Annotated in this window: 98 protein-coding genes (1 of these 98 only partly in view); 22 read left to right on the top strand and 76 right to left on the bottom strand. The window is 51.4% G+C overall.

The window, feature by feature from the left end; genetic code table 11:
- Positions 1-167: 167 nt before the first annotated feature.
- The 6 genes from E2980_RS05055 to yneA all read right to left on the bottom strand — a co-directional run bounded on the left by E2980_RS05055 (position 168) and on the right by yneA (position 3,953).
- Positions 168-1,172 (bottom strand): CapA family protein, encoded by a 1,005-nt coding sequence (locus tag E2980_RS05055; RefSeq protein WP_135151029.1) that lies wholly within the window; start codon positions 1,170-1,172, stop codon positions 168-170.
- A 96-nt stretch (positions 1,173-1,268) separates the two neighbouring features.
- Positions 1,269-1,790, bottom strand: a complete 522-nt coding sequence (locus E2980_RS05050) for an RNA polymerase sigma factor (RefSeq protein WP_135151028.1) — start codon at positions 1,788-1,790, stop codon at positions 1,269-1,271.
- A 192-nt stretch (positions 1,791-1,982) separates the two neighbouring features.
- Complete coding sequence (locus E2980_RS05045) at positions 1,983-2,777, bottom strand: HAD family hydrolase (RefSeq protein ID WP_135151027.1); 795 nt, start codon at positions 2,775-2,777, stop codon at positions 1,983-1,985.
- Between the two features lie 12 nt (positions 2,778-2,789).
- Positions 2,790-3,308 (bottom strand): hypothetical protein, encoded by a 519-nt coding sequence (locus tag E2980_RS05040; protein WP_135151026.1) that lies wholly within the window; start codon positions 3,306-3,308, stop codon positions 2,790-2,792.
- A gap of 46 nt (positions 3,309-3,354) precedes the next feature.
- On the bottom strand, positions 3,355-3,546 hold the full coding sequence (locus tag E2980_RS05035) for a DUF896 domain-containing protein (RefSeq protein WP_135151025.1): 192 nt from the start codon (positions 3,544-3,546) through the stop codon (positions 3,355-3,357).
- 122 nt (positions 3,547-3,668) lie between these two features.
- Positions 3,669-3,953 (bottom strand): cell division suppressor protein YneA, encoded by a 285-nt coding sequence (gene yneA, locus E2980_RS24055; protein ID WP_167746976.1) that lies wholly within the window; start codon positions 3,951-3,953, stop codon positions 3,669-3,671.
- Positions 3,954-4,231: 278 nt separating this feature from the next.
- Between yneA and lexA the strand changes: the two genes are divergently transcribed.
- A complete protein-coding gene (gene lexA / locus E2980_RS05025) occupies positions 4,232-4,855 on the top strand; it encodes a transcriptional repressor LexA (RefSeq protein ID WP_135151023.1) in 624 nt (207 codons plus the stop codon).
- Positions 4,856-4,933: 78 nt separating this feature from the next.
- Here the strand turns inward: lexA and E2980_RS05020 are convergent, their stop codons facing one another.
- From E2980_RS05020 to E2980_RS04925, 20 genes are all read right to left on the bottom strand, one after another.
- A complete protein-coding gene (locus tag E2980_RS05020) occupies positions 4,934-6,817 on the bottom strand; it encodes an LTA synthase family protein (protein ID WP_240702880.1) in 1,884 nt (627 codons plus the stop codon).
- A gap of 103 nt (positions 6,818-6,920) precedes the next feature.
- Positions 6,921-8,249: a type I glutamate--ammonia ligase gene (glnA, locus tag E2980_RS05015; RefSeq protein ID WP_135151022.1), complete on the bottom strand. Its 1,329-nt coding sequence runs from the start codon at positions 8,247-8,249 to the stop codon at positions 6,921-6,923.
- A 30-nt stretch (positions 8,250-8,279) separates the two neighbouring features.
- Positions 8,280-8,693, bottom strand: coding sequence for a MerR family transcriptional regulator (locus tag E2980_RS05010; RefSeq protein ID WP_135151060.1), 414 nt, complete (start codon positions 8,691-8,693; stop codon positions 8,280-8,282).
- A gap of 102 nt (positions 8,694-8,795) precedes the next feature.
- Positions 8,796-10,067 (bottom strand): methionine gamma-lyase family protein, encoded by a 1,272-nt coding sequence (locus tag E2980_RS05005; RefSeq protein ID WP_420808606.1) that lies wholly within the window; start codon positions 10,065-10,067, stop codon positions 8,796-8,798.
- Positions 10,068-10,103: 36 nt separating this feature from the next.
- The gene (gene hflX, locus E2980_RS05000) at positions 10,104-11,399 is read right to left on the bottom strand and encodes a GTPase HflX (RefSeq protein ID WP_135151020.1); all 1,296 of its coding nucleotides are present in this window, start codon (positions 11,397-11,399) and stop codon (positions 10,104-10,106) included.
- Between the two features lie 24 nt (positions 11,400-11,423).
- Positions 11,424-12,407, bottom strand: a complete 984-nt coding sequence (locus E2980_RS04995; protein ID WP_135151019.1) for an AAA family ATPase — start codon at positions 12,405-12,407, stop codon at positions 11,424-11,426.
- A 74-nt stretch (positions 12,408-12,481) separates the two neighbouring features.
- Positions 12,482-13,150 (bottom strand): SanA/YdcF family protein, encoded by a 669-nt coding sequence (locus E2980_RS04990; RefSeq protein WP_135151018.1) that lies wholly within the window; start codon positions 13,148-13,150, stop codon positions 12,482-12,484.
- A complete protein-coding gene (locus tag E2980_RS04985) occupies positions 13,150-13,710 on the bottom strand; it encodes a ribonuclease FAU-1 family protein (protein WP_135151017.1) in 561 nt (186 codons plus the stop codon). Before E2980_RS04985 ends, E2980_RS04990 begins: the two co-directional genes overlap by 1 nt.
- Positions 13,711-13,909: 199 nt before the next feature.
- On the bottom strand, positions 13,910-16,396 hold the full coding sequence (locus E2980_RS04980; RefSeq protein ID WP_135151016.1) for a transglycosylase domain-containing protein: 2,487 nt from the start codon (positions 16,394-16,396) through the stop codon (positions 13,910-13,912).
- Positions 16,397-16,590: 194 nt separating this feature from the next.
- The gene (gene hfq / locus E2980_RS04975) at positions 16,591-16,836 is read right to left on the bottom strand and encodes an RNA chaperone Hfq (RefSeq protein WP_135151015.1); all 246 of its coding nucleotides are present in this window, start codon (positions 16,834-16,836) and stop codon (positions 16,591-16,593) included.
- 29 nt (positions 16,837-16,865) lie between these two features.
- Positions 16,866-17,858 (bottom strand): tRNA (adenosine(37)-N6)-dimethylallyltransferase MiaA, encoded by a 993-nt coding sequence (miaA, locus tag E2980_RS04970; protein WP_135151014.1) that lies wholly within the window; start codon positions 17,856-17,858, stop codon positions 16,866-16,868.
- Positions 17,851-18,627: a class I SAM-dependent methyltransferase gene (locus tag E2980_RS04965; RefSeq protein WP_135151013.1), complete on the bottom strand. Its 777-nt coding sequence runs from the start codon at positions 18,625-18,627 to the stop codon at positions 17,851-17,853. The genes miaA and E2980_RS04965 overlap by 8 nt, the downstream gene beginning before the upstream one ends.
- Positions 18,624-20,567 carry a DNA mismatch repair endonuclease MutL gene (mutL, locus tag E2980_RS04960; RefSeq protein ID WP_135151012.1) on the bottom strand — a complete coding sequence of 648 codons (1,944 nt, stop codon included), beginning with the start codon at positions 20,565-20,567 and terminating at the stop codon, positions 18,624-18,626. The genes E2980_RS04965 and mutL overlap by 4 nt, the downstream gene beginning before the upstream one ends.
- A gap of 39 nt (positions 20,568-20,606) precedes the next feature.
- On the bottom strand, positions 20,607-22,034 hold the full coding sequence (locus E2980_RS04955; protein WP_135151011.1) for a S41 family peptidase: 1,428 nt from the start codon (positions 22,032-22,034) through the stop codon (positions 20,607-20,609).
- A complete protein-coding gene (gene mutS, locus E2980_RS04950) occupies positions 22,031-24,685 on the bottom strand; it encodes a DNA mismatch repair protein MutS (RefSeq protein WP_135151010.1) in 2,655 nt (884 codons plus the stop codon). The genes E2980_RS04955 and mutS overlap by 4 nt, the downstream gene beginning before the upstream one ends.
- A gap of 160 nt (positions 24,686-24,845) precedes the next feature.
- Complete coding sequence (fni, locus tag E2980_RS04945; protein ID WP_135151009.1) at positions 24,846-25,904, bottom strand: type 2 isopentenyl-diphosphate Delta-isomerase; 1,059 nt, start codon at positions 25,902-25,904, stop codon at positions 24,846-24,848.
- A gap of 68 nt (positions 25,905-25,972) precedes the next feature.
- Entirely contained in the window at positions 25,973-27,424 is a 1,452-nt protein-coding gene (locus E2980_RS04940; protein WP_167746975.1) for a putative amidoligase domain-containing protein, read from the bottom strand.
- A gap of 189 nt (positions 27,425-27,613) precedes the next feature.
- On the bottom strand, positions 27,614-28,177 hold the full coding sequence (locus E2980_RS04935; protein ID WP_135151007.1) for an outer spore coat protein CotE: 564 nt from the start codon (positions 28,175-28,177) through the stop codon (positions 27,614-27,616).
- Between the two features lie 143 nt (positions 28,178-28,320).
- Positions 28,321-29,292 carry an aromatic acid exporter family protein gene (locus E2980_RS04930; protein ID WP_135151006.1) on the bottom strand — a complete coding sequence of 324 codons (972 nt, stop codon included), beginning with the start codon at positions 29,290-29,292 and terminating at the stop codon, positions 28,321-28,323.
- A 17-nt stretch (positions 29,293-29,309) separates the two neighbouring features.
- Positions 29,310-30,857: a carboxypeptidase M32 gene (locus E2980_RS04925; RefSeq protein WP_240702878.1), complete on the bottom strand. Its 1,548-nt coding sequence runs from the start codon at positions 30,855-30,857 to the stop codon at positions 29,310-29,312.
- Positions 30,858-30,968: 111 nt separating this feature from the next.
- Here E2980_RS04925 and E2980_RS04920 point away from each other — a divergent pair, with 111 nt between their 5' ends.
- Both E2980_RS04920 and E2980_RS04915 read left to right on the top strand, forming a co-directional pair.
- Positions 30,969-31,310 (top strand): iron-sulfur cluster biosynthesis family protein, encoded by a 342-nt coding sequence (locus tag E2980_RS04920; RefSeq protein WP_135151005.1) that lies wholly within the window; start codon positions 30,969-30,971, stop codon positions 31,308-31,310.
- 21 nt (positions 31,311-31,331) lie between these two features.
- Positions 31,332-31,910, top strand: coding sequence for a beta-class carbonic anhydrase (locus E2980_RS04915; RefSeq protein ID WP_420808605.1), 579 nt, complete (start codon positions 31,332-31,334; stop codon positions 31,908-31,910).
- Here E2980_RS04915 and E2980_RS04910 read toward each other — a convergent pair.
- On the bottom strand, positions 31,873-32,430 hold the full coding sequence (locus E2980_RS04910) for a DUF309 domain-containing protein (protein WP_167746974.1): 558 nt from the start codon (positions 32,428-32,430) through the stop codon (positions 31,873-31,875). The genes E2980_RS04915 and E2980_RS04910 overlap by 38 nt on opposite strands.
- 157 nt (positions 32,431-32,587) lie before the next feature.
- On the opposite strand from E2980_RS04910, the gene E2980_RS04905 reads away from it, so the two are divergent.
- Both E2980_RS04905 and E2980_RS04900 read left to right on the top strand, forming a co-directional pair.
- A complete protein-coding gene (locus E2980_RS04905) occupies positions 32,588-33,016 on the top strand; it encodes a hypothetical protein (protein WP_135151003.1) in 429 nt (142 codons plus the stop codon).
- A gap of 6 nt (positions 33,017-33,022) precedes the next feature.
- Positions 33,023-33,298, top strand: a complete 276-nt coding sequence (locus E2980_RS04900; RefSeq protein ID WP_135151002.1) for a DUF2653 family protein — start codon at positions 33,023-33,025, stop codon at positions 33,296-33,298.
- 71 nt (positions 33,299-33,369) lie between these two features.
- Here E2980_RS04900 and E2980_RS04895 read toward each other — a convergent pair whose 3' ends face one another.
- A complete protein-coding gene (locus tag E2980_RS04895; protein WP_135151001.1) occupies positions 33,370-33,840 on the bottom strand; it encodes a CHRD domain-containing protein in 471 nt (156 codons plus the stop codon).
- Positions 33,841-34,084: 244 nt separating this feature from the next.
- The gene (locus tag E2980_RS04890; RefSeq protein WP_135151000.1) at positions 34,085-35,065 is read right to left on the bottom strand and encodes an aldo/keto reductase; all 981 of its coding nucleotides are present in this window, start codon (positions 35,063-35,065) and stop codon (positions 34,085-34,087) included.
- A gap of 195 nt (positions 35,066-35,260) precedes the next feature.
- On the opposite strand from E2980_RS04890, the gene E2980_RS04885 reads away from it, so the two are divergent.
- Positions 35,261-35,677: a VOC family protein gene (locus E2980_RS04885; protein ID WP_135150999.1), complete on the top strand. Its 417-nt coding sequence runs from the start codon at positions 35,261-35,263 to the stop codon at positions 35,675-35,677.
- Positions 35,678-35,856: 179 nt separating this feature from the next.
- The gene (locus E2980_RS04880; protein ID WP_135150998.1) at positions 35,857-36,261 is read left to right on the top strand and encodes a CBS domain-containing protein; all 405 of its coding nucleotides are present in this window, start codon (positions 35,857-35,859) and stop codon (positions 36,259-36,261) included.
- 24 nt (positions 36,262-36,285) lie between these two features.
- Here the strand turns inward: E2980_RS04880 and E2980_RS04875 are convergent, their stop codons facing one another.
- From E2980_RS04875 to E2980_RS04850, 6 genes are all read right to left on the bottom strand, one after another.
- Entirely contained in the window at positions 36,286-38,643 is a 2,358-nt protein-coding gene (locus E2980_RS04875; protein ID WP_135150997.1) for a glycoside hydrolase family 95 protein, read from the bottom strand.
- 132 nt (positions 38,644-38,775) lie between these two features.
- A complete protein-coding gene (locus tag E2980_RS04870) occupies positions 38,776-40,515 on the bottom strand; it encodes an ABC transporter substrate-binding protein (protein WP_135150996.1) in 1,740 nt (579 codons plus the stop codon).
- A gap of 76 nt (positions 40,516-40,591) precedes the next feature.
- Positions 40,592-41,497, bottom strand: coding sequence for a carbohydrate ABC transporter permease (locus tag E2980_RS04865; protein WP_135150995.1), 906 nt, complete (start codon positions 41,495-41,497; stop codon positions 40,592-40,594).
- Positions 41,498-41,509: 12 nt separating this feature from the next.
- Entirely contained in the window at positions 41,510-42,466 is a 957-nt protein-coding gene (locus E2980_RS04860; protein WP_135150994.1) for an ABC transporter permease, read from the bottom strand.
- 171 nt (positions 42,467-42,637) lie between these two features.
- Entirely contained in the window at positions 42,638-44,185 is a 1,548-nt protein-coding gene (locus E2980_RS04855; RefSeq protein WP_167746973.1) for a response regulator transcription factor, read from the bottom strand.
- Positions 44,178-45,980, bottom strand: coding sequence for a cache domain-containing sensor histidine kinase (locus E2980_RS04850; RefSeq protein WP_135151057.1), 1,803 nt, complete (start codon positions 45,978-45,980; stop codon positions 44,178-44,180). The genes E2980_RS04855 and E2980_RS04850 overlap by 8 nt, the downstream gene beginning before the upstream one ends.
- A gap of 183 nt (positions 45,981-46,163) precedes the next feature.
- Between E2980_RS04850 and E2980_RS04845 the strand changes: the two genes are divergently transcribed.
- Positions 46,164-48,983, top strand: a complete 2,820-nt coding sequence (locus E2980_RS04845) for a glycoside hydrolase family 3 protein (RefSeq protein ID WP_135150992.1) — start codon at positions 46,164-46,166, stop codon at positions 48,981-48,983.
- A 46-nt stretch (positions 48,984-49,029) separates the two neighbouring features.
- Positions 49,030-49,338 carry a Dabb family protein gene (locus E2980_RS04840; RefSeq protein ID WP_135150991.1) on the top strand — a complete coding sequence of 103 codons (309 nt, stop codon included), beginning with the start codon at positions 49,030-49,032 and terminating at the stop codon, positions 49,336-49,338.
- Positions 49,339-49,436: 98 nt separating this feature from the next.
- Here E2980_RS04840 and E2980_RS04835 read toward each other — a convergent pair whose 3' ends face one another.
- The gene (locus E2980_RS04835) at positions 49,437-49,703 is read right to left on the bottom strand and encodes a hypothetical protein (RefSeq protein ID WP_135150990.1); all 267 of its coding nucleotides are present in this window, start codon (positions 49,701-49,703) and stop codon (positions 49,437-49,439) included.
- Between the two features lie 162 nt (positions 49,704-49,865).
- On the opposite strand from E2980_RS04835, the gene E2980_RS04830 reads away from it, so the two are divergent.
- The gene (locus E2980_RS04830) at positions 49,866-50,213 is read left to right on the top strand and encodes a helix-turn-helix domain-containing protein (protein ID WP_135150989.1); all 348 of its coding nucleotides are present in this window, start codon (positions 49,866-49,868) and stop codon (positions 50,211-50,213) included.
- Here the strand turns inward: E2980_RS04830 and E2980_RS04825 are convergent.
- Positions 50,210-52,330 (bottom strand): sensor histidine kinase, encoded by a 2,121-nt coding sequence (locus E2980_RS04825; RefSeq protein ID WP_167746972.1) that lies wholly within the window; start codon positions 52,328-52,330, stop codon positions 50,210-50,212. The two genes, E2980_RS04830 and E2980_RS04825, sit on opposite strands and share 4 nt — an antisense overlap.
- A gap of 136 nt (positions 52,331-52,466) precedes the next feature.
- On the opposite strand from E2980_RS04825, the gene E2980_RS04820 reads away from it, so the two are divergent.
- Genes E2980_RS04820 through E2980_RS04810 form a run of 3 tightly spaced genes read left to right on the top strand, consistent with a single transcriptional unit; the run spans position 52,467 to position 55,398 of the window.
- On the top strand, positions 52,467-53,210 hold the full coding sequence (locus E2980_RS04820; protein ID WP_135150987.1) for a response regulator transcription factor: 744 nt from the start codon (positions 52,467-52,469) through the stop codon (positions 53,208-53,210).
- Between the two features lie 24 nt (positions 53,211-53,234).
- Positions 53,235-54,104 carry a class I SAM-dependent methyltransferase gene (locus tag E2980_RS04815; protein WP_135151056.1) on the top strand — a complete coding sequence of 290 codons (870 nt, stop codon included), beginning with the start codon at positions 53,235-53,237 and terminating at the stop codon, positions 54,102-54,104.
- A gap of 34 nt (positions 54,105-54,138) precedes the next feature.
- Complete coding sequence (locus E2980_RS04810; RefSeq protein ID WP_135150986.1) at positions 54,139-55,398, top strand: CapA family protein; 1,260 nt, start codon at positions 54,139-54,141, stop codon at positions 55,396-55,398.
- A 450-nt stretch (positions 55,399-55,848) separates the two neighbouring features.
- Here E2980_RS04810 and E2980_RS04805 read toward each other — a convergent pair whose 3' ends face one another.
- Complete coding sequence (locus tag E2980_RS04805) at positions 55,849-56,355, bottom strand: MarR family winged helix-turn-helix transcriptional regulator (RefSeq protein ID WP_135150985.1); 507 nt, start codon at positions 56,353-56,355, stop codon at positions 55,849-55,851.
- A gap of 197 nt (positions 56,356-56,552) precedes the next feature.
- On the opposite strand from E2980_RS04805, the gene E2980_RS24050 reads away from it, so the two are divergent.
- The gene (locus E2980_RS24050) at positions 56,553-56,729 is read left to right on the top strand and encodes a hypothetical protein (RefSeq protein ID WP_167746971.1); all 177 of its coding nucleotides are present in this window, start codon (positions 56,553-56,555) and stop codon (positions 56,727-56,729) included.
- Here the strand turns inward: E2980_RS24050 and gyrA are convergent.
- From gyrA to leuC, 13 genes are all read right to left on the bottom strand, one after another.
- Positions 56,720-59,239, bottom strand: coding sequence for a DNA gyrase subunit A (gene gyrA / locus E2980_RS04800; RefSeq protein ID WP_135150984.1), 2,520 nt, complete (start codon positions 59,237-59,239; stop codon positions 56,720-56,722). The two genes, E2980_RS24050 and gyrA, sit on opposite strands and share 10 nt — an antisense overlap.
- Positions 59,240-59,458: 219 nt before the next feature.
- The gene (gene parE / locus E2980_RS04795; protein ID WP_135150983.1) at positions 59,459-61,432 is read right to left on the bottom strand and encodes a DNA topoisomerase IV subunit B; all 1,974 of its coding nucleotides are present in this window, start codon (positions 61,430-61,432) and stop codon (positions 59,459-59,461) included.
- A gap of 58 nt (positions 61,433-61,490) precedes the next feature.
- Positions 61,491-62,480, bottom strand: coding sequence for an ABC transporter permease (locus tag E2980_RS04790; protein ID WP_135150982.1), 990 nt, complete (start codon positions 62,478-62,480; stop codon positions 61,491-61,493).
- Complete coding sequence (locus tag E2980_RS04785) at positions 62,473-63,444, bottom strand: ABC transporter ATP-binding protein (RefSeq protein WP_135150981.1); 972 nt, start codon at positions 63,442-63,444, stop codon at positions 62,473-62,475. The genes E2980_RS04790 and E2980_RS04785 overlap by 8 nt, the downstream gene beginning before the upstream one ends.
- A gap of 24 nt (positions 63,445-63,468) precedes the next feature.
- On the bottom strand, positions 63,469-64,290 hold the full coding sequence (locus E2980_RS04780) for a GDSL-type esterase/lipase family protein (RefSeq protein ID WP_167746970.1): 822 nt from the start codon (positions 64,288-64,290) through the stop codon (positions 63,469-63,471).
- Between the two features lie 171 nt (positions 64,291-64,461).
- On the bottom strand, positions 64,462-66,261 hold the full coding sequence (locus tag E2980_RS04775) for an ABC transporter ATP-binding protein (protein WP_135150979.1): 1,800 nt from the start codon (positions 66,259-66,261) through the stop codon (positions 64,462-64,464).
- A complete protein-coding gene (locus E2980_RS04770; protein ID WP_135150978.1) occupies positions 66,258-68,060 on the bottom strand; it encodes an ABC transporter ATP-binding protein in 1,803 nt (600 codons plus the stop codon). Before E2980_RS04770 ends, E2980_RS04775 begins: the two co-directional genes overlap by 4 nt.
- Before the next feature lie 259 nt (positions 68,061-68,319).
- The gene (locus E2980_RS04765; protein WP_167746969.1) at positions 68,320-72,027 is read right to left on the bottom strand and encodes a dynamin family protein; all 3,708 of its coding nucleotides are present in this window, start codon (positions 72,025-72,027) and stop codon (positions 68,320-68,322) included.
- Positions 72,024-72,692 (bottom strand): endonuclease III, encoded by a 669-nt coding sequence (gene nth, locus E2980_RS04760; RefSeq protein ID WP_135150976.1) that lies wholly within the window; start codon positions 72,690-72,692, stop codon positions 72,024-72,026. Before nth ends, E2980_RS04765 begins: the two co-directional genes overlap by 4 nt.
- 301 nt (positions 72,693-72,993) lie before the next feature.
- A complete protein-coding gene (locus tag E2980_RS04755) occupies positions 72,994-75,690 on the bottom strand; it encodes an S-layer homology domain-containing protein (protein WP_135150975.1) in 2,697 nt (898 codons plus the stop codon).
- 61 nt (positions 75,691-75,751) lie between these two features.
- Positions 75,752-77,227 (bottom strand): N-acetylmuramoyl-L-alanine amidase family protein, encoded by a 1,476-nt coding sequence (locus tag E2980_RS04750; RefSeq protein WP_135150974.1) that lies wholly within the window; start codon positions 77,225-77,227, stop codon positions 75,752-75,754.
- Between the two features lie 192 nt (positions 77,228-77,419).
- Positions 77,420-78,022: a 3-isopropylmalate dehydratase small subunit gene (gene leuD / locus E2980_RS04745; protein WP_135150973.1), complete on the bottom strand. Its 603-nt coding sequence runs from the start codon at positions 78,020-78,022 to the stop codon at positions 77,420-77,422.
- Positions 78,023-78,039: 17 nt separating this feature from the next.
- Positions 78,040-79,461 (bottom strand): 3-isopropylmalate dehydratase large subunit, encoded by a 1,422-nt coding sequence (gene leuC / locus E2980_RS04740; protein WP_135150972.1) that lies wholly within the window; start codon positions 79,459-79,461, stop codon positions 78,040-78,042.
- Between the two features lie 129 nt (positions 79,462-79,590).
- On the opposite strand from leuC, the gene E2980_RS04735 reads away from it, so the two are divergent.
- Positions 79,591-80,493 (top strand): LysR family transcriptional regulator, encoded by a 903-nt coding sequence (locus tag E2980_RS04735; protein ID WP_135150971.1) that lies wholly within the window; start codon positions 79,591-79,593, stop codon positions 80,491-80,493.
- A 13-nt stretch (positions 80,494-80,506) separates the two neighbouring features.
- Here the strand turns inward: E2980_RS04735 and E2980_RS04730 are convergent, their stop codons facing one another.
- The gene (locus E2980_RS04730; RefSeq protein WP_135150970.1) at positions 80,507-81,307 is read right to left on the bottom strand and encodes a carbon-nitrogen family hydrolase; all 801 of its coding nucleotides are present in this window, start codon (positions 81,305-81,307) and stop codon (positions 80,507-80,509) included.
- Positions 81,308-81,512: 205 nt separating this feature from the next.
- On the opposite strand from E2980_RS04730, the gene E2980_RS04725 reads away from it, so the two are divergent.
- Complete coding sequence (locus tag E2980_RS04725) at positions 81,513-82,688, top strand: pyridoxal phosphate-dependent aminotransferase (RefSeq protein WP_135150969.1); 1,176 nt, start codon at positions 81,513-81,515, stop codon at positions 82,686-82,688.
- A gap of 54 nt (positions 82,689-82,742) precedes the next feature.
- Here the strand turns inward: E2980_RS04725 and E2980_RS04720 are convergent, their stop codons facing one another.
- The gene (locus E2980_RS04720; protein WP_135150968.1) at positions 82,743-82,928 is read right to left on the bottom strand and encodes a hypothetical protein; all 186 of its coding nucleotides are present in this window, start codon (positions 82,926-82,928) and stop codon (positions 82,743-82,745) included.
- Between the two features lie 141 nt (positions 82,929-83,069).
- On the opposite strand from E2980_RS04720, the gene proB reads away from it, so the two are divergent.
- The 6 genes from proB to mtnB are packed head-to-tail and all read left to right on the top strand — an operon-like array spanning position 83,070 to position 88,906.
- Positions 83,070-84,197 carry a glutamate 5-kinase gene (proB, locus tag E2980_RS04715; protein WP_135150967.1) on the top strand — a complete coding sequence of 376 codons (1,128 nt, stop codon included), beginning with the start codon at positions 83,070-83,072 and terminating at the stop codon, positions 84,195-84,197.
- Positions 84,190-85,437, top strand: a complete 1,248-nt coding sequence (locus E2980_RS04710; RefSeq protein ID WP_135150966.1) for a glutamate-5-semialdehyde dehydrogenase — start codon at positions 84,190-84,192, stop codon at positions 85,435-85,437. Before proB ends, E2980_RS04710 begins: the two co-directional genes overlap by 8 nt.
- Positions 85,438-85,450: 13 nt before the next feature.
- Positions 85,451-86,323 (top strand): pyrroline-5-carboxylate reductase, encoded by an 873-nt coding sequence (gene proC, locus E2980_RS04705; RefSeq protein WP_135150965.1) that lies wholly within the window; start codon positions 85,451-85,453, stop codon positions 86,321-86,323.
- Positions 86,324-86,346: 23 nt separating this feature from the next.
- The gene (locus E2980_RS04700) at positions 86,347-87,576 is read left to right on the top strand and encodes a 2,3-diketo-5-methylthiopentyl-1-phosphate enolase (RefSeq protein WP_240702876.1); all 1,230 of its coding nucleotides are present in this window, start codon (positions 86,347-86,349) and stop codon (positions 87,574-87,576) included.
- Positions 87,573-88,259, top strand: a complete 687-nt coding sequence (locus E2980_RS04695) for a 2-hydroxy-3-keto-5-methylthiopentenyl-1-phosphate phosphatase (protein ID WP_135150963.1) — start codon at positions 87,573-87,575, stop codon at positions 88,257-88,259. The genes E2980_RS04700 and E2980_RS04695 overlap by 4 nt, the downstream gene beginning before the upstream one ends.
- A complete protein-coding gene (gene mtnB / locus E2980_RS04690) occupies positions 88,256-88,906 on the top strand; it encodes a methylthioribulose 1-phosphate dehydratase (protein WP_135150962.1) in 651 nt (216 codons plus the stop codon). Before E2980_RS04695 ends, mtnB begins: the two co-directional genes overlap by 4 nt.
- A gap of 63 nt (positions 88,907-88,969) precedes the next feature.
- Here mtnB and E2980_RS04685 read toward each other — a convergent pair whose 3' ends face one another.
- The 23 genes from E2980_RS04685 to E2980_RS04575 form a co-directional block, all read right to left on the bottom strand.
- Positions 88,970-90,268 (bottom strand): ArsB/NhaD family transporter, encoded by a 1,299-nt coding sequence (locus E2980_RS04685; RefSeq protein WP_476695910.1) that lies wholly within the window; start codon positions 90,266-90,268, stop codon positions 88,970-88,972.
- A 109-nt stretch (positions 90,269-90,377) separates the two neighbouring features.
- Complete coding sequence (locus E2980_RS04680; protein WP_135150961.1) at positions 90,378-90,578, bottom strand: hypothetical protein; 201 nt, start codon at positions 90,576-90,578, stop codon at positions 90,378-90,380.
- A 225-nt stretch (positions 90,579-90,803) separates the two neighbouring features.
- Positions 90,804-91,529, bottom strand: a complete 726-nt coding sequence (locus tag E2980_RS04675) for a DnaD domain-containing protein (RefSeq protein ID WP_135150960.1) — start codon at positions 91,527-91,529, stop codon at positions 90,804-90,806.
- Between the two features lie 40 nt (positions 91,530-91,569).
- Positions 91,570-92,862, bottom strand: coding sequence for an asparagine--tRNA ligase (gene asnS / locus E2980_RS04670; RefSeq protein ID WP_135150959.1), 1,293 nt, complete (start codon positions 92,860-92,862; stop codon positions 91,570-91,572).
- A 37-nt stretch (positions 92,863-92,899) separates the two neighbouring features.
- On the bottom strand, positions 92,900-94,120 hold the full coding sequence (locus E2980_RS04665) for an acetate kinase (protein ID WP_135150958.1): 1,221 nt from the start codon (positions 94,118-94,120) through the stop codon (positions 92,900-92,902).
- Entirely contained in the window at positions 94,117-94,989 is an 873-nt protein-coding gene (locus tag E2980_RS04660) for a 3-hydroxyacyl-CoA dehydrogenase family protein (protein ID WP_135150957.1), read from the bottom strand. Before E2980_RS04660 ends, E2980_RS04665 begins: the two co-directional genes overlap by 4 nt.
- 108 nt (positions 94,990-95,097) lie before the next feature.
- Entirely contained in the window at positions 95,098-96,315 is a 1,218-nt protein-coding gene (locus E2980_RS04655) for a hypothetical protein (protein ID WP_135150956.1), read from the bottom strand.
- Positions 96,315-96,863 carry an RNA polymerase sigma factor gene (locus E2980_RS04650; protein WP_240702873.1) on the bottom strand — a complete coding sequence of 183 codons (549 nt, stop codon included), beginning with the start codon at positions 96,861-96,863 and terminating at the stop codon, positions 96,315-96,317. The genes E2980_RS04655 and E2980_RS04650 overlap by 1 nt, the downstream gene beginning before the upstream one ends.
- A 127-nt stretch (positions 96,864-96,990) precedes the next feature.
- Complete coding sequence (locus E2980_RS04645; RefSeq protein ID WP_205699920.1) at positions 96,991-98,481, bottom strand: AAA family ATPase; 1,491 nt, start codon at positions 98,479-98,481, stop codon at positions 96,991-96,993.
- Between the two features lies 1 nt (position 98,482).
- Positions 98,483-99,019, bottom strand: a complete 537-nt coding sequence (locus E2980_RS04640; protein WP_135150954.1) for a hypothetical protein — start codon at positions 99,017-99,019, stop codon at positions 98,483-98,485.
- 179 nt (positions 99,020-99,198) lie between these two features.
- The gene (locus E2980_RS04635; RefSeq protein ID WP_135150953.1) at positions 99,199-99,720 is read right to left on the bottom strand and encodes a cell wall elongation regulator TseB-like domain-containing protein; all 522 of its coding nucleotides are present in this window, start codon (positions 99,718-99,720) and stop codon (positions 99,199-99,201) included.
- Positions 99,717-100,982 (bottom strand): amidohydrolase, encoded by a 1,266-nt coding sequence (locus E2980_RS04630; protein ID WP_135151053.1) that lies wholly within the window; start codon positions 100,980-100,982, stop codon positions 99,717-99,719. Before E2980_RS04630 ends, E2980_RS04635 begins: the two co-directional genes overlap by 4 nt.
- A gap of 35 nt (positions 100,983-101,017) precedes the next feature.
- The gene (locus E2980_RS04625) at positions 101,018-101,674 is read right to left on the bottom strand and encodes a redox-sensing transcriptional repressor Rex (RefSeq protein WP_135150952.1); all 657 of its coding nucleotides are present in this window, start codon (positions 101,672-101,674) and stop codon (positions 101,018-101,020) included.
- The gene (dinG, locus tag E2980_RS04620) at positions 101,671-104,559 is read right to left on the bottom strand and encodes an ATP-dependent DNA helicase DinG (RefSeq protein WP_135150951.1); all 2,889 of its coding nucleotides are present in this window, start codon (positions 104,557-104,559) and stop codon (positions 101,671-101,673) included. The genes E2980_RS04625 and dinG overlap by 4 nt, the downstream gene beginning before the upstream one ends.
- A gap of 65 nt (positions 104,560-104,624) precedes the next feature.
- Positions 104,625-105,260: a hypothetical protein gene (locus E2980_RS04615; protein WP_135150950.1), complete on the bottom strand. Its 636-nt coding sequence runs from the start codon at positions 105,258-105,260 to the stop codon at positions 104,625-104,627.
- Between the two features lie 69 nt (positions 105,261-105,329).
- Positions 105,330-105,713, bottom strand: coding sequence for an aspartate 1-decarboxylase (gene panD, locus E2980_RS04610; RefSeq protein WP_135150949.1), 384 nt, complete (start codon positions 105,711-105,713; stop codon positions 105,330-105,332).
- Positions 105,698-106,606 (bottom strand): pantoate--beta-alanine ligase, encoded by a 909-nt coding sequence (gene panC / locus E2980_RS04605; RefSeq protein ID WP_135150948.1) that lies wholly within the window; start codon positions 106,604-106,606, stop codon positions 105,698-105,700. Before panC ends, panD begins: the two co-directional genes overlap by 16 nt.
- On the bottom strand, positions 106,603-107,463 hold the full coding sequence (gene panB, locus E2980_RS04600) for a 3-methyl-2-oxobutanoate hydroxymethyltransferase (protein ID WP_135150947.1): 861 nt from the start codon (positions 107,461-107,463) through the stop codon (positions 106,603-106,605). Before panB ends, panC begins: the two co-directional genes overlap by 4 nt.
- A 263-nt stretch (positions 107,464-107,726) precedes the next feature.
- Entirely contained in the window at positions 107,727-108,710 is a 984-nt protein-coding gene (locus tag E2980_RS04595) for a biotin--[acetyl-CoA-carboxylase] ligase (protein WP_135150946.1), read from the bottom strand.
- A 17-nt stretch (positions 108,711-108,727) separates the two neighbouring features.
- Positions 108,728-110,044 carry a CCA tRNA nucleotidyltransferase gene (locus E2980_RS04590; RefSeq protein ID WP_135150945.1) on the bottom strand — a complete coding sequence of 439 codons (1,317 nt, stop codon included), beginning with the start codon at positions 110,042-110,044 and terminating at the stop codon, positions 108,728-108,730.
- Positions 110,045-110,084: 40 nt separating this feature from the next.
- A complete protein-coding gene (gene bshA, locus E2980_RS04585) occupies positions 110,085-111,248 on the bottom strand; it encodes an N-acetyl-alpha-D-glucosaminyl L-malate synthase BshA (protein WP_135150944.1) in 1,164 nt (387 codons plus the stop codon).
- A 46-nt stretch (positions 111,249-111,294) separates the two neighbouring features.
- A complete protein-coding gene (gene bshB1, locus E2980_RS04580; protein WP_135150943.1) occupies positions 111,295-112,008 on the bottom strand; it encodes a bacillithiol biosynthesis deacetylase BshB1 in 714 nt (237 codons plus the stop codon).
- A 7-nt stretch (positions 112,009-112,015) separates the two neighbouring features.
- A protein-coding gene (locus E2980_RS04575) for a methylglyoxal synthase (RefSeq protein WP_205699917.1) crosses the window boundary here: on the bottom strand, positions 112,016-112,051 show its end. Its footprint extends 387 nt past the window's final position; the window shows 36 of its 423 coding nt (coding positions 388-423); the start codon falls outside the window, past its right edge; its stop codon occupies positions 112,016-112,018.

Genomic DNA, 112,051 nt, shown 5'->3' with positions numbered 1-112,051 from the left:
CTTTGTTTGCTGTACGCTTATTCCTTGCTTGGACCAAAAAAACAAACGACACAGGGCTTTTCCCCATGCCGTTTCGGATTTCATTTTAATTCCAGGTCTTGTCTTTGAGCTTAACTTAATGACATTGCCTAACCGGGACGCTTTTTCGTTGTATATTGAATTCAGGTTCAGCGTTTCTTCACTTCATTACCCGTTATTCTGACGCCGTAAGAGAGGCGTTCCAAATACTTCAACGTCGCTAAGTCGTATTGTTTGTTACGCTTTATGATTTGGTTGTCGCGAATAAAGTATGGCGTGAAAGTCATCTTCACCTTTCCCTCATGCAGCTTTAGATGAAGAAGTCCTGTGTCAGCCTTACGATTACGGACATAGTCAGGGAACAGGAAGTTGCCGATAGAGTAAGCGATCGGTTTACTCTTATAGAACTCGAAGCCCTGCAGCACGTGAGGATGGCTTCCGACGATCGCGTCAGCCCCCGCATCGATCATCCTGCGGGCCATTGCGCGTTGCCATGCTTCGGGCCGAATGTTCTTCTCGACTCCCCAATGCATGAATACGATCAGATAATCAGCGCCGTCTCTCTCCCGCTCAATCGCCTTCATTACCCTCTCGGTCTCGTAGGCTTCGGCTACGCCGGGATGATTGCCATGCGCGAACCAATTTCCGGACGGCAAGAATCGCGAGAAAGCCGCGATTTTAATTACTTCCCCGTTCCTGACGAACGTTCTGGCGGAATAAGCTTCGCGTTCGTTCTTACCGGCTCCGACATAGTCTAGATCATGTTGATTCAGATATTTGAAGGTGTCGAATAACCCTGTTTGCCTGTAATCGAGAACATGATTGTTAGCCATTGAGACCAAATCGAAGCCGGCCCCTTTAATTCCTTCCAAAGAATCCGGGTCCGATTTGAAATTAAACAGCTGCACGTCGTCCTTGATTTTCGCTTGCGTGACGGACGTTTCAAGGTTTACGACTGCCAGATCGGCCTTCATCACTTCCCTTTTCACGTTACGGAACGGAAACTCCGGTCCCAAACGGTTAATCGCGCGTTTGACGGTACCGTCCATCATGGCATCTCCGGCGAATACGACATCTATCGGATGATTGGACTCAGGTGAACCTGTCAAACCGAAATACAAGCATGAAGCGGCCAAAAGCAGTTGTTGGATCATCTTTCAAACACATCCATTTTCATTGGGTTTGTATTTTCAGATTTGTTATCCCCCACCTAGCAGTTTTCCATTAATCAAAATCATCGAAGTACGTTTCTACGAAGTCTCTCGCTTGTAACCAAGCTGTAAACTTTCCCAATTGCCTAACCATCGGCGTAATTTTTTCAACGCGCGATAGGATTTCATCTTGGCTGTCTCTTCCGATTTGCCGATCAGAGTACCGATCTCCTGGTACTTAAATCCGCTCAAATACTTCATATGAACGATTATCCGTTCATCCTCTGGTAAACGCTTTAGAGCGCTAATCAAACGCTCATTTTCGCAATCCGTTTCTAATCGCGTCACGAATGAGTCTGGAACTACAAGGAATTCTTGCACGTCATGCAAAAAGAATACGTCTTTTCTCCTTCGGTAATGGTCAATGAGCGTATTTCGCGCAATCGTCATCAACCAGGCTCTGACGTTGTCCCCGTGCCTTATCGTTGAAAACTTAATAAACGCTTTGCGAAAGGTTTCGCTCACTATATCTTCCGCGTCCCATTTATTTCCTGTTTTATAATAGACGGAACGATACACGTCATTGAAATAATCGTTATATAAACTGGTAAATGAACTCATGATGAATATCTCTCACCTTTCGAACGTGTCCGAGTGTTTGAAAATAGCCTGCTTACTTCCTACTTTCCTACCTTAATACGACCATGTATCCATTTGTACGACTAGTTGTATCTAAATTGTAAATTTGAATATAAAAAGAAAAACTGCCGCTAAATGCGACAGTTTTTTCCGGATTACGAATATTTGTTATCGTTATTGATATTTCGAGAGTAGTTCGGGAAGTTCCGAAAGGCTCTTGATTTCATGGGTTGGGATGATTTCATCGTTGCGGATAGCGCCATGGCGGTTGATCCAAACGGAAGTCATGCCTATGCGGTTCGCGCCGAGAATGTCGGTGGTCAGCTTGTCCCCGACCATGATGCCTTCATCGACGGAGATGCCGATTTGCTCCATGGCGTGAGCGAACAACTTGGAGGAAGGTTTGCCCTCGCCGAAATTACCGGAAATTACGATGGAATCAAAGTAAGGGATTAGGTCTGGCATACCGTCCAATTTCTCCTGCTGCAGATCCGGAGATCCGTTCGTCAGAAGCAATAGCTTGTACTTCCCCTTTAGCTCATCCAGTACGGCGAACGTTTCTTCGTAGACGTATTTCAGGCTGCGACGTTGCGCAGGAAATCTCTCCGCCAACAGCCGACCTAATTCCGGATCGTCTACGCCGAGGGAAGCTAAGCCCTTGGTCCATGCGTTAATACGGTAATCGGGAGCTAATTGCTGCAGCTTGCGGAACATCGGATGCTCGCCGCGTTCGAAATTACCCCATAACGCTTCGAATGGGTTAATCCCGATCATCTGCGTAAAGCTGTAGGTTTCGTAGTTTTCGTATAGCGCTCTCGCCTCGCGGCGAACGGCTGCTTCAAGCTCCGATTCATTAACGCCTGCCGCATTAGCAGCCATGCGGCATGTATCCTTAAAAGCTTCTGTTACGCTACGGTCGTCCCAAAGCAAAGTATCGTCTAAATCAAATAAAACAGCCTTAACCGACATGATGCCTTCTCCTCACTTTGCTTTTACTTCCCAATCGATATGATGAAGCTCGGAGAATGCCTTAAGACGTTCGCTCATGCGCTCCAATGGATAACGGTTCATTAGTCGAGAGAATACCCAATTCGTACCCTTAACGGACTCTACGACCACATACCCGGGTAGAATCGAAATTTTGCGAATTTCAGCTGGACGCAACGTTTTGTAACCCGTAAATTTACGCGTTTCCAGCGTGTCGCGGGTAACCGCCAAATAAGGGCGGCGCAAATAATAAAACAAAGCAAGGACAATATAACATCCAATCGTCACCCAGAACAGCGTCTGATCCTGCATGAAGCTATCGGACCATGGCTGAGATAATGTGACGTACAGGATAATAAGCATGATAAGTAAACTTGGAACGACATAATTCCGTCCTTGAAACCGGTCAACCTGCGGCGCGTTGGGGCTGATCCCCTTCTTGCCCTCTTTCTTTCGGCGCTTGTTGATTTGCTTAGAATTTTTCTCGACCATCCGTTCCCATGAGCGGGACATAAGCTTCCTCCTAGCTGCAATATGTGCAGCGTTTTAGTTGTCGTTATTAATGCTTTATCGTAGGTTCATCATCCACGATTTCAATTTTTTCCAGCTCTTGCCGGAAGTTTTGTTTGAAGATCGTAATATATTGCCTACGGAGAACGTCGCGCTCCGCAATCTCGCTCTCGTTCAAACCCTCGGTTTTGTTTTTACGTGAAAGTTCATTAATTCTGTTAATCAATTTATCCATTTCCATCGTTGTTTCACTCCCCTTTCAGTACCTACTCTACTTTGCCATTTCCGCGGATAGGTTGTCAAGAAGCGCGGAAACGCAAAAAGGCCGGAAATCACCGGCCTAAAATGTTGTCAGATATCGATTTAAGGAAGCATTCGCGCTGGAATGATGAGCGATTGACCTGCCTTTACGCTAGAGGACGATAACCCGTTGCGTTCCAGCAAATGATGTACCGCTTGACGCGTATCCATGGAATCCTTCTTATAGGTTCTAGCCAGATCCCATAGCGTATCGCCGCTATCCACGGAAATGATTAATTCCTCTCTGGTAGCAGGAGTATCTTCGCTTGAAGATGCGAACGTATGCATAAGCGCAAATCCGCTGAAAAGGATCAGAAATGCGAAGAGAAAAAACATTCCTCTAGCCATCTTCCAATTCTGCGTAACAGAGGAACGTCGTCCCTCTACACGTCTTAACTTAATAGAAGAAGATTTATGTATTGATGAAGCAGGAGCAGCGCTTGCCATTACCCATGAATGCACCATTAAGTTCACCCCAAACGTTTGTTCTGGTGTTATCGTAACACGAACATATGTACCTGTCAACAAAATTTGGAACATTTGTTCTTCAGAACGAATGTTTGTACGAACTCGAGTTCTGTGTTATAATTTGTCATCATGAGCTTATACATAGGGGAGGGCTTGGCGTGTCCAAGATGTCCAATCGCCAGAATTCCATACTCGAATTCATTAAGAACGAAGTGCGGGACAAAGGGTATCCCCCTTCCGTCCGCGAGATCGGGGAAGCCGTAGGCCTCGCTTCCAGCTCCACCGTCCATGGTCACCTTGACCGCCTGGAGAAGAAAGGCTTAATCCGCCGCGACCCTACCAAACCTCGCGCGATCGAAATTCTCGGAGATGAGGACGATAATGTCTACAACATCTCGTCCACCGTCCGCCCTGTTCCCCTCCTGGGGAAAGTCACGGCCGGCGTTCCGATTACCGCTACAGAGAACATCGAAGAGTATTATCCGTTGCCCGTTAACATGGTAGGAGATCAGCCAGTCTTCATGTTATCCGTAATGGGCGATAGCATGATCGAGGCAGGGATCCATGACGGGGACTACGTTATCGTTCGGCAACAGCCAACGGCCGTTAACGGCGATATCGTAGTCGCGATGACCGAAGAGAACGAAGCAACCGTGAAAACCTTTTACAAGGAGCGCGACCATATTCGTCTCCAGCCGGAGAACTCCAGCATGCAGCCTATCCGATTACCGAACGTAAGCATACTTGGCAAGGTCATCGGGTTAATCCGTTCATTCATGTAACTCGCACAACAATTAGAGGCTGCCCGCCCAGACGAACATCTGGATGGGCAGCCTCTTATTTACTCTACTGCTGAATTTCTATTCTTCCTGCTTCGACTCCGTTTCCGACTCCTCCAGATTGGGAAGCTGGATCACGTAACTATCGGACATATGAAGCAGCTTCAGAGCCGTGGAATATTCCTTTTCGGACAATTTGGAGTCGCTTTTCTTTGCGAACTTCTTCGCCAGCGGTAATATCGAGCCATCTTCATATCCGTTACCCGGGATGAAAAGCGCCGACTCGTTAAGGACGGAGCCTGACGGCAAATAATAACGCTCCGGAAGTAAATTATTCCTGTTATTCAGTATATCTTGTCCAAAATGAATCTGATCCGACAACGATACTCCAACCAGATTGGCGATCGTCGGGAGAATATCCACCTGTCCGCCCGTATTATCGAACTTCCCGGGCTTCGTTACGCCTGGAATTGAAATGACCAATGGAATATTGATCATTTCCGTATAGCTATAGGCATGTCCGTATATTTCCTCCATCAGCGCGATATCCCCTTCATCGAGGGAGTGCATCGGCAAACCTAAATGATCGCCATACACGACGATTAAGCTATCGTCCCATAACCCCGATGACTTGAGATCATCTATAAACAATCCTAAAGCATAATCCGCATAGCTCTGAGCTAGAATATAGTCCCCAACGAACGTCCCTTCATATCGCTCGGGAAGCTGGATACGATCCTTTTCTTCCGGCGTCGTGAACGGGTGATGCGCCGTCATTGAAATCACATGAGCATAAAATGGCTTCCCAGTCGATGACATCCTAACTAGCTCGGCGGCGGTTTTCTCATACAACACCTCGTCCGAAGAACCGAAGAATACCGTATCGTCCGTACCGAAAAATTCCTTGTCGTAATACCGGTCGAATCCGAGAGCTTTGTACAGTTCGCCGCGATTCCAAAAGTCTACTACATTCGTGTGGAAAGTTGCCGTATCGTAGCCCTGGTTCTTCAACAGCTTAGGAAGACTCGGCAATTGTTTGTCCACGTATTTCATCGTTGCCGCGCCGCTCGGCGGGATATAGGTCGAGGTATTCACGACATACTCCGCATCGGAAGTGTTTCCTTGGCCGACTTGCTGATAAAACCTCGAAAAGTAGAGATTTTCCTTAACTAGCCGGTTAAGCACCGGAGTGACCTCCTCCCTGTCCAAGGTAAGTCCGACTAGGAAGTTCTGGAACGATTCCAATTGAATGACGATAACGTTTCTTCCCTTGGCGGAACCTTCGTACAGCTTAACTCCATTCTCCGCGCCGACGCCTTTTAATCGGTCGATCGTCTCTTGGTTGATCTCGTCTTTCTCTATAGGCTTGAGCTCCTGATTATTAAAGAGCGTATAGGCTTGGTAATTCAGAATGCCCATTTCCTCGGCTTTCTTAATCTCGTTCATGCTGGCTCTATGGGGCATCACGTTGAATAAACATAAGGCAAGCGATATCGCGAACAGTACCATATAAACCGTTCGACTACTGCGAACGGCCGTACTGTTCTTCCACATTTGCGCGGCTTGGCGCCGAAAGTTCACGAAACCTAGGACGAGCACATCCGTGAAAATGAGCAAGTACTGAGGATCGAGCAACGAGATAACGCTATTACTGACCGCCGTTACCTGATTAACCTGCTCCAAGGCATGATAAGTAACGATAACGCCGTAATATTTGTAATACATAATGACCGCGAAGAATAATAAGGTCATCAAGAGATTGACGAAGACATAGATGAATAGCTTTCGTTTCGTGGCGAACCATTCGATCATGCAGAATACAAGCCACATAAAGGGCAGCTCCGTCACGATCGTCTGCCAGGAAGGCCCGCTTTCGAAGACCACCATCCAAGCCAATTGACTCTTAATGAGCAAGATTATCGAAAATAATACAAAGGGTTTGCGGTATAGAGTATTCCATTCCACATTCACCCCCTCCTTTCGTCATTCTCTATATATAAACGTAAAAGCCGGCCTTTACCCCCGAATTAGCGAATAATAGGCCGGCTATTTGAATTATCTGTTCAAATTAATACATAGTCAAGTACTGATCGCGTTCCCACTGATGAACTTGCGTCCGGTACATATCCCACTCGATTTCCTTCAGCTCGTAAAAATGGCTTAACGCGTGATCGCCCAGCACATCGCAGATTACGTCGTCGCGCAACAACTCGGCCAACGCTTCCTTCAGGTTGATCGGCAAGCTAGGAATGCCTGCATCCTGACGTTCTTCTTCGCTCATGACGTAAATGTTGCGATCTACGGGTGACGGGATCGAGAATTTGTTGTTTATACCGTCCAATCCGGCTTTCAGCATGACGGCAAGAGCCAGGTATGGGTTAGCTGCAGGATCCGGGTTGCGAACCTCGATGCGAGTGCTGAGACCGCGGGATGCGGGGATCCGGATCATCGGACTGCGATTGCTCGCCGACCACGCTACGTAACAAGGCGCTTCGTATCCTGGAACAAGACGTTTGAAGGAATTGACGGTCGGATTCGTGATCGCGGCGATTCCGCGGGCATGTCTTAGTACTCCGGCCATATAATGGCGAGCAATATTGCTTAACCCTAATTTATCGTTCGCGTCGTAGAACGCGTTCTCGCTTCCGCGGAACAGCGATTGGTGGCAATGCATGCCGGAGCCGTTCATTCCGAACAGCGGCTTAGGCATGAATGTCGCATGCAATCCATGTTGGCGAGCAATCGTCTTAACGACTAGCTTGAACGTTTGGATCTGGTCGGCAGCTTTAATAGCCGGCGCGTATTTGAAGTCGATCTCATGCTGCCCCGGCGCTACCTCGTGGTGAGAAGCTTCTATCTCGAAGCCCATCTCTTCCAGCATTAGCACGATATCGCGGCGGCAATTCTCTCCCAAATCCGTTGGAGCGAGATCGAAATATCCGCCTTGGTCGTTAAGCTCAAGGGTCGGATTGCCTTTATCATCCGTCTGGAACAAGAAGAATTCCGGTTCCGGACCGACGTTCATTGTCGAGAAGCCCATCTCTTCCGCTTCCTGCAGCACGCGCTTCAAGATTCCTCGCGGATCGCCCGCGAACGGCGTGCCGTCAGGCATATAGACGTCGCAAATCAGGCGTGCGACTTTATTCTCCGTAACCCAAGGGAATACGACCCAAGTGCTAAGATCCGGATATAGGTACATATCGGATTCTTCGATGCGGACGTATCCCTCGATGGAGGAACCGTCGAACATCATTTTGTTATCCAATGCTTTTCCCAGCTGGCTGACGGGAATTTCTACGTTCTTGATCGAACCTAGCAAATCCGTAAACTGGAGCCTGATAAAACGAACGTTTTGTTCTTTGGCAATCCGAGTAATATCTTCACGGGTATAGGTCATGACAGCCTCCTGTATGCTACTTTAATAGTATTATTTGTTTTTGAAGAAACGGGATAGTTCGCCTTGGATCAAGGAAACTTGACCAGGACGCTTGCCTGTCATTAGCTGCTGCTTGAGCATCCGATGCAGCTGTGAATCGCTCATCTCGCGTCTCTTCACTTCGGAGACCTCGTTGATGATCGTTCCTTCGTTCTCATCCTGCCCGACGGGATTCATTACTTGCTTGATCCCTGCAATATTAACGCCCTTCTCGATCAATGACTTAATCTCCATCAATCTCTCGACGTCATTAAAAGAAAACAAGCGCTGATTGCCGTCCGTTCTGGCCGGTTGAATCAATTCATGCTGTTCATAATAACGGATTTGGCGGGCGGTCAGGTCGGTCAGCTTCATTACGATGCCGATCGGAAACAACGCCATATTCCTGCGAATCTCGTCGCCCATGTCATACCAACCTTCCAACTTGACTTGTTGTAATCGAATCATTTTCATTGTACCCCCGACCCCAAAACATGTCAAGGAATGTAAGGTTTATGGCGACGAAACTCACAAATATCCGCGCGTTCGAAACTCCTTCAACGCTTGCTTGACGGCAAACTTCACATGAGCGTAAGTAAGTCCGCCCTGCATGTAAGCAATATACGGTTCTCGCACGGGCGCATCTGCGGAAAGCTCCAAACTGCCGCCCTGAATGAACGTCCCCGCCGCCATGATTACCGGATGCTCATAACCCGGCATATCCCAAGGTTCAGGCATCACATGGGCATCGACGGCGGCTGCCTTCTGAATGGATTGAACAAAATGGATCAAAGGCTCCGCCCCGGCAAACCGGATCGCTTGGATCAAATCCGTTCTTGGATCATCCCACCGGGGATGTGTTTCGAATCCGAGATTCGCGAACACGGATGCCGCGAAAACACTCCCTTTGACCGCTTGTCCAACCAATAGAGGAGCGAGGAATAATCCCTGGAAAATGGAACGCGTCGTGCCTAGCATCGCCCCGACCTCCCCGCCGATGCCTGGAGCCGTCATGCGATACGCGGCCAGCTCGACAAGTCTTTGCTTTCCGGCGATATATCCGCCGCTTGCAGCTAGACCGCCTCCGGGATTCTTGATAAGGGAACCCGCGATCAAGTCGACGCCGACCTCGGTCGGCTCCCTCTCCTCCGTGAATTCTCCGTAGCAATTGTCGACGAAGACGATGCTTTCCGGCTTCAGCGTTTTTAGGCGCGATACCATTTCTCCGATCTCGCCAACAGTAAAGGATGGCCGCCAGTCGTAGCCTCTCGATCGCTGAATCGCGAATACCTTCGTGCGATCCGATACCACGGCCGTTATGCCATCCCAGTCCACGCTGCCATCCGCTAGCAAGGGCACGATTTTCGTTTGTACTCCCCAATCGGCTAAAGAACCTAATCCATCGCCCGGCTTGCCGATCACCTTATGTAACGTATCGTATGGACGGCCCGTTACGAACAGAAGCTCGTCGCCGTGGCGCAAGCATCCGAACAAGGCCGCGGATATCGTATGCGTTCCCGATACGAGATGCGGTCTAACGATGGCTGCCTCTGCTCCGAACACGTCAGCGTATACGAGGTCCAGCACTTCGCGGCCGGTATCGTTGTACCCGTATCCCGTCGATGCCGCAAAGTGGAAGTCGCTCACCCGATGCTTCTGGAAAGCTTGAATGACCTTCACTTGATTTTTCTCCACGATCCGATCAATCAGACGAAACCGCGGTTCGACTAGATTTTCGGCCGCATCGGCCCATTGCTCCCATTGCCGCTCGAAATCCGACTGTATGTTGTCCTGCATCATTGATGTTCTCCCTTTTTCTCGATAAACAATTTCCTGTTACTCCTCGGCTGCGTCACGGAATGGTTCGAGCGCCCGGCCCGACTTCTCCATGTCCGACGGATTGAGCCTAACGGTCAGAACGAGCAAATCCTCGTCCGTTGCCTGCTCCAACACCTCGCCGACCCTATACGCCAACGCCGCTAAATCTCCGCGCGAAGCCGGAATGCGGAATACCGCCGCGTCGCCGAGAATCCGATCCTCGATCGCCTTCCGAAGACGCGTCATATCCTGTTCGACGAAGGCGTTGACGCGAATCGTGTCCGTTCCGCCGGTTAACATGGACAACGCCGCGGCCGAGCTTAGATCGATTTTGTTGTAAACAAGCAACATCGGTTTACCGCCTGCGCCTAGTTCCTGCAGCACCTCTTCGACGACCTTCTGCTGCCTCTCCCGCATGGGAGAAGAAGTATCTACGACATGCAACAGCAAATCCGCTTCCCCCGCCTCCTCCAACGTCGCGCGAAATGCAGCAACGAGGTCATGGGGCAAGTTCTGGATGAACCCGACGGTGTCCGTCAGGATGATCTCTTTGCCGCTAGGCAAAATCAGGTTGCGCGAAGTCGGATCGAGCGTGGCGAACAGCTTGTCCTCTGCCAATACGTCCGCTTCGGTTAACTGCCTGAGCAGCGTCGACTTACCGGCGTTCGTGTAGCCGACAAGGGCAACCTGGACGGCGCCGGTTTTGCGCCGGCGTTCCCGGTGCAATTGACGGTGGGCCGAAACCGTTTCCAGTTGGCGCTTGAGCTCGGTTATCCGGTTGCGGATGTGCCGCCGATCCGTCTCCAGCTTCGTCTCGCCGGGGCCGCGCGTACCGATCCCGCCCCCAAGCCTAGACAGATTTTTACCGTGTCCGGACAGCCTCGGAAGTAAATAAGAAAGCTGTGCCAGTTCCACTTGAAGGATCCCTTCGCGCGTCTTGGCTCGACCCGCGAAGATGTCCAGAATCAACTGCGTGCGATCGATGATTTTCATATCCAGTACTTCTTCCAGATTTCTCACTTGGGCGCCAGATAGCTCTTGGTCGAAGATCGCGGTGGTCGCCCCCGTTTCTTCCGCCAATGCGCGAATTTCTTGCACTTTTCCTTTGCCGACGAAGTACTTTTTGTCCGGAACGTCCAAATTCTGCATGATCGTATCGATAACCGCAACGCCGGCCGTATCGGCCAGCGCTGCGAGCTCTTCCATGGAATGCTGGGGATCCGAACCGGATCTGCGTACGTTATCCGTCACAAGGCTGACGAGCAAAGCTTTCTCTTGTTCTCCGGAGCCTGTTTCATAAGTGCTTTGTCTCATCTGTTTACCTCTTTCACGTTAATCTTACAGACCTCGAATATCCTCGGGGCGAAGCGACATGAGCTCCAACCGACCGGGCGAGCTGGACGGATGCTGGGAAAGCAAACGAACCGCCTGGTAACGGATAGCCCGCTCCAATACGTTACGGACATATCTGGCGTTGCTGAAATCGTACTCGGATTCGGCTTTTTCGTGGGCTAGCAATTGCCTTAACTTAAATACGGATTGCGGAAGCAGCGTATAATCCCTATCCTTGGTCATGCTTTCCGCGATCTGAACGAGCTGATCCACCGTATAATCGGGGAAATCCATCTGGATAGGAAACCGCGAGGGAAGACCTGGATTCGTCAGCAGGAAAGTCTCTATCTCGAGCGTATAACCTGCTAAGATAAGCACGAACTGGTTCTTATAGTCCTCCATCGCCTTCACTAGCGTGTCGATGGCTTCTTTCCCGAAGTCCTTCTCCCCGCCCCGCGCCAAGCTATAGGCTTCGTCGACGAACAGCACGCCTCCGAGAGACTTCTTGACCAACTCTCTCGTCTTCTGCGCGGTATGACCGATATATTCGCCGACCAGGTCGGCCCTCTCCACTTCCACGAGATGACCTTTGGCGAGAAGGCCCATGCTCTGGAACAGCTTGGCGAGCAACCGCGCGACCGTCGTTTTCCCGGTTCCAGGGTTTCCTTTGAATATCATGTGGTAGACATGCGCCTGAGCTTGCAAGCTTGCCTCGTTCCGATATTGCATGATCTGAAGCAAGGCGTATATTTCGTACACGAGTTCCTTGACGTTATCGAGCCCGATCATCCGGTCCAATTCCTTCTGCCACTCCACCCATGGACCGGTATGAGGTAACGATTTCGTGTTTCCCGGGGATTCGGTCATATTGGCAGTCGCTGCCAAAGACTCTTGCTCCGTATTCCGCAGAATCACGTTAATCTGCCTGGAAGGCCTCTTCTGCGCGGCCGAAGCTTCCCTTGCGTCCGATGTGCTCGCTTTAGCGTTCATCAAGCTTCACCCCATATGGCTTGTGTCGACGAATTTGCCGCAATACCAATGTATTCCGTTCGTCCGATCCCTAGTCATAGGAACATCTTCGTAGCAAGCCACTTCGTATAGGCAAGGATCTCCCGGGTTTCATGGTAGGACATATTCAGCACCTTGGAACGGGTAACGCTGACTTGAACGGGCTTATAGCCTAACTTTCCGGCGATATCGGCAGCCCTCGACCCATGATAATCGTGCGTGACGACCACGGCGGCGTCCCAGTCGTTGCGTTCCATGATTTCTTGGGCAAAAGATAGATTCTCGTACGTGCTGCGGGACAACGAATCCATCACGATGGACGACTCGGGGATGCCCTGCTCGACTAAGTAATTGCGCATGCCTTCCGCTTCCGTAAGGGTTGCTCCGTTGTTATCGAGACCGCCTGTCACGATGAAACTCTTGAAAGCTCCCGAACGATACAGGTCAATACCGTGGTCCAGCCGCTCCCGCAAACCCGGACTAGGCTCATTATTCAATAGCGTAGCTCCGAGTACGATGCCGACGTCCGCGCTCACCGTTGTTCCCGGATTAGGTTTCCCCTTGAAATGGGTAATCAAATAATATAACGTCGAGCACCAGATAACCAACGCGACGATGCCTAACGCAGCAAGCCATAGGATCGCGCGAATCCAGTTTGCGCGTTTACGCGGCGATGAATGCAAGGATGGCGCGGTCCCATTCCTCCCATGGAAGAATCCGCGCATTATACGGTTCCTTTCTCCCAACCGAGCTTGTCGAGCAACAACCGTCTGTGAGTCAAGCTCAAGTCGAAATACGGGAATTTGTTTTGATTAATCAATTCCATTAAACGTCCGGCTGTCTTCTGCGCCATGGCGGAATCCCGAGGCGTGATCTGGCCTTCGTCCAATGCTTCCTCCAGCTCATCCTCGTCGAGTAGAAGCTTCTCGCCCGTAGGCAGGACGACGATGTCGAGGAACAGATCATCAAACCATGGCACTTGCTGATCCGTCAATCCTTGAATTTTGCAAATATCGATGTACCATTGCACGACCTGCCCCTTGTCGTCGAACATCGTCGTCACGACGAAGTGCTCCCCGCGCGGGAAATGCTGCATCCATAAATACCCGCGGTCCGCCAAACACATTCTCCGGCCGTTGTATTCCTTCCAGAGAGGGTCCCGAAGCTCGTGAATCCGATACATCGTCACGAACCCTCGGAAATGCGGCTCATCCATCGGAATGCAGGCATAGCTTTTCTTCAATATCCGCCGCCAATTGGCTCGATCCGAAAATTTACGTTTCATCGCGACTTTCCTTTCGTCGGTCCATCGTAGTAAGTGATCCCATGTTGCCAACAAGGCAACTCCATATACACAAAGCTTACCACAAGTTGCCTTTGCGAACCAGTTGAACAGACACCCGGGTCCTTGCGCGAAAGCTAAAAAAGCGGCTGAACCCGAATGGGCTCAGCCGCTGCTTTGGTCATCTTTGTCCGCTTTTCATTTAAGGAAACAGGCCCTCTTCCAGAATGCCTTCCGCATCATCGCTTGGAGTAGGCTCCGGGGATGGACTAGGAGACGGACTAGGGGATGGGGTCGGAGTTGGCGTCTCTCCCGGTATCACGATCTCGATCGGCGGTTGTTCGGATTCCCCCGGCTCGCCGGATTCTTCCGGAGGAGGGCTCATCCCGCCCTCTCCCTCGCCAGGCGGAGGAGTGACCTCCATACCCGTCGTAATCGTCACGGTTACCTGCTCCGACGGTTCGCTTTCCAGCTTCGTCTTTGCTTTATATGCCGTCACGTAATAGCTAAACGTTTGATCCGGCAAGATCGCCAGATCGTCGAGAGCTGGTTCCGCCGTCTCTCCGAGCAATCTGAATTCTTCTTCGCCGTCGCCTTTGCGGTATACCTTGTAGGTAATGCCTTCTCCTTCGACCGGCGTCCAATTCAATTCTACCGTAACCAACTCCGGCGAATAAGCGGCCATGAGTCCGCCGACTTTCGGGAGCTTATCTTCTTCCTGCAAACCGGACGGCACGGGGAAGCTCTTATGCTTCACGCCTTCCATCGCTTGGGACATGACGGCCGAGAACATCGCGGCGGCTTGGCCGCTGCTCCCGTCTAAGAGATGGTCTTTATCAGTTTTGTCATAGCCGAACCATACCGCCGCCGTCCATTCCGGCGTATAGCCGACGAACCATACGTCCCGGTTCTTGTCTGTATTCAGGTTGGGAATTCCGGCCTGGGTCGTGCCCGTCTTCCCTGCGATCGGACGCCCTCCGAAATTCGCTCTTACGCCGGTACCGCCCTTCTGAACGACGCCTTTCATCAATTCCGTCATGTAATAAGCGGTATTCTCGTCCATGACCTGCTTGGCTTGAGGATCGTCGTATTCATAGACCGTATCGCCCTTGCTATCCACGATTTTCAGAATGCTATGAGGATCTTGCAGCTTCCCGCCGTTAGCGAACGCACCGTATGCTCGTGCCATTTGCAGCGGGGTAACTCCTTTGGTCAAGCCTCCCAGCGCAACGGACAGGTTGCGATCATCCTTGTCGAGCTTAATGCCCAGGTTTTCCGCGAATGACATTCCCTTGCTAATGCCGATTTCGTTCAGCAACCACACCGCCGATACGTTGCGGGATTCTTTGATCGCCAGCTTCATCGGAATGGCGCCTTTATACCCATTGGTATTCGACGGGCAGTAATCTCCATAGCATTTCTTGACGTCCTGCACGGTCGACCAAGGAAAGAAGTCTCCCGTCTCGATCGCGGGACCGTAATCCATGATCGGCTTAAACGAAGAGCCCGGCTGCCTCTGCTTCGTAACGCGGTTCCAGCCTTGACTCTCGTAATCGCGTCCGCCGATCATGGCGATCAGGGAGCCGTCATACTGGTCCATGATGACCATGGAGCCTTGCACCTGCGTTTCGTCTACGCTTTTCTCGAATCTGTCGTCATTGGCGAATTCCTTCTCCATCGCCAGTTGGGCTTTCGTGTTGATGGTCGTCGTGATTTTATAGCCCGCGCTCAACAGCTCTTCCTCGCTTAAGCCGGTTTTATCCTTCGCTTCGTCCACGACGTAATCGATATAGGTCAAGTATTTCGCGCTCTTCCCGGTGGTAGCCTTCGCTTTGTATACGAACTTGGCTGCCGCTTCCTTCTCGGCTTCGGTAATCAGTCCCTGATCGAACATCAGCTTAAGGACGACCGCCCGCCGCTCCATCGACTTCTCCGGATTCGAGATCGGATTGTAGGTACCCGGAGCCTTGGGAATACCCGCTAAAGTGGCGACCTGCCACAGCTTTAATTTTTTGAGATCGGATGTCCCGAAGTAGTATTTAGAGGCCGTTTTTACACCGTATTGCCCTTTGCCGAAGTATATCCGGTTCAAGTAAAGCTCGAGAATCTCCGGCTTGCTTTTCTGCTGCTCGAGGGCAAGAGCGATCGAAGCTTCCGTTCCTTTGCGGAAAAGCGTTTTGTCCGCGTTCAGGAACAGGTTCTTCGCCAATTGCTGCGTAATCGTACTCGCGCCTTCTACGGCGCTTCTGGCGATGATGTCCTTCACGAGCGCCCGCCCGATACCCAGCAAGTCGACGCCGCTGTGCTCATAGAATCGCTTATCCTCGGTCGCCACGAAAGCGTCCTGGACCTGTTTAGGAATATCCGCGAAAGGCACGAATTCGCGGTTCCCTTCCGCTACGTAAAGCTTGGAGACTTCTTTACCGTTCCTGTCCACGATGATTGAAGCCTGATCCAAGTTCAATTTATTTATATTGGCGCTCAGAATCCGCTCGCCGTTAAGGATAACCAATAGATAACCGACAACCGCGAACACGACAGCGAACAGCGCCACGAAGAACAACCAGATCAGAGCCGCTCTTTTTCTCCCTTTGCGTGGTCCTTTTCCCTTTCCGCTTCCCTTAGCCTTGCTGACTTTCTTTCCTCTGTTGATGCTTCCCGTATTGTTATACCCTTCAGGCTGGTTCATCTTGATCTCCCCTTCTATCCGTACTCTCTCTAGTCTATAACTTAACCTAACATCAACCGCTTCACCCTATACGGACCCTATCCTCCATAAAGAAAGAACAACCCGGTGACGGGTTGCTCATGTGCCGGCCTATTCTGTTAGACGCTTCTTGCTAGGGAAAAGTTTCACGAACCCGGTGTCGCGAGGGCACCGGATCAGTTGTCAGTTCCGCTATCCTGCTGTTGCATGAGGGATACGTTGCGTTGCGGCATGAACGTGCTGATCGCATGTTTGTATACCATTTGTTGACGGCCCTCGCTGTCGATTACGATGGTGAAGTTGTCAAAGGCGCGAACGACGCCGCGGATTTGAAACCCGTTGGTCAAATAAACAGTGACCGGAATGCTGTCTTTGCGAAGTTGATTGAGAAAGGTATCCTGGATGTTAATGGACTTGTTCATTGGCCGTAAACCCCCATCGCCACAAATATTTATGAACAAATATATTCAATATCAATCTGAAACTTTCCTGCTATTATAGCACATATCCGAGAGAAAAGGTCGCTGTTTTTTGTTTCGTCTCCAATATCGACCCATTCCAACGCCTTCATATGCCGAAACCAAGATAACTGGCGCTTGGCGAAATGCCGCGTATCCCGCTTCAAGATATCGACCGCTTCGTCGTAATTCATCTCCCCTGCCAAGTAAGCTGCTATCTCCTTGTATCCCAGGCCCCTCATCGATACCGCTTCCCGCGGAACGCCTTCCGCCAACAACGATCTAACCTCGTCTACTAATCCCGCGGCCAGCATCTCGTCTACGCGGAGGTTGATACGTTCGTATAGCTTTGCGCGGTCCATCGTTAATCCGATAATGCACAGCCGGTAAGGCGATTCCTTATCGTCTCCTCGCGACTGGTCAGCCAGCTCCGAGAGCGGTTTGCCCGTCAGCCGGAACACTTCTAACGCCCTTATTACTCTCCCTTCGTCATTGTAGTGCAGCTTTGCGGCTGATGCCGGGTCGACGGCGTTTAACCGATTATGCAGCGCCTGCGCCCCGTTGTCCCGGGCGAAGTCTCTCATCTCCGCCCGGAAGCTCTCGTCCGCTCCGATCTCCCGGAACTGAAATCCGTAGCAGACGGACTCGACATATAAACCCGTACCCCCCACGATGAACGGCAAACGTCCCCTGGCGTGGATTTCTTGGATATTCCGCGAACACAGATTTTGGAATTCCGACACGGAAAAAGGATGCTCCGGTTCGCGGATGTCGATGAGATGATGGGGAATCCCCTCTCTCTCTTCCGGCATCAGCTTGGCCGTTCCGATGTTCATCCGGCGATAGACCTGCATGGAATCTCCGCTAATGATTTCCGCGTTCAACGTTTTGGCGAGCCGCAGGCTCAGCGCCGTCTTCCCGACGGCCGTGGGACCAACCAGTACAAGCAGAGGCGGGCGGTTATCTTCTTCCGTTAAGCTATTCAATCTCTATCACCCCGTAAGCAACCGCGGAGGCGGACGTCCGGGCAAGCCGGAAACCGAGCCGCTCGAACTGTCCGCTATCGCGATGATCTTTAAGTACGACTTTCTTGCGTGCGATGCGAACCGCTTCCCGTACCGCTTCCAAGGACAGCGGTTCCCGGAAGGCTTGGGAACGAAGCGGTATGATGGAGCTCGACGTCGTTACGGGCCTCTCGAACATCGGATCGAAATAAACCACGTCAACGCTCTTATTCTTCATGAGGGGCAGGAGGTCCTGATGCTTGCCATGAACCGGTTGAATAGCTCGCATAGCCTCGTCGATATCGTGCAATCCCGTTTCGTACGACATCAAGCCCTCCCTCACGATCGCATGCAGCACTTTGGATGCTTCCATCGCAATAACCTTGCCCGTGCGGCCGACCGCATAACTGAATACAAGTGAATCCGAGCAAAGCCCCGCGGTGCAATCCACTACCGTATCGCCATCGGAAATGCCCGAAACCGAGAGCAATGTATCGTTGCCGCCGTTTCTTACTCTCTTGAGCCTTACGAGCGCCATGCTAGGGTGAAAATAAAAGGGCTGCTGCCCCTCCAGCATAAGCCTGATTTCTTTAGGGCTAACGATGACGATCTCATCTTCAGACCACTTCGCATGCATAGCTCGGATCGTCTTGTTCGAGCGCGGAACGTAAGATGCTTGCAATTCCGCGGCCAGAAGAACCGCCCTTTCCTCGGTGTCCGCAGACGGACGTTCCGATGTCGTAACGATCAAGACGTCACCCGCTTAAACATTTTTTCGAGCTCGTACGTGCTGAAGCTGACGACGATCGGCCTTCCATGCGGGCAAGTGTACGGCTGCCTGCATGCTCCGAGCCGCTCGAGCAGCTTCTCCCCCGATTCCCTGGTCAAGGCTTGGTTAGCTTTAATAGACGCTTTGCAAGAGCACATGATCGCGGCTTTCTCCCGCAGAACGTGAAGATCGACGCTTCGCTCCTGAATGACCCATTCCGCCATCTCCCGAACGACCGCCGCCTCGTCCCCGCCCGGAAACCAATGCGGCACCGCGCGTATGATAAAGGTATTGCCACCGAAATCCTCCATATATACGCCCGCGCTTTGAAACGCGTTTAATCGTCCTCGCAGTACGGTGCTTTCATCCGGAGCAAATTCGAGCGTTACCGGCAGCAGCAGCTCCTGGCTAGCCTCTTCCGGGCGGCCGAACTTGTCATAATAATATTCATAGTGAATCCGCTCATGTGCGGCATGCTGGTCGATCAAATACAAACCGTTAACGTTCTGGGCCACGATATAAGTTCCATGCAGCTGACCGATCCAGCTCAGCTCCGGGAAATCGGGAACTTGCGGTTTTACGTCAGGAACCGCGAACGCAGACTTCCATATCTGCTCGGGAATTCTTCCCGTTGCCGGCTTCTCGTTCCATTGACTTGATACGGATTTGCCGGCAGAATAGCTTGACTGTTCCTGTGAAGGAGGCGGTGGCGTCCATTCTTTGTTCGGAGTCGGCTTTTCCCGAACCGGCGTCGTCATGCTCTCGCTATCGTAAAGCGATTTACTTTCGGCGAGGAAAGGCTCGGCTAATTGTTGAACCGCTGCGGCAAGCTCCTCCTGCGCAGGTTCGGCTGCGGGAACCTGAAATCGGATTTGGTCCTGTACCCATGTCGTCGCTTTCGGAGCGCGGACGGCCGCTCCCGAAGGAATATATGCTTCCGTGCTTAGAGCCTTCTTGACTGCGTCTTCGACGAACTTTCGCAATTCGTTTTCCTTGCTAAAGCGGACCTCTAGCTTAGCGGGATGGACGTTGACGTCCACCAAGGTCGGATGCATTTTTAGATCAAGCACCGTAAGCGGATAACGATGCAAAGGAAGCAACGTATGATAGGCCTGCATGAGCGGCTGCACGATCGCTTGGCTGCGCACGTACCGCCCGTTGACCAATACGGTCACCGCATTACGGTTTGCCCGCGTCTCGATTGGCAACGCGGTTAATCCTCGGATCGAATAGTCCGGATTTTCTTCCTTGACCTCGATCATCGCTTTCGCCGACGAAGTTCCGTAGATTGCCGCAACCACCTGCCGCAGATCGCCGTTTCCCGGCGTGCGGAGAAGCGTATTTCCGTTGTGGACGAACGTGAAAGCAATGTCCGGGCGGGCAAGAGCTTGACGATAGACGACATCGGACAGATGACTTAGCTCCGTCTGGATCGTCTTCATGTATTTGAGTCGCGCAGGCGTATTATAGAACAGATCCCTTACGACCATTTCCGTTCCCTTAGGCGCGTTCGTCTCGCGGTTCGCGAGAATGTTGCCGCCTTCGATCTCGACGAGTCTGCCTAAGCCGCTGTCGTCCGTGGCGCTCGCGCATTTCACCTTGGCAACCGCCGCGATACTGGGAAGGGCTTCTCCTCGGAAACCGAGGGTCGAGATCTGAAACAGGTCTTTGCCCGTGGATATTTTACTAGTCGCGTGGCGCTGGAAAGCGAACAGAACGTCATCGGCCTGGATCCCGCTGCCATTGTCGGCAACCCGCAGCAAGTTAAGGCCGCCTTCCTCGGCGGACACGTCGATACGGGCAGCTCCGGCATCCACGGCATTTTCTATCAATTCCTTCAGCACGGAAGCCGGTCGCTCGACCACCTCTCCCGCTGCGATCTGATTCGCTAAATGATCATCGAGGGGGCGAATGATGCCCATGCCGACTCACTCCTTATGTCGATTAATTAATGGCATGAATTAATTTGTTATCATTTTGAGCGTTTCTCCTGCTGCCGAGTAGGATAAGCCTGGAAACCATTTTTTCAATAGCCTGACGTCGATATGGGAGTGCCCGTTCTTGATCCTGATATGGGAATCGTTCGTTTTAATCGTCCGGATCTGATCGTTTACCGTAAGGTTAAGGGTATGACTCTTTGCCTCGTAAGTCAGCCTTCCTCCAAGCATAGCGGTTGCGAGCTTGAGATTAACGTACCATACCGTTTTTTCTTTCCAAGCGGCACCCGGTTGGGACATCCGAACCCCGTTGAGCGTTATAACGCCTTTGCCAGACGTTAGAGTCACTTTCTGGCCGCCCGCCAAGCGAAACGCGCCGATCAATTGCTCTGCGGCCCCGTTGACTACCAAGTCGGGCTTTAAACCGACTTGGTCCACTTTTCGACCGTTCGGCGTATAGTACTCCTGAACGGTAACCTTTAATACGCCGCCGCTCTTAACGGGAATGAGCGATTGCACGACTCCCTTGCCGTACGTCTTCTTGCCGACGAGCTTAGCTACCCCATAATCCTGTAATGCTCCAGAGAGAAGCTCGGAAGCGCTAGCCGAGTTTTCGTTAACGAGGATAATGACGGAATAAGGCTTGACGGATCCCGTAATGTCGAGAGGGTGATCAACGCCTTCTCTATCCCGCATGTGCGCGAGAACGCCTTTTTCTACGAACAAGCCGGCGATTTCTTGAGCCGCGTTCACGTATCCTCCCCCATTGTTGCGAAGATCGAACACCAGGGAGGTTAACCCGTTCTGCTCCAGCTTCTCAAGTTGGTTCTTCACTTCGCTCCCGGCATTCGAAGTAAATCCGGACAAGGAAAGGTAACCGACTCCCTTCTCCAACAACCGTGTAGTTACGACCGGAATTTGCACGGATTTCCGCGTGATCTTGAATTTCAATGCCTTGCCGTTCCGAGAAACGCTAAGCGCTACGATTGAGTTCTCTGCTCCTCTTAGCTCGCTTTGAACTTCCGCCGAAGTTTTTCCTTTTAACGTCTTGCCATTAGCGCCGACCAAAGCATCTCCCGGTTCGACGCCGGCGGACTCGGCAGGGCTCCCCGGAATGACATCCTCCACGAATACCGTTCCGTTATCCTCGACCAAGACGATCCCGATACCTACGAAAGTTTGCTCCAGCACCGAATTAAACGAATCCCATTGCTCATCGTCGAAATATTGCGTGTAAGGGTCCTCAAGAGACTCCACCATCGCATCGATCTCGGTTTCGTCCAAATCTTCATCGTCAGGTTTGCTTAAGTGGTATTGCTCCAGCAAGTCGCGAACTTCCTCAATCTGCTCGGCGCTCGCGCCAAGCGCGGCCGGAGCGGTTGCTCCGAACAAGGCTAAGGCAAGAACGAACGAAATCGTAATCCTTAACTTTCTCCACATGCTTGCGTTCATGCCTGTTCACCGCTTTCCGTCAATTGATTCCTCGCGTCGTTCAGCCATTCCAACGCTTGCATCGGCGTCATTCGCATGACGTCAAGCTTCCTGAGCTTGTCTAACAGCTTATCGTTCGCGGTCGATCTAGACGGCTTAACCGGCGGCGCGGAATCCGCGAACATCGCCAACTGCACGACGTCTTTCGCCGGCTGGGCCGGCGCATATGCCGCAGCCGTTTCCTTTACCACGGTACGGACCGGGCTGTGCTCGTCACCGATTGAGCCATGTTCGTTAAGCAGCGAATATGCCCGGGAGACGATCGTTTCCGGAAGTCCTGCCAACTGGGCGCAATAGATTCCATAACTGGAGTCCGCCGCTCCCGGCACTAACTTGCGCAGGAACGTCACGCCGTCCGCGCTCTCTTTAACGGCCATGCAGCCATTGCGAAGACCGGGCAGGGAGCCCTCCAAATGAGCCAATTCGTGAAAATGGGTCGAGACGAGCGCTTTGCAGCCGATATGGTTATGTACGTATTCGATTACCGATTGGGCAATGGCCATTCCCTCGTCCGTCGACGTTCCCCGGCCCAACTCGTCGATGATGATCAAGCTCCTCGAGGTCGCTTGCTCCGTCATCACTTGGATGTCCTTCATTTCCACCATGAACGTGCTTTGGCCGCCTACCAGGTCATCCGCCGCTCCGATTCGGGTAAAGATCCGATCTACGAACGGCAGCACCGCCCGGCGAGCCGGTACGAAACAGCCGATCTGAGCCATTAGGCAAATCATCGCGACTTGGCGCATGTAAGTGCTCTTACCCGCCATATTCGGTCCCGTAATGAGCAGAATCGATCCGCCGTCCGCCGTCAATGACGTTTCGTTGGCGATGAACACGCCGTTCTCGTTAACCGATTCCACGACCGGGTGACGGCCTTCCTCTATCGTCAGATCGTAACCTTCTCCGTCGGTCCAGCTAGGCCGGGTATACCTGCGCTCCGCGCTTGCCTCCGCGAACGCTTGCAGAACGTCTAGCGCCGCAACGCTTTCCGCTAGCCCCTGCAGCCTCGCCATCTGGCCGGCAATGCTGTCGCGGAGGGCAACGAAGCTCTCGTATTCCAAATCGAACATGCGGTCTTCCGCTTCCAGGATGAGCGCTTCCTTCTCCTTCAGCTCCGGAGTGACGTACCTCTCCGCGTTGGCGAGCGTTTGCTTGCGTTCGTAGCGGCCTTCCGGGAGGTTCACCAGGTTAGCCCGGGTAACTTCCAAATAATAGCCGAACACTTTGTTGAAGCCGATTTTCAGAGATTTGATGCCCGTCGCTTCGCGCTCCTGACGCTCTAGCTCCGCGATCCACTGTTTGCCGTTCTGGCTCGCTTCGCGCAGCTCGTCCAGCTTAGCGTTGAAGCCGGGACGGATGAGGCCTCCGTCCCTTAACGATACGGGCGGTTCATCCGCGATCGCCCGTTCGATGGCGTCGGCGATATCTTCGCAAGCATCCATGCGACCGGCAAGCGCATCTAGCGTCGCCGTACCGAAGCTTCGGCATAACGCTTGAATAGACGGGATGCGCCTTAATGAATTTCTTAGCGCGTTTAGGTCCCTTGCGTTAGCCGTTCCGTATGCGATTCTTCCGGCGAGCCGCTCGAGGTCGTATACCTCGCTAAGCTCGTCCCGAAGCTCTTTGCGCTTGATCCAATCCTGGTTCAGCGCTTCCACGGCGTCCAGTCTGCGTTCCGCTTCCTCGTGGTTGAGCAGCGGCTGATCGATCCATCTCTTAAGCAAACGAGCGCCCATCGCGGTGCGGGTCCTGTCGAGCAGCGACAAAAGAGAGCCCTTGCGGGAACGATCGCGCACGGTTTCAGTAAGCTCCAGGTTACGTCTAGTGAATGCGTCCAAGGACATATAAGCTTCCGAATCGTAGGCTTTAACGGATCGAAGGTGGGCGAGCGATCTCTTCTGGGTTTCGTCCAGGTAGGCGATCAGACGGGCGACCGCCTTCTGACGGACGGGTTCATGGGAACTCCAAGGCTCGTCCGGAAACTGTTCCGTCAGCTTTGTGAGATCGGCGCCTTCGCGAACGGTCGAGAGCAATGTCCGGGTCGTTGGGTTCGTGCCTTGCATGATGACCGCGATCGCCGCCTCATCTCCTACCGCTTCCGATGGGCGATATACGTTCAGGATGTTCTTGACGGTTTCCCCGGAATCGGCGAAAGAGGTAACGTACAGCTCTCCGGTCGTCAAGTCGCAGGCAGCGATGCCGAAGCGGCCATGGTGCCGCGCGGCTCCCACGATGAAATTGTTCGTCGCGTCTCCCAGCATTTTCGAATCCATGACGGTGCCCGGCGTAACGATACGCACGATCTCGCGTTTCACGACGCCTTTCGTGCTGGCCGGATCCTCCACTTGCTCGCATACGGCAACCTTGTAGCCTTTTTCTATCAATCTAGCTATGTAACCTTCCGCGGCATGGTGGGGAACGCCGCACATCGGAATCCGTTCCTCTTGCCCGGCTCCGCGCCCCGTAAGCGTTATTTCCAATTCCCGCGAGGCGGTAATCGCGTCTTCGAAGAACATTTCATAGAAATCGCCAAGGCGAAAAAACAGCAAAGCATCCGTCGCCGTCGCTTTAACGGATAAATATTGCTCCATCATGGGGGTATATCCAGCCATGCTCTTCCTCCTGCTATCCCAAGCGGTACATAATAAGTTCAATATCTCATTATAGCAATGTCGGATGATTTCCGAAACCAAGTCCGAATGCTCTAGTCAAAAGAAAAGGACACTTCCGCACGAAAGCGGCGACTCCGCCATTTCGCGAGGAAAGCGTCCGTTATAAACGCTGTAACCGATTCGTGCTCATTAATCGCTCGACATTAACCGCCCCGATGCCGAACATCGCCGCTCGCAGCTCGAACTCGACTCGTTCGAATAGGACTTCCACTTGCTGAGTCGATTGGAGTGCAGGGGCGAGCAACGCTCTTCCGAACGAAGCCAGATTCGCTCCGAGAGCGAGCGCTTTGGCCGCGTCTACTCCGCTCGCCATACCGCCGCTTGCTATTAGTACGCTATTCGGCAGCTCTGCCTTCACTTCCCTGATGCACTCCGCAGTCGGCATTCCCCAATCCAGAAAAGCATTTGCCGCGGCCTTGCGTATAACATCGTCCGATCGGTGCTTCTCCACCTCGATCCAGGAAGTCCCGCCCGCTCCCGCTACGTCAATGAAAGCAATTCCCGCCTCGGCAAGCCGTTTGGCGGTTTCGCCGTCGATGCCGAAGCCTACCTCCTTGGCTCCGATCGGGAACGACGACGCCCGGCATAATTTCTCGATCTTACGCAGCAAACCGCCGAAATTGACGTCTCCGCCGCTCTGGAATACCTCTTGCAGTCCGTTCAGATGAAGAACTAAGCCATCGGCTTCCGTCAATTCCATCGCCCGGCGGCACTCCTCAATCCCGTAGCCGTAGTTTAACTGAACCGCGCCCAGATTGGCGAGCAAGGGGATGTTCGGCGCATATTTGCGTACCTGGAACGATCCCGTGCTCTGAGGCTGCTCGATTGCGGCCCGCAAAGAGCCAAGTCCCATCGCCCACCCTCTGCGCTCGGCCGCCTCCGCCAACCGGATGTTGATGCGGTTGGCCTCGTCGGTTCCTCCGGTCATGGAGCTGATCATAAGCGGCGCCTTCAATTGGCGACCCAAAAATCTTACGGAAGTATCGATGGTCCGAAAATCAATCTCCGGCAGCGCGAGATGGCGCAGACGGTAGCGGTCGAACCCTGTCCCCTCGCCCCTGCCTTTCACATCCTCGTTCAAGCAAATGTCGATATGCTCTTTCTTCCTGCGCTCGATATCGGATGAAGCTTCCGATTCGGACGTTGATGCTATAATCATCATTCTTTCCTCCGATCCTACGGTTAGCTTAAACAATGAGTTAGAAATGTATGTGTAGGATTCTCCCGCTAACCAATAGGAATGCGCCATTTCAGGCGAATATCCGCTGTTTCATCCCAACTGCGTTCGCGGGCAATCGCTTGAAACAGAAAATCTATCGGCTCTTTGTAGGAAGCATATCCGGAAGTCCGCGATATAGCCTCGTAAATGGAATGGGCAGCCTTCAACAATAGAGTTCTGTCTCCGCCGTAGAAGGCATCCCGGCATCGATCATCGTCCAAAGGCCGTGTTACCGCTAACTCGCGCGAATGCTCAGCGGCGACTTTGGCCAGGGCGAACGCCCCAAGCGCAAGCCGCGGGGAAACTAGCCAACTCGGAGGCGTCCTGTATTCGAAGCCTCCATGAGGCTGGCGCCTGACATCTCCCAGCGCCCCGTATCGCGGGCGCCTGCTCGCCGCCAAAGGAGGCTCCAGCAATCTTAAAGGAAGCGCGACCGCATTATCAAGCGCGCGCAGTCGCTCCCCCGTCAGTGCTACACCGCTCAAGTGCACATGTCCCCCTAAAGGCAATCCGGGGACGGGCAAAGCACCGGCAAGCCAAGAGAGAGCGACACCCGCAGTCTTCTCGGCCGCCACTTGAAGAAGCCTGTGCACATCGGAGATCAACAACGCCGGATCCTTGGAAGGCCTAGGCCTAAGCTCGACGAGCGGCCAACGCTTCTCGCCGCGAATCCGAATGGAGTCGCAGCCCGCAGCGCCTTCAGGAGAGAAATACCTGGAAGCCGGCACGATACGGCCTTCGGGAGAGATCAGGATGAACTCGGGATCGGCGCCGAGCTTAGCTTGCGCGCCGCTCGCCGTCTCGTTAGACCATGAGGCCGCGAAGCTCGATAGGACTTCGGCAAGTCTAAGCTTACCGGCCTCTCCCGTCACTTTCATCTCAGTCGAGATTCCCTTAACGGTTAACCTCCCTTTTTCGCTTAACGAAAGCTCAACCTGACCGAAATCGAGACCAAGCAAGTATAAGGCACGAACGGACAATCTTTCCGCCGGTTTCCAGATCGCATGCCCTTGCGCATAGTTGGCGTTTTCCGATAGGCCCGCACTATATTTAATCCCATTAAATTTCTGCGTAACAGGAAATAATCTTCTCATTTCAATGGCGTCTAATCCCCATACCGAGACCGTAATAGGAGTCCCGTTACGATCGGCCGTTTCTATTCTCGCAGGCAAGCCCTCCCTGCGGAGCCGCCTTTCTAGTTCAGCACTTGATAAGCAACCTATCCTAGAAGCAGCTTCGTTCATAATCCAAGGAGACTGCTGACCTTGACGAAGAGAGCGTCCCCTGTCTCCCGGAGTCTGGCTTATCGCTTTTCCCATCGGATTCGTAATAGGCATTACGCAATCATTCGGTTGAACGGCCCATAGCTCGTCGGTCACAGGTATACCCGACTTCTCCCACTCCTCATTGAGTTGGCCCCGATGGCTATATAACCACATCTTGCCCGGCAGACTCTCCATGCGGTCCTCCCCCATGAAACACGGGAAGGGCCGTCCCGCAGGCGGCGCATGAACGCCGAAGCCGAATGACCCTTCCCTATGTTTGCCACTGCTGCAATCAGGCTTATCCCGCTGTTCCGACAGGGCATTCGCCCTCGACTATTGTTCCGTCTCTGCATAGACTTAAGTATCGGCTGATGACCGAACCGATTACAAATCGTCTTCCAGTAAATCGGAATCGAGATCTTCAAAATCTCCATCATCACCGAGGCCGAAGTCGACGTCTTTCCCCTCGTCGTCGAATCCATTCGGATCCACTACGACACACACCTTAGTTTCCGCCACCATCTCCACGGCGAATTCCCGTTCGACGCGGATGAGCACGGAAGAACCATTGGAACTGATCGTCGCTTCCACGCAATTAGGCTCCTGCGTTGCATCCGCGGAGACCTCTTCCGTGGAAGAGCGATGTTTCGGGTCAACGTACGATAAAGACACGAGTTCGACGTAAGAGATCGTCTCTTTCGCGACATCTGTTTGCGAGTTTTTGTTGTACGAATACCAGATGTTAATATCGTAAGACCCGATTACTTCGATCCCGTCCCCTGATTTCACCGCTTCATACTGATGATTGATGATCCACGCGCCCAGAATGCTGGTCGGGTGGTGCGGCGGCGTTACGGTGTGGGTAATCGTCGAGAACTTACGGCCTTTGCCGCAAACCGCCTTCGTGATGATTTCCCTGCGCTGCAGCCGTTTATCCGCAATAGCCATTTCGGTAGACCTCCTCCATACGATCAAGTCACTTAAAGTCTATGCAGGACATTCGTCTAGAGTGACAAAAATGTATTGTTGCATCCCGCAACCGTTACCCGGCAAAGTTAGATGCGGGCGGTTGTCTGAATAGACCTTACGTTTCATTGTATGATCGCTGGGGCAGAAGTTGACTTCCGTTTTTTCTCGCGGCTCGCAATGCCTAAATAACGACGTAATTCGCGTGATAATTGGAAGAGAGAAGAACGCGTTTCGAATTCTTCCCTAGTCGACGGTAACGACATTCCCTTGAAGCTTCTCTCTAATTCCGTCAGCATTCTCTCCGTCTCGCCCTCGTAATAATCCGATTTGACGTCGACCGTCAACCGATCGAACAGAACGGCGATCAGCTCGGCTTGGGGGACATGCCTGGATACGAATGCGACGGATTCCATCATTAATTGTATGGATTCCAGCTGTTGCCGGCGCATTTGAAAATAAAGCTGCCAAGGTTCGTCCTGCGGGATGAGCCGGTTTTCGCGCGCGCGTTGCGCCACTTCCATCCCTTCCTCGATGGCTGCCCCCGTTTCCAGTACTTCCTCGCCGCCCCAGATAGAGTCCGGATTTCGCAGATGTACCGCCAGATGGCGGAAGATCGCGGAGAAGCCGTCCTCCGTTATCGTACGCAGAGTTAACAACGTCTTATTTTCCTTCGGCATATAAATCAAGTTGAATACCGTTGCCAAGCCAAGTCCGATTACCAGCAACTCAAGCTCAGTTACGATTGCATCGGCCGTTACTTCTCCGCGAGCGAATAAATGAAACACGATAACGGATCCCGTGATAATACCGTCCTTCAAGCCCGTTCGGGCAAGCAAAGGGTAAGCAAGCAGGATATAAACGGCGAGCACCCAAATATAGAAGCCTATGAATTCGAATAACAAAGAGGCTAGCATCAAGCCTAATACCGAAGCGCTAAACCGCGCGAATACCGTCTTGATTCCCCGCCAGCGCGTCGTGTCTATGCCTAAGATCGCGAGCAAGCCCGCGGATAATGGATTGTCTACGCCTATCAAGTAGGCCGTGTAGATAGCCAATAGCGAGGCTACTGCTGTTTTGATGACGCGAAAGCCCATCTGAGTTCCTCCCGCTGCTACTCCAAACGATAGATTTCCTTATATTTGTTTTCCAAGTAATCGCACAAGTAAGACGATTGCAAGGACTGACCGCTAATCCGTTCAATGATCTCTGATGGCTGCAGTATTTTCCCGTGCTGGTACACCTGCTCCGTCAGCCATTCTTTTAACGGCAACAGCTGTCCCGACGCCACTTGGGCATCCAAATCCGGAAGCTTCCGGCGGGCAATGTCCATCATTTGCGCCCCGTACATGTTACCAAGCGAATAGGAAGGAAAATAACCGAATGCTCCGCCGGACCAGTGTACGTCCTGAAGAACCCCTTCCGCATCGTTCGGAGGCGTAATTCCTAGCGCTTCGTTGTACTTTTTGTTCCACACTTCGGGGAGGTCCCGAGGATTAAGGTTTTCGTTGAACAGCATTTTCTCGATCTCGTAACGAATCATGATATGCAGGTTGTAGGTCAGCTCATCGGCCTCGATCCGAATCAGGGAAGGCTGAACGACGTTGATTCCCCGGTAAAATTGCTCGGCGGTAACGCCATCCAGTTGCCCTGGAAAATGAGCCTGAAGATCCGGTAAATAACGCTGCCAGAACCCTAGGCTGCGTCCGATCATGTTCTCCCACAAGCGCGACTGAGACTCGTGGATCCCCATCGAGGTTCCCGTACATAACGTCGTACCCGCGAGATCGGCTTTAATATTCTGCTCGTATAGGGCGTGCCCTCCTTCGTGAATCGTGCCGAACAAAGCGCTCGTAATATCGTCCGGCAAATAACGCGTCGTAATCCGCACGTCGCCCGGGCTTAGTCCCGTCGCGAAAGGATGAACGCTTTCGTCCAGCCGTCCCGCTTCGAAATCGTAGCCCATTTCCTTCAGGATCAGCTTGCTGAACTTCTTCTGCGCTTCCTTATCGAAGGTTCCCTCGAGGAACGAAGTGTCCGGTTTATTCCCGGAGTTCGCGATCCGTTCCGCTAACGGTACGAGACGCGCCCGCAGCTCTCCGAACAAGCGGTCGAGCTCCACCGTGGTTAAGCCAGGCTCATACATGTCGAGCAGCGTATCGTACGGAGTCGTCTTCACTCCCCACAACTCGATAAACCGGCGGTTGATGGCAATGATTTTCTCCAGATAAGGGACGAATCCCGGAAAATCGTTATTTTCCTTAGCAAACTCCCAAGCCGATTCCGCCTGAGACGTCAGCACGACATATTCCCTATAAAGCTCGGGAGGTATTTTGCGATTGCGCTCGTACTCTTTGGTCGTCTCTTCGACGAGCCTGCGATCGATTTCGTTAAGCTGCGCTCTCTGATCGGGTTCGTTCAACTTATGTAGAAGCTTGCCCATCTCTTCCGAGGTGGACAGCTTGAACGTCTCGGAGGACAACGCGCCGACTGCTTCGGATCGAAGCTCGATCCCTTTGCGCGGAGCTCCCGTTCTCATATCCCAATAGACTAGCCCTAATATTTCTTCGTATTGTTTGATTTGACCTATCAATTCCCGAAAGCGTTTCAAGTCCGGCGTTTGTACCTGATCTACTTTACTCATAAGGGCACGACCTTTCATTCTGGATATTGTCTCCTTGATCATACCTTCCGCAAAATCTATAATCAACTTACCAAGGTAAATTTCAGGAGTACCGTTTCGTGAAGTTTACGGAGAGGAGAACGACTTAAAATGATCATTCAATGGAGCGAGGACGCTATCGCGGAAGTAAAGAATAGATTCGGCGCTGATGCTGCTGTGTGGAAGCTCGTGTCCGATTCCGAAGGCTGCGGCTGCTCGGCGAGCGGAGTTGCTACGCTGTGGGCAATCGACGCCCCCGCCGGAGGAGATCTGCAGGCCGAAAGCAATTCATTGGAAGTGTGGTACGAGAAACGCCAAGAAGTGTTCTTCGACGATCTGATGCGCGTTACCTACCAACCGGAGCACCGGGCGTTCAAGCTGGCGAGCGACGGGCAGATTTATAGCAATCGATTGAAGCTGGAAGATAAACGTAAGGCGGATGCCGCGAAATAGATAGAGCGGGAGGAACTAGCAGTGCGTAAAATGGATGCAATAATGGCTTATAATCAAGAGTTCGTGAAGAAAAAAGAGTATGAAGAGTACTTGACCACCCGATTTCCGGACAAGCGCATGGTCATCGTCACTTGCATGGATGCGCGCCTGACGGAATTGCTTCCCAGGGCGATGAATCTCAAGAACGGCGACGCGAAGATCATTAAGAACGCCGGAGCTATCCTGACTTCGCCATTCGGCAACATTATGCGCAGCATCTTGATCGCGCTATACGAGTTGAACGCCGATGAAGTGTTCATCGTCGGGCATCATGAATGCGGAATGACGGGGATCGATCCGAACAATATCGTTGCCCACATGGAAGCGCGCGGTATTCAAGACCATGTCATCCATACTCTCCGCCATTCCGGCATTAATCTAAACCGTTGGTTAACGGGCTTCGATAGCGTTCGCGAAAGCGTAGAGAACAGCGTCGATATCGTTCGCAATCACCCTCTCCTTCCTCCAAACACTCCGGTGCACGGACTCATTATTCACCCGGAAACAGGCGAACTAGAGATGGTCACCGACGGCTATCGTCATCTGGAATCCCGCGGCTAAGCGCTTTGCGCTTGGCCGATTCTTTTCTAGCCAGTACGACCTCGCTGCGATCTCTCGTCCTATGGCGATGGATTACGTCATCTCCCGCTTCCAGCCCAGGAATTCCCCACCTATACCCCAATTCCTTGCATCGCTCTTTAGCTGCTTCCAGCAATTCTCCATCCGTAATCGGCAGCTCTATGTCCGCGTACCGCGCGCCAGGATCGCGCCATTCCTTCGCCGCCCGCCGCAACTCTTCTACAAGCCTTGCTCCGTCAAGTCCTAACTTATCAAATTGCAGAGCTTCCGCCTCTTCCGCTGCCTTGCCCATAAGCTTAACGGCTCCCGTCCAGTTGCCTCGACGCGCATGGTACAGGCATACCGGTATCCGGATGAGCGCCAGCCAGCTCGTCTTGAATTCCGATTCCGGATGTTCCTTCCAATACTCCTCCATAATCTCATGGCATTCGAAATAATCCCGCGAACCGTTGTATTCCGCCAAATAATGAATATATTCTTCCGGATAATGGAATAATGTCATTGGGTAGTTCTCCTCTTTCTTGACTTTCCGCATCTGAGTATAAGCATACCTCAAAATTTGCTAACGGGCACCTTCGGAATTACTGAAACCCTCTCCCCCCTATCACGTATAGAATGAATGTACGCAACAATCATTTTAGCAGGAGGAATTAAACCAAATGTGGAAAAAAGCATTGCTATTGCTTAGCTTATTCGCATTCACCGTCGTCGTAACCGTTCCGGCCGACAGCGCGGACGCAAGACCCCGCTCGTTCAGCTCGGGCAAGAAATCGTTCAACAAAACACCGGCTCAATCAGATAACGGCGTGAGCAACAGCTCCACCGCGAATAAATCCTCGGCATCTTCTGCCGGAACATCGACTAACCGCGGATTTTTCAGCGGAGGAAGCTTCATGAAAGGCATGATGATCGGCGGATTGGCAGGTTTGATGTTCGGCGGGATGTTCGGGTCCGGATTCTTCGGCAACATGATGGGCTTCCTATTGAACGCTATCGCGTTAGTCGTCTTGTTCATGGTGGCCAGAGGAATCTACGATGCGTTTAAGAGACGCCGGCAATCCCAAAATCCAAACCATCGTCGTTGGTAATCGAAAATGCGACTTAGCATGGATCAAATCGTCAACGCCGTATGCCTGAACATGGCGGAACGTTATGAAGTGCCCGTGACCTCCGTCGAAGTCGAGCTCGTGTACGAAGAAGACCAAGGCTTCAGCGCCGAGGTTTGGATCCAAGGGCGCCAACGCATCTTGATCGAAGCAAATCTTAAGGAAGCGATCATGCGTTACATGCTTACCGAGTATGACCAGCGAGTCTATCCTTCGCAAATTACGCTCGACGTTGAAGACGAGATGTGGGCGGATATTTCTTAATAGTCAGCGAAAAGTCAATAGCCCGCCTTCTCTAAATAGAGAGTGGCGGGCTTTATCTTTTTATACAGGTTCTACGTTTTTCGTTTACTGGAGCCCTTCTTCACGGCTTTGCTCTTCCGCGTCGACATCGTCCCTAGGGTAGGTACAATTTGTCCGCGTATTTCGCCATCCGGATTTTGTACCGTATGAACGTTGACATAGGTATTACCGCGCAGAATCTCACGCACGAGGTCGGCGATCGTCCCCCACTCTAGGGGTCCGATCAAATCTTCGCGCGTTAAGGTACCTTCCACCAAAAAATCTGACCCACCTGTATTACCGGATCTGCCCGCACCAAACAGGAATGCGACTATCGGCCCATTCTGTCCGGGGAATCCCAAGTGAATATGGGCTTGGGTGGCGTTTCGGATATTATTGACTTTTAGAGAAAAGTGCAGACGCCTGCCATCACCGCTAAGTCGAAATAACGTTGTTCCAGTCGCATCCGTGGCAACCGGCGGCACTTCAAATCGACCTCGCAATATCGCAATAAAATCAGCCATTCTGTATTCCTCCTCTCTGATTCAGGTACTATAAAGTATTCAGAGAATCAGAGATATGCTTGTACACTTAATCACCTTCATTAATCACGACTTTTTTCGGAACGTTCGAGGCTTGGCCAAAAAAAAGAGAAACCCACGTCGTCTTAATTAAGACGACGTGGGTTTCTCGACGTTCTGACGGGGCGAATAGTCGCCCCGTTTTTTATGATAAGTAGTTATAAATTCCATAATTCGGCTTGGACGATTACCAAGCGTAAGCTCTAGGAGCGGAACCGCCGGGACCCGGGAAAATCTCGTCCAGTCGATTAAGCGTGTCTTCCTCCAATACGATATCCACGACTCTTAGTGCCGATTGCAGCTGATCGAACGTTCTTGGTCCGATGATCGGTGCTGTCATCGCGGGCTGTACGAGCGTCCATGCTAGCGCGACGTTCGCTTCGCTTTCTCCAAGCTCGCGGCACAACGCTTCGAAAGCGTGCAGTTGATCGCGGTGCTTCTCTACCCGCTCCGGATTATTCGCTCTCTTGGAGCCTTCGATCGGCTTCAAGGCATGTCCGCTGAGCAACCCGCCGTCCAGCGGGCTCCAAGCGATAACGCCAATGCCAAGCTCCTCGGCCGCAGGCAACACTTCAAGCTCCGGCAGGCGACATAACAAGCTGTATTTGTGCTGTTCGCTTACAAGTCCCAGCATACGGTTCGACTTCGCTTCGTATTGGGCTTTGACAAGATCGCGTCCGGCGAAATTGCTAGAACCTACGTATCCGATTTTTCCTTGATGCAGAACGACGTTAAAGGCTTCCCATAGCTCGTCCCAAGAAACGCTGCGGTCGACGTGATGCATTTGATATAACTCGATATGATCGGTTTGCAGCCGTTTGAGCGATCCATCTAAATGACGACGGAGCTTATAAGCGGATAACCCTGCTTCACTGTTGGGTCCATCGGATTCGTGGCTCATATCTCCGTAGAACTTGGTCGCCAGTACGACTTTCTCGCGTCGCCCCCCGCCCTGGGCGAACCAGCGTCCGATGATTTCCTCTGTTCTTCCGGCATTCTTGCCCCAGCCATAAATGTTCGCGGTGTCGAAGAAGTTGATTCCAGCATCCAATGCGGCATCCATAATACGGAAAGATTCTTTCTCGTCCGTATCCACGCCAAAGTTCATCGTTCCAAGGCAAAGCTTGCTTACTTTGAGACCCGATCTTCCCAGCGCACTAAACTTCATGAAATCCCACGCACCTTTGCATTGAGTTTCTCTTACCTGACTTATTGTACCGGAAAAATTGTCCAAAACAAAGAAAAGCATCCCCCGGCTTTCAAACCGCGCCGACCGAGGATCAAGCGGAAATTTGAAAATTCGCCTTGTGATGTTATAATTGCTTGGTATTCATTTTCCAAATATGGATAAGGAGTGAAATTAATGTCCGTTGATGCTTATCTTAATTTTAATGGGAATTGCCGCGAAGCCGTCGAGTATTATGCTCAAGTATTCGAAACGGAAATCATGATGCTTACCACTTTCGGAGATGCGCCGCCGCACCCCGACTATCCTCTTCCGGAGGAAGCGAAACACTTAATCATGCACGCACGGCTAAACATCCAGGGGAGCAACGTTATGTTCTCCGATGTGTTCCCGGGAATGCCTTTCGTTCAAGGAAACAACATAAGCCTTTCCATCGTTAGCAAGAACTTGGAAGAGGTGAAGTCGTATTTCCATAAGCTGAAAGAAGGCGGCAAGATCGGCATGGAGCTTCAAGAGACCTTCTGGAGCAAATGCTACGGAAGCTTAACGGATAAACTCGGAATTGAATGGCAATTTAATTACGACGGCGAATAAAAGGTGTTTTAAGCTTGATTGGAAGCATTAATTAAGGATACGGAGCTTTTCTTCGGAAGAAAGCCCCATATCCTTTTTGAGTTTTCAACCTTCAATTTCCAATCCTATAAAGGAGCAAAGTATGCTTTAATGAAAGTGTCGGTTATTGAATACTCCAGAGTAAAGGAGAGCTCATCACGATGGAAATAAGTTCTTTTTTATTGCCTAAAGACAAAGTTTCTTTCATTACGACCTCCGTATCCATGAAAGTAGCCATGGAGCAGCTCGAAGCTTACCACTATACAGCAATCCCTCTCATCGATAGCGAAGGAATATATATTGGTACTTTGTCGGAAGGCGACTTGTTATGGAAGTTGAAAAATACGCCCGGGTTGACCTTCGACAATATGGATCAAGTTCCGGTAACCCAAATCAAGAAACGCATCCATAACGAATGCGTTGCGATCAACGCTCAGATGGAGGATATGTTAGTATTGGCGGCCGATCAGAATTTCGTCCCCGTCGTTGACGACGATGGCGTCTTCGTCGGAATCATCCGGCGCAAAGATATTATCGAATATTATACGAGAAATATTACCGATTGAAATATCAAAAGTGGTTTAGCTTGTTCATTGAATACGAATCCGGTATTTCACGCCTGCTTCCGACTCAAACGCCCCATCAACAGCGGGAACCGCGGCGCCCTCTTCTGTAGTGATGATGATGTCCGTCCGTGCTTTAGCGTAGCGTATGTTGCACTTGCCGCCTTTGACTGATAACACGAATGCTTCCACCAACCTATCGTCTTTCCACTCCATGCCGATGATGAAACCACCCCTTGCTTTTAAGCCGCTAACACGGCCTTCCGGCCAAGCCTCCGGAAGAGCAGGCAACAACTCGATGACGCCGAGGTGGCTTTGAAGCAGCATTTCGGCGATGCCGGCAGTCCCCCCGAAATTCCCGTCGATCTGGAAAGGCGGATGAGCATCGAATAAATTCGGATAAGTGGAATGAGTCAGCAGCGTTTGAACGCTTGCGTAAGCTTGTTTCGTATCCTTAAGTCGCGCGAACTGGTTGATCAGCCATGCGCAGCTCCAGCCGGTATGCCCTCCCCCGTGCGCCAATCGGCGTTCTAACGTTACTCTTGCCGCTTCGAATAATTCGGGAGTGCCTTCATGGATCTGGTCGCTAGGATGAAGTCCGTAAAGGTGGGAAATGTGGCGATGCCCCAGCTCTGCTTCTTCGTAATCCTCGTACCATTCCTGGATTTGACCGTGTCGTCCGATCTTATACGATGGCAGCTTCTCCATCGCATTCCCTATTTCAAGCTGGAAATCGTCATTCATGCCAAGAATTCGAGCGGCTTCCAAGCAGTTCTTGAATAGCTCGCGAATGATCATAATGTCCATCGTCGAGGCTTGCGTGACATTACAAGTTTGCCCGTCCGAGGTTAGGAATGCATTCTCGGGCGAAGTGGAAGGGTTGGTTACCCACTTCCCGTCGGGTCCTTCAATAAGCCAATCTAAGCAGAATAGCGCAGCCCCCTTCATTAGCGGATAGGCCCGTTCGCGCAGAAAATCGGTATCCAAATCAAATAAGTATCGATCCCATAGATGACGCACCATCCAAGCTCCGCCTAACGGCCAGAATGCCCAGCATGCGCTCCCGCCAGTCGGAGTCGTCATTCTCCAGATGTCGACATTATGGTTCGTTGCCCATCCCCGGCAGCCATAATGGATCTCGGCGGTTCGGCGCCCGCTCTTGCTCAAATCGTCCAGCATATCGAATAGAGGCAATTGGCATTCGCTTAGATTGCAAACCTCCGCGAGCCAATAGTTCATCTCCGTGTTGATGTTGACCGTATAGTCGCTATGCCAAGGAGGCTGAACATGCGGATTCCATATCCCTTGGAGATTGGCAGGCTCCGTTCCCGGCCTGGAACTAGCCATAAGCAAATAACGTCCATAATGGAAATACAAGGATTCTAGCCCCGGATCCTCTTTTGTTTCCTTATAGGCGGATAACCGCAGGTCCGTTGGAATGTTGATCCGATCCGTCTGATCGTTAGCGCCTAGCCTCAGATCAACCCGATCGAACAAAGACCGGTGTTCTTCGATATGGCGCTTCTTTACCTTTTCATAACCGAGACCCGCCGCCGAATCTAAAGTCTTGCAGCAGCGATCTGAAATACCGTCGCCAATCGGGTTGCTATTATAATCTACGAATCCGGTCGCAGCAGCTAAATAAATCGTAATGACATTTGCGTTCCGAACCTCCAGCTGTTTTTCCCCCGAGTGCACAAGTCCATCCGATTCGATCCTCGCATGTGCTTCATAGGGCATGCCTAAGCCTTCCTCGTACATAACGGAAGCTGGATGGTCTCCGCGATAATTTTCCGAGACGTGGCTGGGAGCGCGCCCTGTCATAACCAAAGCATTCCCCTCCGCCCTTGTCGCGCAGCGCAGCGGAGAATCAAAAGTGAAATCCATATTCAATAAGCCTTCTTGGGCAATGTAACGCACGCATATGACCTGATCGGGAACACTGGCGAAATACTCGCCTGAGATTCGGGTTTGGCCGGAACGATACGAAACCGTAACCAATCCGTCCGCTAAGCTTAGTTCGCGCCGGTAATCCGAATATGGCACCGTTCCGCCGACCCTTGATAGGAGCAGGTTGCCTAACGGCAAATAAGGTTCGCAATCCCGACCAAGCATCTTCGCCTCAATGAGCTTCTGGGCTTCTACGTTCTGCCCGTCGAAGATTAACGCTCTCGCGCGATCCAGATAACGTCGCGCCTCATAATTGATCGTATCGCGAGGAAACCCAGCCCATAACGTATCATCGTTCAAGGCGATACGTTCTACTTCGGTTCCTCCGAATACCATACCGCCCAATCGGCCGTTACCGATCGGTAAAGCTTCTTCCCATTCGGCGGCTGGCTGCTTATACCAAAGCTTCCATTCGTTATGGCTTCTCTCACCCAATGCAAATCACTCCTTCATATGTAGAAAGAGAGCTCGAGCGAACTCGGGCTCTCTTTATTATTATACTGATTTTCTTACTCGTTCCAAAGTTTAACGCGATCAGCGACAAGTTCGCCACGAAGCTCTTCTGCTTTATTTCGAGCTCCAAAGTGCTACACGATCTTGAACATATTTTGTATAGCCTTTTTCCATTTTTTCGACACCCGCTTTTTCCAGATCTTGCATATAGGCATCCCAGATTTTATCAAAATCTGCAGGCTTAGCTAAGATTGCTTCCGGTATTCTTTTCCAAGTGATATCTCTCATCTTTGTTCCGAGAATGGAGACTTCATCCTCACCTGGGATCGAAATATTCCAAGCAGCGCCATAAGCTTTTTCTTTGAATTCATCCTCTTTCGGGAACAAATCCTTCCATGTTGTCGCATCGTATGCAGCAAGTGTTTCTTTCTCAGCATCGCTGTATCCAACAACCAATTGCTCAGGGTAGTTCTTAGTGTAATAATTTCCAGTTGAATCTTTGGCACCGTCGCCATAGTGAACCATCATGTTCCAATAGAAGCCAATTCCAGTTTCTTTCGTGAATGCTGTATTGTCGTTATTAATGCGATCCTGTACTTCTTTAGGCACGACCCGTTTACCGTTCTCCATGACATAGTGTTTTCCTTCGATACCCCAGTTATTTAGGATTTGACCCTCGTCCGAAGCTAAGAAGTCTAAGAATTTAATAATACGAACAGGGTCTTTAGCTGTACTGGAGATGGCAATACCGTAGCCTCCCATAAAGCCAGTCGGCCAGAACGAAGCTTCTTTGATATCCTTCGACATCGTGACAGGATAGTGACCGTAAGTTTGGTCAAATTTTCCTGCGGTTTTCAATGCTTGTTGGCTATCGTTATAATCCCAGTCTTGGTCAATGAGTCCTAGAACACGGCCAGTCGCAACTTTTGCTTTATATTGATCATATTTTTGAACAAAGCTTTCTTTGTCAAGCAATCCGATATCGTTCATGTGGTTCAACCAGCGGAAATATTCTTTTTCTTCTGGACGACGGAAATGATAAGTTGCTTCATGAGTTTCTTGATTGATGAAATATTCACCATCATCGGAACCGCCTGTAGTAGCTACTGCCGGATTCGTTACGGAAATATACATGTGCCAGTCATCCGCATTAAGGGAAACACCAATATTTTTATTACCGTTCTCGTCTGTTGGATGCTTTTCCAAGTATGCCTTGATAACATTTTCATAATCTTGAACGGTGCGAATTTCAGGGTAACCTGCTTCTTTTACTACACGATGCTGCAGCTCGAAGCCTCCACCAGCAACAAATCTTTTCTCGTCAACAGCTGCCCATGTAGGTATGGCATAAATCGATTGATCTTCATTGGTATATTTTGCACGAGCAAGATTGTCGCCGAGCACTCTCTTAATATTTGGAGCATGCTGCTCAATTAGATCAGTTAAATCTATTACAGCGCCGGCATCAACTAACTTCCCGATATCTCCTTTAGCTGAGATAATATCCGGAAATTCTCCGCTTGCCGCGATTAACGCGACTTTCTGCGCGGGGTCGCCTACTGCGAATTCCGCATCTAATGTTACACCTGTTTTTCTGGTAATTTCTTTACTCACTTCGTCCTGCATATTGCTCCAGTTTGGATTCCCGTCTTCAGCAAACATGGTGAAAGTAATCGGCGTTAAATCCTGTTCGGCGCTTGCACTTGCTTCTGGGCTGCTAGCACTCGCTTCAGCTTTCGGACTGGCTTCTGGACTCGAAGTATTCGCATTGTTGTTACCACTGCACCCAGCAATCAGACTCGTGAGTAATGTAAGTGTTAGAAAAATTGCAGCCTTGCTTTTTAGTCTTGACATTATTTCGAACCCTCCCAGTAAATGTAGTTTCTATTGTATAACAGGTTTCCCTGCGAATACCGATACTGATAGACCATTAGCTCTTTACTGCACCTAATGTCATACCTTTGACAAAATAGCCTTGCAGGAATGGATAAACGATCAAGATGGGAACAGTTACAACAATAGTGATGGCCATCTTAACGGATTCCGGAGAAACCTGAGCCATAACCGCGGTCATATTCTTGCCTCGAAAGCTATCAACGTTGGTAGTCGTACTTTGAATGACTTTCATCAACTCGAATTGCAACGTCGTTAAATGTTCTTGAGAGCCATTATATAAATACGTATCAATCCAAGAGTTCCACTGACCTACTGCTAGGAAAAGAGCAATTGTAGCGAGCGCCGGCTTTGTTAGAGGTAGAATAACTCGCCAGTAAATAGTTAGATCGTTCGCCCCATCTAGCTTGGCCGATTCCTGCAATGCATAAGGTATTCCATCGATAAAGGACCGGATTACAAACACATTAAACGCGCTGACAAGGCCTGGAAGTACATAAACCGCGAAGGTTCCCATCATATTGAGATCTCTAATTAGAATATAGAAGGGGATCAATCCGCCGGATACATACATGGTAAGCGCGAGAAACGTAGATACGAATTTACGCCCTTGAAAGTCAACCCTGCTCAATGTATACGCAAGCATTGATGCGCTCATTAAACCTAGTAGGGTTCCAATAATGGTTCGTAGTATCGATATTTTCAGCCCAGTGACAAGACCTGAGAAAGCAAATATCGTCTCATAATTTTTCAATGTAAATTGTCGCGGATAGATTGTAATACCGCCTCGTACGCTGTCTATCGAATCATTTAACGAGATGGCTAGTACATTCAGAAACGGATATAGAGTAATTAGAGTAGCAAAGATAATTACTGTATAAACGATGACATCGAATAACCGATCCGACCAGGGCGCGCCTCTGGTTAATTTCTTAGTTCCCATTTGGCAACCTCCCTAAAAGATACTTTCTTTAGTGATCTTCTTGAAAATTCCATTCGCCGTGAAGAGTAGAAGGACACTTATAAGCGAGTTAAACATATTGATAGCTGTACCAAACGAATAACGTCCCATACCCAAGCCATAATTAAGGGAATAAAGATCTAAAGTTTGGGAATAATCGCGTACTAAATTGTTGCCTAGCAGGAATTGTTTCTCCCAACCGATACTGATCAAATGCCCAATCGAAATGATAAGAAGAATGATGATAGTGGTTCTAATCCCTGGAAGCGTAATGTGCCAAACCTGCCTCCAGCGACTTGCTCCATCTACCTTCGCAGCCTCATAGAGTTCAGGGCCGATCCCTGCAATTGCTGCCAGAAAGATAATCGCGTTCCAGCCTGTCTCCTTCCAAACATCGGAAGCGGTTACAATCCCCCAAAACAGCTTGCCTTCTCCCATGAACTGAATAGGTTCTTTGATGATATGAAATCCCATGAGCAAGTCGTTTACGATTCCATTGTCCGTCGAGAGCATTTTAGATATAATACCTGCTGCAACTACCCATGATACGAAGTGAGGAAGATAAGAAATCGTTTGTACAAATCGTTTGAGCGTTTGTACCCTTACTTCGTTTAACAATATAGCGAAAATAATGGGTACCGTGAAGCCGGCAATTAATCCCATGCCACTCATGGCAAGCGTATTTCTAAGTGCTTGATAAAACATGTCATCTTGAAATAATTGTTTGAAATAATCGAAGCCGACCCACTTTTGTTCGAAAAATGATTTTCCCGGCTTGTATTTCTGGAAGGCCATCGTCCATCCCCATAGGGGTAAATAACTGAAAACGAATACCCAGACAACAAAAGGCAACGACATCATGTACAAGTATCTGTTGCGAATAGCTGTTGACCAGAATCGACCTCTTTGAGGCAACTTTCTGTTTGTTTGTGTAACTGTCACCGCTTTCATGTAATCCCTCCTGCTTCATGTATTTATCATATCGGAACTATACTGTCTCCCACTACCCGAAAGATTTGGCATAAAATCATATAAAAATTAGTGTAAGCGCATTCAGTTTATTTATGATTTAAAAAACGCATGGTCAACCCCACTGGAGTGACCACGCGTTCCAAGAGAACTCTATTCTTTTTTCTTATAGTTGCTTGGAGATGTGCCGACGTATTTACGGAATTTGGTATGAAAATAATCCACGTTCGCATATCCGACCTTTTCCGCGACTTGATACACTTTCAGGCCTTGTTCGATCAGTAGTTTCGCCTGTTCGATCCGGACCTTGTCGAGATACGTATTGAAGTGCTCCCCCGTCGCTTGTTTGAACAGCTTTCCCAGATAGGCGCTGTTGTAATTGAAAAGCTCGGAAAGCTTCTCCAGCTTTAGATTCTCGCGGTAGTTTCTGTGGATCAGATCGATCATCCTTTTGATAACCGTGTCGGTACCCGCGTTATCCATCGAACTGGACATGCCTTCGGCAATGGCCGACAATCTTTCGATCAAACCTAAATAGCGCGTTTCCTTGTAGATTTCGACCAAGCCCGCCCGGATTTCCAAACTGTGCATCTCGGACCTGTTATGAGTAAGCTTGTCCAGCACGGTGGAGAACAGCTGGACGAACCGGGTTTTGATTTCATCTTCGGTGCTCCCGCTTCCCGCCATCTCTTCTGCCGTCTCTTGGATCAATTGCCTTGCAGCCAAGTGGTTGCCGATTTCCAATGCCAGGTACAGAGTGTCTACAGCGGCTAAGAAGAGGCGGTCTAGTTGCTTGACATGTTCGACAGATTCTGGCTGCAAGGAATACTCTTTATCTCTATAGGCAAGAGAAATCGTTCCGTTCTCTAGGAAAAATCGGTCTTTCATCCTCACCAATGCCATTTGGTAAGACTCGACGATCTCAGGCCAACCGTGCACCTCGCCTCCGGATACCGCAAAGACGTCGATTACATGCCCTGAACAAGCATCCCATATTTCCTTATGGATGCTTTTCCGGCTCCGATCATCTCCAATTCCGCCGTTCAACACGATTCCCAAGTAGGGTTCCATGGTGAAGACGACTCCTCTCTCCCGTTCATTAAATAGGATTCTCAATTTGTTCTTGATGAGCGCGAGAAGCGACGGAACGATCTCATTACTCGTAATGGGCTTAATTAATATAACCTCGTAGGAATCCCAATCCAATCTCTCGCTTATTCCAGCAGTAGCCGACACGAGGTCCGATTCTCCGGCTAGCAAGGATTGAATTGCCGTTTCCAACTTGATTTCTCGTTCTTCCGTTCTATTCCTCCCGGACGTTGAAACCGAGTCCAACTCTTCTTTCAGTCTAACCAAATAACCGGTAAGCTCGTCTTCGTCAACGGGCTTGAGTAAATATCCGTCGATTCGTTGCGCAATCGCTTGCTTGGCGTATTCGAAATCGGCATACCCGCTAAGGATCAGCACGTGCATGTCAAGCTCCGAGCTACGCACGGATTTGATCAATTCCAAGCCCGTCATGCCCGGCATCCGAATATCCGCGATTAGCAAATCGGGTCTGATTTGCTCGCACTTCTGCAAGGCTTCCTGTCCGTTAGCAGCCGTATCCGCCACTTCAAAGCCCAGCTCATTCCAAGGAATGAGCGTCCTTAGCCCTTCCCTTATGGTAGGTTCATCGTCCACGAGCAATACTTTATACATGGGTTTCCCCTCCATGCGGTATTGTGAATGAGATATGCGTTCCTACGCCGGGCTCGCTTTTGAACACGAGCCCGTGCTCGCTACCATAGGTTAACAAGAGGCGCAGGTGCACGTTGCGAAGTCCGATCCGGTTTTGTTCGTCGTCATCCGTTTCGCTAAGCGACTCCACCAATTGGGCGATTTTCTCCTCCGTCATCCCCTCTCCGTTATCGAACACGTCGATGTGGATGAGGTCGCCGATAAGCTCTGCTTGAACGTAGACGATTCCGCCTTCCGTCTTGTTCTCCAAGCCGTGAATGACGGCGTTTTCCACGAGCGGTTGAATAATCAAGGGCGGAATATCCGTATTCTCCACGCGGGGATCGATGCGAAGGGAATAGCCCAACCTGTCCTCGTACCTGAATTTCTGAATGTCCAAATAGCAGCGTACGATATCGATTTCATTCATGAGCTTCGTTTTACCGGTGCCCACTTCAAGGTTCCTTCGCATGAGCTTTCCTAGCAGCCGGACCACTTGGGAAATTTCCTTTTCCCCTTTCAAATGGGCCTTCATCCGGATCGATTCCAATGCGTTGAATAAAAAATGGGGATTAATCTGGCTCGCCATCATCTTAAGCTTGATCTCGTTCTGCTTGGATACGAGCAAGTTTTTCTGTCTGTTGGACTCTTGAACTTCCTCGACCAATTCATTGATGCTAGATACCATCGCGTTGAACTGTCTCGAGAGCTGACCGATCTCATCTTTCCCGTCGATCTTAAGGGCGATATCGAAATTGCCGGTAGCCACCTTCGTAATGTGCTTGCTTAGTCTCAGCATTCGCTTAGATAAAATCGTCGATACCCCGTATATCAGGAAAATAGCGATAACCAAACTGGCTGAGATGACGATCAGCGCAAGTACGTTAATCCGATTCGCGTCCTTCACGATGTTGTCGATCGAGAAAACGGAAATGATCCTGAGCGTATTCAAGCTTGATTCCGGAACCAACGGCTCGATGAGCACGCGCGAAGCTTTTCCGTCGACATCCGCTTCGAACATGCCGCCGCGTTCCGTAATGACTTCGCGTTCGAAGTCGATGTCCGCTAGCGTTTTGCCTTTGCGGTCGTTGCGATTCGCCGCGACGATCGTATTGCTGTCATCGACGATCATCGTTTCGAAGGATTCCTGGTTCAAAATGCTGTCGAGCATATCCATGTTGACGTTAATGACAAGCACACCGCTCGTGGCTTGATCCAAGAAACTGACTTTGCGGACAAGGCTTAAATATTTAAGCTTGTCCCTCTCATCCTCCAGATAGTACCAGCTAGTCATTCCATTGCTGCTTCCCAGCGCCCGCTGATACCAAGCCGTTTGAACAATGGACGGCTCAGGTTGAATGAACTCCCAGTTATCGAGCAGAGTCGGGTTGTCCATATAAAACCGGATGTTCGATATTTCTTTGTACAGCCGGCGATTTTCTTTGAAATCCGGATATTCCCTGTATGCTTGAACGACACCGTACACGGTTTCGTATCTTCGGTTCGTTACCGTCTCCAGCCGATCGTCGTTAGCCAATCGGTATGCGCTATCGTAAGCGACGTTGATGAGCTCGGCCGTACGCGCTTTGACGCGCTGCACGTTCGTGGACGTTTGTTCCATCGCGTTCTTAAGAGCCATGTTCCGCAGCTCGTTCGTGAGAAGAATCCCGACGATCAAGACGGGGATGAATACAACGACGATGAAGGACAAGAATAGCTTTGTCCTTAGCTTCAAGTTATTGAGCGCACGAGAGAACAACCGGCACACCTCCTTCATAGGCTTGTAAGCGTTACCCGTAACAATGTAACCCAAAACTGTCTTTATTGTAAACGAATTAAACAACTAATTTTGATCGGATTTTTTCTCCAATTATCCGGGTATGATCATTCGTTCCCTTATGTTAAACTCGTTGAATGCGATTTCAAAACCGCTTATTCCTCCAATAGGGAGCTGATTAGCATGTCCGAAAAATATAACTATCCTTTCCAAAATCCCGACCTGCCGCTCGCGCAGCGGGTTACCGACCTGGTCTCGCGATTCACGCTGGACGAGAAAATCAATCTGATGTGCCAGTATCAAGATGCGATTCCCCGCCTTGGCGTCAGGGCTTATAAGCATGGCACGGAGGCAGCGCACGGCATGGCTTGGCTTGGAGAGGCCACCTCCTTTCCTCAGCCCATCGGGCTTGCCTGTACTTGGGATACGGAGCTTCTGCTACGCATCGGCAGCGTAATCGGTGACGAAGCTCGCGGCTTCTTCAAGAAAAATCCTGCCATCAACGGACTGACTCTCTGGGCGCCGACAGTCGATATGGAACGCGATCCGCGTTGGGGCCGTACGGAAGAAGCCTATGGAGAAGATCCTCACCTGACGGGTAAGCTTGCTTCCGCGCTCGTTCGCGGCTTGCAAGGCGATGATCCCTTCTATTTGAAATCCGTGGCTTCGCTTAAACACTTCATCGGCAATAACAATGAAATCAACCGCGGCGAATGCTCCGTGAGCATCGATCCTCGCAACATGAAGGAATATTACTTGAAGGCTTTCGAAATTCCGTTCAAGGAAGGCAAAGCCCAATCGATGATGACTGCCTATAATTCCGTTAACGGAGTTCCGGCTAACTTAAATCCAGACGTTAATCATGTGGTTAAGAAGGAATGGGGCATGGACGGTTTTGTCGTTAGCGACGCCGGGGACGTGCTCGGCACCGTAAATGACCATAAGTATGTGGATAGCTACAAGGAAGCGGTCGCTCTTACGATTAAAGCTGGCGTGGACAGCATAACCGACGATCATGACATTTCGAAGCAAGCGATTCGCGATGCCCTTGCCGATGGCATGTTGACGGAAAATGATCTCGATATCGCGCTCGCGAACACCTTCCGCGTTCGTTTCCGTCTTGGCGAGTTCGATCCGGATTCCCGTAACCCGTACGCCGCAATCGAAGAATCGGTTATCCTGCAACCGGAGCATGTCGCTCTATCGCTTGAAGCCGTGCGCAAGAGCGTCGTATTGCTCAAGAACGATGGCGCGCTTCCGCTTCAAGCGGACAAGCTGAAGAAAGTAGCGGTAATCGGCCCTCTCGGAGGAAAGGTCTATCGGGATTGGTATAGCGGAACTCTCCCCTACGCCGTTACTCCTCTGGAAGGAATCATGAAGCAGCTGTCTGCGGATGGACAAAGCGTTCGTTTCGCCAACGGATGCGATCGCGTGAAGCTGAAGGCTTCGTCCAACGGCCGATATGTCTCTTTGACGAATGAAGCCAAGCAGCCGCTGGCCGCGAATCAGTCTTCATCCGATAAAGCTGACCTATTCGAAGTAAGCGATTGGGGCTGGGACAGCCATACCTTGATAGCGGAAGCAAACGGACGTTATGTAACGACGGACGACGTTCATGTGACTGCCTCGTCGGAGCATATTTGGGAATGGTTTACGAAGGAAGTTTTCCACGTTCGTTACGGCAACGAAGCGGCGACCCTAACGACTTGGAACGATCGTCCGGTTAAGGTAGATGCGAATACGGGGGCTCTGCAAGTTCAGGAAGGAACGGCTGCGGATGCCGAATCCTTCACCGTCGAGAAAGTCGTAGACGGACTCAACGATGCCGTAGAAGCGGCGCGCGAAGCGGATGTTGCCGTCGTGTTCGTCGGAAACCACCCGCTAATCAATGGCAAGGAAACGATCGACCGTCCCGACCTAACGCTAGCCGCCTCGCAAGAACGCCTGGTCAAAGAAGTATTCGAGGCTAATCCCAATACGATCGTCGTTATTGTCGGCAGTTACCCCTATGCCATCGGCTGGATCAATGAACACATTCCTGCTATTGTTTATAGCTCGCATGCCGGACACGAGATGGGTACGGCATTGACGGACGTTCTGTTCGGCAATTACAACCCCGCTGGACGACTTAATATGACTTGGTACCAGTCTGTCGATCAGTTAGGCGAATTCATGGATTACGACATTATCAAGAGAGGCAGAACTTATCAGTATTTTGCCGGAAAGCCTTTATATTCTTTCGGGCACGGTCTATCCTATACTTCCTTTGAATACGACGGTCTCCAATTGGATACCGACCATATCTCGGAAGGCGGCACGGTCAGTGCCCGATTGCGGGTATCGAATACCGGCGACCGTTATGGTGAAGAAGTCATACAACTGTACACGCAAGCAGGTCCATCTCGCGTGAAACGTCCCCTTAGACAGCTTCAAGGATTCCAACGCGTTGCCCTTGGTGCGGGAGAATCCGCGGAGGTTTCATTCGAATTGAAAGCGTCGGACCTTGTGTTCTGGGACGTAACGCGGGAGAAATTCTGCCTGGAGTCCGGATATTGCACCATGATGTTCGGTTCCTCTTCCTCTAACACTCGTCTAAGCCGCACAATCAATGTGGACGGAGAGAATATCCCTGCGCGTAATCTGCTTCTGAACACGAAAGCCGTCAATTACGATGATTACGAAGGCGTGCTTATCGGTGAAAATACGGAAGGCGGGAATAGCGTCGTCACCTCCTCAACCCCCGCATGGATCCGTTTTGATGATGTCATTTTGAAATCGGATATCCAATCCTTCGAGGCAAGGCTAACGTGCACTGCCGAAGCTGCCATCGAGATTCGGCTTGACAGTCCCGAAGGCCCCCTGGCTGGAATCTGCGCTATTTCGGGAGCGGACACCGGTTGGAGAACGCTGACCTGCGATGTCGAGCTACCCGATGGTCAACGAAGCATCTATCTCGTGTTGAAGGGCGATATGAGAATCGGATCATTTCAATTTCGGCAATAAATGTCCTATACTCTAGTAGAAAATATCTTGCGGGGAGGCTTTATCGTTGGACAAGAAATCCATTATTCACTCTGTTATCTTTAACTTAAAGCATCCGAAAGGATCCGAAGAGGAAACCCGCTTCATCGAAGACGGCCGCTCCATCCTTTCTTCGATACCCGTCGTACGCGACTTCAAAGTGTACCGCCAAGTGAGCCCGAAGAATGAATATGCCTTCGGTTTCTCCATGGAGTTCGAGAATGCTGAAGATTACGAGACGTATAACGCCCACCCCTTGCACGAGAAATTCGTGAGTGAACGATGGATCGTTGAAGTGGAACGTTTCTTAGAAATCGATTATCAAAGCCAAGACTAAATACGCACAATAAATACAGGGGCTGTCGAAGAAGATCATAAATGATCCTCGGAGACAGCCCCTGCTTATGTAAAATTGACATGCTTTTGAGTAATTCGCTATTCCAATTGTTTGTGCGCGGCGATTATGAATTGTTCGAAGAAAGCATCGTCTTCTTCCAGCATTTCGTCCACAGCTTGGATTTCTTCTTCGCTTCCCGGCTGATTGCTGAAATTCAATGCATAGCTCCAATTATTCCTGCCATTGTTGCTTTGTATCGTTACCTCATACGGTTGTTTGTGCTGTTCCACTTCAAACTGAACATGACCTACGAAGCCCGACTCTTCGTCCTGGCTCATTTTCGAGCTAAGTATGTTCACCTTCATACACTCACCTCCTCAAAAGAGATACATTATGTATCTGGCGTAAAATTAAAGAATTATAACCAAGTATATAAAGAAAACGTTTCCGAACCCCTTGACACGATACATTTTGTATCATAAATTACTAATAGATACTCTATCTGGTGTGTCAAGGAGATACTATATATGAATATGGGAGAACGACTGCGAGAATTGCGCCTTCGACGTAAGATCTCGCAGGAAGAAGTAGCCCGGCATATCGGAATTACCCGATCGGCTTATAGCCATTACGAAATCAACAATAGACAACCCGTTTATGAAACGCTTATTAAACTGGCTGCCTATTTCGATGTTTCCTTAGATTACATTATCGGGGGAACGCAATCCAAAGCGAAGACCGAACACGCCGTCTCGCAGGACGCGCGCGAGATTCTGTCCTTATTTCAACACATGAACCAAGAGCAAAGGAAAAAGTCGATTACCCTCATTAACGATTTCATGAGTCAAGAGCACAGAGCTGATGGCAGCGGCTAGCTTGATTTCCGCTTCTCATTGGAAGCGGGAAGAATGATTCGAAACACGCTGCCGCCCTCTGGCGAATTATAAACGCTGATCTGTCCGTTATGCAACTCCACGATTTCTTTGGCAATCGATAACCCTAATCCGCTTCCCCCGGACGATGAATGACGGGACTTGTCTTTCTTATAAAACCGATCGAACAAGTACGGCAGATCATCAGGTTCGATTCCAGCCCCGCTATCTGCTACTAGGACCTCCACGGTTCGATCTTTAGGCTGCGTATTTATCGTAATCATAATACTTCCGCCTTCAGGTGTATACCTGATGGCATTATAGATAAGATTGGCGAACACCCGATCCATCCGTCGAATATCGATTGCGACCGTTGCGCAAGGATCGGAATCGCTTGTGAGCATGCAATCGAATACGATTCCTTTCCCCTGTATTTCCAGACTATACTGTTCCGTTAATCTTTCTTTCCAACCTGTAAGCGGAATATCCTCAAGCGATAACTCGACTTTCCTGGCCTCGAGTACGGATAGGTCGAACAAGTCTTGAATCAGGGAATTGAGCCCTTCTACTTTCGTTAGCATTAATCCGATCGTATTGTCACGCTGGGCAGGATCGGAAATGACGTTGTCCCTTAGCGCTTCAAGATAACCCTGCAGCAGCGTTATTGGTGTCCTTAAGTCATGCGATATATTGCTAACGAGTTGAGCGCGCGAATGCTCCATTCTTTCCAATTCGGATTTCGCGTCCGCCAAGGTCGAATACGAGCGCTGCAATTCATCCGTCCGTTCCGCGATTCGCTCTTCCAAGGAATTGTTCCACTCGATCAGCTCCGCGGACATCCGTTCCGCTTTCTCATAGGTCAAGGAAAAGCGCAATGAAATAATGAAGGAATTCATCACGATTAAGAACAACAGCCCGAAAGGAACCAAGTCGATCGAACGCCACCAACCGTTATAGAAAAGCATATCGTTCACGATCGTCAAGATCAATCCGGCAACACCGATTAACGCCAGTCTGGCTCCCTCGCGTTTACGATGGGCGGATACCACTAAACCGACCAATATCCTTACGCTGAACAATAAAATATACAACTGAAACGCGAGAATCCACGAAGTAAACAGTAACGGCTTTACGGTAAGCACGCACAAGATTAACAGCGCAGCAATGCCATTTGAAACCTTAAACCAGATTCGTTTGATTTCTCGGGGATACATGGATTGAAAGTATGCAAATCCCGCCCATCCGCTCATGACGAACGCGATATATTCCAATCGTATCGCCATTTCCCAATTTAGGAATTTCAGCCACTGTACGATAAATCCCTCTCCGATTACCCCCATTCGAATACCGACGAAAAGACATAACATGGCGAACATCATGTTCGCCGCCTCTTTGCGACGTAAAATATACAAGCCCAAATGATAGAATCCAATCATGATCAAACAACCGAGTATGATTAATTCTTGAGCCGCGTTACGAATCTGCAGGTTCTGGATGTGATCCGTATTGCCAATAACGATCGCCGTTCGGATTCCGCCAAATCTGTGATCATAGTTGGCCACTGTCAGCTTCAGTTCCGTTTGAGTATTTTGCGCCGTAAAGTAAACGGTAGCAGGCATTTGATAAGGAACTGTTTTATTATCGCTCACATCGACATGACCGCGAGATAAAACGACTTTCCCGTCTATGGATAGTTCATATGCCGTAGAGATATTAGGCAACCTTATGGCCATCATGTCTCTTTGCGGCTGATGAAGGATCGTTAATCGGTATATTCCGTAGCCTTGGTCATCAAGTTGAGTTCCGTGTCCCGTTCTTAACTTGCCCCATGTACCAGGCACTTCTAGGGTGGAAATCTCGAGATTTGAAATTTCATTGCCGTCGTCCGAAGGTGTTAGCCAAACGAAGTTCCACTGCCCGTCCAGCGGAACGATTCCTTTTTCATCCCAAGACCACTCCCTGAGATCGATGACCCCCTGCTCCGCTTTAGGTATGGGTTTGTTCTCGCCATTTGCATCTTTACAACCGGCAGCAACAGCGAATAAAACCAGGAGAGCGATAATCGCACTTCCCCTTCTAAACCAATACCTTAACGACTTTACCGCCTTCCTGGACTCCACGATTCGCTCTCCCCCGCCTACCCTAAATCTGCCTGACGCATTAAGTATTCGAACGTCATTGTAACGGTGCATTGATAACTCGTCAACGCTTTCGTTATAATAAGTCATTAAGACTCTTCGATATGGGGGGAGAAATATGAAGAGTTCAGAAACGAATATTCTAGTCGTTGACGATGAAAGGGAAATCACGGAGTTGATTGCCCTTTACTTAGAAAGAGAAGGATTCAGAGTACATACCTCGGATCATGGAGAGGAAGCGCTAAGAATCGCCGAAACGCTCATTCCCGATTTAATCGTATTGGACGTGTCGCTGGGCAAGATGGATGGGGTCGAAGTATGCCGCTCTTTAAGACAAGGGGCATGCGCGGACGTTCCGATCTTGTTCCTTAGCTGCAAATCCGAAGATCGGGATATTATTCGCGGGTTATCCGAGGGCGGAGACGATTATATCACGAAGCCGCTCAGCCCTAGCCAACTCGCGGCCCGAATTCAAGCGCATATTCGCAGACGCCGGACAAGAGAAAGAATTGCCGAAGAGCAGGTCAATACATTATCCTATCCGGGGCTTGAGATCGATTTCGTCAGCTTAGAGGTCCGTCTGGATGGAGAGCTGGTCGGTTTGTCCGCCAAAGAATTCGAACTTCTGACCGTACTAGCCCGTCAACCGAATCGGGTATTCCCGTTAGAAGAGCTCTATCGCCGCGTCTGGCAATCCGACAGCATGGGAGACACCCGCACGCTTATGGTTCATATCAGTAATTTAAGAAAGAAATTGGAGATTGATCCCGCTAGCCCTCGCTGGGTTCAGACGGTACGAGGCTTCGGCTATCGGTTCTGTCCCGCGATTAGCTGCGACGAATCATCACCCATCCCTATTTGACGACAAAAGGAAGTATTCATGATTATGCAAATGGCAAAGGATTGGCAAGACTACGAATTGTTAGATACCGGCAACGGAGAGAAGCTTGAACGCTGGGGAGATGTCATCCTTCGGCGTCCGGATCCGCAGATTATTTGGCCTCTCAAATCCGAGAATGCGGAATGGAAACAAGCAGACGGACATTATCATCGCAGCAGCAGCGGCGGCGGTCAATGGACTTATAAACGCGCGCTTCCCGATAGATGGAATATCTCCTACGGTCCATTGAAGTTCCATATTAAGCCGACCAGCTTTAAGCATACCGGGTTGTTTCCCGAGCAAGCCGTTAATTGGAGTTGGATGATGAATAAGATCCGCGAGGCTAATAGGCCTATCCGCGTGCTGAATTTGTTCGCCTATACGGGCGGGGCCACGGTCGCTGCCGCATCGGCCGGCGCCGACGTCGTCCATGTGGATGCTGCCAAAGGAATGGTGCAATGGGCGAAGGAAAACGCGGAATTGTCCGGGCTCGGTTCGGCGCCTATCCGCTATATTACGGACGACGTATTTAAGTTCGTGCAGCGCGAGGAACGTCGCGGACGCCAATACGAAGCGATTATTATGGATCCCCCTTCTTACGGCAGAGGACCGAACGGCGAAATGTGGAAGCTTGAGGAAAATCTTTTTCCGTTCCTGGAATCCTGCCTGTCGATTCTCTCGGACAAGCCGCTGTTCGTTCTCGTCAACTCCTATACGACCGGATTATCCCCTACCGTGCTTAACAACCTGCTAAACCTCTCCATTCGCCGTAAATTCGGCGGCAAGCTGGATTGCGGAGAAATCGGACTTCCGATTACCCGCAGCGGCATGACGTTGCCTTGCGGGATCTACGGCCGCTGGGAAAGCGAATCTTGAGCGACTCGTACAACGAAGGATGTGAGAGAATCCGATGAAACGGCAAGCCTCTGCACTCAGCATAGGGCTGTTAGCGATTACGCTAACAGCCTGTTTGAACGGCCCGACTAACTCGACTCCCTCTCAGACTCCGCTTCAGACCGAATCGCATTCCCAACCAAACTCAACGCCGCCTGCGGACCAACTGGCAACCGAAACCCCGATCTCTTCGCCATCCTTGCCGACCGATCCCGAACGAACGGAAGCAACATTGCTCGCGATAGGTGATATTATGGTCCACATGCCGCAGCTGCCCGCTTATTATGACAGGAAGAGCGATAGCTATAATCTCACTCCCTGGTTCACGCAAGTGAAGCCGATATTCCAGCAAGGCGATTGGGTTATTGGAAACCTCGAGACTCCCGTTGCGGGCAAGGATTTGAAATACACGGGATACCCCCGTTTCAATGCTCCTTATGAATTAGCGGAAGCCTTGGCCGATGCGGGAGTCCAATTGGTTTCCACCGCCAACAACCACTCGATGGATCGGGGTTTTCCCGGCGTTACTCGGACGCTCGACAACGTGAAGCAAGCCGGACTCATCCCAATAGGTACTTCCTCCTCCGCGGAGGAGCAGCTGCAAATGATCATCGAGGAAAGAAACGGAATTCGAATGGGCTTCTTGGCTTATACTTACGGCACTAACGGTATCCCCTTACCCGCTGGAAAAGCATATGCCGTCAATCTTATTGACCCTGTAGAGATCAAGATGGACATCGCCCGTCTCCGGCAAGCGGAAGCCGACGTCGTGACCGTTTCCCTGCATTTCGGCATCGAGTATCAACGTATGCCGAACGAAGACCAAACTAAGCTGGCACGAGAGCTTGTAGAAGCCGGGGCAGATATTATTCTAGGCTCTCACCCCCATGTCGTTCAGCCCTATGAGCAGATCGACGTATCGTCCTCGGAGAGTGATGACGGCAAACCGCGACAAGGAATCGTCATCTATTCTTTAGGAAACTTTATCTCCAACCAGACGGGAAACTGGAAGGATGTCGGCTTGATCTTCGGCGTTCGCTTGGTTAAGAGTCGCCAAGCGGACGGCTCATATATCACGCAATGCGATGCAATTACGACAGAACCGACTTGGGTACATATAGGTTGGAAAAATCAAAAAAGGCATTATACCGTCATCCCTATGAAAACTGCTTTGTCAAATAAAAAAATCCCCGACCTGACCGCCAAAGACTACGGCAAGATGAGGATATTGTTGAAGGGAATCTCTGAGCATCTTTACTCGCTTGATCCTAGTTAAGCTACAAAGTCATAGTTAAAATGAAAAGAGCAGTCCCCGATAACGGGAATGCTCTTTCTTGTCTAATTTCATTGAAACTTGAAGCTGCTTGTCCTTTTGAACAGCCATGCGGCACGGATTGCGGTTACGCGGTTGCGTGATGGCCATGCGGGTTACATTAACGGCAGGGATTGTCGTTACGTAAACTGTTGATGGGTTGCGGGAGGAAATAAGCACGCGCGGCGATGCTATTCTCCCGAAATTCAGCTTCTGGGAGGAATTAAGCACGCGTGGCAGTGCTATTCTCCTGAAATTCGTCTACTGGGAGGAAATAAACACGCGGGGCGGTGCTATTCTCCCGAAATTCATCTACTAGGAGGAAATAAGCACGCGGGGCGGTGCTATTCTCCCTGTTGATGACCATCCTGGTTGACTTAACGGCACGGATTGCGGTTACGCGGTTTCTAGCATTTACATTGCCGAGGATTCTACGTTCTGGTTCTGGTCGTTAGCGTCATTTCCAGTGTCGCTGGCAGCAGTGGTCCGATCCTTCGCCGCAATTGGTTCCCGGGTCCCCGCGACCTTGCTGATCAAGTATACGAGCAATTGCCGATTATGGCTTGATACGAGGTCTAAGGAGCGGTTCACGATTGCGCTGCGAACGGTAATCCCGCGCTCCACTTCCGAACGTCCTAACGCCGTCATCGTTACCCAGACAATGCGACGGTCGCCCTCGTCCCGGTTTCTCTCCACCAATCCGGCACGTTCCATACGGTCGAGCAGCGTTGTAATCGCCGCTGGCGTTGTCTCAAGATGCGGAAGCAAATCCGAAGGCTTCATGGGTTCATGTACCTTCATGAGTTCAAGTACTTCCAACTGTCCAGCCGTTAGTTGAGGAGCTAGCTCCGCTTCCATCTGCGCGTTCCATTCTTTAGTGAGCTTCGTCCAGCTTTTCACAAAATCCGCCGCATTATCCATAGGTATGCCCCTTTCCTCCCGAACATTGCCTTCTCCTTTATTATACTCAGGCCCTATGTCGAAAGATAGTTTAACGGAATTAAATATTTACGACATAAATCCGCACGAAAGCGAACGTCGCGACAATACGCGACATATACTAGTTACGAAATATAGGTAAACGCGGAGAAAGATGCTTGGCAAGGAGGCGAGGCCCGATGACCTCTGCAGATCAAAAAATCAAAGTGATCGGCGAAATGGCTAAGGATGCCGGATTAATAGAAGACCCCCAGTGGCTGGAACGGCTCAATGAACCGGTGCCACTGTGGGTCGTATTGGATATCTTATTAAGGTGGATCGACCGTACCGAGCCCGATAGCGGTCCTTATGATTGAAGCTTGCTCTCATTCGTTCCCGCTAAATCGGAAAGCGGCTTTCTGAACGATTCCGTCAGTACGTCTCCACGATCGACAGCCGTCATCAGCTTGCCTTGGCCTTTGCGGTCGTCTAACGGAGCGTTCTCGGAAGAGAACTCCGATACCGCCCCGCTTACCGTCAACGCAAGCAACTGGACGGCTTCCTTGACATGGAAAGCCGAGATTAGCTTCGTACCGTTCGGACGAACGCGCTTGCCTTCCTTGAATTCAAAAGTTTGAATTCCTTTGCCGCCTCTTCCTTGTTGCGGGTAATCCAGCAAGAGCGTGCGCTTCGCATATCCGTAATCGGAGAGAACGAGGATTTCTCCTTCATCGCCCTGAACGGGAATCGCATCGACCAAACTATCGCCCTCTTTAAGGGTAATTCCTCTTACGCCCCCGGCAACCCTGCCTTGCGGGCTTACTTCGTCTTGATTGAACCGTATGCTCATCCCTTGCTCCGTAATGAGCATAAGATCGTCAGGCTGATCCGATCGGAACACCTTTACTATCTCGTCGCCTTCGCCTACTTTGCACGCTGCAATGGCCATGCTTCGGCTTGTCGCGTAGTCGACGAGAGGCGTACGCTTCACTTGCCCGCGCTTCGTTATGAAGACCAACATCGGGCCGGCAGAGATGCCACCGACTTGATCTTCCGCCGCCGCTGACGTCGTAAATTCGGCCGTCTTGGCGGGGACCAAGCCCACGATTCTGTCATCCTTCGCCAGAGGAAGCACGTTCACGATAGCCGTACCCGTGTCCTTCCATTTAAACTCGGGGATCAGATGGACAGGCAGCAAGAAGTAAGATCCCTTCTGCGTGAATAGAAGCAATGGATCCAACGTATTGAGTCCCATGCCCCATCGGATGACATCGCCTTCCTTCACGCCCGCGCTCCCGAGCTCTCCACCGGAGCGCGTGAAAGACATAAGGCTCGTACGCTTCACGTATCCTTCGCGGCTAAGCGTCACGAGCACTTCCTCCGCGGGAACCGTGACCTCCAAATTGACCTTGATTTCTTCCACTTCGCCCTGGATGACGGAGCGGCGGTCGATTCCGAATTTATCGCGGATTTCCGTTAGCTCATCCCTTATGACGTTCATGAGCTTACGTGGGCTTTCAAGAATGGCTCGCAATTGCGCGATTTTCTTCAAGGCTTCGGCATGTTCCTTCTCGAGCGAGGTAATTTCAAGATTCGTCAGGCGGTATAGCTGCAACGTTAGAATCGCGTCCGCTTGCCTTTCCGAGAAATCGTATTTTGCAACGAGATTGTTCTGCGCGTCCAGACGGTTCTTGGAGGCTTTGATCGTTTCGATGATCTGATCCAACAGATTCAACGCTTTAACTAACCCTTCCAAGACGTGCGCACGGTCCTCCGCCTTCTCCAGATCGAATTGGGTACGATGCGTGACGACTTCCTTCTGATGGGCGATGTAGGCTTCAAGAATCTGTTTGATTCCTAGCTGCTGCGGCGCTTTGTTAACGATTGCCACCATATTGAAGTTATACGCGGTCTGGAGGTCGGTTTTCTTGAAAAGATAGGCGAGAATGCCTTCCGCGTCAACATCCTTCTTAAGTTCGACGACGATTCGAAGGCCATTCCTTCCGCTCTCGTCGCGGACCTCGGCGATTCCTTCTACCTTTTTCTCCATGCGAAGATTATCGATAGCGTTTACCATCTTGGACTTGACGATCTGATACGGAATTTCCGTAATCACGATCTGCTGCTTCCCTCCGCGCACGTCCTCGATGACGGCTTTGGAACGAATATAGATTTTGCCTTTGCCGGTCTCGTAAGCTTCCCGGATTCCTTCTCCGCCCATGATTAGGCCGCCAGTTGGAAAATCGGGACCTTTGACGATTTCCATCAGCTCTTGGACGGTCATCTCCGGTTTATTCATCACGGCGATGCACGCATCGATGATTTCGCGCAGGTTATGCGTCGGGATTTCCGTTGCAAAACCCGCGGATATGCCCGATACCCCGTTTACTAGCAAATTCGGATAACGAGACGGCAGAACTACGGGCTCTTTGGTCGAGTTATCGAAATTGTCTTTAAATAGAACGGTACGCTTCTCGATATCCCGCAACAGTTCCATCGCGATAGCCGACAACCGCGCCTCCGTGTAACGCATCGCCGCCGGAGGATCGTCATCCATCGAGCCCCAGTTTCCATGGCCGTCGACGAGCATATGCGCCATTTTCCATGGTTGGGCCATCCGGACCATTCCCTCGTAGATCGAAGAGTCTCCGTGCGGGTGGTAATTCCCCATGACGTCCCCGACCGTCTTCGCGGACTTCCGGTACGGCTTGTCCGGCGTATTGCCGGAATCGTACATCGCGTACAGGATCCGCCTTTGAACGGGCTTTAACCCGTCGCGGACGTCGGGTATGGCGCGGTCCTGGATAATATATTTAGAATAGCGTCCGAAGCGGTCGCCGACGACCTCCTCCAGAAATGCCGGTAAAAACTGTTCAAGTAGGCTCACTACACCCTGCCTCCTAGCGTTTTATGGATACGATTTGTAAATCTTTGAATGGATGAGGTCGCGGCATGGAGGAAAAGGATTGCCCCTGGAAAGTTTACGTCCGCCTTTAAAATCGAGTTGCTACCGCATATTCCATTTAAGGCAATCTCGATTTTAACCAGCGGTGGAAGGGGTAACCTTTTTCGTAATGCCCGTTGATCCGATTCCATTCGGTTGGATTTACTCCACGTACTCCGTGAAATCCACGTTCTCAATGATCCACCGCTTGCGAGGGTCGACTTTGTCGCCCATCAGAGTGGACACGCGGCGCTCCGCCTTGGCGGCGTCCTCGATCTGAACCTGCAGGAACGTACGCGTCTCGTAATTCATCGTCGTCTCCCACAGCTGATCCGGATTCATCTCGCCGAGTCCTTTATACCGCTGCAGCTCCGCGCCTTTGCCGATTTCTTTCATGTAATTGGTTAATTGGTCATCCGTCCAAGCGTAACGCACCGTCTCTAGCTTTCCGGACTTCCTCGTTAGCTTGTACAGCGGCGGTTGGGCTATGAATACCTTGCCCGCATCGATAAGCGGCTTCATATACCGATAGAAGAACGTCAGAAGCAGCACTTGGATATGCGCCCCGTCCGTATCCGCATCGGTCATGATGATGATCTTGGAATAATTGCATTCCTCGACATCGAATTCCGAGCCGATCCCCGCTCCGATCGCGGAGATGATCGCCTTGTACTCATCGTTCTTCAGGATGTCGACAAGCTTGGATTTCTCGGGATTCATCGGCTTGCCCTTAAGCGGCAAGATCGCTTGGTACTTGGAATCCCGTCCTTGCTTGGCCGAGCCGCCCGCGGAATCGCCCTCCACGATGAACAGCTCGTTGCGGGAGCTGTCCTTGGATTGCGCCGGGGATAGCTTGCCGCCAAGGCTCGCGCTTTCGCTTCGCTTTTTGCCGCTGCGGATTTCTTCCCGCGCTTTGCGGGCCGCTTCGCGCGCTCTGGAGGCCTGAATCGATTTCTTGATCAGCAATTGGCCGACTTGAGGGTTCTCCTCCAGGAAAACGGTCATCTTGTCGGTTACGATCGCATCCACCGCGCTCCGCGCCGAAGCGCTGCCGAGCTGGTCCTTTGTCTGGCCGACGAATTCCACTTCGGACATCTTTATATTGATAACGGCCATCAAACCTTCGCGAAGGTCGTTTCCTTCAAGATTCTTTTCCTTTTCCTTGAGTTGAGCCGTCTTGCGGGCATACTCGTTCAAGACGCGCGTATACGCGGTCTTGAAGCCCGTTTCGTGCGTGCCGCCGCCTCTAGTCGGTATGGAGTTAACGAACGAAGCCAGCGTCTCCGTGTAGCCGTCGTTATACTGCAAAGCGACCTCGACCTCGATATCGTCCTTTTCCGCCGAGAAATGAATGACGTCGTGCAATACCGATTTCTCTTCGTTCAGGAACTGCACGAACTCCCGCGCTCCGCCCTCGTAATGAAACGTGTCGGCTTTGCCGCTTCGCTCGTCCTTAATGTTTACCTTCAACCCGGAATTCAAGAACGCGATCTCTTGAAGGCGCTCCGATAAGGTATCGTAGCTCATGCTAACGTGTCCGTGGAACACCTTCGGATCCGGCTTAAACGTGACCTTCGTGCCGGTCCTGTTCGTATTGCCGGTTACTTCAAGGCCTCCAACGGGCTCCCCGACATGCTCGATGCCTTTGTCGTCGACCCAGGTCGCGAATTTTTGCTTATGTATTTTGCCTTCGCGGTAGATTTCTACCTCGAGCCACTCGGACAACGCATTCGTAACGGATGCACCAACCCCGTGCAAGCCGCCTGATTTCTTGTAGCCTCCGCCGCCGAATTTACCGCCCGCGTGCAAGATCGTAAAGACGACCTGAGGCGTGGGGATACCGCTCTTATGCATGCTGGTCGGAATTCCCCTGCCGTTATCGACCACCGTAACCGAGTTGTCTTGATGCACGGTCACGTCGATTTTCGAGCAGAATTTAGCCAAATGTTCATCTACGGCGTTATCCACGATCTCCCACAGCAAATGGTGCAGACCCGATGCCGTCGTGCTGCCGATGTACATTCCCGGCCTTTTGCGGACCGCGGTCAAGCCTTCCAGGATTTGAATATCGTCCGCGCTATATTCACTTCCCGCGATTGCCGCGGATTCGGTGAACAGATCTATTTGTTCGGTCACGAATGGACCCCCTTGCTAGTCTCTTGTGCATGCGTTCATAAACGCGCTACCGTTCATTTTAATTCAAGATGTCTTGCTTCGTAAAGACGGTGAATGAAACAATCAGCGCCGCCGCCCCCCATAAGCCTAATACCGCAAGCGAAAAACCGAGCGTCATACCTTCCACCGGAGGCGGAGTTCCGCGTAAATACGAGGATATTTCCAGATTGACGTTAAATAAATATTTGGCGCTTTTCCATGAGGAAGCCATATTGGATAAAATCGTTCCCGCGATAATCGTGGCCATCATGGTGACGAAGCTCGCGGCCGTGCTGCGAACGAGCACGGATACCATCAACGCGATGACGGACACGACCATAGCGGAGAACCAGACCAATCCGGACTGCATGAGCAAATATACACCCTGCGTGACCGCATGTACACCCGTCGTGTCCACGTCCGCGCCTTGAACCTGGAATCCGACGAATACCGGCGCATCCCAGCCCGAATAACCGAACACAAGGCCGGAGATCAAATAACAGATAAGAACCGTCGTTATGATGATAAGCGACACGTATAAGGTCAGGGTAGCCAATTTGGCAAATAGAATGCGCCACCTGCGAACGGGCCTTGTAAGCAGCATCTTGATCGTGCCCGTCGACCGCTCGGAAGAAACGAGATCCGAAGCGATGGCGAGTACCATCAGAGGAATAAACAAAGTGACCGCATTATCCATGAACGTGAGGGTAAAGGTTACCGCGTTCGGGGTTTGCGGGTTGATATCGTGATCAAGATAATACTGCAATTGTTGAACGAGCGCCCGTCGCCACTTTTTCCATTCCTCCGGGATTCTTTCGCTGCTTAACGCGTTCGTGTTATCCGTGATCCGGCTTTGCAGCTCCGCCCGCCAATCGTCATTGAATTTCTCTGCGCTATTCTGAGCGATCTTCATCTGGGCGTACACGAAGACGGGAATCAGGATGAGCAAGATGAGCAAGAGGACGGCAAAGCGTCTCTTTTTCCAAACCTTAAGCGTCTCGTTCTGAATCAACGCCAATAGATTAGCCAATTTTCTCGCCCTCCGTCAACTTCAAGAATAGCTCCTCCAAGGAAGGCGCGACGCGTTGAACGGAATGGATTCCGATTCCGGCAGCCACGAGCCGGTTCACCCATCCGGTCACGCGATCCTCATCCATGATCGTAATAATCGGATCATGAAGCGAAGACAGCAGGGATTCGTCTATTTGATGCTTATCTTCCGGCACGATCTGCACGTCGAGTTGATCCTTAAACATTTCCCTCGCAGCCTCAGGACGATCCACTTGCCACAACGTATATGTACCGACCTGCGATACGAGCTCATCCACCTCTCCTACCGCGATTACTTCCCCGTGCGCGATAATCGCCACGCGATCGCACATCAGCTGTATCTCGCTTAGCAAATGGCTCGAGATGAACATGCTCATGCCGCTCTCCGCAAGCTTGCGGATAAACTCCCGCAGTTCCTTGATACCCTTAGGGTCAAGACCGTTAGTAGGCTCGTCGAGAATAAGCAGCTTAGGCTTTCCTAACAAAGCTTGAGCGATGCCCAATCTCTGGCGCATGCCTAACGAATAGGTTTTCACCTTATCGTGAATTCTCTGATCCAGGCCGACGATCTCGACGACTTCCGTAATACGCGATACGGGAATACCCGCTTGCATCCGCGCGAAGTGCTCCAGATTCTCCCACCCCGTCATGAAGGAGTACATCTCCGGATTCTCCACGATGCAGCCGATGTGCGCCAATGCCCTCTCGGGATGGACGCCGATATCTTCTCCGCATACGATGATTTTTCCCGAAGTCGGCTTGATCAGATCGACGAGCATGCGGATCGTCGTCGTTTTGCCGGAACCGTTGGGGCCAAGGAAACCGAATATTTCCCCCGCATGAACGTCGAACGATACCCGATGGATAATCGGCTTGCGCCCAATCACTTTACGTAGTCCCTGAACGGACAATACGATCTCTTTTGTTTGCGTCGCGGTACTCATCTTTAGATCATTCCTCCTTCCCCGTCATAGAAGCGCTTGAACGATTCGATCGGATATTCGGGCGTAACCCTGGGCATTAGGGTGAAAATGGTCAGAGGAAAGGTAGGCCTTCAAGTTGAATTCGAACAGATCGTAAGTAGGGACAACGGTCGCATTGCCATCGGCTTTCGCTAGACTGTACGCATAGTCGTTCCATTCCGCCACGATCTTGCTTCCCGATGACGTCATTTCCGGCAAATCATAGAAAGGATTAAATAGACCGACATAAATAATCCTTGCCGTCGGGTTAAGCTTCCTTATCTTCTGGAATACGTCTTTCAACCGCGGCTCGGCCTCGGGAAGACGCTCTAACAGCAGCTCCGGCGATATGTCTCCGCCCTCGGCCATCGAGCCGCCGCTCTGGGCGATCTGAAACAAATCGTTGCCTCCGATTGTCATAAGGATGATATCGGCTTTGGCAATGGCATTCTTGAATCCGTTTTCGTCCAGGCGGTTCGTCAATTGATCCGCCCTTAACCCGTTAATGGCCAAATTATTGACCATATATACCGGCTTGTCCATTTGTTTCGCCAAATCCTCTATCACTCTCGCGACATATCCGCCTTCTCCTGTCGAATCCCCCGTGCCTTTAGTCAGAGAATCCCCTAGCGAGGTAACGAACAGCTCTTCCTTCGCGTTCCAGTCTCCGCCCGTCGCCGCTTCCGGCGGGGATACCTCGGGCAAAGCCAGTCCATCCTTCGGAAACCACGTATCCTTTAGCGCCCATCCAAACCCCGTAAGCATAACGAGAAGGCAGATCAACGTCGTCCAACCTAATATTCTCCACAACCAAGAAGATGATTTCATGCCTATCCATTCCCCCAATCCCATGACTCCAAGCATCGTGCCGGATTTTTCCTGCTGATAACCACGATAACGGTTCTTACGACAATTTTCAAATAGGCGATCAAGAAAAAACCGTCCAATCGGCATATTGATCGCCAATCGAACGGTATTATTGAGAGAATTATAAATCCATTACGCCGATAAAAAGCGATACTGCGCGTCGACCAAATTCCGATAATGTCCGGGACGTTTCATTAACTCCTCGTGGTTGCCCTGGTCTACGACCTGCCCGTGATCCAGAACGACAATGCAATCTGCGTGACGTATCGTGGACAACCGGTGCGCGACGATAAAGGAGGTTCTTCCTTGAAGCAACGTCGAGAGCGCTTCTTGAATTCTCAGTTCCGTCTCGGTGTCGATGCTCGCCGTCGCTTCATCGAGCACGAGAATGCGAGGATTGGCGAGCAACGCCCTGGCGAAGCTCAGCAGTTGCCGCTGGCCGACCGAGAGGGCGTTCCCTCTCTCCTCTACCTCGGTGTCGTACCCGTTAGGCAGCTCCGCGATGAATTCGTGCGCCCTTACGGACCTTGCGGCGGCTTCGACCTCCGCGTCCGTAGCCCCGGGCCGGCCATATCTGATATTGTCGCGAATCGTTCCCGAGAAAATAAACGTATCCTGAAGCACGATGCCGATCTGGGACCGCAAGCTCTCGATGGTGACGTCTCGAACGTCGATCCCGTCCAAGAGCACCCTTCCTTCCACCGTGTCGTAGAATCGGCAGAGCAAGTTCACGATCGTGCTCTTACCTGAACCCGTGTGCCCGACCAACGCTACCGATAAGCCCGCTTTTACGTCGAGATCGATTCCCTTTAACGCCGGACGGTCTGATTCGTATCCGAAGGTTACGTTCTCTAGACGAACGTTTCCTTGAAGCTCGGGCAGCTTTCTCGCATCGTCCTTCTCCGGTACCGCCGGCTTCTCGTCCATGAACTCGAAGATGCGTTCCGCGGAGGACATCGAGATCAGCAGTTGGGAATACATATTTCCAAGTCGCGTAATTGGCTCCCAGAAGCTTCCGACGTAAGTAATGAAAGCGACGAGAATGCCGACTGTCATGACGTCGGTTTGAATCAAATAAGTACCGTATAATAGCAGGATTAATGTCCCGACTGCGGATGTAACCTCGAGGACCGGGCCGAATAACTGATTGAGCATCGATGCCCTGTTCCAAGAGCGGATATTGCTTTTGTTCATGTTATCGAAGAAATGGATGTTTTCTTTCTCTTGCGCGAAAGCCTGAGTAACCCGGATCCCTTGAATGCTTTCGTTCAGATGGGCATTGATCCGGGATTGCTTAATCCGGACTACCTGCCATGCCATCCTTATTTTCTTGCGCAACGCGGATGACACGAGGAACATCAAGGGAACCGTGATCATGATGGCAAGGCCGAGCTTGGGCTCCAACACGAGCAGGATAATCGTGATTCCGATCAATTGCACGATATCGATGGCGGAGTTAATGACCCCGTTCGTGAACATATCCTGCAGCGAGTTTACGTCGTTGGTGACCCTTACGAGAACCGATCCCGCGGGACGTTTATCGAAGAATCGGAACGATAACGATTGAATGTGACGGAATAATGCCGCCCTGAGGTCGAAAATGACCTTCTGTCCGATTTGGTTCGTTTGTTGAATCGTGTATTTCTGCGCCCACCAGCGTAAACCGTACATGGCCATCATAGCCCCGACCAAGCTTACCAGCAGCGTAACGCTGCTATTCCCGTTCTCGGGATGAATGGCGCGGTCGATCGCCATGCTCATGAGGAACGGAATCGCGAGTCGGGACAACATTCCGAACACCGTCATCACGAATACGACCCGGGTAAACTCTTTCTTATATGGCTGAACGAACGCGAAGAGCCTGCCGATCTGCTTCCAGTTAAAAGGCTTCGCGATTAGCTCGTCGTCTTGATATACGAATTGCCTGCTCATCCCGTCACCCGCCTTTCGCCGGAGACGGCGGATGAAGCGATATCCGCATCCAGATCGTCAGGCCGATCGGAATATTGGATGCGGTAGGTTTCCCGGTATAGGCCCGGCTGGCGCACGAGCTTATCGTGGGTTCCCCGCTGAATGGTGTGACCCCGATCCAGCACGACGATCTCGTCCCCGTGACGGAGCGTCGATATCCGGTGCGCGATGATGAACACCGTCCGTCCTTGCATCACTTTGCGGATGGCGGTCTGGATCTCGTGCTCGGTCTCCATGTCCAGGGCGCTAGTCGCATCGTCCAGAATCAGAATCTTAGGTTTGGCGAGCAATGCGCGGGCAATGGCGATCCGTTGCTTCTGACCGCCCGACAGTCCCATCCCGCGCTCGCCTACGATCGTCTCGTAGCCCAGCGGAAGCTCGCGAATAAATCCGTCCGCTTGCGCCAGCCTCGAGGCTTCTTCTATATCTTCCATCGTTGCGTTGGGGTATCCGTAACTAATGTTCTCCTTGATGGTCGTGGAGAATAAGAACGATTCCTGGAAAACGATCGCGGTCTGGCTTCTCAAACTGGCCAGATCGATATGGCGCACGTCGACGCCGTCGAGCGTTATGGAACCTTCGCCAACGTCGTAAGTCCTGAGCATCAACCCGACGGCCGTCGATTTCCCCGAGCCCGTGCCTCCCAGCAATCCGATTACCGAGCCGGCCGGGACATCCAGGTTAAATCCGAGAAGAGCGGAAGGCAAATCGTCCCGATTCACGAACCGGAAGCTGACATCCTCGAACCGAATATGGCCTTTCACGGCATCGTCATCCAATATAAGGCTATTTAATGTATTTTTCACGGCGATCGGTTGGTTCAGCAGCTCTAGCAGCCTTTCACCCGAAGCCTTCGACTGCGTATAGTTATTGATTTGGAAGCCGAGCGTCCAGAGCGGAGCGACGATGAGGCCGAGCATACCCGATAAAGCCACCAAATCCCCCAGTGAAAGAGATCCGTCGATGACGCGCCAACCCCCGACCAGTAACATTGCCGCGACGCTAACGTTCGCGATAAATTCGATCATCGGAAAATATTTCGCCCATACGCCTGCCAACTGCAGGTGATTTTCCCGGTAATCCACGTTTTCCTTTACGAATTTGTTGATCTCGAAGGGCTCGCGCGCGAACGACTTCACGGTTCTTACTCCCGTGATATTCTCCTGCACTCGGACGGTAAGACGACCGACTGCGGAACGGATGGAGCGGAATACCGGATGGATGTTCTGCTCGAATCGAATGGCTACGAACCCGAGTAACGGTATAATCGTGAGCGTCATCAGTGTCAGCTTCCAGTCGATGAAGAACATCATCGTGAAGCCGAAAACGAGCAGGAAAGCCGTGTTGAGCAATTGCGCGAAGCCGAAGCCGATGAAGTTTCGGATGCCCTCGATATCGGCGGTCAGCCTAGACATCAAGTCGCCCGTTCTAGCCGTGTCATAATAAGAGAACGATAATTGCTGCAGCTTCTCGTAACAGCCGTTACGCAACCGGTACGCCAAGCGATTCCCCAGGCGGCCTCCGCTAAAGCCGTGTACGAACTGAAAGCCGGCTTTGACGAAAATAATGCCTACGGCTAATAACGATAAGCTTAGAACGCCCGAGAATTCGCCCGGGATGATCATATCGTCTATTAGCGTTTTGAGCAGCAGAGGATACACCAACCCCAGTGCAGTTGCAACCGCTAGTCCGGCAACGGATCCCCAAAGAAAGCCTTTGTCTTGCCAGTAATACGATTTCAATGCCTTAAAAATGTCCAACGATGGCCCTCCCCTTCACTGCTTTCTACGGCAGTGTAGCGCAATCGGATTCCCGCGGCAACAACGCTATACGGTCCTATTCCTCCCTCCAACGGAAACTACTGCCATAAGACTGAGACATACACCGAATATCTTCGATATCGTCGACTTTCGTACCAAATATCCCCTAGTTGATACGTTTATCCGAGGAAATATAAGGCAGATAAAGAAAAGGCCTTCTCCCATCCGAAAGACGATGGGAAAAAGCCGTATTTGAATGTTATTGCCTGATTTTCCGCCATTGCTCTCGCAATTCCGCCAATAAACGCTCTTCGCCTGGCTCGCGAAGCGTCTGGCTCATGCTAGCAGCGAAGGCAGCAAGCTGTTCAGACCACAGGATAGAAGTTGATCGGACGGCAGCCTGGAGCGCTACCTCCGCGGTATTGTTCCATTGCTCCCGTAACTTCTCCAACTCCGTATCTATCGCTAGGAACAAGCTTTCGTGGAGTTCCTCCCTAAGCGATGCAGAGCCTTCATTCTCGAAGAAATGCTTAGGCGAGCGGAATGCTCCCCAAAGCCGCTTCGTTTCGAAGGCAGGGCCGTTCGCGAACGGTTCGGGTAAAGGCAGCTCTAACGCCTCTCGCTCGATAGGTTCGGGCGTGAAGCCTTCTCGCTCCATATCGGTTATTCCAGACAAAGCGCCAAGAGCTTTAACCGTCAGACCGTGATTCGTACCTTCTAGGCGCAAGCCGGCAGCTCGAAGCTCTTGCAGCAGATCTTCCCCTAGCGAACGCTTAAGATCTTCTCCGCAAGCTTGCAGAAGCTTCTTCAGATCGCGGCCGTCGTCTTGCAGGACCGACGGATGAAATGCCGATTGAAAATGTTCCTTGAATCGGAATTTCAATCTTTGACGTATATGGTACATTTGCTCTCCGATCTCCTGATGCAACGGCTGTATCGTCGCGGAAGGCGTGTTCTCCGCGCTTTCTTTGCGCCATTGATTCGCCTGTTCGGCTAAACGGAGGGCCTTAGCCTCACGTGTTGCCGCATCCTCGTTAGCGGATTGAAGCCAGCTGTCCAGAAGCTTATCCACCCGATCCAATTCCTTGTCCGCGGACGCAAGCGCCAGACCTCCGAGCTCCTCCTCTGAGAAAGCGCGGAATGAGCTTTCGAATGCGGTCACGCCCGAGGCTTGGAGTTTGTCCGCGTCGCTCGATTGCTTCGCCTGCAAGCCCATTAGGCTGGATACCGCAAACAATCTCGGTTTACGGATCCCGTGTTTAAGAAGCTGGGCTCCCACATGCCCGCGGACCGCATCCAGCTCCTCATCGGAGGAAGCCAGATCCGCCGCGTTAATGACGAAGAACATTTTGTCCAGCTCGAATACGTCCTTTACGCTGCCCAACTGATTCAAGAATTCCCGGTCCGCCTCGGTGAACGCATGATTGTAATAGGTCACGAATAAGACCGCGTCGGCGTTCTTGATATATTGAAAGGCTACTCCCGTGTGGCGCGCGTTGATGGAATCGGCTCCCGGGGTATCCACGAGCACGGCTCCGCTGCGAGTAATCCGGGAGTCGACGAATAAATCGATTTCGGCGACGAAGCATGAAGCTTGCTCTTCCGCCGCGAACCGCCTATACTCCTCTTCCTGCACCGTCAGTTGCTTTCCAAGCAGCTGGCCGAATTGACTCCAGCCTCTTGCCGCTGCGGTTAAGAAGGCCAAATGCGGTCTACCGCGAGGGTGCAGCTCGCTGGCGGATATCGGATCCTTCAGGGTAAGCAGTCGCGGGATGTCCGATCCTGCTTCGATCATCTTTTCTTTGCTCACGCCTATTCGCTTGAGGGAATGGCGGAGATCTTCCGTGAAGCTCTCCGTCGATTTCATCGTAACGTGAGCGGTACCGTCCTTATGATCGCCGTACGGCGCAATGATGCGGTTAATTGTAGCGGTCGTCGGATTAGGAGATACCGGCAGCGCGGGTTTGCCGACGAGCGCGTTAGCGAAGGAGGACTTTCCGGCGCTAAACGCACCGAACAACGCGATCGTGAAGCTTCTGTTCTTGAACCGCTCCGCTTTGGCTTGCAAGCTGTCCGCGATTCCTCTCAGGGCAGGCACCTGGGCAAGAAGCGATGCAGCACGCTCCAACTTCTCAGCGGCACCTCTCGGTGCTCCTAAACGTTGAGGAAGTTCCTCTGGCTCCGTGTCACTCTCATCTATGGTTGATGGATTAGAAATAAACGGAGGCTGTACATCGGATATGCCTGATTCTCTATGGATCTGTTCGATTGAAATAGGTTTGGGCTCCGGTAAAGCCATTCCGTCATGCACATCCGAGCTAGGAAGCAAAGAGATAAGATGCTGCTCCTCCGCGAGTTCTTCCTGTTCTAGCTCGGCAATCTCATTGGCCGCCTGGTCTTTTAACGCAAGCTCGGCAAGTTGAACTTGAATTTGCTCAGCCTGGGCGTCAAGCTCAGATTGGCTCCTCTGCTGCAAGTCGTCGATCCATTGAAGCGCGGCTTTGCGATATTGGGACTTCAACTCCGTGCTGATTTCCGCCGAATAATGCAAAGTCGCTTGACCGTCCGCCCCTGCGCCGGTTTTCACGATACTTCTTAGCCAATCAGCGCTAATCGGCTTGAAGCTAGCATCTAGAGACAACTCGAGGGCTTCCCCTTCAAAGCCGGATTGCTCTGCTTCCTTACGCAGAATTTCCTTCAAATGCCCGGTTACGTGCGCCGAAACTTGACGGTTAAAATCTTCCGCAAGCCGATCTTGCCGCGATATTTTCTCCGCGTCTGTCTTCGCCGCGCTCGATAGCCATCCTACTTTAAACCCCGGCTGCATGGCGACCAGCATTTCTCTGGCCTTCTCTCGGGTTTCGGCAGGAGTCAGGTTCGCGTTATTCAGCAGCTTATCCAACTCTGCCCTTACGCGTTGTCTGCGTTTATCTCCAGCCGATTGGATATCGGAAAGGTTCTGCTCGAGGGATTCTCTCAAAGCTGTACGTCGTTCAAATTCGCCGTCGTCCCCTAGCTTATCCAACAAGAGGTCTCTCTCGGCCTGGTTCCGGGCATGCAAGGTTTCCCGATATTGCTCAGCTAGATGATAGGCGGAACGCTCGGCGCTTCTTAGCATCAAGGGAGTGGCTAGAGGTTGAATATCACGCAGCAATTGAAGAAATTGCTCCCACTGGGATAACGGGTGACCCGGATCCCGGAGTGATAAGAACAACGTAGCTGCGGGCTTGATATCCCAATTGCTTAGGGCTTGCTCTAGACTTTCCCGAAAAGCGGCGAACGTGATTTGATCCTCGCGGTGCTTATCGACTTGATTGACGATAAGATAGGTTGGTTTACCCCATCTAGCCATGCTGCGCAGAAACCGGAAATTCACCTCGGACTGAACATGGTTATAATCGGTTACGTATATAACAACGTCGGCCAGATGAAGCGCGGATTCCGTTGCGGCCCGGTGGGCCCCGTCAGTAGAATCCACGCCGGGCGTATCCACGATTGCCATTCGCTCGCCAAGCAGAGGGATGGGATAGGACACATGAATAGATGTAACTCCTTCTCCATCCACCGCGAAGTCGTGAAGCTTCTCAACGGGAATCTGTCTTGCTGGAAATACGGTGCCTTGGGAGTCGCGGAAAACCGTTTCGGCAGATGGTTCCCCGTTGACGACCGTAACTACGTTAGCGCTAGTCGGAATGGGGGATGCCGGCAGCAGGGTTGCCCCGCAGATCGTATTCACTAACGTGGATTTACCTGCGGAGAAATGTCCGCAGAACGCGACGGTTAATCTTCCGATACGGAGCTTCTCGGATAACTCTAAGTACTTCTCCGCCTGAATGGCGTCCCCATTCTCTGCAGTCCTAGCAGACATCCGTTCAAGAGAATAACGATAATCGGCGATGAGATCCGATGATGATGATGATGATGATGGCTGATTCAAATTCGGAGCACTGATGTCGATCTGACTCACGGGGTTACGCTCCTTTTCTTCAATGCCGCCTTCATGCGGGATTTGCCTTCTTTGCAATGTTCCAGAATCGGACAGAGCTCGCATTTCGGGTTCTGGGCTTTACAATGATACCGTCCGAAGAAAATAAGCCGATGGTGCGTAAGCGTCCACTCGTCCCGAGGAACCTTGCGCATCAGCTTCTTTTCCACTTCCAAGACGGAATCGTCAGCCTTTGCGATTCCCAGCCTCTTCGACACGCGTTCGACGTGCGTATCCACGGCAATCGCCGGTACGTCGAACGCGTTGGACATGACGACGTTGGCCGTTTTCCTTCCGACTCCGGGCAATTCCACGAGATCTTCGTGTCTTGGCGGAATTTCTCCGCCGTGTTTATCGAGGAGGATTCTGCATAACTTCTGGATATTGGCCGCCTTGTTGCGGAAAAGGCCTATTCGGCGTATATCGTTCTCCAGCTCCTCTTGGGGAACGTTCAAGTAATCTTGAGGGCTGCGGTATTTATCGAATAAAGCAGCCGTCACTTTATTGACGGTCTCATCCGTGCATTGCGCGGACAGCAGAACGGCAATCGTTAGCTCGAACGGATTGCGATGGTTCAGCTCGCAATGGGCGTCGGGAAACATGTCCGCCATCGTATCTAGCACATGCCTTATCGTTACGGCGTTCATAGGCTCTCCTTCATAAATCCGAAATTCATAAATAAGTTTACCGGAAGTTTGGTAATGGGGCAATAAGCAGTCTTTTTATGGGAGGAACGAGGGTATCTCCTTCCAGCCGCTTGCTCTCCGCCCATTGCCTTGATGAGATTTAAAGGTGGCAATGGGCTCCAAGAGGCGGACGTAAACTCTTCCAGGAGATACCCTCTTATCCTCTAATTTGACCGCTTTTTTTAGAAGGAATAAAAGCAACCTAAAACCCCCTCCTGGTCAATGACCAGGAGGGGGTTTTCATATTAATTCATATAATTAGTTACCTAGCGATCTCGACTACTTTGCCGCGAAGGATGTAGAGAGAGATGGCGTCATCGTTTCGCAAGTCGGCGAGGCTTAGCGTCGTAGTTCCTTGATGAATGTATGCTGTCGGATGAACAGTAAAGTAGAAATTGGTGTCGGTTAGCGTTTCTTTCTTCACGTTAATCGTTCTGGTATCGATCTCGGCATACCAGAAAATCTTGCGCAAAACCGGAACGATCTGGATCACTACGCGATCGTTCTCGTCCTTGCGGATTTCCACGCGATCATCGGGTTGAACCGTTGTAAGCGAGGATAATACGACATTGTCTCGCATAATTATCGGAGTTGTTCCTACCGGCTTCGTTACTGCAACGCCCAAAGATGTCACGATATCAATCGATGCGTTCGCCGTGTTGACTGACAATACTCTTCCGTAGGTTACGGACACCGCTTTGATTTTGACAGGCGTATTCCCTTGGAAAGTAACATTGAGCAGACTCGCAGAGTTCAATGCGTTCAAGGCAATCGCAGCACCGTTCTCATCCTGCAAAGCGACGGTCGATGCCAGAGTCCACTCCTCAACGACGCCGTCCGCGCGTTTCGCCCGCAGCTTGTTGCCGGTAAGATCGGAGGATACGAACTCGAATTGCGCGTTCTTCTGCACGAGTATCGAGGCCGCTTGATCTTGGAAAGCGTTCAATAACACCGTTACTTGATCTCCGATGCGGATATCCGAGTATGTTTCCGAGTTTTGTCCGTAAATCTCCACAATTGGGCTACTATAACCGATGGTAATATTGTTAGTCGAGTCTATCGCTAATTTCAACGTTTTCGCGGACGTGTTATTTTCCGTCACCGTACCCGAATATTTAGCGATGATGGATACATAAACGACATTCGTACCGCTGTAGCCGATGTTAATCTTTTTCCCCTTTGCGGTGATGAACGGAATTGCCGCGTCTAGCGTAAGCTTAGTCCCATTCAGATCGAAGCGGGTCGACGCGTTTACGTCAAGGTTGTATTTCGTCCCTGCGGCGTCGAAAACGATCAATGTCTTCGCATCTACCACGTAACTGTTAATCGTTGCAGCTACCAAGGATTTAACGGTTCTTCCGGTTACTGTGATTAATGATACTTTGCCGCTGTCGTTCAGGGTTAAGGTAACTGCATCGCCTTTATATAGATCGTCTAACGTCGGTTCTGCGAATCCGTCGATTTTAACCGCGACATTATCGGCTAAGTATTCCGCTTCAAGATTGTTGTTTAGAGTGAATTGGATCGTTTTGTCTGTCTTATCGATTGCATTCAATACTCCCGAAATAGTCGATTTCTGGGATTTCGTGACGACGATGCTAGTTACCGATCCTGTCTTTACCTCGTAGGAGATTGTGTCCCCAACCTTCATATCCTCGGATGCAATGTTGACGCCGTCTTTTTTGATAATGGCATTAACGTTTACCGCGAGGCTTTCAATGTTGCCCGTAACGGAATCCTTCACCTGCAGCGAATGGGTGGCGGAATTCCACGATGAAACAGTTCCCGCACCTGACTTATTCGTTACGGACTGCTTCACTGCCACGGAAACGATCTTGCCGTCCGTTCTAACGGCGTCTACTAATATTTTCACATTTACGTTCACTGGCAAGTCAGACAATGCCACTGCTTGACCGTTTGAATCCGTGATCGCGGGGAGATGCTGCGGATCGTAATAGTAATAATTCGAATCTTCCCCAATCAAAACAGTTAAGCGGTTGAGCGAAGTGGATACGCGAGTCAGAGTACCCTCGTAAGTTTTCACCTTAGCCGTTTCGTTCGTCTGTTCGACGTATCCGATGCTTCCATCGCTATAGCTAACTAAAAAAACTTCTCCATACTGCTTCAGATTAGAAAGGGCTGTAATCTGATCAGATCCGAATCCGTAGATAGAAGCGTTTGGGGACAGCTTATAATCCTTAACAACGCCGTCCGAATGAAGCAGCGTCATTTGAGTTGCGGAAGAGGAAAGCAGGACTCCGTTGACTTGTCCGGAATACGCCACTTCGATTTTCGATTCGGCGCGACTGAACAAAGTAGATGCCATCTCGCGTGTTACGGAAGCTAGCGGATCGAACTTCGTAGCCGTTACGCCCGTTACGAGTCCCGAGGACACGGCTACGTTTACGTAGCCTTTAAGTTTTACGTCGATTTTCGCGTCATCGCCGAAAGAAGTCGCTTGCGCGCTCGCGAGCTTGGCTTCCGCATCCTTGCCGATCGCGCGAACGAGCAACCTCGTCATCCATTCCCTCGTCGCCGGACTCTTGCCCCATTCTTTGCCCTGTTCCTTCTCGGCAAGCGCAACTTCTTCGTCTATCATTAGAATCTTCTTCTGAACGGCTAACTTTATGTAAGGTTTGTAGTCCTCTTTAATGACTAATGAACTTGGAAATACGAGCACATCCGATAGTTTGACCTCGTCTGCGACTCCCATGAATCTTAGCGCGATGATCACCGCTTCTTGTCTCGTTACGGCATTGCTCGGGTTAAATTTCCCGTTCGTACCGCCTTTCAGAATTCCCTGCAAAGCCAGCTTCGTAATATGCTTCTCCGCCCAATGGTTCGCTTTCACGTCGCTAAAAGGCGATGCTGCGGAAACGGTAGACGTTGACCATGTCATTCCCGTCCATAATAAAGAAGCTGCTACCATACCGGAAACCCATTTAGAACCTGTTTTCATTGAACGATTGTCCCCTCTCCCGTAATACACGTATACCGGCCCCCAGAGAGGGCCGGATGACTTAAGTTAATTTCAACTGTTGCATAATTCCCGTAGCAATGGCTTGCGCGACCCGATTCTGGAAATCGTCGGTCCACATTTGAGGTTCGTCGATCTTGCTGGATAAGTAACCCGCTTCTATCAATACCGCGGGCATTTTAGTTTCTCTTGTTACCGCAAAGCTTCGCTGGCGAACGCCATTATCCTTGAGTCCTGTTGCCTGGACCAAAAGCGAATGCATCAGATCAGCAAACGCCTTACTATCGGCTCGGGTATAATAGGTCTCCGTACCGTTCGTCGAGGATGTAAAGCTATTCGCATGAACCGAGACGAATAGATCAGCCTGGATGGAATTCGCGAGATTGTACCTGTCGGACAAGGAAGGGAACGAATCCCCTGAACGGGTAAGCACGAGCTTGAGCCGCTCATCAATGGCAAGAATAGCTTGTACCTTCAGAATGACGGATAGGTTAAAGGTTTTCTCTGCCTTCTTGGAGATGCTGATCGCTCCAGGATCGCTTCCGCCGTGTCCGGCATCCAGCACGACCGTGAATAACGATTTGTCCGGCAGCGGTTTCTTCAAGATGAATCTAAGTTCCCCAATGGTTGGATCATTCAAGACTTCATAATCCCATGCCTGATTGAGATCAAGAACGAATCGAGGAGATTTAACCGCATCGCCGAACATCGAATAGCGAACGGATTTCAGAGCCTCATGTTCCGTAACCAAAAGACTTCCTTCCTTCATCGTCGTAAAATCGACCAATGGAAGGAATGTATCCGCGTATTTCGTGTTCGGTATATCAATAACGATTCGTTGCGGGTTATCCAGCTTAAAATGCGAAGGAGCGATTAACCCGTCGTATTTCAGAACGACGGAATCCGTTTCATATCGAACTTCATACAATGTCCCTGTCACGTCGACGGGCGGATTCGGCGTGACAGGAGGAACTTCGCTCCCATCGCCGTTGCCTTCTCCCTCTTCCGGATCGACGATGCCGATCAAACCGCCATCGGGCGGCGTAGTATCCGATCCGTCGTTATTTCCGTCTTCATTATCGTCGGATGAAAATAAAAAGGCCGATTTACTTTGATTGTCCCAGAAAACTTGAACGCCGAGCGAGTCGCCAAGGAATCTAAGAGGTATAAGTATGTTATTGGATTTCAATGTAGGCGGCAATACCATCTGTTGAGGCATGCTATCGAGATAGGCCGTAGGCTTGTCCAACGTCATGACAAGCTTCTTCTTGCTATTCGACACCGTAACCTGTTTTTTGTTATTGTCGTAATCCACCTTATAGCCGAGGCTCTCGGTCGCGATCCGAACGGGAATCATTACCGACTTATCCATAACTATCGGCGGTACTTTAGGCTGCAAAGCTTTACCGTCCAGAATAAGCTTGGGGATCATTGCTTCCGACTTAGCGGCGTTAACGATACCCGCACTCAGGAACAGCATGCTAGCGACGACGAACAACAAGGACAACCACTTCTTCATGCTTCACCTCGATGTAAAAAAAGATTTGAGAACGGTGCCGAAATATGTAATAACCAAGCGGCTTGTTCACGAATCATTAGACGCATGTCACGTAGAAAAGTTGCGTAATAGAGGAAAAAAAGACCCATTGTCCCGATTTTTGCCGAATCGGGGCCATTGGGTCTTATTCGCTTCTTTAAATTCCAATTTCTTTTAAGCTGTAGCTCCTGCTGCGCGCTTCGCTTCATAAGCGGTAATCGCGGCTTCATGCTGCAGCGTAAGACCGATATCATCAAGCCCTTGAAGCAAGAATTGACGGCGATGCTCGTCTAATTCGAACGGAATGTTCAGGCCCTCTCCGTCGGTGATCGTTTTGTTCTCCAGATCTACATTCAGCTTGTAGCCTTCCGTTGCGTTCGTGCGGTTGAACAGGTCATCCACTTGCTCTTCGCTCAGCTTAATTGGCAGGATGCCGTTCTTAAAGCAGTTATTATAGAAAATATCCGCGAACGAAGGAGCGATAATGCAGCGGAAGCCGTAGTCCATAATCGCCCAAGGAGCATGCTCGCGGGACGATCCGCAGCCGAAGTTGGCGCGGGACAACAAGACGGAAGCGCCTTGATAGCGAGGTTTGTTTAGGTTGAATTCGGGAATGACGTTGCCTTGCTCATCCCATCTCCATTCGAAGAACAGAAATTGGCCGAACCCGCTTCTCTCGATTCTTTTCAGAAATTGCTTAGGAATAATAGCGTCCGTATCTACGTTAACCCGGTCAACAGGGGCGACCAGTCCGTTTAACTTTACAAATGGTTCCATGTTAGTTGATCCTCCTCTTACGCCTTCACTTCGGATTTGAAATCCCATGTACGAACATCGACGAAACGGCCTTGTACGGCAGCCGCCGCTGCCATTTCCGGCGACACGAGATGGGTGCGTCCGCCGCGGCCCTGACGACCCTCGAAGTTGCGATTGGAAGTCGACGCGCAGCGTTGGCCCGGCTTAAGAACGTCCGGATTCATTGCTAAACACATGCTGCATCCCGCATCGCGCCACTCGAAACCGGCTTCGGTAAATACTTTATCCAAGCCTTCCTTCTCCGCTTGGATCTTGACGCGACCGGAACCCGGAACGACGATCGCCGTGACTCTAGGGCTGACTTTATGGCCGCGCGCGACGGATGCCGCAGCTCTCAAGTCTTCGATGCGTCCGTTAGTGCAAGATCCGATAAACACGTAATCGATCTCGATGTCCGTCATCGGAGTGCCCGGCTTCAGATCCATGTATTCCAGCGCGTTAGCGGCCGCTTTGCGCTCGTTCTCCGTAGGAAGGTTCTCCGGTACAGGCACGGAAGAGGTGATGCCCGTTCCCATGCCTGGGCTTGTGCCCCAAGTCACTTGAGGAATCAAGGAATCCACGTCGAAATCGAGAACGGAATCGAACTCTGCCCCGTCGTCAGTACACAATGCTTTCCATTGTTCGACCGCAGCGTCGAATGCAGCGCCTTGAGGAGCGTATTCGCGACCGCGCAAGTATTCGAACGTCGTCTCGTCCGGAGCGATCAATCCGGCGCGGGCGCCGGCTTCGATAGACATGTTGCAGACGGTCATCCGTTCTTCCATCGTCAAGGAGCGAATCGCTTCGCCCGTATACTCCATGACGTAGCCTGTTCCGAAGTCCGTGCCATACTTCGCGATCAAGCCAAGGATCATATCTTTCGCGGTAATGCCCGGCTTGCGTTTGCCGTTGAAGCGAATGACCATCGTCTTCGCTTTCGATTGCTGCAAGCATTGCGTAGCCAGAACGTGTTCTACTTCGCTCGTGCCGATTCCGAATGCAAGAGCTCCGAAAGCGCCATGAGTGGAAGTGTGGCTGTCGCCGCATACGATCGTTTTACCCGGATGGGTCAAGCCCAGCTCCGGCCCCATAACGTGCACGACGCCCTGGTCGATCGTGTTCAAATCGTAAAGCTTCACGCCGAATTCGCGGCAATTTTCCGTTAAAGTATCCACCTGCTGCTTGGAGATCGGATCGGAGATATTAAAGCGGTCTTTCGTAGGAACATTGTGATCCATCGTTGCGAATGTAAGGTCGGGACGTCTTACCTTGCGTCCGGTAAGGCGCAAGCCTTCGAACGCTTGCGGAGACGTAACTTCGTGAACCAGGTGAAGGTCGATGTAAAGAATGCTAGGCTTTTCTTCTCCAGCGACGATGACGTGGTTATTCCAAATTTTCTCGAACATGGTTTGCTTGCTCATCTGACTGTTCACCCCAATAGGACTTCTTTTAATTTGACCCTATCTTAGCATTTATTCTTTCATTGTTCCAAGATATAATATCTATAAGGTTAATAGTTCAAGACTATGAAGCGGAGGCAAAGCAAATCTATGGAATTTCGCCAGCTGTTATATACGATCCAAATCGCAACCGAGAGGAACTTCTCCCGGGCCGCGGAGAAACTGCATATTGCCCAGCCATCTCTCAGCCAGCAACTGTCCAAGCTTGAGAAAGAATTAGGAGTCCTCCTGTTCAAGCGAAGCACGAACTCCGTAGAGCTTACTTACGCAGGTTCCGTCTTCGTGGACAAGGCCCAGCAGATTGTCGACATGGCAGATCAACTCCGGAGGGAAATGGAAGACATCGCGGATATGCGTAAAGGACGTTTAGTCGTAGGCAGCTTGCCGATGACCGGCGCACACGTGTTGCCTTACGTGCTTCCCGTCTTTCGCGAAGCATATCCCGATATCGAGGTCGTGCTGATCGAAGAATCCACCAAGCGGTTGGAACAACTCACGGCGAGCGGCGGCACGGACGTCAGCCTGTTGACGCTTCCCCTCGAGGAACCTTCCTTGGCATATCAACCGCTTATCGAAGAAGAAATATGCCTTGCCGTTCCTCCTGACCACCCTTATGCTACCTCAGGCCGGACAACTGCCGTCCGCATCTCGGAGTTGAAAGACGAGCCATTCGTTCTGCTTAAGAAAGGCCAAGGATTTCGGGCGATCGCCCATAATTTGTGCCAGTTAGCGGGCTTCGTCCCCCGGGTCGTATTCGAAAGCGGGAATATCAATACCGTGCAATCGCTTGTTGCAGCAGGCATGGGTATTGCCTTCGTGCCGAAGATGATGACGCAAGCGGAGTGGCATGGCCGCGCTCCGGTCTACTTGACTCTTGAAGGCCGACCGGCAAGAACGCTGGTAATCGCTTACCGCAAAGGCCGTTATCTTTCCAATGCGGCCGAAGCCTTTATCTCCACCTTCCGCGAGACCATTATCCCCATTAGTAAATAGCAGCATTTTGTTCTCAATTATCGTAAATCGCCGGCCTGCGGTCCGCAAAAACCGGAATCCGGCCTCTCACTTCGTCGACAAGACCCAGATCGACTTCGGCGGAGAGAATGGCCTCTTCCTCTCCTGCTTCGGCGAGCACCTCGCCCCAAGGGTCGATCACCATGGAGTGACCGAAGAAATTCGTTCCGCCGCTCTCTCCCACCGTATTGCAGGATACGACGTACATTTGATTCTCGATCGCCCGCGCCTGCAGCAACGTCCGCCAATGATGCAAGCGGGGATGCGGCCACTCCGCGGGAACGAACAGGATTTTAGCTCCCTCGAGCGCAAGCTTGCGGGCAAGCTCGGGAAAACGGATATCGTAACAGATCATAACGGCCGCGGGAAGTCCTTCAAGGTCGAAGCTGCCTGGCCTATCCCCGGATTCCAGATGCAAATGCTCGTTCATGAGCTGAAAGAGATGAATCTTGCTATATTCCGATATTTCGGCCCCGGTCCGGTCGAAGACGTGAACGGTATTCGTTACCGTCCCCCCTCTCGACTGCGCGATAGAGCCGGCAAGCACGTTAACCTCATGCTTTCGGCAAAATTCTGAGATAACTTCCTTCGTACGCGCCCCGTCCGGATCCGCCAATGACTTGATTTCCGTTAATGCGTAACCGGTATTCCACATTTCCGGCAGAACGATGAGATCAGGTTTCGGAGCAAGCGCCGCCGCTTCTTCTAACCGGGATAGCATTTTCGCGAAATTCGCTTCGGGATTGCCCGCTTCGATATTCATCTGTACCAGCGCGAGACGCAATGGCGTTGACATAAAGATCACTCCTACAATATAACGTACCTCTTTGTTACCTATCGTACTTCATCGCACCCTGCTCGAGCAACGTCCGTTTCATTTTTCACAATTCCGACCAAATCACCCCGAATTTTCGCAAATGGTGCATTTCATCCGTTGCCGAGCCCGTTTCATTATGCTACATTCATCCTATCCCAAGTATGACGGAGCGTGAAGATTTCGCATGACCTTTACCATTACGCCAGCCAAACGGCTCCAAACTTTACCCGAACAATTTTTCGCCGCGCTGGTAGCCAAAGCCAATGCGCGCGCGGCCACCGGCCGCGACGTGATTAACCTGGGGCAAGGCAATCCCGACTTGCCGACCCCGTCCACGATCGTCGATCGACTAAAGAATGCCGCCGAGAACCCTAAATATCACAAATATCCGCCCTTCCGCGGATTCCCTTTTCTTAAAGAAGCCGTCGTTCAACGTTATAAAGAAGATTATGGCGTAGATTTGAACCCCGAGACCGAGGTTGCCGTTCTGTTCGGAGGCAAATCCGGCTTAATTGAAATCAGCCAATGCTTGCTCAACCCCGGTGACACGTGCCTTGTTCCTGATCCGGGTTATCCCGATTACTGGTCCGGCGTCGCGCTTGCGGGAGCCGAAATGGCGTTCATGCCTCTGAGGGAGGAGAAAGAGTTTCTTCCCGATTACGACGCGATTTCTTCGAGTGACCTCGAACGAGCCAAGCTTATGTTCCTCAACTACCCGAACAATCCGACTTCGGCGGTTGCGAACGCGGAATTCTACGAGCAGACGGTTGCTTTTGCCAAGAAGAACGGAATCGTCGTAGCGAGCGATTTCGCTTACGGCGCCATAGGTTTTGACGGGAATCGTCCAATTAGTTTCTTGGAAACGCCGGGTGCCAAGGAAGTCGGAATCGAGTTCTATACGCTATCCAAAACCTACAACATGGCAGGCTGGCGCGTCGGGTTTGCTCTTGGCAACCCGGAAATCGTCGAAATGATCAATCTCATTCAAGATCATATGTATTGCAGCCTATTCGGAGGAATTCAGGAGGCGGCCTCGGAAGCTTTGACCGGTCCGCAGCAATCGGTTCGCGAGCTCGTGTCTATTTACGAGAGCAGACGTAACGCGTTATACGAGGCGTTGGACGAAATCGGTTGGAAAGCAAACAAGCCCGCGGGCTCCTTCTTCTGCTGGCTTCCGGTTCCGGAAGGACACACATCGATGTCCTTTGCCGACCTGCTGCTCGAGAAAGCGGACGTCGTCGTGGCTCCGGGCTCCGGCTTCGGCGCTCACGGGGAAGGCTATGTCAGGCTTGGCTTGCTGACGACGGAAGACCGATTGCGCGAAGTAGCGGCGAGAATAGGTCGGTTAGGACTATTCTGAGGATGCTTTCCGACGTCATCCGTTCCTTTACAACCCTTATGACGCATGGTATTCTTAGGATAATTCAGCGCCGATCGGAATTCGGCGCATCCATATGAACGCATTGACGGGAAACGAAGCGGATCCGGACATGACCAGAGAGTAAATTTCCAGGCTGAGAGAATTTACCTTGTCCCCTGCCTCCCCCATCCCCGAGCGGACGGCGATGAGCCGCACAGTACCTGCTGTTATCAGGATCATGAGAGGACGGATGCCTCTGTTTACAGGCGCCGTCAACGAAGGTGGTACCACGGAAGCTAAGCTTTCGTCCTTTGCAGAGGACGGGAGTTTTTTTTATGCGATCAGACAGTTTTCGAATTTGTCTCGATAAGGGGTGAAATCATGGGTAAACGTATTGTCGTGAAAATCGGAAGCAGCTCCCTCACCTCCGAGGAGGGCGGGCTTAACCGGGAACGGGTACGCTTCTTCGCAAACGAGATCGTCGCTTTGCATGCTTCCGGCCATCAAGTTCTGCTCGTCACCTCGGGGGCGATCGCGGCCGGCTTCCGGCGTCTTGGTTATGCGACGAGGCCGAAGCTCGTTCACGAGAAACAAGCTGCGGCGGCGGTTGGCCAAGCGCTGCTAATGGAAGCCTACCAAGAAGCGTTCTCGAATCGGGAGATCGCCGTAGCGCAGCTCTTATTGACGCGGCCCGATTTCAGCAACCGCAGCCGGGCTCAGAATGCGCATCGAACGATCGAGGAACTGCTGAAGCAAGGCGCGGTCCCAATTATTAACGAAAATGATACCGTTGCGGTCAACGAGATCAAATTCGGCGACAATGATTCCTTGTCCGCGCTAGTCGCGAATCTAGTTAAAGCCGATGGATTGTATATCCTTACCGACATGGACGGCGTTTACACCGGCGATCCCCGTAAAACGCCCGATGCGGTGCGCATCGAACGCGTAGAAGTTCTATCGGAAGAGTTATACAGGGTAGCAGGCGGCGCTGGATCGACAGTAGGTACAGGCGGCATGCGTTCCAAGATCGAAGCCGCGCGAATCGCCATGCAAGGCGGCGTTCCCCTGTTCGTCGGCCGAGTATCGGAACACGGAGATCTTGGAGCGGCTGTAGCCGGGAGCGGCAAGGGTACTTATTTCACCTCCTCTCTCCATTCCTTATCCGCGAAGAAGCACTGGGTCGGCTTCCTCTCGGTTCCCCAAGGTCGAATCATCCTCGATTCGGGTGCCGAGGAAGCTTTATTGAATAAGGGCCGCAGCCTGCTTCCAATAGGAATCACTTCCGCTGAAGGGGACTTTCACCCCGGAGATGTGATTGAAGTCGTCAATAGGGACGGACGAATCCTAGGCAGAGGCGTTACCAATTATTCATCGTGGCAAATTAAAGCCGTAGCCGGATTGTCCAGCGAGGAAGCATTGAAACGCGTAGACGTCGTCCGGGTGGAAGTCGTTCATCGGGATGAATGGGTTGCATCAACTATCGTCAAGGAGGTCAGTACTCATGAGTGAGGTTATCCATAAAGCCAGAGCCGCCAAAGAAGCCGCTGCCGTACTTAACCGACTGACTTCAGCGGAGAAAGATAATGCATTGCTGCTAATGGCAGATGCGCTTATAACCCAGCAGGAGCAAATTCTCGCAGCCAACGAAGAGGATCTCGCGCGCGGAAGAGAGCTCGGCACGTCCGCTTCCCTTTTGGATCGGTTAAAGCTGACGCCTGCGCGATTGAAGGACATTTCCGACGCGGTAAAGCAAATCGTAGAGTTGCCTGATCCCGTTGGCGACTTGCTTGAAACTTATCATCGCCCTAACGGATTATTCATAGAGAAACGGAGAGTACCGCTTGGCGTTATCGGAATTATTTATGAAGCCAGACCTAACGTAACCGTGGATGCCGCGACGTTATGCTTGAAATCCGGCAATTCGGCCGTCCTGCGCGGCGGGTCTGCCGCGATATCCTCCAACCGCAGCATCATCGCGGTTCTGCGGGAAGCTCTATCCCGCTCTGTCATTCCCGCGGACGCCCTGCAACTTATTGAAGATGCCAACCGCAGCTCCGTAGACGAAATGCTTGAGCTTAATGGCTTATTGGACGTGATCATTCCGAGGGGCGGCGCTTCCCTGATTCAGAACGTCGTTCAGAACGCGACCGTCCCCGTCATCGAAACGGGAGCCGGAATCTGTCATACTTATATCGACGAAAGCGGCGATTATGCGATGGCGGAAGCAATCGCGGTCAATGCTAAAGCGCAACGTCCATCCGTCTGTAACTCCATGGAGACGTTGCTGGTCCATGAAACGTTCGCACGGAAGCATCTTGGCGCGATGGCCGGGAAATTCCGCGAGGTCCATGTCGAGCTTAGAGGTTGCGATATCACGAAGGAAATCGTTCCATGGGCGAATTCTGCAACCGAGGAAGATTACGCGACGGAATATAACGACTATATCCTGAACGTCAAAGTCGTAGGAAATTTAGACGAAGCTCTAAGCCATATCCAACGTTATGGCACGAAGCACTCGGAATGCATCGTGACCGAAACCGTTAATCATGCCGAACGTTTTCTTCAGGAGGTCGACGCGGCCGCCGTATATCACAACGCCTCTACCCGTTTCACGGACGGATTCGAATTCGGCTTCGGCGCTGAAATCGGCATCAGCACGCAGAAGCTTCACGCGCGCGGCCCGATGGGTCTCCCTGCTCTCACCTCAACGAAATACCGGGTCGTAGGCTCGGGTCAAATCCGATCATAGGAGTGTGATTAACATGTCCGATTCCCTAACCTCTTCTCTAGGAGGCATTACCCTAAGTTTCTACGGCGCAGGATCTATGGCCGAAGCGATATTGCGGGGGCTAATTGAAACTCGATTAACCACTCCTAAGAATATTTCGGTGTTGAACCGCCAGAACACGGATCGTTTGCTTCAGCTCGAGCAGCAATACGGCGTCGTACCCGCTGCGACCGAAGGATTGAGGCACGAAGCGTTGGCCTCTGCTGATATTATCATTCTTGGTATGAAACCAAAGGATTCCGCGAATGCCATTCTAGCGATGAAGCCTTTCATTCGTCCGGAGCAGCTCATTGTTTCCGCCATAGCCGGTCTTTCGATCGCCACGATACAGCAGTTGCTAGGCAACAAACAGCCTATCGTTCGCACGATGCCCAACACCTCAAGCACGATTGGATTAGGGGCGACGGGCATCAGTTTTTCTAACTCAGTAACCGCCGGACAACGCGAGATGACCCTTGCAATATTCGGCGCCATCGGCATGACGGCCGTCGTCGAAGAACCTCTTATCGAAGCCGTTAACGGAGTCTCCGGCAGCGGTCCGGCATACGTTTATTATCTTATGGAAGCGATGATAAATGCAGGCGTTCAGCTAGGTCTGTCACCGGATGCGGCAAAGGAGCTTACCGTACAGACCGTTAGGGGCGCCGCGGAGATGGTCTCCGCTACCGGCGAGAATCCTGGCGATCTCCGCCGCAAAGTTACGTCTCCTAATGGGACGACGCAAGCCGCCATTGAGACACTGGATCAATTCGCTTTTCAAGAGGCCGTAAACAAAGCGATACTGCGTTGCGCGGAAAGAGCGCGGGAGATGGGCGAAGCGATTCGCGCCGAAGCGGTTAACGCATAATCAAGAAAGAAGGTCGTATCCGATTGAACAACTCCTATAGCCATGCCACATACCGACTCTATGACGATAAAGCCGATTTTCAGAAGAAAGCCGAAAGTATAGCGGTCGGTCTAACCGTAGGAAGTTGGACTGAGCTGCCTGAAGCGGCTAAAGAGCAAATGCAGAAGCATCTAGGTAAGGTTGTTTCCGTGCTTGTCCATGAACCCGAAGGAGCGGCTCCCGGCGAACGCTGCGCCGATATAACGATTGCGTACCCGGACGCAAATTTCAGCAGAGACATCCCTGCATTCTTGGTGACCGCTTTCGGAAAGCTCTCGATGGACGGCAGGATCAAGCTGATAGACATGGAGCCGTCGACCGATTTCCTAAGCGCTTTCCCCGGACCGAAATTCGGCGTGCAAGGCGTTCGCGATATTCTTGGCGTCCATGATCGTCCGCTTGTCATGAGTATTTTCAAATCCGTAATCGGCCACGACCTGGACAACCTTCGCGAACAGTTCCTGCAGCAGGCGCTAGGCGGTGTAGATCTCATTAAAGATGATGAGATTTTATTCGAGAACCCGCTTACGCCGCTGGAACAACGGGTCGAAGCTTGCATAAGCGCCGCTCGCGAGGCTGAGCAAGCGACCGGTCAGAAGCTGCTCTATTTCACGAATTTAACCGGTTCCACCTTTCAACTCAAAGCGAACGCCAAGCGCGCGATCGCTGCGGGTGCGAACGGTTTGCTGTTCAATGTGCTCGCATACGGCTTTGATGTGTTGGCGGAGCTCGCCGCTGATCCGGAGATTAACGTCCCGATTGCCGCTCATCCCGCTATGGCAGGTGCTATGTATCCTTCTCTCCATCACGGTATATCCGCGCCGCTCTTGCTGGGTAAGCTAATGAGAATCGCCGGAGCGGATTTGTCCTTGTTCCCATCTCCTTACGGCTCAGTCGTAATGCCTAAGGCTGAGAACCTGGCCGTCATGGAAGCCCTATTAACCCCTGCTCTTCCGCAGAAACCGGCTTTCCCCGTACCATCCGCGGGCATTCACCAGGGACTCGTACCTTTGATCATGGGAGATTTCGGACCGGAAGTCGTCGTGAACGCCGGAGGCGGCGTGCATGGCCATCCAGGCGGATCCGCGGCGGGCGGCCGCGCGTTCCGGCAAGCGGTGGACGCCGTTAGAAGCGGCTTCACTCTTGAGGATTACGCACAAACGCATGAGGAATTACGCATTGCTATAGAACGCTGGGGGGTACGCACATCTTGAGCCATACGACATCGCAGTTCCCGCGTCCGCCCGTCTTATTCTGCGACTTTGACGGTACGATCACTCTAAGCGATAACATTGTCGCAGTCATGAAACATTTTAATCCTCCGGGCTGGGAAAGCATCGTCCGCGAAATTATTAGCGAGAGCAAGACTATCCAACAAGGCGTTGGGGAAATGTTCGCCCTTCTGCCTTCTTCGATGCAAGATGAGGTCACTTCTTATATTCTGAATTCCGCAGGTATCCGCGACGGATTTCCGGAACTGCTGGAATGGTGCAAGAAGCATGAGGTTCCCTTCTATGTAACAAGCGGAGGAATCGATTTCTTCGTCTATCCTTTGTTGGCTCCGTACGGGATTCCCGCAGATCACATCTATTGCAATGGCAGCGACTTCAGCGGCGAGAATATCGCGATTACCTGGCCGCATTCTTGCGACGGGGAGTGCGATAACGGGTGCGGCATGTGCAAGACGGCCGTCATTCGCCGGTTTCCGAAAGACAGCTATTATCGTATATTGATCGGAGATAGCGTTACCGATTTCGCAGGGGCTAAGCTTGTAGATCTCGTGTTCTCCCGGTCGCACTTAACGGACAAATGCCAGGAGCTCGGCCTTCCGCATATTCCATTCGAGACTTTCCACGATATTATTCGCCATCTAGACCTAGGAGGCCGACAATCATGAGCTTTGCCAACATTACTAAGGAACAAAAACAATTAGTACTGGGACAATTAACGGCCATTAAGTCCGATTTCGCGTCACGCGGCTTCTTCCCCGGCACGAGCGGGAATTTATCCATGCGCGTCGGTCCTTATTCGCAAGAAGAGTTCTATTTCGCGGTAACGGCAAGCGGCAAGGATAAGTCCAAATCGACGCCCGAAGACTTCCTGTTCGTCGACCGGAACGGCAAGCCTTGCGAATCCACCTCGCTTAAGCCTTCCGCTGAAACCGTCATTCATAACGAAATCTACCGCTTAACCGGCTGCGGCGCCATTTTTCATATCCACTCCGTCTATAACAGCTTAGTATCGGAATGGTTTTGGGAGCGCCGGGCGGTGCCCGTCAAGGGCGTAGAGCTTATCAAGGGTTTGAATATTTGGGAAGAAGACGCCGCTATCGACATCCCGATTCTATCTAATTTCGCGGACGTTCCTCGTATCGTTCCCGAAATCCCGGAACGCTTAAATAGCCGTATCCCAGGCATACTCCTTCGCAATCACGGGATTTACGCTTGGGGACGCGATGCATTCGAGGCCAAGCGTCATTTGGAAGCTTTCGAATTTCTATTCGAGTACGTTTATCGCTGGGAATTGCTCCGCAATCGCAAATAACCTAAGTTCACATTTAAGACCCACTCTGCAACCCGCCCCCACGGCAGGTTATAGAGTGGATTTTCATATTGGGACATATTTCGATATCCAACTCACCCAGTAAAACAACAGTATTAATGTAACCACTACCGTAGGCGGTATAACAATGAATGTGACGCGCGTGTATTCCTTCCAACCAATCTTTACTTTGTGCTGGCGAAGGATGTGAATCCAGATCAAGGAAGCAAGCGTTCCAATGGGAAGCAGGAGCGAGCCGACATCGCTGCCGATTACGTTGGCCAGATAAGCTACCTTTAAGGAAATCGGATCCAAGTTCATGTCGGTTAGGGTCAGAGTTCCGATCATCAACGCGGGATGATTATTGAATAGGGAAGATAATAAAGTCATTAACCCCCCCATGAGCAAGCTTGCGTTAAGCAAATTTCCGCTAACGATAGGACGAAATATGTCGACTAACCATTCCGTCAGACCAATGTTGTGAAGGCCGTAAATGACGACGTACATTCCGAAAGCAAACACGAAAATCGACCAAGGAGTCTTTCTAAGAATATCGACGGGCGTTATCTTCATGAAGAACCATCGCCACCCAAGCAGTAACGCCGATCCGGTTACGGCTACCCACTCCACCGGAATTCCTAAATACGAAGCAACGAAAAGACTAACGCGCACCGAGAAAACAAAAATAAAAATATTTCGCATAAGCCGATTTCTTATCAGGCGATCCTCTTTGGATAGCTGCGGCCTCAGCGGATGGTGCCTGGGATGGCTTAAACCATACCCGATGAGCGGAAGCTTTCGGGGAATATCCTTTTGCGTAACCAGGAACAACAACCCGAATAATAGAAATAACCCTAAGGTCGCCGGAACGAACATCAGCAACGATTGCATGTAAAGATCCATTCCGACGATTTTCAGCGCGATCAGGTTTACGATGTTGCTTACCCCTATAGGGGCGCTCGAAGCCGTCGCGATTAAAGCTCCCGATAGAAGATAGGGGATTTTCTGATCATTTTTGAGCCCGAAATTATTTAGCACGATGATCAATATGGGTGTCGTAATCAAGATGCTTCCATCATTGTTGAAGAATAGGGTCATAAGAAAACAGAGCAGGTTCACATAGCCGAAAAGCCTATAACCCGAGCCTTTGGCTTTAGCTGCCAAGCCTTCCGCGGCCCAGTAGAAAAACCCAATGCTTTCCAGCACCATTGCGATAACAATAGTCGAGATAATCGTTATCGCCGCTCCGCTTATCGTCTGCGTAATCGTTGATATATCGTCAAACGACACGCTGCCGATAAGCAAGACGAGTAACGCTCCTCCTATGGCCGGAATGTATTCTTGCAGCCCCTTGGGGCGCCACATAATGAGTAACGACACGAATAAAAAGGTTATGATCGTTAGGCTTACGACGACGGGTCCATGCAATTTTGTCACCCCTAATGTAGCTCAAGTAAAGATTCCTTCGCGTGAATTATTCGTTCACGGAATATTTAACGGATTTATGCGCTGGTATTGGTCCCGAAGCCTGAATGTCCTCAAACCCTTTAAAGTGCGTCACGACTTGCTTTATAGACTTCACTTCCAACTCCGCCCCTAACTCCGCAGAGGGCTTAATCAAGTAATAAACTCCGATGGCGGAAGGTATTATGATTAAAAATAATAAAAGAAGCATCCGAATCTCCCCCCTTCCTTTCAACAAGCCTCCCGAACAATCATCATTAGAGGTTGTCTATAATGCATGTTTATGAGGGGGGGGACGATACGGTTCTAATGACGATGCCCCTTTAATGCACAAATGTTCATCTGTACGCGAGACGATTGTCTTTAGGACAAGACAAAAAACCCGCCGGATTAGGCGGGTTTACGATTACTATGAGGTTAGATCTATTCTCCGGCTTTAGCGGCCTGTACGGAATTTCTGGGTATGAAGCCGGGCTTCCTCGACGTTAGTAACGCGATTACGGCTCCATTCCAGTAGAATTCGGTCTATATAGCGGAAATGAAGCTTTCCGGCGAAAACCGATTCCTTAAGCGCGAAACGAATAAGCTCATCGGCATATTGATCCTGGTCTAACCAGCCGTTAATCGTCTCGTATTCCATCGGCGTAAGCGGTCGTCCGAATTCTTGCTCGAATAATAGAAATAGGTTATGAGTTCCTGCGTTCGGAGCCGGCGTAACCCGTGATGGCTCTTGCGCGCGCGTTTGCGGGTTCGGATTAGTATCGGCTTCTTCGCTTAAACCGCTGCCTCTTAAAGGAAGCTCGCCCGCGGCTAACAACGTCCCGATCTTCTGGAACAATCCGGAAAGATTATATTTCTCCGACTGTACTCCCGACTGCGAGTCGTACACTTCATCAATGGTGATGAATCCCTGCTTCATCAGCTTCTGCAGCGTTTGCCCGACAAGCCCCGGAGAACATCCTAACCTTTCCTGAAGCTGTTCGATCATGGGGAATTCATTCTGCTCCGATTGGCGGAAAGCGATAAGATGCAACAGAAGCATCCCTTCCGTATCGTTCAACTTAAGCGCCCGATAAGTGCGAAGAAAAGCGTATGGAATGCTGACGGCCCCATCCATATAAGCCTCCGCCATTCCCTTTGCAAGCGAGTTGCGATCGTTCATCCCTAGAATCCACCTTCTTTCTTCACCCTAAAGAAACACGTTACGGGTACAAACGATATAACGTGCGAGGGAAAGCAATCGTCTCGCGAACATGATCCAATCCGCATATCCATGCGACCGCTCTTTCCAATCCCAAGCCGAAGCCGGAGTGCGGAACCGATCCGTATCGGCGTAGATCCATGTACCAACCGTAAGCTTCCTCGGTCAGTTCGTGCTCCGCGAAGCGTTGTTCAAGCAACTCCGGGTCGTCGATCCTCTGAGAGCCTCCGATGATCTCTCCGTAGCCCTCCGGCGCGATCATGTCCGCGCACAGAACAACCTCCGGACGATTCGGATCCGGCTTCATGTAGAAAGCTTTAAAGCTCGCCGGATAGTGGGTAATGAATACCGGGCGGTCGAATTTCTCCGCGATCGCCGTCTCATGCGGAGCTCCGAAGTCTTCTCCCCATGGCAACTCCATGCCGATTTCCTTCAGCAAGTCGAGTGCTTCGTCATAAGTAATACGCGGGAACGGCGGAAGTACGCGCTCCAATGCCGCAACATCCCGCTCCAGAACCGTTAGCTCCGCTTTGCAGTTGTTAAGAACCCGGCTAACGATGCGGGCGATGAATTGCTCCTGAACGTTCAAATTCTCCTCATGGTCGACGAAAGCCATCTCCGGCTCGATCATCCAGAATTCGATCAGATGCCTGCGGGTTTTGGACTTCTCCGCGCGAAACGTAGGCCCGAAAGAGTATACCTTGCCAAGCGCCATCGCGGCGGCCTCCATGTAGAGCTGACCGCTCTGCGTGAGGTACGCGTCTTCCTCGAAGTATTTCGTATGGAACAAATTCGTCGTACCTTCGCACGAGGAAGGGGTAAGTACGGGAGGATCGACAAGCGTAAAGCCCCGTTCATCAAAGAAGCCCTGAATCGCCGAGATGATCTCCGCGCGGATACGCAAAATAGCGCGTTGACGAGGGGCGCGAAGCCACAGGTGACGATGGTCCATCAAGAAATCGACGCCATGCTCCTTCGGCGTGATCGGATAATCCTTGGCAATCTGGATAATCTCGATGCCCGTTACGGAAAGCTCGAAACCGGACGGGCTCCTCGGATCCTCTCGCACGATTCCAGTGACGTAGAAAGAGCTTTCCTGCGTCAACTGGCCTGCGCTCTCCCAAACGGATTCCTCAACCTCAGCCTTCACCAGCACCCCTTGGATAAAGCCCAAACCGTCCCGAATTTGCAGAAATTGTATTTTCCCACTGGAACGTTTACGAGTCAGCCATCCCCCGAACGTAACCGATTGACCGACATAATTCCCGATTGTTCCTAAATCTATCCGTGCCATAAAGATCTCTCCCTTTATTGATAGTTACTTGGATTTCTTATTCGGATTTCTTTTCCGATCGGTTTTGAACTAGCTTGAAAGTATCTCTTGCAATGAGCAATTCCTCGTTCGTAGGAACGACCAACACGCTGACGCGGGAGTCATCCGTAGTGATCCGCCTAGGCTCCTGCGAACGAACCGCATTTCGTTGCCCATCCAGGTAGACTCCGAAGAAAGTCAACCCTTTGCACACCTCTTTGCGCAACGCGTCCGAATTCTCTCCGACGCCCGCCGTAAATACGATGGCGTCCACGCCGTCCATCGCGGCGATGTATGAACCGATATACTTGCGGATTCGATAAGCGTACATCTCGAAAGCAAGTCTCGCCTTCTCGTTGCCCTCTCCCATCGCCTCCACGACCTCGCGCATATCGCTGCTGATTCCCGAGATCGCGAGCAAGCCGCTATGCTTGTTAAGCATGGAATTGACTTCGTTTAACGTCAAATCTTCTTTGTTGATCGTGAAGGGAACGACCGCGGGATCCAAGTCCCCGCTTCGCGTTCCCATCATGAGCCCCTCGAGCGGCGTCATTCCCATGCTCGTATCATAAGATTTGCCGTGCATAATCGCCGCGCAGCTTGCTCCGTTACCGATATGGCAGGTTACGATCTTCAGCTCTTCCAGCGGGCGTCCAAGGAACTCAGCGGCGCGTTTACTCACGTAGTCGTGGGACGTACCATGGAATCCGTAACGGCGAATTTTATGTTTCCGGTACAGCACCGTCGGAATCGCATACAAATACGAGCTGGGCGGCATCGATTGATGAAAAGCAGTATCGAATACGACCGCTTGCGGAACGTCCGGCAAATTCGTTTCCACTGCTACGATCCCCATCATGTGCGCGGGGTTGTGAAGGGGCGCGAGGTCGAAAAGCTTGCGAATTTCCAGTTTGACCTCTTGATCGACCAGCACCGACTGGCTGAAAGATTCCCCTCCGTGCACGACGCGATGGCCTACGGCCTGAATGTCTTGTATGTTTCTGAGCACCCCGAATTTACGATGGGTCAGCATATCGAGTACTTTCTTGATCGCCGTCGTATGTTCCAATATCTCGCTTACTTCTCTTACTTCGGGTTGATGTTCTACCTCATGAGTTAGGATGGACGAGTCCATTCCGATCCGTTCGACCCGTCCCTTGGCCAACACATCCTCGGTCTTCATATTGTAAAGCTGATATTTAAGCGAGGAACTTCCCGCGTTGATAACCAAAACATTCATGTGAGCCTTTCACCATCCTTACCGTACTTGAAGAAACCGATTCCGCTTTTGATTCCCAGGTGACCGGCTCGAACCTTCTTCTTCAGGAGAAAAGAGGGACGGTACTTCAACTCCCCGAACTCGCGGAACATTCCGTCAAGCGCGGCGAGAACGGAGTCAAGCCCAAACCGGTCAGCCATCTCCAGCGGCCCGTGCTGGAATTGATAACCCATACTCATCGCGGAATCGATATCCTCCGGGGAGGCGACCCCTTCTTCAAGCAAATGAAGCGCTTCGTTGATTAGCAAACAAATAAGGCGAGTCGTCACGAACCCGGGGGATTCGTAAACCATGACCCCCTTCTTGGAGAGCACTTCATCTATGAAGGATTTTGTTTTATTGAACGTTTCGTCCGAGGTTTGCAAGCCCCGGATAATCTCGACGACGTCGATTCGAAAAGCGGGGTACACGAAATGCATTCCAATTACGCGTTCCGGGTAAAGGCTTGCCCCTGCTAGCTCGGTTAGGCTTAACGTGGAGGTATTGCTGGCCAGTACGGCGTCATTCGCAACGATTCCGTCCAATTGACTAAACACGTCTTTTTTGCTCTCCAAATCTTCGCTTATCGTTTCGATGACGAGCTCGCATTCCGCCAAATGCTGCAAGGACGTTTCCATATGTATTCGGTTTAACGTTAATTTCTTCTCCGCAGCCGTGATTGCCCATCTTTCCATCTGGCGATCGAGGCTTTGCTCAATCATGTCCTTCGCTTGCTGCAGCTTCTCGGGCGTTTTCTCCACCAGATGAACGTCTAACCCTTTAACCGCGAGCATCTCGGCGATGCTCTGCCCCATGGTTCCGGCACCCACGACGCCGACAATTTTAAACATAACTACAGTCCCTCCAACAAAAAACAATAAGATGATTATACCCTTCCCTGCGTCTTGATTAGTCGCGGCGCAAGGAACTTGAAGGGTACTCTCATCTTATCACAATCCTTACCGCTCTGCCGAGGCGGTCAGCCATTTGCCGAACCACGACTTCCAGTTATTGACGTAACTCTGCTCCACCGCCCATTGTACCATCACGACGGATTCGTTGGCAGCGATCGGAATGGAGACGGCTTGTTCCGCCATTTCTCGACTTTCTAACCGATACGGCAATAATCTAATGGAATTACCCGTAACGATGACGGCGACTTCCTCGTTATTCGAAGTATAGGCATCGATAGCGTTCGGCTCGAAGCTTCGTATTTCATCCACGGTCAAGGCTAACTTATCTCCCTCATTGCCGGTAACCTTCTCCGTAAGGGGAATGGAAATCGTGTCCCATTCGCGAATGTCCGATGCATCCACCAAGACCGACTCTGATGCGGGCTGTTTAGCCACCCATTTGCCCGAGTCGCGGACGATGGCCCATTGATCGATATTGTCTACCGCTTGATTCGTTTCTATCGCCTTTGCCAACGTTATATGATTTCTTTCCAAGGAGTAGATATCCTTGATGCGAATGGCGGGCTCCAAAGAGGGTACCTGATTCACCCAAACTTGGCTTTTCTCGTCCGCGATTCCGTTTTCGTTAACGTTGGTCGTTTGAAGTATGGAGACGAATGCATTCCCGGCAAAGAGAAGCTTCTCCGTCCTCCTCAGTTGCGGAGAATCTTTATTCATAGAAGCATCTTCTCTTGATGTTTTAGCTCCGTAACGCACGGCCTGCAAGGATTGCGTTCCTTTGCCTTGCGGATCCGAAACCGCGTCGATGTTCCAGAAGTTGGACCCGTACGGCATCCAAATGCCTTTCACGCTGCCCATATAGGTGATCCGTTCTTTTTGCGGCGCGACCAATAACGTGCGGTAGCTGCTCGTCGTTCCGTCTTGGGAATCTTCCCTTAAGCCGATCACGACGGCGGAATGGGGAATCGGATTGATTTCATTATCGCTTGCTGCATTCGAACTTGCCGGAGTGGGATTAACCACTAGCGATTGGTTATTCTCCTGGCCAGAATTAAAGCCTTTCCAGCTCCATAGCCCAACCGCTACGGCTACGATCAAGAGGCATGCCGCGCTAATGGCGCTCCACCGAACGAACCGCGGTCGCCTTACCTTGCGACTAGGTTTATCTAAGCTCTCATTGATTCTCCGGCGCAGCGCTTCGTCGAATCCATCGCGAGTCAGCGGACCGCGCTCAAGTTGTTCGAATAATTCTTTATCGTTCATTAGCGGTTCGCCTCCTTCATTTTGGATAATTTCTGGCGGGCATGGAACATTCGCGATTTCACCGTACCCTCCGTCACGTCGAGCACCTGCGCGATTTCTTTTAAGGATAGTTGGTTATGAGCGTATAGGATAATAACTTCTCTGTACTTCTTCGGCAGATCCAGCACCATTTTCCATATCTCGTTAACGGCCGTTTGCTCCACGACGTCATGCTCGACGGAATGTCGCTCTCCGTAATCCTCGACGACGTCCGATAGCGTAACTTTGCGGAAGAACGCGGATCTTTGGTGATCGATCGCCGTGTTGCGCGTGATAGTCAGCAGCCAAGTTTTCACCGATGCGTCCCTGCGGAAAGCATGCATATTCTTGAAAACCTTGATAAAAACCTCCTGCGAAATATCGTCTGCCAGATCCCATTTACGGGTAATACTGAAGGCGTAGTTCCATACATCCTTCCCGTAAGCCGTCATTAATTCATTGAGAAGACCTTTGTCGTCATCGCTTTCAACCATATATTTAAGGAAATCGAAATTACGCTGGGAATCCACGCTTGCCACCTCTATTTCTTTTAGACGATTCAAATCGGCACCAAGTTCAATGCTAACATATTTTTTGCGAGAATTCCTGATCAGAAAAAAGCCGACCGAAATTTCTCGATCGACCAGGTATTATTCCTTATGCCACATGCTGTCTAATGTGTTCTCGCAATTGCTTGCCGGATAAAGTCTCTTCACGAATAAGATGGCTTAGCAAATGGGTGAAGGTTTCCTTATGCTTGCCAAGCAACTCTCTAGTCCGGTTCGTCAGATCGTCCAAGATCTTAGCGTTTTCCTGCGACCATTGTTCTTGCGTCAACGCCTGCGGGTGGATGATCCCAAGAGTGGACATGCCCGACTCGATAAGCGTCCTAACGATATTTGTAGCCTGCTCGAAATCGCCTCTGGAGCCGGTACTGCGCCCGCCGTAGAAAATTTCTTCGGCCACCGCTCCGCCTAACGCAATCATGATTTGCTCCTCTAGCACCGTTTGAGTGTAGAGGTATCGATCCTGCTGAGGATGATGGCGAACGTAACCAAGTGCTTGACCGCGCGGCGTCAAAGACACCTGAGCTACGCTCTCCGGACGGACGTTTTCCGCTACAATGGCATGGCCAAGCTCATGGATTGCCACTCTTTCGCGCTCTTCGCTGTTCGTTTCGCGATCCATTCGCTCACCCATCATCACTTTATCGATCGCCTGCGTAAGATGCGAAGAGCTAAGCGTTTCCGCCTCGTCCCGCATCGCGTATATCGCGGCTTCGTTCATGACGCTCTCGAGCTGCGCCCCGGAGAATCCGAAGGTTTCTTCCGCAACTTTGACTAGTGAAACATCTTCGCCAATCGGTTTGTTTCGGGCATGCAGCCTCAAGATATGCTCTCTTCCCGACTTGTCAGGCAAATCCACCTGGATTTGTCTGTCGAAGCGTCCCGGTCGAAGCAGAGCCGGATCAAGCAACTCCTTGCGGTTCGTTGCCGCGATCAAGAGCACGCGCACGTTCTCGTCTCCTTGCACGCCGTCCATTTCGGTCAATAATTGATTTAGCGTTTGATCGTATTCCCGATGCATGCCGCCGTCTCTCTTGCCGCCGATGCCGTCGATTTCATCGATGAAGATGATCGCGCTGTCCCGCTTCAGCTTCAAGGCTTGCTGGCGCGCATCCTTGAATAGGTCGCGTATTCTTCCTGCGCCCACGCCGACGTACATTTCCACGAATTCACTGCCGGAAGCCGCAATGAAAGCCGAATGCGTGTATTGGGCCGCAGCCTTTGCCAGCAACGTTTTCCCCGTGCCCGGAGGTCCAGTCAACAGAATGCCTTTAAGCGGGCGAATGCCCAGCTTCTGAATTTTGTCGCGATAAACGAGGAAATCCAGCGCCTCCGTCAACTCCCGTTTCGGTTGATCCTGCCCTCCGATATCCTCGAAGGTGAGGTAATCGGGCTTTCGCGCAGCCGTTTTCTTGCCTGCAGTACCCATTGCTAGTCCGCCTCTGGAACGCGTGAACAGGAACACCGCGCCGAGCATGATCAGTCCCATGACCATGATAGAGGGCGGCAATCCGACATATAATAAGAAAACAAACAGGACAATGATCGCGCCGATCGCGATTTCTTTGCCGAAAGAACTTATTTTACGCATTAGGCCACACTCCTAACATTGCGGGCTGACGAGGCAGCACGACGAATTTCGCCGAATCGCCGTCCCGCATCGAGATATACACGTTTTCATCGTCCATGTCCGTCGTTACGGTTACGCCCGGGAATTGCTTGGACAAATTCGCCATCGCATCGCGGATACCGGAATATTTGCGATTTTCCATGGCCTCAGCCACATCGAATAGGGAATAACTCCATGCTTTCTCCAATCGCGGGCTCACCTTGGCCGAAGCCGACAGCTCGAGCTGCTTGCCGCCGATTTCGCTAGCGCCATCTTCTTTGATACGACGGTATATTTCACCCAAATCGGCATTCGGAGCTAGCTTCAAGTTTACTTTCACTTGTTCCGTCGACATCTCGATTTGCGCCGATTCAACGCCATCAATCGCGTTAGCCACTCGATCAAGCGGCTGTTCAACGCCGTAATGACGATAAGCAAACCATCCTCCGAATAAAAGAGCGGCCGTTAATGCCGCGGTTATCGTAATTGGCAGTATTTTAAGTTTGTTCATTCGGGCCGTTCCCCCTCTTAGTCTGTATGTTATAGTGTAATTTATCGGGACTGGTCAGTATTGGTCAATGGTCAATGAGTACATCTATGAGTATATCAGGTATTGATAGACGTTTCGCTAGACGATGAATGGTAAAACAACAAAAAAACGCCTAATCGGCGTTTTCTGCGACTTGGTTATTAGCTGGATAACACGTAGGTTTTGAGCATGCTCCCATTCTCGAAGGAATAGAAATCGAGCGATTGATATTCATTGCTATTCTCGTTCCAATAACGGATTTCCCACACCGGCCCACCATTGAACCAGCCAGGGATAATCCGAATCGGCGTCCCGTTATGCTCTTCGGAAAACTTCGCGAGCATTTGCTTCTCTGACATATTCTCGCTTAATTTCTTGCGTACAATCTCGTCCACGCGCTCGAATATCATCCAATTCTCACCGTCCGCATCCTTACCGGATACGACCCACACCGTCTCGTTCCATGTGTGGGTGACCGCTTCGTCGATTTCGGTCAAGCCGCCTTGCTCCTTAGCGATCCGAATCGCGTTTGTCTCGGAGTTGCGATATTCCGAGTCCGCAGACCGCACGTACAAGAAGAATGACACCGCGACGAACACGAAGAAGCCAGTCAGGACAATGAACCATCTTGCAAGCGAAAGGGACGGAATATTCCGCTTACCTTCACTTCGGCTAAGATTCATCCCCGTAACCTCTCGAAACAACGTTCCGCTTCCGCAAGTATTTTATCCTCGTCCAGCGTTAACAGTTTACCGTTGCGAAGCAATTGCTTACCGTCCACCCATACGTGGGCGACATCGGAGCCTCTTGCGGCATAAGCCAGATGAGAAACGTAATCCGTGCGAGGCGCAAAATGCGGTTTGTCGATGGAGAGAGCGATGAAATCCGCTTTCAATCCCGCTTTAAGCTGTCCCGTTACGCCGTCTAAACCGATTGAACGCGCGCCGTAAACAGTACCCATTCGAAGAGCCTCTGTTGCAGGGATCACGGTAGGATCGCCGGAGACGCCTTTGTGAAGCAATGCCGCCATGGAAATCTCTTGGAACAAATCGAGATTGTTATTGCTGGCGGCGCTATCCGTACCTAAGGATACCGTAACGCCGGCTTTCATCAGATCCGGAACGCGCGCGACTCCGCTTGCAAGCTTCAGGTTGCTGACCGGGTTATGGGAAACCGCGACTCCACGTTCCGCGAGCAATGAGATCTCCTCGTCAGTGAGGTGCACGGCGTGGGCGACAAGCGTCGGGCGCGTAAACATCCCCAAACGGTCGAGATGTTCTACCGGTCGGTACCCGTAATCCCTCACGTTCTGTTCCACTTCCGCGATCGTCTCCGACATATGGGTGTGCATCGGCAGATCAAGCTCATGAGCAGCTTCCACGAATTTCACGATGAAGTCCGGGGGACAAGTGTACGGAGCATGCGGCGAGATCATGACGCTGATCCGTCCGTCCGAGGCGCCGTGCCAGTCTCTCGCGAATTGGATCGCATCGGCTAGCTTGGCCTTCTGCACTTCCTCCGGACACAAGCCTATGACTCCTCTTGTCAAGCTTGCGCGCAACCCGGAGGATTGCGTCACCTCGGCAACCCGGTGCATATGGTCATACATGTCCACGAACGTCGTCGTTCCGCTCTTGATCATCTCGGCCGCTGCCAACGCCGAGCCCCAATAGACATCATCGCCAGTGAATTTCGCCTCCATAGGCCACATATGATTCTGCAACCAATCCTGCAGAGCGAGATCGTCCGCTAGTCCGCGAAGCAGTGACATGGCCGCATGGCCATGCGTATTCACCAGGCCGGGCATGAACAGGAGCCCGCTCCCATCCATCACCTCGGCAGCGCGCTTTAGCTCCTCCTCCGGCGCGTTTCCTTCTCCTAAACTATCGATCCGGCTGCCTTCTACCGCCATCCAGCCTTGAAATTTAGGTCGTTCTTCATCCATCGTAACGAAAAATCCGTTCTTAATTAATAAGCGACTCACAGAGCTCCGTCTCCTTCTTTAGATCCGTTAATAGTATCCATATAATAGGCTAAGCTAAGGAGCTCCGCCGTAAAATCGGCATTGTGGATGCGCACTCCCGGAGAAGCCTTTAGTACGACTGGCGCGAAATTCAATATCCCGCGTATGCCTGCGTCAACGAATTGTTCGGCAACGTTCTGGGCTTCGACCGCGGGAACCGTTATGATGCCGACCGAAATGTCCAATTGCTTCACCGATCGGGAAAGCTCCTGCATCGGTTGCACGGTCAGATGATTAATAAGCGTCCCCTTCTTGCTTTCGTCCGCGTCGAACACGGCGACTATCTTCATATTATCCTTGATGTACATGCTGTAATTGCATAACGCCCGGCCCAAATTTCCGGTCCCGACCAATGCTACGTTCATCATCTTGTCCAACTTGAGGATCTGACGGATTTTCTCGATCAGATAATCGACGTTATAACCGACGCCCTTTCTCCCGAACTCGCCGAAGTAGGCAAGATCCTTACGAATTTGCGCGGGATTCAGATCGAGCTTTTCCCCTAAGTCCTGAGAAGAAACCGTCTGTATATTGCTGAGGCTGAGCTCATTGAGAAAACGAAGATAGATCGGCAGCCTTCTTACGACCGCTTCGGATATTTTAATGGGCTTCATGGCGTTTCCCCCTCTTCTCCTGCAGCGACAGGTTGTAACCAGGAGCTTACACGGGCAGCCATAGCCGCTGTCGGCAAATGCTCCATCTTAGGACCCGGCAAGGAATACAGAAAATATTTGCCGTAATTCGTATCGATAACCCTTGTATCGTATAAAATAACGATTCCGCGATCGGTTGCCGTGCGGACGAGACGTCCAAAACCCTGCTTGAAGCGGATAACCGCTTGGGGAAGCGAGAGCTTCATGAACGGATTCTTGTTCTCCGCTTGAAGCTTCTCCGACTTCGCTTCCGCGACGGGATGGTTCGGCGGCTGAAACGGAAGACGGACGATGGCCAAGCAAGTCAGCGCGTCTCCCGGCAAGTCGATTCCTTCCCAAAAGCTGCTCGTTCCAAGCAATACGGAAGTGGGCTGCTTAACGAACTGCTGGGTTAACCGGCTCCGGCTGCCACCGTCTATGCCTTGCCCCAGCACTTGAATGCCGCTTGGTTCCAGAAGCTCCTTGAGCGGGCCGTATACGGTCTTAAGCATACGGTGGGACGTGAATAGCACCAGCATTCTGCCCCCGACCGTCTCGGCCATTTCACGCAACGAATCCGTTAATGCGTTCAAGAATACCGTTTCCCCATCCCTGCCCTTGATCGCCGGGAAATCCCTCGGAATTAGCACGAGCGCTTGCTCCCTGTAACGAAACGGAGACGGGAGCATCGCGGTCTTAAGCCGTCCGCCCTTCTCGGCCTCGTCCAAACCTAGCTGCTCGGTCACGTACTTGAAGGATTTATCGATCGTTAACGTTGCGGAAGTCATGATCACGCTGGCCTTGCGGTCGAATACGCCTTCCTTGAGCAATCCGCTTACGTCCGCTGGAACTCCGTAAACCCACACGGATCTGCCCCGATATTGCGAATGACCCTCTACCCAGTAGACGAATTCCGGCTTGCCCAGCGTCACGAACGACTGCGTATCCCCCCGTACGGATGCCAAATCCTTCAGCACGCCGCCCAGGTCGGTCAGTAATCCCTGCAAGCTTATTTCATCCGCATCCTCGCGAATCTCCAATGTCATCTTCTCCAGCGGACGTATGAAATCCGACAGAAGCTGGATGACGTTATTCCCGTCTACGGAGAGGCTATCCCATTGAGGAGGCAGTTCAGCAGGCTTGAGCCTCAATGTCAGGTTGCCGGTTTCATCCGCTGACGCCTGCGCGGCAAGCACGTTGTACAAAGCCTCCATCCAGCGCTCCCACGCTTCCCGGATCTCGTGGACTTTAGGAACGAGCAACTCCAGCTTCTCCGCCCAGACGGCCGATTCGGTCGAACCCAGCGAAGAGACCGAGTGGATGAGTTGAGGTAATATTCCCGTTCTAGCATCCTTCCACACGCGTTGGAGCGGAACGGCTAACGAAGAGTGGCCCGTCTTCTGGCCTAGGTGATGGCTGGCGACCTCTTCGAGGTGATGCGCCTCATCGACGACAAGGCGATCGTAAGCAGGAAGAAGCCGAGAATCCGCGCGCATGTCCGTGAATAACAATGCATGATTCGTAATGACGAGATCCGCTTTGCCCGCCTCTTGCCGCGCGCGGTGATAGAAGCATCTCTTGAACCAAGGGCAAGCGCGGTTCAGGCAAGAAGCCGCATCGCTGGACACGGCGTCCCATTCCTCCTTGTTGCGGCCGCCGACGTTCAGCTCCTCGGATTCTCCTCTTGTCGTCTCGCCTAGCCAAACCGTCATTCCGCCCCGGGTAACCGCTTCTTCCCGGCTGAAAGCGTGCTCGGGTATTTGCTGGCGGTTCTCGAATTTCCTAAGGCACAAATAATTGCTCCTGCCTTTGAACACCGCCGCCCGGAACGGCATCGGCAAGGACTTCTGAAGCAACGGCAAATCTCTTTCTCTTAGTTGCTCCTGAAGTTGTATCGTATGCGTGCTGACGACGACTTTTTTATCTTCCTTCAGACCATAATAGAGGGAAGGCAATAAGTAACCGAGCGATTTACCGGTTCCCGTACCCGCTTCGACCAACAGATGGGAATCGTCGTTAAGGGCGCCGAATACTTCCTTAAACATGATATCTTGCCCTTCACGTGCTTCATAGGATGGAAACATGGTCTTGAGATTACCTTGAACCGTATCCAAATATTGCTCAAAATCCAAGTCCTTAAGTACTGCGGCCGCTTCCGCTGCCTCGTCATCGCGAATCGATGGCGTTTCTTCTCCCCAGTCCCCGACGTTCATGGCGAATTGACGGAAATGGTGAACGCCGTCTTCGGTCAAGAACGGCTGCGTTTCCCTCCAAGCTACGGTATCCGCGATCAGCCAGCCAAGATCGTTACGGTCGGGATCGAACATGGCATTCAGCCGCTGCAAAGTGAACAAGGGAAGCGTTCGCAGCTTATTCACGCATAACAAGAAAAGCTCCGCGGTCGCTACGGCATCGCTATCCGCCTGATGCGGACGGTCGTGGTCGATTCCCAGTGTCTGAGTTAACGAAGATAACGAGTAAGAAGGCTGCGTAGGATACAACAATCGCGCAAGCTCCACGGTGTCCAGCATTCTTCCCGTGAATGGCAAATAGCCGCTCCGATCCAGGGCGGCTTGCAGGAATTGCGCATCGAACTCGACGTTGTGCCCCACCAGAATAACGTCCTGGAGCATAGGGACGATATCGTTCAGTATATCCTCAAGCTCGGGAGCGGCCATGACGTCCTCGTTCTTAATGCCGGTCAAGCGGGTTATTTCTTGCGGCACGGGCTTGGTTGGACGAACAAAGCTTGCATACGCGGAACAAACGGCACCCGCTTCGTCGATTAGCGCGAGTCCCGTTTGTATGATTTGATCTTTATCGGACGACATGCCCGTAGTTTCAAAATCGAGCACGGCAAATTTCATTCCAGACTTCCTTTCCTTCCGGCACGCACGGAACTGCTGATAACGGCTATGATTAATAATGAGGATCAGACCTGTACTAATGTTTGTAATTCCGCGCTGCCGAATTGTAGCTGCAACTGGCTGTTGCCTTGTCGGACTGCTTCCAAATTCAACTTCGGATCGGAGAAGCCGGGATCGGCCTCCAACGCTTTTAGAAAGTAACTTTGCGCCTGATCCAGGTGCGCGTAGATCGCTTGGATACAGCCGAGCGCATTTAATGCGATCGCCTGCAGCCTGCTCTCCTCGGTAATGGAGGCAATCAATTGAAAATGCCGTTGCGCTTCATTCCACTGTTGCAAATGCATGCGGGACATCGCCAGAAACATGCGTGCGCATAAGAAGTCAGGGTAAGAGGCAATGGCTTCCTCCAATTGCTCGGAGGCATGGTTGAACATGTGAAGCTTGAAATAACCTTGCCCTTTGACAAAAGAACCCAGGAATTTCTGCGGTTCGGGAGCGTGGGCGGTTTGTTGCTGGAGGTCGCGATACACGCTCATCTTGTCTTCGAACTGGAGCCATGATTCAATAATATCATCACTTAGCGTTTTGAGCATGCCCCATTGTTGCTGCAGCGCATTTTTTTCTTCGCCGGACGCGTGCGGGAATCGTAAGATGAGATTGTCGAGTACGTCGTTCATTGTCGCGAACCATTGTCGGATCATGATCGTTCCCCCCTTGTGCAGTGAAACTGTACTGCTCATTCTGCGTTTCAAGGAGGTGTTTCATACGCGTTACAAAACGGTCGAATGCGGCTCTTCCGCCAACAATTTAACAACTTGATTGCGTTCATCCAATATGGCTACTTTTGGGCGATGCTTACGCGCTTCTTCATCGGACATCAAACCGTAATTAATGATAATGACCAGGTCGCCGGGTTGAACGAGCCTTGCTGCGGCCCCGTTTAAGCAGATTACGCCGGAGCCTCTAGTTCCGGGAATCGCATAGGTTTCGAATCTTGCGCCGTTATTATTATTGACGATCTGGACTTTCTCATCGGGCAAAATATCGACCAGTTCTAGCAAATCCTGGTCAATCGTAATGCTTCCGACGTAATTCAGATTTGCTTCCGTCACCGTCGCGCGATGTATTTTGGCTTTCATCATTTGGCGAAACATAGATCAGCACCTACTTCCGATGGATTAAGCAGCTTATTGTCGATCAGGCGTGTTTTCCCGTATCGAACGGCTACCGCTACTAATAAGGAAACATCTATCTCCTTCAGCGGCAGTTCGCCGTTCGGGGGAGTCAACTCAGGGTATGTCAGAATATCCACGTAATCGATGTCCGCAAGCGGAAAAAATTCGATTTCCGCTTTCAAGCGAGCGATGATCTGCGTTGCGGTCATGCCCTCCATTATCCATTCCTCGACTTGCGAAAGGGACTTGGACAACTGAAGCGCTTGCGTTCTTTCCTCGGCTCCCAAATAAACGTTGCGCGAACTAAGCGCCAATCCATCCTTTTCGCGCAGAATCGGGCATGGCACGATTTCCACGGGCAGGTTCAGGTCCTGTACCATTCTGGTTACGACGGCAACCTGCTGGGCATCCTTCATTCCGAAATACGCTCGGTCCGGCTGGACAATGTTAAATAGCTTCGCCACGACCGTGGCAACCCCATCAAAGTGGCCTGGTCGGCTAGCCCCGCATAAACTGTCGGTCACTTCCGCTACGGTGACGGTTGTTACCCGCGACTGCGGATACATTTCTTGAACGCTCGGCAGAAATACGATATCCGTGCCAGCTTCGGTGGCGACCCGAATATCCCTTTCTTCGTCCCGAGGATATTTATCCAAGTCCTCCCCGGGCCCGAACTGGATAGGATTAACGAATATGCTCAGCACGGTCAAGCCATTATCGGAAACGGATTTGCGCAAGAGACTGGCATGGCCATCATGAAGATAACCCATTGTCGGGACGAAGCCCACCTTTTGGTCATAAGAACTCCTGCGTCTATAAGCGGAGATTTCTTGTCTTAATTCGGCGATGGTACGGATGATTATCGGCTTCATTTACCTTCTCCCCCGTATAACTTCGTTACATTCTGCGAAGCGGACTGATCCAGCGGGAAGGAATGCTTTTCCTCGGGAAAAGCTTTTGTTCTCACTTCGTCCACGTATTCGGTTATGGCGCTTCTGATCGTATCGCCGATATTCGCGTAACTTTTGACCATTTTTTTGTCGCGGATACCGGAACCGTAACGGAGTATATCATGGTAGACGAGTACTTGCCCATCGCAACCGCGTCCCGCCCCGATCCCGATCGTCGGGATGCTTATGGAGTGCGTCACAGCGGCTGCCAGCTCCTCCGTAACAAGCTCCAGCACAACGCCGAATGCTCCGGCCTGTTCAAGCGCCTTGGCGTCCTGAAGCAACTTCTCGGCCTCTTCGCTGCTTTTCCCTTGAACCCGATATCCGCCGATCTGATGAACCGATTGCGGAGTAAGTCCGATATGTCCGAGAACGGGAATTCCCGCGGAAGTGAGCAGGCGGATTTCATCGGACAATTCCGCGCCGCCCTCGAGCTTCACCGCGTGCGCGCCGCCTTCCTGCATGAGTCTGGCCGCATTGCGCAGGGTAGCTTCAGGTCCAAGACGATAAGTCGCGAACGGCATATCCGTTACGATCATCGTGTTCGGAGCTCCGCGCACGACCGCGCGGGTATGGTAAATCATATCTTCAAGCTTCACGGGAACCGTCGTATCGTATCCGAGCACCACGTTGCCTAATGAATCTCCGACCAGAATCATGTCCACGCCGGCTTCCTCGGACAGCATAGCCGACGGATGATCGTACGCGGTCAGCATGGCTATTGGTTTCTTCTGAGCCTTCATGGCTTTGAGTTTCGGTAAGGTCAAGGCTTGTTTCATGGGATATCCTCCTATGGGATACAGGATATAACAACAAAAAAACCCATTTGCCCATGAGCAAAAAAGGTCGCCATTCAACATAGAACGTCCTTCACGTCCTTCTGTCTCGGTCCTTTCGGCTCAGAGCAGAATCCGCCGCGAATCATTGACGGTAGTGGATTACTGTTGCTTCGTGCTTTGCTTTTATCGTTTGGACAAGTGCGGTTCGCTTCGTCAGCGATACCACCTTGCACAGAGATTATAACAGAAATCACGATCAACGTCTATGAACCGACAACCCGATCGCCGACTTCCGCGGAATAGATAGTACGAGAGCTTCCGTCCGCTAATTCAACCTTCAATCCGCCCATATCGTCCAATCCTCGAGGCACGCCTAGAATGGGGCCTTGCGGAGTATGCAGCGTCGTTTCCTTGTTCAAGGTTACCGAATGAGCTTCCCATAAGGAACGGATCGGAGCGAAGCCCTGCTCCAAATACAGTTCGTATAATCGTTCGAACTCCTCAAGTATGCTTGCGATCAGATCGCTTCGGTTTAACGCGTTACCCGAGGCCATTTTTAACGAAACGGCTTTGGTTAGCAGATCTTCAGGGTAATCCTCCGCGTCGAGATTCACCGATATTCCCATTCCGACGACCACGTAGCGCAATCTTTCGTCTTCCGCCGCGGATTCTAACAAGATTCCGCTGATTTTCTTCCCATTCACGAGCAGGTCGTTAGGCCACTTGATTCCGATCGTCACGGGTACTTCGCGAATAATGGCACGACTTAGCGCAACTGCCGCGAGCAAGGTCAATTGCGGCGTTAACGGGAGGGGGACGGGCGGACGAAGAAGAAGGCTCATCCATATCCCCTTGCCAGCCGGAGATACCCATGAACGCCCCATGCGCCCGCGACCGTTCGTTTGTTGCTCGGCTATAACGAGCGTGCCCTCCGGTGCTCCCTGCTCCGCTAACCGGCGCATCTCATCCTGCGTCGAGGGCACTACGTCGAGCAAATGCAGCTGGCGACCGAACCGCTTCGTATTCAGCTTAGGTAATAACTCATGAACGGATAAGCGGGACGGCTTCCCTTGAAGCCGATAACCCAATCTCGGGACGGCTTCGATATGATAACCTTCGGCCTCTAGCTTACGTACCTGCTTCCAGACCGCCGTACGGCTCACGTTCAGCTTCCGGCTGATTTCTTCTCCCGATACGTATTCGCCTGCTTCCGCTTCTAGCAGATGCAGCAGATTCTCCTTGCCCATTCCTCTTCACCGCCCAGTTATCTCTGATTGCCTATGCTTTCTTTCGCCGCCCATAGCAGTGAGCCTTTATCATTTGGAATACCCCCCAGAGCGACCTCTTCAAGAAGCTGCTGCAGCAGCGCAGCAATCCACGGCCCGGGTGATCGTCCAAGATAGCTGCAGAGCTCGTCCCCTTTAACAGCGAGCTCCTGGACCGAGGTCACCGATAGCTCGTTCAACCATAGCGTCTTCTCTTTCGCTGACGAGTCCGGATCGCAAACCTCGTTCACCGTTAGCCAATCCTCGGCGATCGACCGTCCGTAAGCTAAGACGGTACGGATCCATCCCACTCTAAGCGAATGGTCGTCATAGTAGCCGAGTTTCTCGTTAAAACCCGCGACTCCCGCTATGCGGGCTGCCCTTCGCCCGCTTATGCGCAGCGTTCGGCACAAGGCCGTGCAGTCCTCTTCGCTCATTCCAATCCCGGCTATCAATGCAGCCCATCTGAGATCGGCATCCGATATAAGCGGAAGCTGGAGCATGTTACCCATCGTGCCTTCATCAGTCGCAGCCGTTCCCCAAACATCCCATTCCCACGGAAGCTCATTGAACCTATAACGTTCCGCTGCCTGTTGAAAAGAATCGGGTAAAGGCTCTTTCACGTTCACGAGCAATCCGCTCTTGAATAGGTAATGACAGGCTTGTTCGGGCCCGCTGCCCGCCATCATTTTGTCCCATTCCGCGCTAACGCGTTCGAGCGCTACTTGCTTCAGCTTGGAACGATGCTTGACGATACTCTGCCAGACATCGGGCAGCAAGACAAATTCGAATTCGGCGGCAAAACGGATGGCTCTCAGCATTCTTAACGCATCTTCGCCGAAGCGTTCCGAGGCATCTCCGACGCAGTCCACGACTCCCGCGCGCAAGGCATCTTGCCCTCCGAACGGGTCGACAATCTCTCCATCCACTCCGATAGCCATCGCGTTAAAGGTAAAATCGCGTCTCGCCAGATCCTCTCTGACATCCAGCACGAAAGAAATTTGGTCGGGTCTCCTCGCATCGGTGTAGCCAGTTTCTTGACGGAACGTCGTTATCTCGAAGGAACGTCCGTTTTCCATGACCGTTACCGTGCCATGCTTCAATCCGGTCGGCAAGGTGCGCGAGAACAAAGCCATTACCTCTTCTGGCGTTGCCGAGGTGGCGATATCGATATCGTGGAGGCTGCGGCCTAACATCCGGTCTCTGACGCAGCCTCCGACCAGATAAGCTCTATAACCGCTTTGCTCCAGTCTTCCGATAATGTTCATGCCTTCCGCCCAGATGTTATCGTCTTGACTTTTTACAGTGTCCATCATTAAACGCCTACCTCCCGTACCGTGATCGATTCACGCCTATTTACACATTGCACATAGGAACAGGAGTAGCCAGAGGCATTCCGAGAACGCGATAGTAGATTTCTTCGTATTGGGCGGTAATGAGCTTGTCGTCGAATACGCAATGCGCGCGCTGAAGGCAGGCTTCCCTGAACTCCGCACTCAGTTTTTCGTTGGTCAAAAGCTTCAATGCATTATCCGCCATATCGTCAGTGTTCCCAATAGGAGACAGAAATCCAGTGATGCCATGCTGGACAAGCTCTGGAATGCCTCCGGCAATTGAACCGATCGTCGGAACTCCGCAAGCCATCGCTTCCAACGCGACCAATCCGAAGCTTTCCTTCTCCGATGGGAGCAGCATCAAGTCCGCAATGGAAATCACCTGCGCCACATCGTCCTGCTTACCCAAGAAATGAACGCGATGCGTTAATCCCATCGCCTGAATTTTCGATTGTATTTTTGGCAAATCCGGACCTTCTCCGACGAGCACAAGCTTCGCTGGAGTCTTGGCATTAACTTTGGCGAATATATCTACCACGTCCGACGTCCGTTTCACGGGCCGAAAGTTGGAAATATGCATGAGCACTTTTTCATGAGGATCCGCATAGTCCGCGCGCAGGCCGATACATTCGCGAGGATAATAAATTCGTTTGTCCACGAAATTGTAGGTGAGATCGATCGGCTCTTGAATATCGAGCAGCTCGCGGGTTTCCTTGATCAGATCCCGGCTAACCGCCGTGACCGCATCGCTCTTGCGGATGCCGAGCCGGATTATGTCCTTCAACGTCTCATCTTGCGCCAATACCGTGATGTCCGTTCCGTGAAGAGTCGTGACGACCTTCAGGTTATCCCCGGCCATTTGCTTCGCTAATATCGCGCAGATCGCATGAGGAACGGCATAATGTACATGAAGCAAATCCAGATTCTGCAGCTTGGCGACCTGATTCATTTTACTGGCTAGAGACAGATCATATGGAGGATAACGAAACACGTAATAATCGGATACTTCGACTTCATGATAGAAGATATTTCGATGGAATTTCCCTAGACGGAACGGCATGCTATGCGTAATAAAATGGATTTCATGGCCTTTCTCTGCCAATAGTTTTCCTAACTCCGTCGCAACGACTCCTGAACCTCCAAGCGAAGGGTAACAGGTAATGCCGATTTTAAGCGGACGATTCATGTCGATTCCTCCCTTCCCCTTGATTATATTCCCGACTTAATCGCGATTAGAAGCGATTCAGCGCAACCGGGCCTTTGGGAATAAAGCCTTCGGCATAGGACCATTTCTTGGCTTGCCCAAGCAATCGGTCCCTCGCTGCGACGTTATCCAAGTAAGCGCCGGTAAGCGGCGTTTCTACCCAGTCGGCTTCATGGCCATCCGGCATGAACTGAGAACGGTAAGCCTTAAGGGCGTTCATCTTGATCTCGTGCACTTCGCTAATATCTATTAATAGCTGCGGAGCGTGGGTATCGTTAATAAAGTAGAAAAACAGCTGTTCTACGGTCCATGCCGGATATTCAGGCATATACTTTCTTAGCTTGGCATTGAATACCGCTTCTTCGGCCATCCGGCTGCACGCGATATGATCCGGATGCCTATCCGCGAAATAAGGAGCGAAGACGAGCCGCGGCCGGTACTTGCGGATCGCGGCAACCATCGGGTCTACCTGCTGGGCGATAACCGATAACCGCCGATCCGGCAAACCGAGATTGTCCCGAACCGTCAAGCCGAGTATCGCGCTTGCCGCGGCCGCTTCCCGTTGTCGTAACTCCACGTTGCCGTTAGAAGACATCTCCGCGTACGTTAGATCAATGATGCCCACCGTTAATCCGTCTTGAATGTGCTTGGCTATCGTACCGCCCATGCCGATCTCCGCATCGTCCGGATGAGCTGCGAATATTAGCATGTCTAACGTTGGGTTATTCCGAGTAGGATTCATTATGCCTTCATCCTTCTATTCCGGGCTTATATTTATGTACGAG

Source organism: Cohnella luojiensis, from assembly GCF_004564235.1.
GTDB lineage: Bacteria > Bacillota > Bacilli > Paenibacillales > Paenibacillaceae > Cohnella > Cohnella luojiensis.
This window is presented reverse-complemented; position numbering and strand designations above follow the sequence as displayed.

Coding starts and splice junctions, on each gene's coding strand:
- E2980_RS05055 (WP_135151029.1), bottom strand. CDS start 1,172: ATGATCCAACAACTGCTTTTGGCCGCTTCATGCTTGTATTTCGGTTTG.
- E2980_RS05050 (WP_135151028.1), bottom strand. CDS start 1,790: ATGAGTTCATTTACCAGTTTATATAACGATTATTTCAATGACGTGTAT.
- E2980_RS05045 (WP_135151027.1), bottom strand. CDS start 2,777: ATGTCGGTTAAGGCTGTTTTATTTGATTTAGACGATACTTTGCTTTGG.
- E2980_RS05040 (WP_135151026.1), bottom strand. CDS start 3,308: ATGTCCCGCTCATGGGAACGGATGGTCGAGAAAAATTCTAAGCAAATC.
- E2980_RS05035 (WP_135151025.1), bottom strand. CDS start 3,546: ATGGAAATGGATAAATTGATTAACAGAATTAATGAACTTTCACGTAAA.
- yneA (WP_167746976.1), bottom strand. CDS start 3,953: ATGGCTAGAGGAATGTTTTTTCTCTTCGCATTTCTGATCCTTTTCAGC.
- glnA (WP_135151022.1), bottom strand. CDS start 8,249: ATGACCTATACCCGTGAAGATATTACTCGGATTGCCAAAGAACAAAAC.
- E2980_RS05010 (WP_135151060.1), bottom strand. CDS start 8,693: ATGGGCGACGAGATTCGCAGGAATATGGCGTTGTTTCCGATCGGCATC.
- E2980_RS05005 (WP_420808606.1), bottom strand. CDS start 10,067: ATGATGCAGGACAACATACAGTCGGATTTCGAGCGGCAATGGGAGCAA.
- hflX (WP_135151020.1), bottom strand. CDS start 11,399: ATGAGACAAAGCACTTATGAAACAGGCTCCGGAGAACAAGAGAAAGCT.
- E2980_RS04995 (WP_135151019.1), bottom strand. CDS start 12,407: ATGAACGCTAAAGCGAGCACATCGGACGCAAGGGAAGCTTCGGCCGCG.
- E2980_RS04990 (WP_135151018.1), bottom strand. CDS start 13,150: ATGCGCGGATTCTTCCATGGGAGGAATGGGACCGCGCCATCCTTGCAT.
- E2980_RS04985 (WP_135151017.1), bottom strand. CDS start 13,710: ATGAAACGTAAATTTTCGGATCGAGCCAATTGGCGGCGGATATTGAAG.
- E2980_RS04980 (WP_135151016.1), bottom strand. CDS start 16,396: ATGAACCAGCCTGAAGGGTATAACAATACGGGAAGCATCAACAGAGGA.
- hfq (WP_135151015.1), bottom strand. CDS start 16,836: ATGAACAAGTCCATTAACATCCAGGATACCTTTCTCAATCAACTTCGC.
- mutL (WP_135151012.1), bottom strand. CDS start 20,567: ATGGGCATCATTCGCCCCCTCGATGATCATTTAGCGAATCAGATCGCA.
- E2980_RS04955 (WP_135151011.1), bottom strand. CDS start 22,034: ATGAACGCAAGCATGTGGAGAAAGTTAAGGATTACGATTTCGTTCGTT.
- mutS (WP_135151010.1), bottom strand. CDS start 24,685: ATGGCTGGATATACCCCCATGATGGAGCAATATTTATCCGTTAAAGCG.
- fni (WP_135151009.1), bottom strand. CDS start 25,904: ATGATTATAGCATCAACGTCCGAATCGGAAGCTTCATCCGATATCGAG.
- E2980_RS04940 (WP_167746975.1), bottom strand. CDS start 27,424: ATGGAGAGTCTGCCGGGCAAGATGTGGTTATATAGCCATCGGGGCCAA.
- E2980_RS04935 (WP_135151007.1), bottom strand. CDS start 28,177: ATGGCTATTGCGGATAAACGGCTGCAGCGCAGGGAAATCATCACGAAG.
- E2980_RS04930 (WP_135151006.1), bottom strand. CDS start 29,292: ATGGGCTTTCGCGTCATCAAAACAGCAGTAGCCTCGCTATTGGCTATC.
- E2980_RS04925 (WP_240702878.1), bottom strand. CDS start 30,857: ATGAAAGGTCGTGCCCTTATGAGTAAAGTAGATCAGGTACAAACGCCG.
- E2980_RS04920 (WP_135151005.1), top strand. CDS start 30,969: ATGATCATTCAATGGAGCGAGGACGCTATCGCGGAAGTAAAGAATAGA.
- E2980_RS04910 (WP_167746974.1), bottom strand. CDS start 32,430: ATGACATTATTCCATTATCCGGAAGAATATATTCATTATTTGGCGGAA.
- E2980_RS04905 (WP_135151003.1), top strand. CDS start 32,588: ATGTGGAAAAAAGCATTGCTATTGCTTAGCTTATTCGCATTCACCGTC.
- E2980_RS04900 (WP_135151002.1), top strand. CDS start 33,023: ATGCGACTTAGCATGGATCAAATCGTCAACGCCGTATGCCTGAACATG.
- E2980_RS04895 (WP_135151001.1), bottom strand. CDS start 33,840: ATGGCTGATTTTATTGCGATATTGCGAGGTCGATTTGAAGTGCCGCCG.
- E2980_RS04890 (WP_135151000.1), bottom strand. CDS start 35,065: ATGAAGTTTAGTGCGCTGGGAAGATCGGGTCTCAAAGTAAGCAAGCTT.
- E2980_RS04885 (WP_135150999.1), top strand. CDS start 35,261: ATGTCCGTTGATGCTTATCTTAATTTTAATGGGAATTGCCGCGAAGCC.
- E2980_RS04880 (WP_135150998.1), top strand. CDS start 35,857: ATGGAAATAAGTTCTTTTTTATTGCCTAAAGACAAAGTTTCTTTCATT.
- E2980_RS04870 (WP_135150996.1), bottom strand. CDS start 40,515: ATGTCAAGACTAAAAAGCAAGGCTGCAATTTTTCTAACACTTACATTA.
- E2980_RS04865 (WP_135150995.1), bottom strand. CDS start 41,497: ATGGGAACTAAGAAATTAACCAGAGGCGCGCCCTGGTCGGATCGGTTA.
- E2980_RS04860 (WP_135150994.1), bottom strand. CDS start 42,466: ATGAAAGCGGTGACAGTTACACAAACAAACAGAAAGTTGCCTCAAAGA.
- E2980_RS04855 (WP_167746973.1), bottom strand. CDS start 44,185: ATGTATAAAGTATTGCTCGTGGACGATGAACCTACCATAAGGGAAGGG.
- E2980_RS04850 (WP_135151057.1), bottom strand. CDS start 45,980: ATGAAGGAGGTGTGCCGGTTGTTCTCTCGTGCGCTCAATAACTTGAAG.
- E2980_RS04845 (WP_135150992.1), top strand. CDS start 46,164: ATGTCCGAAAAATATAACTATCCTTTCCAAAATCCCGACCTGCCGCTC.
- E2980_RS04835 (WP_135150990.1), bottom strand. CDS start 49,703: ATGAAGGTGAACATACTTAGCTCGAAAATGAGCCAGGACGAAGAGTCG.
- E2980_RS04830 (WP_135150989.1), top strand. CDS start 49,866: ATGAATATGGGAGAACGACTGCGAGAATTGCGCCTTCGACGTAAGATC.
- E2980_RS04820 (WP_135150987.1), top strand. CDS start 52,467: ATGAAGAGTTCAGAAACGAATATTCTAGTCGTTGACGATGAAAGGGAA.
- E2980_RS04815 (WP_135151056.1), top strand. CDS start 53,235: ATGCAAATGGCAAAGGATTGGCAAGACTACGAATTGTTAGATACCGGC.
- E2980_RS04810 (WP_135150986.1), top strand. CDS start 54,139: ATGAAACGGCAAGCCTCTGCACTCAGCATAGGGCTGTTAGCGATTACG.
- E2980_RS04805 (WP_135150985.1), bottom strand. CDS start 56,355: ATGGATAATGCGGCGGATTTTGTGAAAAGCTGGACGAAGCTCACTAAA.
- E2980_RS24050 (WP_167746971.1), top strand. CDS start 56,553: ATGACCTCTGCAGATCAAAAAATCAAAGTGATCGGCGAAATGGCTAAG.
- E2980_RS04785 (WP_135150981.1), bottom strand. CDS start 63,444: ATGAGTACCGCGACGCAAACAAAAGAGATCGTATTGTCCGTTCAGGGA.
- E2980_RS04780 (WP_167746970.1), bottom strand. CDS start 64,290: ATGAAATCATCTTCTTGGTTGTGGAGAATATTAGGTTGGACGACGTTG.
- E2980_RS04775 (WP_135150979.1), bottom strand. CDS start 66,261: ATGAGCAGGCAATTCGTATATCAAGACGACGAGCTAATCGCGAAGCCT.
- nth (WP_135150976.1), bottom strand. CDS start 72,692: ATGAACGCCGTAACGATAAGGCATGTGCTAGATACGATGGCGGACATG.
- E2980_RS04755 (WP_135150975.1), bottom strand. CDS start 75,690: ATGAAAACAGGTTCTAAATGGGTTTCCGGTATGGTAGCAGCTTCTTTA.
- E2980_RS04750 (WP_135150974.1), bottom strand. CDS start 77,227: ATGAAGAAGTGGTTGTCCTTGTTGTTCGTCGTCGCTAGCATGCTGTTC.
- leuD (WP_135150973.1), bottom strand. CDS start 78,022: ATGGAACCATTTGTAAAGTTAAACGGACTGGTCGCCCCTGTTGACCGG.
- leuC (WP_135150972.1), bottom strand. CDS start 79,461: ATGAGCAAGCAAACCATGTTCGAGAAAATTTGGAATAACCACGTCATC.
- E2980_RS04735 (WP_135150971.1), top strand. CDS start 79,591: ATGGAATTTCGCCAGCTGTTATATACGATCCAAATCGCAACCGAGAGG.
- E2980_RS04730 (WP_135150970.1), bottom strand. CDS start 81,307: ATGTCAACGCCATTGCGTCTCGCGCTGGTACAGATGAATATCGAAGCG.
- E2980_RS04725 (WP_135150969.1), top strand. CDS start 81,513: ATGACCTTTACCATTACGCCAGCCAAACGGCTCCAAACTTTACCCGAA.
- E2980_RS04720 (WP_135150968.1), bottom strand. CDS start 82,928: ATGATCCTGATAACAGCAGGTACTGTGCGGCTCATCGCCGTCCGCTCG.
- proB (WP_135150967.1), top strand. CDS start 83,070: ATGGGTAAACGTATTGTCGTGAAAATCGGAAGCAGCTCCCTCACCTCC.
- E2980_RS04710 (WP_135150966.1), top strand. CDS start 84,190: ATGAGTGAGGTTATCCATAAAGCCAGAGCCGCCAAAGAAGCCGCTGCC.
- proC (WP_135150965.1), top strand. CDS start 85,451: ATGTCCGATTCCCTAACCTCTTCTCTAGGAGGCATTACCCTAAGTTTC.
- mtnB (WP_135150962.1), top strand. CDS start 88,256: ATGAGCTTTGCCAACATTACTAAGGAACAAAAACAATTAGTACTGGGA.
- E2980_RS04685 (WP_476695910.1), bottom strand. CDS start 90,268: ATGTGGCGCCCCAAGGGGCTGCAAGAATACATTCCGGCCATAGGAGGA.
- E2980_RS04680 (WP_135150961.1), bottom strand. CDS start 90,578: ATGCTTCTTTTATTATTTTTAATCATAATACCTTCCGCCATCGGAGTT.
- E2980_RS04675 (WP_135150960.1), bottom strand. CDS start 91,529: ATGAACGATCGCAACTCGCTTGCAAAGGGAATGGCGGAGGCTTATATG.
- asnS (WP_135150959.1), bottom strand. CDS start 92,862: ATGGCACGGATAGATTTAGGAACAATCGGGAATTATGTCGGTCAATCG.
- E2980_RS04665 (WP_135150958.1), bottom strand. CDS start 94,120: ATGAATGTTTTGGTTATCAACGCGGGAAGTTCCTCGCTTAAATATCAG.
- E2980_RS04660 (WP_135150957.1), bottom strand. CDS start 94,989: ATGTTTAAAATTGTCGGCGTCGTGGGTGCCGGAACCATGGGGCAGAGC.
- E2980_RS04655 (WP_135150956.1), bottom strand. CDS start 96,315: ATGAACGATAAAGAATTATTCGAACAACTTGAGCGCGGTCCGCTGACT.
- E2980_RS04640 (WP_135150954.1), bottom strand. CDS start 99,019: ATGAACAAACTTAAAATACTGCCAATTACGATAACCGCGGCATTAACG.
- E2980_RS04635 (WP_135150953.1), bottom strand. CDS start 99,720: ATGAATCTTAGCCGAAGTGAAGGTAAGCGGAATATTCCGTCCCTTTCG.
- E2980_RS04630 (WP_135151053.1), bottom strand. CDS start 100,982: ATGGATGAAGAACGACCTAAATTTCAAGGCTGGATGGCGGTAGAAGGC.
- E2980_RS04625 (WP_135150952.1), bottom strand. CDS start 101,674: ATGAAGCCCATTAAAATATCCGAAGCGGTCGTAAGAAGGCTGCCGATC.
- dinG (WP_135150951.1), bottom strand. CDS start 104,559: ATGAAATTTGCCGTGCTCGATTTTGAAACTACGGGCATGTCGTCCGAT.
- E2980_RS04615 (WP_135150950.1), bottom strand. CDS start 105,260: ATGATCCGACAATGGTTCGCGACAATGAACGACGTACTCGACAATCTC.
- panD (WP_135150949.1), bottom strand. CDS start 105,713: ATGTTTCGCCAAATGATGAAAGCCAAAATACATCGCGCGACGGTGACG.
- panC (WP_135150948.1), bottom strand. CDS start 106,606: ATGAAGCCGATAATCATCCGTACCATCGCCGAATTAAGACAAGAAATC.
- panB (WP_135150947.1), bottom strand. CDS start 107,463: ATGAAACAAGCCTTGACCTTACCGAAACTCAAAGCCATGAAGGCTCAG.
- E2980_RS04595 (WP_135150946.1), bottom strand. CDS start 108,710: ATGGGCAAGGAGAATCTGCTGCATCTGCTAGAAGCGGAAGCAGGCGAA.
- E2980_RS04590 (WP_135150945.1), bottom strand. CDS start 110,044: ATGATGGACACTGTAAAAAGTCAAGACGATAACATCTGGGCGGAAGGC.
- bshA (WP_135150944.1), bottom strand. CDS start 111,248: ATGAATCGTCCGCTTAAAATCGGCATTACCTGTTACCCTTCGCTTGGA.
- bshB1 (WP_135150943.1), bottom strand. CDS start 112,008: ATGAATCCTACTCGGAATAACCCAACGTTAGACATGCTAATATTCGCA.